This window comes from Flavobacterium sp. GP15 (assembly GCF_014281985.1).
Classification (GTDB): Bacteria; Bacteroidota; Bacteroidia; order Flavobacteriales; family Flavobacteriaceae; genus Flavobacterium; species Flavobacterium pygoscelis.
Genome location: NZ_JACFTC010000008.1, coordinates 1 through 112569 on the forward strand (window position 1 = coordinate 1; position 112569 = coordinate 112569).

Sequence of the window (112569 nt, forward strand, 5' to 3'; positions counted from 1 at the left end):
GATATTTGGGTTTTAGGCTTAATTTAAAGATGGTTTTGTATTTGTAAAATTTGTGTTTAATGGAAAAATCTCGCATCTTTACTCCCAAACCTCGCCAAGCGCCAAGACGTTTGCGGTTATATTACCCCAATCAACTAAAAAACAACATTCTATGAAATACATTTTAATTCTTTTTACATTTTTCTCAATTAATTTAACAGCACAAAATATTCTGAAATTTGACAAAAAAAATACTGAATGTGAAGACAAATGGATTTCATACCAAATAGACAAAGACAGCACGTATGTTTTCGGATTTATTTACATTGATTCAGAAGCGGGATTAACACTAAACTATGAAGGGAAATTTAAAATTGATAATAATGGTAAATTCAACAGAATAGAAAGTGAAACTAAAAATGAAGTTGGCTTTATTAAGGTTAGACTTGAACCAAGCAAAACTGCAATTGCTGAAATACCTCAATCAAAATTTAAAGAGCTAAATATTGATAAAACACCAAGTTGGTTAAAATCATATAAAACTGATGAGAATTCAGTAAACAGATTATTTCGTTGGGGTTATATGTATAACGGTTGGAACGAGTGTGAAAAAGCTTTAACATTTTTAGAAAAAGCAGAAAAAATAGATTCAAAATTTAAAGGCTTGCAAACTGAATTAGCATTTTCTTATAATGCTTTAGGAAAATTCGACAAAGCTGAAATATCATTAAAAAAATCAATTGCAGAAAACCCAAAAGAATGTTACACATATAAAGAGTTAGCTTACACTTATACAAAACTTGTGAATTTTGAAAAAGTTGTAGAAACATATACAACAATGACCAAAATATGTACAGAGCAAAACTTCATTCAAGAAACCGCTTATAATTTAGCTTACGAATATTTTAAAATAAAAGATAAGACTAAATTTAAAACGTGGAAAACTGAAGCAGAAAAATGGTCGAAATCTGAAAATAAGTACACAAAAAATTTAATTATAATGGAAACTGAATTGGATAAATAAAAATACAACTGCTAACAGCCGTTACAAGATATTTGGGCATTTGGCTGAATTTAAAGATGGTTTTGTTTCAGCAAAATTTATGTTTAATGGAAAAATCTCGCATCTTTACTCCACAACCTCGCCAAGCGCCAAAACGTTATAGCCAACGCCCAAAAAATCGAAATTCTAATTGAAAATATAAAATGGTAGAAAGAATAAAAATAAAATTAGAGCTTACAAAAGTGGACATGGCTTCTGAAATTATTAGTTGGGTTTTAATTATTTCTATTTGGATTTTGACAATTACAAACTACTTAAACTTTCCTGACATAATTGCAACACATTACAATGATGCAGTAAATGCCGACGAACTTGTCGAAAAATGGATTATTTTTACTTTACCATTGGTTATGACAGTTCTATTTGTTGGAATGTCGATCTTAAACAAATTTCCTCACATATATAACTATCCAATCAACATAACAAAAGAAAACGCATTTACACAATATACAAACGCAACACGACTTATAAGATATTTGAAATTAATTGTCGTTGTTGTTTTCGGACTTATTGTGCTTAAAGCAATTTAAAATGGAAAATTAGAAGGACTTGGAGTATGGTTTTTACCATAAATATTTAGATTGATTTTTACTCCGCTAACTTATTTAATAATGTAAACATTTAACACTAGAAAATTAAAATAAGAATAAGCACTGGCTATAACAGCGGTTTTGCAAGATTGCGAATTTTGTGGTTAATTCGTATTTTTCTTTCGCAAGATATTCTATCTTAGCTGAAAGAACTCGGTTCCGAAGTTCGCAACCCCGCAAAGCCACGAGACGTTGGCGGTAATTATTAAAGACGAAAAAACTACGTGACAAAAATCAACAAAATATTTAAATGGATGAACACTTATACTGCTACAATTGCAGCAGTTAGCTTTGGAATGTTTTTCTTTTATCACGAATTTGAAAGACCTAAACTAAATACATCAAATGACATCTTGCAATTAGAAGGGAAAGTTATAAACTATTCATTTAAACTCAAACCAAGTTTCAAATCAACACTCAAACAATATTACATTTGGCTTGAGAATTATCCTTGTGCTTTCCAAATTAAAGCAGACTTCCTTTCATATTTCTATCAAACAGAATTTGAAAATGAAGTTAAAATAGGAGACAAAATAACATTATCTATCCCAAAAGAATTTCAAAGCCAAATTTGGGACAGAAATAAGAATGTTTTTATTCTTTCCACTTCTAAAAATTCAACTACTTTTTTAAGCCTTGAACAAACTATTCCAGAAGAGAATAGCAATTTTGACATTTATGCGGGATTATTCTTTGTAACTGTTGGTATTGGTTATTATATTCTAAAGAAAAAGAAAGTCATAACGTAGAGAAGTTTATAAATAAAAATAACTACCATAAACAGCGGTTATAGTAAGACGACCGTAAATTAAAAGTAAAACGTAAAACAAAATGAAAATGGAAAACGAAATTTTATTCTCAGAAAGACAGAGATTTAAGCAATGGTGGTTATGGTTAATTCTATTAGGAATTAATGGTCTTTTTTTGTTTGGTGTATTCAAACAAGTTATCGGTGGACAACAATTTGGCGACAAACCAATGAGTGACGCAGGGCTTTTAATAGCAACAGGACTTACAATTGCTTTGACAATTTTGTTTGTAAACTTTCGTCTTGACACGACAATTAAAAAGGAAGGAATTTATGTTCGTTTTTTTCCTTTTCACTTAAAATTCAAACATTTTTCTTGGGACACTTTGACAAAATCTTTTGTTAGACAATATTCGCCACTGACTGAATACGGTGGTTGGGGTTTAAGGCTTGGACTATTTGGAAAAGGAACGGCATATAATGTTTCGGGCGACAAAGGTTTACAACTTGAATTTACAAACAATAAGAAATTGCTTATTGGAACAAACAAGCCAGACGAGTTAACCGAAACGCTGAACAAAATTGGACAACTAAAATAATATCAAAATAACCACAAACCGCTAACAGGGGTTTTGCAAAAGTGGGGCATTTGTGCTAAATTTGAGCATTGGAATTCTATTGAACATTTATGCTAAAATGAACATTTGTGGTTAGATTTCCCCCACCTTCGCCAAGCGCCAAGACGTAGTACGACAGTATTGTCCTAGAGAAAAAAATAACCAAGATCATGAAAAAAATCAATGTTCTATTCCTTCTTATTTTCTTATTCGTGAATATGTATTCGCAAGACACTTTAAAAGTTGGTGATAAAGCGCCAAAAATAATCATCACAGATTATATTTTAAATATTCCGAAAGATAAAAATATTGGAGGTAAATTTATAGTTCTAGAATTTTGGGCAACTTGGTGTGCACCCTGTTTAAGTGCTGTGCCGCATTTAAATGAATTACATGATAATTTTAAAAATAGAAAAGATTTACTTTTTCTTTCTATGACTTACGAAAAACCAGAAAAAACAAAACGAACACTCGAAAAAATACCATTTAAAACGGTAGTCGTTTCTGATCAAACAAAATTAAATGAAGCTAATTTTAATGTTGACGAAATACCACATACTGTTTTAATTGATAATAAAGGAATTATAAGATGGATTGGAATACCAACTGAATTAAATAGTTCAGTAATTGAAAACTTTTTGAACGGAACAAACATTTCAAAGGGAAATTTAATTTTACCAACAGAAAAGAAGCAAGAAAAAGTAACCGAAGTACAAGAACCTGCAAACAGTATAGATATCACTTTAGAACTTTTGAAAGACAGCAAAGCTTATTATATTTTTAGTGTAATTAATGCAGCGGAAAATGACGATGTTATGGCATTCGAAGCTTTATGGAAAGGAAAATACATTGACTTAAATAATAATTTAAAGTCCATGATTTCAAAAATCATCAAAAAGCCTGAATATCAAATTAATATTCCAGATGAGTTAGTTGAAAATAAATATAATATTTTCTACAAAAATTCAAATAAAATTGAGATAAACGAACATAGTAAAATATTAAAGAACAACTTATTAAACTCCTTAAACTTAACAGAAAAAGTAGAAATCAAAAAAGTAGAAGTTTATAATCTAAAAGTAGAAAATACTGAAAAATTAAACTTTTCCCTTAACCAAGAAGAGAAACAAAAACATAGTGGCAGCAACACAACACATTTTATTTTTTCAAATTCTAATATTGAAACACTAATTAGAGATGTTGGTAATTATCATAAAATAATAATATTTAATGAAACTAAACAAGATAAGAACTTAGACTTTATAATTAGAAAAGGTACGTTAACCGAATTAATTAATGACTTAAAAGAATATGGTTTGCGCTTGGAAAAAGTTTCAAAAGAAATCGAATTCTATAACTATCAATAATATGCCGAGCGCACAACAGCTGTTTTGAGCTAGTGGAGATTTAGTGGAATTAACGTTTTTTATCATATCTTCGTTAAGAAGAATATACTCTGCTTTAAAGTTCCAAAACTCGCCAAGCGCCAAGACGTTGAGGAGATTTTGAATTCGCCCAAACGTAAATTCAACAACATTTTAAAAATATAAGTTATAATAAAATTTTGGATAATTGCAATATTGATTTTTATTCCTTCAACATATATACTGTCGAAATTTACATTGAAAGAAAATAGAAAAGAAACAGGTGAAAGAATTTGGAGATATGGAAACGGAAGGTCTACATATTGGCGTATTCTCACTTTGTGCAGTTTCGGAATAACAGCTGTAATAATGCTTATTTTTTATTGGATAGGAATTTCTATCGTGTAAAAATAAAATTATTTCACATTTAATATTAATGGAGAAACATTCAAAATTGAAAGTATTTGTAGGTGTAAGTCAACAAAATTAAATGGGGATTATAAGTGAAAAATGAAATTATTTTGCCTGAAAATAAAACTAAATAAAAAAAATACTGCCAACACACGTCTCGCATAATTTGCGGATTTAGCGGTATTACCGTTTTTTATCGTATTTTCATTTAGCCCAAAATACCCTTGTAAATCGCAAACTGCGTGAGGCGCGAGAACGTTATCTGTCATTTTACCAAAAAATCGGGAAATTCAAAAACATAAAACAACGAATGAAAAAAATAAAATTAACACTACTATTTATTTTAATTACAATTAGTTTTCAAGCTCAAAAAATTTCGGGGAAAATTTTAGATGAAAATAACAATCCTATTTCCGAAGTAAGAATCGGAATTGAAAACGAAGAAATTGGAGATGTAACTAACAGCAATGGAAATTATACAATTAACTTAACTAACATTGACGAAAACAAAAATGTAAAAGTTCTAGGCTCTGAATACGATATATTCACTATTAAGATTTCTGACTTTATCAAATCTAAAAATTATAATATTATATTAAAGAAAAAAATATACAGCTTGAAACAGTAGTAATCAACTCTAAAAATATGTTCATAAGAATTTCGGAACTTCAAATTCTACAAAGCGGTATAGCACATTTGATTCAAATGACCCAAATGATGTTAATCGTGAAATTGCCATAAAAATTAAAAACAAAAAGAAATTAATGATTAAGAAACTAAACATTAATATTGTTAATTATAAAATTGAAAAAACGGCAACATTTATTTTTGATATACAAGGTGATAAAAATGGATTTCCAGATGATAAACAATCTTTAATTAATGAAAATCTACAATTAACAGTTACTGAAAATGATATAAAGAACAACAAAGTATCCTTAGATATATCTGACAAAAATATTTGGACTGATAAAGATTTTTATGTAACAGTTAGAATAGCAGAAGACTTTAAAGGCAAACTCACTTTTGCAGGAAATATTTTTGCGTTTTCAAAAGATACTTATTACAGAAATTATTTTGGGGAATGGAAGAAATTTTCAGTTGGAGAACCATCAATAAATGTTGATGTAATTTTACAAAAATAAAAAATACTGCCGTTAACAGCGGTTTGGTAAAATGTTGGGTTTAGTGCTAAAATCAAGTTCATTTTTCCTAGTGAAATTTAGTGCCAAATTGAACTTAAGTAATTATAAATCATAAACTTGACCAAGATGTAACCTATTATGGGAGATTTCAAAAAAAACCGAAAAAATGAAAGAAGAATTTAAAGAACTGTTCGAATATAATTATCATTTTAACGAGAAATTAATTAAAATTATTTCTGAAAACACTCAAAGTGTTTCTGCAAAGATTTTTAAATTACTGAATCACTTAATTAACGCTCAACAAATTTGGAATGCAAGAATAAAAAATGAAAAGGAATTTGAAGTTTGGCAAATAAATAATTGGAATATAATTGAAAATATTAATAAGGAAAACTACTCAAAAACATTAAATATTATTAATGAAATAGATATTGATAACATAATTGAATATACAAATTCAAAAGAAATTAAATTCTCGAATAAAATTAAAGATATTTTATTTCACATAATTAATCACTCAACTTATCATCGTGCTCAAATTGCAACTGAGTTAAAAATTTGCGGAATTGAACCAATTAATACTGATTATATTTTTTACAAAAGGAAATTGGAGTAAAAAGCAAAGTCGCAGGAACCGTTTAGCAAAATGGCGGGTTTAGTGCTAGAATCAAGTTCAGTTTTCCAATTGAACTTTAGTTCAAAATTGGAAGTTTTGTTCTTTGATTTCCGCCATATCGCATAGCCGAGAACCGTTGGCAGTAATTTGGGCAAAAAAAACAGAAAATTGTGAATATGAAAAATCTAATTTATATTATTACTTCATTTATTTTATTCTCTTGCAATGGACAATCAAATATAAAAAAAAATGAAATTATTGAGAATAAAAATGATGAAACTAATATTACAGTAACATTACCAAAAACAAATCTTCGTGAAATTCCTAAAACTTGGAAAAGTTTAAATGCAATTCAAAAAGAATGGATAAAATTGGAAAAAGACAAAGATGGTTATCTAATTTACGAACCTTGTGACGGAAATACTGAAAACATAAAATTTGAAAATTCAAGTATTGTTATAAACTATAGAATTGAAAGTCAGAAATATAATTATGAAAAATTCACACGAATAACTGGCAATGACGCTTTTAGACTTGATGCAGGAAATGCAGAAATGAGAAAAAGCTTTGAGATTCAAGCTAAAATAGTTGATTATAAAAATGGAATAGTTTTATGGGATTTTGATGGAACAAAATGGTTTATGACACCTAAAGAAAATTATGCAAAATTTAGAATAATCAAAAATAACTGTAAAACTGAAAAGATAAAGGAATTAGATTTTTTGCCAATTGAAAATTATAAATAAAAAACTACTGCCAACAGCCTTTACAATATGTCTAGGTTTTAGGCTTAATTTAAAGATGGTTTTGTAGTTGTAAAATTTGTCTTTAATGGAAAAATCTCGCATCTTTAATCCCTAACCTTGCCAAGCGCCAAGATGTTATCTGTCATTTTAAAAATAATCTCGTGAATAGAAATATTTTCATACAAATATTGTTTTTTAATTTCCTTTTTTCATCTCCTAGTTTAACTTTTGCTCAAAAGAAAGAATTCCGAGATACCAAAGTAGATAGTTTGACTTTTTTAAATAATAGAAAACAACTAAATAATTTAAATACCGAAATTTTTCAAAAAAAAATATTCACAAAAGGTTCTGTAGAAATTCCATACAGAATATTGACTCCCAAAAATAACAATAAGAAACAAGAGTTTCCTTTAGTTATCACTTTTCATAATTCATCAAGAATAGGGTACGATAATGAAAATCAACTTGAACCATTTGCAAAAATATGGTTGAGAGATGAAATATATAGTAAATATCAATGTTATGTTATAGCACCACAATTCAATAAACGTTCTTCAAATTATGAGAATAACGTTGATAATATTCAAACTTCAATACCTTCAAATGATGTGACTGAAATATTGGAATTAATTAAAAATGTTGAAAAAGAATATAAAAATATTGATAAGAATCGAATTTATTTAATAGGTTATTCTATGGGTGCTTCAACTGCACAAAATCTACTAAATATGAAACCAAATAAATTTGCCGCTATAGTTTCGGTTGCTGCGGTTCCTGATTTATCAAATTTTAAAAAATATAAAAATAAAAATATATGGCTAATTCACGGAGAACAAGATATTGAAAATCCATACATTGGAAGTGTTGAGTTTTATAATAAATTATCCTCAGATAAAAATTTGACTTTCACAACCTTCAGAAATCTCAATCATAATAATATAGTTATTCCATTCTTGATAACCGAAGAAATTCCAAAATGGCTGTTTGAAAAACATAAATAAAAAAACTGCTACTAACAGCCGTTTGGCGAGATTGGGGTTTTAGGCTGAATTTAAAGATGGTTTTGTACTTGGAAAATTTGTGTTTAATGGAAAAATTTCGCGTCTTTAATCCCAAACATCTTGTAGCGCCAAGACGTTAGCGGTAATCCTGAAAAATCGCAGGAGATAATAAGAAATATCCTCTTATAAAAATATATTAAGAGAAATGTAACATTTTGAACATACTTGTATCTAAAAGGCAAATTAGTAAATTAACCATTTAAATTTTAGAAAAATGAACAAGTACAAAATTACAATTATCACACTCTTATTTACATTCTTAAGCGTAAATGTCTTTGGACAGAATAAAACGTATTTTTTTGAAATTCAAAAAACTGGACAAGGAAAACAAGCTATTATTTTCATACCAGGTTTTGCTAGTTCGGGCGAGGTTTGGAATGAGACAAAAACAGAATTTGAAAAAGAATACATTTGTTATACTTTAACAATGGCAGGTTTTGCAGGTCTAGAACCACAAAATAATTCAACCTTTAAAAATTGGGAAAATTCAATTGTAGATTTTATTAAAGATAACAAAATCATAAGTCCTATTCTAATTGGACACAGTATGGGTGGTGGTTTAGCATTGGCTATTGCTTCAGACTATCCTGATTTAATAAGCAAAATAATTGTAGTGGATGCACTTCCTTGTTTGCAGGCATTATCAAACCCAAGTTTTAAATCAAAAGAAAAAAATGACTGTTCTGCAGCTGCAAACCAAATTACTGCAATGACAGATGAACAATTCTACAAAATGCAAAAATTGTCTATTCCAAGACTTTTAGTAGATTCAACAATGCAAGAAAAAGTGGTAAGTTGGAGCGTGAAATCAGATCGAAAAACATTTGCAGAAATGTACTGCGATTTTTGGAATACCGATTTGAGAGAGAAAATAAAAAATATAAAATGCCCCAATTTAATTTTATTAGAATCTTACTTTGTAAATATAAAACCAAGTATTGAGGAACAATACAAAAATTTAAAAACAGCCAATTTACAATATGCTAATAAAGGATTGCATTTCATAATGTACGATGATAGCGAATGGTATTATGCACAATTAAAAAAATTCTTAACAACGAAATAATGATATTTGAAGAGATATATAATACGTATTGGCAAAAAATATTTCGTTTGTGTATGGGTTATGTAAATGATAATGATATTGCTCAAGATTTAGCACAGGAGACTTTTATAATTGTATGGCAACAATTACCAAAATTTAGAAATGAATCTAATATTGGAACTTGGATATTTAGAATCGCTTCCAATAATTGTTTACGACAAATTGAAAAAGAAAAAAGAATCATAAAAACCGAATTGCCCATAAATTTAAAAGAAGAAAACCAAGAGTCTATTGAACCCAAAATTCAAAAGCTTTACAAATTTATTTCTGAATTGCCTGAAACGGAACGTATCATTATTTCTTTAGAATTAGAGGAAATAAAACAAGCCGAAATAGCTAACATAGTTGGTCTTTCAGAAGCAAATGTAAGAGTGAAAATTCATAGAATAAAAGAAAAATTAATGCAAAAATTTAAAGGAAATGAACAATAATGATATAGACTTCGCAACTATTTGGCAACAACAAAAAGTGAATCAACCTAATATTGAAGAATTATTGAACAAATTAAAACAATTTAAAAAGTCAAGTTTACAAAAACTTATTATTTCTAATATTTTAATTCTTGGAACAAGTGGATTTATTATTTTTATTTGGTATTATTATGAACCACAATTTATAACTACAAAGATCGGAATTGTTTTGACTATTTTAGCAATGGTTGTATTTGTGTTTTCTAACAATAAACTACTTTCTGTTTTTAATAAAATTGACAACACTAAAAACAATAATGAATATCTACAAAGTTTATCTGAATTAAAAACTAAACAAAAATATATACAAACAACAATGTTAAGTTTTTATTTTATAACATTATCACTTGGCATTTGTTTGTATATGTACGAATACAGTTCAATAATGACGATTGGCTGGGCTATTTTTGCATATTTTATTACATTAACGTGGATTGGATTTAATTGGTTTTATATCAGACCAAAAATCATCAAAAAACAACAAATAAAACTTGACGAATTAATAAGTAAATTTGAAACTGTAAACAAACAGCTAAACGTAAAAGAATAAAGGTTTAGCGCTAACAACCGTTTGGCAAAACGTTAGGTGCAATTATAAAAAAATGGAGAATATAAAAGAAAATTTAAAATATATAATATATTGGACTATAATTTTTATTGTTTCAATTTCAATGATTATATATGGAATTGCAAAACCTTTCCAATTTGCTAATTTTACAAGTTCTTCAAATATCAATCTATCCCAAGGTCATAAACTTATGTGGAGTTTTTATTCATACTCCTTAACTTATCCAATTATTATTGGTGTTTTTGAAATTATTGGTGGAATTACTTTACTATTTTACCGCACAAGAATTTTAGGTTGTATACTTTTAACAGTTATACTTTCAAATGTAATTATTCAAGATTTCGTTTATGAAGTAACAGCATTAAATTCCGCAATATTCTACCAAGTTTTAGTATTAATTATAATATTCTTTGATTTTAAAAAGTTAAAAAATATATTAGTAGAACTATTAAAATTTCAAAATAAAAAAAAGAATCTAATCTTAATGATTATTGCATTATGTATTGCTTTAATCATTAAATATTTCGAAACAAAAATATTATAAAAAAACTGCATATAGCCTTTACAATATGTTTAGTTTTTAGGCTGAATTTAAAGATACTTCTGTACTTGAAAAACTTGTATATAATGGAAAAATCTCCCGTCTTTAATCCAAAACATCTTGTAGAGCAAAAACGTTAGCGAAAACTACAAGAAAAATCGAAAAAATGACAGTAAGACAAATAATAATTATAGTTTTCACAATTTCGATTTTAACTAGTTGCAGACGTGGATACAAAATTGAAAATGGTAAAGTTTACTACGAATATTGGAATGAAGGAAGCGGACAAGCAAAGCAATTAATTAAACAAGCTGACGCAAAGACATTCCAAGAATTGAATTTTGACTGTGATTGTGACTTCGAATTTGGAAAAGACAAAAACCACTTATTTATAAACGGAGAAATTATTAAAAATATTGACCCAAAAACATTTCAGTTTATTGGAAACTATATTTTCAGAGATAAAGATTCAGCTTATTTTTTTGGATTTTATGACAATCTTAATAATTGCCTCATAAAAGGAATAAATCCTAATAAAATAAATTTATTAAAATATCCGTGGGCAAAGGCTGGTAATATATTAATTCACGGAAATGATACTCTAAGTATTGATGATATAAATAAATTTATTCCGCTTGATGATGATTGGGGAAAAACAAAAAAATATATAATTAATAAAAATCAAATTGTATTTGGCGCTAACATTGAAACTTTTAAAATTATCAGTAGTTTTGAAGGAAAGGATAAAAATTACAATTACGAATTTGGTTTTATTAATGAAGATGAATTTAAAAAAACAAGTTACAAGACATTTGATTTTGACAAAAAAGATTTTTGCGAGTATGAACCTCTAGTATTTGTTGATATATATGATAAATTTGAATCATATGTAGAGGACAAAAATGAAAGAATTGAAATAGTGGAAAAACTAAAACTAAAGGGATTTACTATAAATAATATTAGACACTCCAATTGGTTAATAGAATCTAAAATTATTAGAGTTTCATTGACAAACAAAAATTGTAATTGCAATGTTGAAAAGGTTTTCCGTTATGATTATTCAAAACCTCCTGAAACTGACAAAATGTTCAAAGTAACAGAAAGAATAAATTGTAAACAGAAAGAAAAGTAGAACGTAAAATACAGGCCATAACAGCCGTTTGCCAAGATTAAAATATACTATTCTTATTTTAAAATCTAACCCTAAATTATGATTAAAAATATAATACTTATTGCAATATCATTGACTGTTCTCTATTTTTCGATAGAAGATCATGGATATATGTTTATTTCAGTACCAACTTTTATGATGCTATCGTATTATTTTTGCGATCTTTCTTTAAAAATAATTTATAAATATACTATCACTCCAAAAAAAGATATCAATATACAGTCAATCCTCTTTATTGGACTTGTTCCGATTATATTTTCTTTTAGAGATTATGATTTTACGATAGAAGGATATTTTTTATTTTGGAAATTAACCTTTATTAGTATACTATTTAGCTTAATTACCATTTTAACGTTGAGCCAATTTTACAATTTCAAAAATGATAAAAAACTTGAGAATATTATAGCTATAAATATTTGTTTTAGTCTATTAATTCCTGCCATCGGAGTGATGATCAACAAAAATATAAGTTATGAAAAAGAAAGAAAACAACTAATAGAAATCTATTCTAAAGATATTAGAAATGATAGATATGGTGAATCATATTATATCAATTTTAAAACGAATTATAATACTGATGAAAGTGTAGATATAAGCAAAGATTTTTATAATTCTATAACCCAAAATCAAATTGTACTGATAACCTTAAGCAAAGGAATACTGGGTTACGATTACATAAAAAAAATAGAAAAGGCAAGAGAATAAGAAATAGTGTTAAAGTTTAATAACAAACCATCTAAAAAATAAAAACCATGAAATTAATTTTTTACACCGTTATACTATCCTTAGTTTTTATAAGTTGTACAAATTCTAAGGAAAATAAGGATTCAATTCCTGTTCATGACGAATTTACAATACAATCTAAAGAGGTTGGAGAAAAAAGAACCATTAATGTTTGGACACCTCCAGAATATAAAACTAACACAGATTCTTTACCCGTACTATATATGGCTGACGGTGGAATTATCGACGAAGATTTTCCACATATTGCTAATACACTTGCGGCCCTTATTCAATCAAAAAGCATTCCTCCAATGCTAATAGTTGGAATTGCAAATACGCAACGTAGAAGAGATTTAACTGGATTTACTGCTGTTGCAAAAGATAAAGAAATTGCGCCAATTGTTGGTGGTTCTACCAAATTTAGAGCATTTATAGAGCAAGAACTTTTTCCTGAAATAAACAAAAGATACAGAACAACGAATCATAGAAGTATAATAGGAGAATCATTATCAGGACTTTTTGTCGTAGAAACATTTTTTGTAAAACCAGAGATGTTCGATAATTATATCGCATTTGATCCCTCATTATGGTGGAATAATGATTACTTAGTAAAAACCGCAAAAGAACATTTAAAAAACTTTCCAAAAACCGAAAAAAAGATTTGGTTTGCTAGTTCAAAAGAAGAAACAATAGCTCCTTTTACAAAAGAATTGGCTGAAATTTTTAAGACTGAAAAAATTTCTAACTTAAACTGGGAATATTCATTTGAGGCTAACGAGCAACACAATACTATTTTTAGAGCTACAAAAGTAAAAGCACTAAAATGGACGTTTGGTAAAAAATAAAATCTTTTAATTAGTAATATACTAGTTACTGGCAATTACGCCAAAAATAACACCTATTTAATGAAAAATCTAAGCTTTGAAAATCTATTGAGAGATGCTGAAAATCTTATGCTTAATGAAAATGATTCTTATCTTCAATCATATAATGAGTTTAAAAATTACTTTGATAGTATTGACGTAATTGAAAAACATAATTTAATAATTGGAAGTCACTTTGTTTATGGCTGGATGCCTACAATCATTCATCTAGATATTAACGAAATCGAAAAAGTTTTAGAGAATTTGAATAAAGCAAAATCTGGAAGTTTACTTACAGAGAACCAATTGGATATAATTAAAAAATGCATTAATAATTCTATTGTGGGAACTTCAAAATTATTGCATTTTATAAATCCTGAAGTTTATGCAATTTGGGATAGTCGAATTTTCAGATATTTAACTGGAAAAAAATCTTCATATGGAATTGATAAGTCAAAAGCTTATGTAAATTATTTAAATGCTTTAAATGAAATTCAAAAGCATAATGATTATCAAATACTTCATAACAAAGTTCAAAAAAATTTTAAATATGAGATTTCATCTATGCGTGCAATTGAGCTTTTAATGTTTGAAACTGACAGACAACGAAATAGCAATAAATAGAAGTAACTGCTGGTAACAGCCATTACACAATAGTTGCGAATTTAGTGTAATTAACGTTTATTGTCATATATTCGTTAAGCAGAAAATAATCTGTTACAAAGTCGCAACCATCGTGTAGCGCCAATAAGATAAGTTATAAACAATATAGAAAAATTCAAAGCTTTTATTTACCAAAAAAGTATTCTTATTTCCTTGAACATATTCCAAAAACTTTAATGAAGAAAGCTGTTTTAGAAAAAAGTTTAGATTATATGCAATTTCAAAATTTGATCATTTTGACATTTTGTTTTGTTATAACTTTACTTGCAATGCTCTATTCATTAGATTTTGGTAGTTATATCCTTATAGAATGTTTTTTATTTTTATTCTCTTTACTCTTTATTGCCATTTTATTTACTAAAAAAGGGCTTATTATAATTGATGAGAATTTATATAGCGGCATTTTTTTATTTGGTAAACCAATCTACAAAAAATTAATTCCCATTATTGGATTTGATTGCATTTCGATAGTAAAGGGAAAACTTTCTACAAACTATGCTTATTCCTATAAAATTGATGTGTTTCATAAATGGGAACCCGATTTAAATGTTTCAATTAAAAGTTTCAAAATTTGTATGATTGAAGAAAATCAAAAGAAAATCAAAAAAATAATAACATTAACCGACTCTAAAAAAGTAAAAATAGCAGTCGATTTTATTATTGAAAATAGTACGCTAAAATATGTTGAATTATATTAATACGTTTCACTCACTACTATAAGATTAATAACCAATTATTATAATTTCTATTTTAAACTTTAAATAGAATATAAAAAAATGATCTATAATGTTTTTCTAAAAATGTAATGTAGAGTAAGCATTTTTATATCCTAAGCTAGAAAACTAAGAAATGCTAAAAGAGGATTGATTGCATTATTTTAATGTAATAGAAAACTATTATTTCATTAATTAAAAGCCCAACTATTAAAATTTTAAGTAGTTGGGCTTTTGTATTTTTTATAATTATTTATTAAGCCTGTCTTTTATCTTTCACCGTTTTTAAAAAACTATTTAAATGCTTATTAAAAACTTCTGGTTGTTCTAAGTTAGAAACGTGTCCTGCACCTTCAATAACTTTTAAAAGAGAACCTTTGATGTTTTCATGCATAAATTGTGATTGTGCAACGGGTGTTAATTGATCTTGAGCACCGCAAATAATAAGTGTTGGAATTGCAATAGCTCCTAAAGTAGAGCACGATTCTGAACGCTCTGCCAAAGCCACTAAACCAGCAGTAATTGATCTTGTAGAATTGGAAACCACTACTTCGCGCAACCTCTCAACAACTTCGCGCTTATTTTGAAAAGAATCAGGATGAAAAACACTTTTAATAAAATTCTCATTAAATTCGGATGTACCTTTTTGCTTAATTTCTTCAACCGTTTTCAATCGTTTTTCTTTAGCTTCATCACTGTCAGCGGTACATTGTGTATCGGCTAAAATTAATGCCTCAAAACGCTCTGGAAATCTTTTTACAGCATTTAGAGCAATGTAACCGCCCATTGATAATCCACAGACAATTGCTTTTTCTATATTTCTCCTGTCCATAAAAGCTATTAAATCATCCGTAAACAAATCAATACCTAAATGTGTTTCCTCGTCAGTTGACTTACCAAAACCACGAATATCAACAGCTATTGTACAAAAAGACTCTTTTAAACTGTCTATTTGCTCTTTCCACATTGATTTATCAAATGGAAAACCATGCAAAAACAATATAGGAACCTCACCTTCACCAGCATAATTATAGGAAAGTGACATACTATTTACCTCTTCAATAAGATCTGAATTTGCACTTGTTGCACCAGTATTATTTACAGATTCAATTACTTTATCAGCATGACTTTCTTCGTATTTTTTTACCAAATTAACCAATGAATCGTAATATTTACTTAAGTTAATTTCAGGATTTTCTTTAGCAGGAATCGTTTCAGTTAGCTCGTTTAAATGCTTTAACAATTCTGGATAATTATTTCTAATTTTTTCAGTTATTTTTAAAATCTTTTCGTTCAATTCTTTTTCGACAATCATACTCTGTTATTTAAAAATTAATATACAATCAACTGAATCATTATACGGAAACAGTTACTTTTTTTTTGAATTTTAATGATTGATCCATTTTATTAATTATTAATAAAAAAGTTTTTAGGATCATTCCATGCTTGTAAAATTAAGAGTTATAGAAATAAAATGTGTTATATAGTTCATATTGAAGCTTATAAAATACGCACATTTAATCCATACTATTTTTTTGATAATACGTTTTATTAGAGAAGCTATTTGCCTGAATAATTTTAAATCAAAATTTAAAAGATTTTATTTTTTGATTTTAAAATTAAGCGTATAAAATGATGTTCAAAAGAAATCAATTTTACACAATTAATACAAATCGTTATATATCAGTACAGTTATAATTTACCTACAGTATTTTTTTTGTAAATTTGAGTTCAACGAGCATTTTAAAAAAACATTCGTTTCGTTGTGATATAAAACTACAATCACAACAATTAATGGATTTAATTCTATCTGTTTTAAGAAATGCTACTATTAGAACTCTTAAAAAAATAAAAATGAAAATTCCAATTTATCCTTTAAAATTTGAACCCATTTATCAATACCGACTTTGGGGAGGCCGAAAATTAGAAAATTTACTTTCAAAACCTTTACCAGATAATGAGCCCATCGGTGAAGCTTGGATATTGAGCGATCGTAAAGACCATTCCAGTTTAGTGCAAGAAGGCGATTTAAAAAACAAAACTATTACTTCCTTAATGGAAGAGTATCGGTATGAAATAATGGGTAAGAACGGTCTCTATTACGATCGTTTTCCGCTATTGCTGAAATTTTTAGATTGCAAAGAGGTTTTATCGGTACAAGTGCATCCTTCTGATCACCAAAAAGAGCTACTTCCTGAAGGCGATACTGGAAAAACAGAAGCTTGGATTGTATTAGAAACAAGTGATGACAGTAAGATTTTTGCGGGTTTAAAGCCAGGTACAAATAAAGAAAATTTAGTAGAATCGATTAAAGATAAATCAGTTTCAGAACGACTTCATAGTTTTATTCCTAAACAAGAAGATGCAGTATTCATTGAATCAGGAACCGTTCATACGCTTGGTGGAACTGTAGTTTTTGAAGTACAAGAAAATAGTGATGTGACTTTTCGTTTGTATGATTGGGATCGATTGGATGCAAAAACGGGTAAGCCACGTGATCTTCAGATTGAAAATGCGATTCAAAGCATCAATTTTAATCAAGGTGAGATTGGTCCTGTAACTCCAGTAATTGATAATTCAATTAAAAATTCCGAAATACTCTTTGACAACAATCACTTTAAAGTATGGCGCATCAAAAATAAAGAGGTTTTTAAAGTTGGTTTTATTGACATGCCTACTATTTTAGTTTGTATTGATGGAAAAGGTAGTATGAATTATAACAATCAAGAATATAACATTAGTAAAGGAGAAGTGATGCTTTTACCAGCAATTATAGGGCAATTAGAACTTTTACCTAATGATGAAATTAACTTATTTCAAATCACTATTCCTGATAAAAACTCCAATTAAATTATATCACTTTTATAAAATTATAATCTGTAAGATTTCAAAAAATGAAAAAATTAATAATATTTGATTTGGATGGTACATTGGCTAAAAGTAAATCTGCTATAGATAAAGAAATGGCAATTCTTTTTAAGGAGCTTTTAGAGGTAACTCAAGTTGCTATAATTTCTGGTGGAGACTGGCCACAATTTGAAAAACAAGTTATAAACCAATTACCAAAAGACACCATATTTACAAAACTCTCGATTCTGCCCACTTGCGGAACAAAATATTATCAATACAAAAAGAATTGGGTTAAATTGTATGAGGAAAAATTCACAGATGAAGAAAGAAAGGAAATCCTTTTTAACCTAAACATTACAATAAAGAATTCAGATATTGAAATTAAAAAAACTTGGGGAAATCAAATTGAAGATCGCGGTAGTCAAATCACCTTTTCTGCTTTGGGACAAGAAGCGCCACTTGAAGAAAAAAAAACATGGGATAATGATTTTGCTAAACGAAAAAAAATTGTTACTCCGCTTCAGAAATCTTTAAAAGAATTTTCGATAGGAATGGGCGGAACAACATCTATAGATATTACTAAACCAGGAATCGATAAAGCTTACGGAATTTTAAAACTCAAAGAAATTTTAAAAATTGGCATTGATGAAATGTTATTTATTGGTGATGCACTATTTGAAGGAGGAAACGATTTTCCAGCTAGAAGCACTGGTGCCAAGTGTATTCAAGTGAGAGATCCAGAAGAAACTAAAAGAATAATAGAAACTATTATTGCTTGTGAAACTAACAATATTTAAAAAATAAAAATACAATGATTCCATTTAAACTTAACCGCATTTGTACCATCATGGAACCCGAAGCAGGAAATGAATACGAAGTAGAAGGCGTTTTAAATCCGGCTGTAACTAGAGGACCTGACGGAGAATTATACATTTTTCCTAGATTGGTAGCAAAGGATAATTACTCAAGAATTGGAATTGGAAAGGTTAAATTTAATACTGACGGAGATCCATTTGAAGTAGAACGTTTAGGAATTGCTTTAGAACCGGAAATGGATTATGAAAAACGTCCTGGCGGCGGCGGCGGATGTGAAGATCCAAGGATTTCTTATGTCAAATCTGTAGAAAATTATATAATGACTTATACGGCTTACGGACCAGATGGACCGCGAATTGCAATGGCTAAGTCGAAAGATCTTTTAAGTTGGGAACGCTTGGGATTGGTTTGTTTCTCGTTATATAAGCCACTTGATTTTAACAACGTAGATGATAAAGATGCTAGTTTTTTCCCGACGGATCTTCCTAGTCCACACAATCATACCTCGATTGCTATGCTACACCGACCGTTATTTCCCGAATCTATTCCAGAGAAAACGGTTAAACTTGATGATAATCGCTCAATAGATCAACATAGAGAAAGTATATGGATTTCTTATTTTAATCTAAAAGAAGGTCAGGAAACTTGTCTAGAACACGCTCAATTTACTTCGCATTATCGTTTGGCACAACCCGTTTACCCTTGGGAAAAATTAAAAATTGGTGCAGGTGCGCCACCCATTTTAACCAAACATGGTTGGTTGATGATTTACCACGGTGTTAGAAAACATAATGATTGCACAGAAGATCAGCCACGATATACTTATTCTGCTGGAGTTATGGTTTTGTCTGAGAATTCACCTCAAGAAATAATTTATCGATCTCCTGAGCCTATATTAGTTCCAGAATTAGAAGATGAAACAATTGGAATAGTTGGTAATGTAGTTTTCCCTACAGGAACAGATCGAAGGGACGATATTGGTCAGCCGGAACGAATTGATGTTTATTACGGAATGGCAGACAATCGAATAGGTGTCGCAAAAATGACAATACCAGATGTATTGCCAAAATATTGGAAGAGTTTGTAAGTAGAATATAATTTTACGTTAGCAAACCTTTTTAAAATAAGTAATACCTAAAAGTTCAATCGATTAAAAAATTTAAATAAATGGTGTGATTTTTATTTGTAAATTAGATCTGTTAAAACTTAAAAATCAATTACTTATGAAAAATAAAAGAAAAATATTTTCGCTATTAATGAGTCTAAGTTTTGTGTTCTTAATCACGCTCCTTTATGCTTTTAAATCAAAGACTATAGAAGATAATAGCTACCAGCCACAACCAAAGTGGAAAAATCTTAAAGTCCTTCCTCAAAACATTTCTAAAGATAGCTTAGACTATTTAATGGACGGTTATACCAATGCCTTAAGCGTAAAATGTAACTATTGTCATGCTTCGCAAAAAGACAATTCCAGTAAATTAGATTTTGCAAGTGATGATAAAATTGAAAAAGAGATCGCTCGCGGCATGATTAAAATGACCAATGATTTGAATAAAATTTATTTTCAACCTCATTTTCCGGACCCAAAGCCAGCTCAGGTACAGGTTGTAAATTGCGTTATGTGCCATCGTGGAGCTCCAAATCCGGAGAAATATCTAGCAAAAATGAGCACAATGTACAAAACATACAATCCTGATAGAGATAACAGAAAAGAGAAAATGCTAAAAGAAATGGGAAAACATTGATAAAATAAATATAATTTAAATACTCTGTTTTTTTATCGATAGTATTAAAAAAGGATTTTAAATAACTACTGTTGTAATAATCTAAAATCCTTTTTTCATTGTTATTTGATATAGATTTTGCCTCTTAATCAATCTATTAAATCAATATATTACCTCCACTTTTTATAAGCATTAATTAATCCATTTGTAGAAGCATCGTGCGAATTTATTTCATCCTCATTACTAAGTTCTGGAAGCACTTTTGATGCTAATTGTTTGCCCAGCTCAACTCCCCATTGATCAAAACTTAATATATTCCAGATAATTCCCTGTACAAATATTTTATGTTCGTAAAGTGCTATCAGTTTGCCTAAAGAAAATGGTGTCATTTCTTTAACTAAAAACGAGTTGGTTGGTTTATTTCCTGCAAATACTTTAAACGGAATTAATTCGTCAATTTGAGCTTTACTCATCTTCGAATCTTTTAATTCATTCGCTACTTCCTCAGCTGTTTTTCCATTCATCAGCGCTTCCGTTTGTGCGAAAAAATTAGATAATAAAATAGGATGATGCTTTCCAACGGGATTATGACTTACAGCAGGAGCAATAAAATCACATGGAATTAGGTGTGTACCTTGGTGTATTAATTGATAAAATGCATGTTGCCCATTAGTTCCTGGTTCACCCCAAACTACGGGTCCAGTACTGTAGGTCACTTTTTTTCCATTTCTATCTACGTGCTTACCGTTGCTTTCCATATTTCCTTGTTGAAAATAAGCTGGAAAACGATGCATATATTGATCGTATGGTAAAATAGCTTCTGTTTCTGCACCAAAAAAATTAGTGTACCAAATACCAACTAAGCCCATAATTACGGGAATATTAGTTTTAAAATCTTCATTTTGAAAATGATGATCTGCAGCTTCAGCACCTTTCAATAACTTCTCAAAATTATCATACCCAATTGTAAGTGCAATCGAAAGTCCAATGCTACTCCAAATACTATAACGACCTCCTACCCAATCCCAAAAAACAAACCTATTTTCAAGATCGATTCCGAAATCCTTCACTCCTTTTTCGTTTGTCGAAAGCGCTATAAAATGTTTAGCAACAAACTTTTCATCAAGTGCTGATTTTAAAAACCAATCACGCGCTGTATGAGCATTGGTCATGGTTTCCTGAGTAGTAAACGTTTTTGATGCAATGGTAAAAAGTGTTTCCTCTGGATCTAAATTTTTTAATGTTTCAACAATTTGAGTTCCATCCACATTAGATACAAAATATGCTTGTATGCCTTCAATCCAATACGGTTTTAATGCTTCGGTAACCATTACTGGACCAAGATCACTTCCACCAATACCAATATTAACGATATTTTTAATTTTTTTTCCAGTATATCCTTTCCATTCTCCACTGTGAATTTTTTTACAGAAGGATTTCATTTTTTCACGAGCTTCTCGAACTTCTAGCATTATGTCGTTACCATCTAAAGTAATAGTTTCCGAAGAAAAATTTCGCAAAGCTGTATGCAAAACAGCGCGATTTTCACTTAAATTTATTTTTTCTCCACTAAACATAGCTTCTCTCGCTACTTTCACTTGAGATTCGTCTGCTAATTGAAATAATAGTTCCAATGTCTTTTCGTTAATAATATTTTTTGAATAATCAAAAAGGATATCATCCAATTCAACTGACATTTTATCAAAACGTTTTGGATCATTTTTAAAAAGTTCTTTCATCTGAACCTGATTCATTTCAGATTGATGTTTATATAATTCTTTCCAAGCGGTGGTTTCTGTAGGATTAATTTTTGGTAACATATTCAATTATTTTATTATTTATTTTCTGAAATAGTTTAAAGCAGTAGTACTAACTTTTTTTATGATTATAATTTTGATGCAGACTCACTATCAATATACCAATGCGTTTTATGTTTGTCACTACTAATTAATCGCGCAGGATATTCATTTATTGTCCCTTTTGAATCATTTAAAACATGATAAATTGCAGCCGCTTTGTCTTTCCCATAAACTAAAAAAGCAATATTTCTAGCTTGATTAATAAGTGGAGCAGTCATAGTTATGCGGTACATATTCACTTCATTTACATAAACAGCCTTAATTGTTGCATCAGTTTCTTCTAATACGGTAGTATTAGGAAAAAGTGACGCCGTGTGTGCGTTATCACCGAGGCCTAAAAGAACAAAATCAAATTCGACTGTTTTTTCTTTAAAATGGTATCGTATAGATTTATCATAACGCAATGCTGCTGTTTCAGGACTTTCTGAAGTATCAACATTAAACACATTAGAATTTTTAATTTTTAAAGGTACAAATAAAGCCTTTTTTACCATTAAATAATTTCTTTGTGGATCATTTTCCGGAACAAAACGCTCATCACCAAAGAAAAAATAGGTTTTATCCCAATCGATCTTATTGCTAAACTTTTCAGAAGCAAGTAATTCGTATAATTTCTTTGGAGAATTTCCGCCTGCTAAAACAAAATTAAATTGTCCTCTTTCCCTAATGGCCGCTTGTGCAGTACTACAGATGTTCTCTGCCAAAGCATTTAATAGTTCATTAATATCCGTGTAAACATTTATTGCACTTATCATTCCTACTTATTTTTTTCTGGAAGGTTAAACCAATGATAACCATCTTGTGCAATGAGCGCTTCTGCATTTTCTGGCCCCCAAGAATCAGCTGGATAATTTGGAAAATCAGCTGTTTTACTGTTTTCCCAAAAATTAAGCACAGGCATAATCAATTGCCAAGCTTCCTCTACTTGATCTGCACGCATAAAGAGCGTTTGATCACCAGATATAATATCTAATAGCAAGGTTTCATAAGCTTCTGGAGATTCTGATTTTGGAATACCCGAATAATCAAAAATCATATTCATTGAATTAAGATTCATTTCGAGACCTGGACTTTTGCTTTGCAACTGAAATTGAATGGCCATATCTGGCTGAATACTAATAATTAATCGATTTTTTTTAGGGCTGTTACCTTCATCAGAATGGAAAATATTATGAGGAATTTCTTTGAACTGAATTGTAATTTGAGAAGCCGATTTAAAGAGTCTTTTACCTGTTCTTAAATAAAAAGGTACACCTTGCCAGCGCCAATTATCAACATAAAGTTTAAGAGCGGCAAAAGTTTCTGTGTTTGAATGTGGATCTACATTTTCCTCTTCACGATACCCAATCACTTTTATACCTTCTATCCATCCCGGACCATATTGACCTCTAGCCGACATAGAATCAATTTCGCTAGGTATAATTTTACGCATTGATTTTAGAATATCAACTTTGCGATTGCGAACCTCATCAGCATCAAAACTTATTGGCGGTTCCATTGCAATGATACAAAGGAGTTGTAATAGGTGATTCTGGATCATATCTCTCAAAATCCCCGCTTGCTCGAAATACTTTCCTCGCGTGCCAATACCTATTTGTTCCGTTACCGAAATCTGAACATTTTCGATATGATTTCTGTTCCAAAGTGGCTCCATAATCGAATTGGCAAAGCGGAAAGCCATTATATTTTGAACTACTTCTTTACCTAAATAATGATCAATTCTATATATCTGATTCTCATGAAATAAAGTTAGCAGTTTTGCATTAAGTGCCTTAGCCGATTCTAGGTCAGTGCCAAATGGTTTTTCGATAACAATTCGAGCTGTTTCAGGGTTGTTATCTAGTTTTGCGATTGAAATATTATGAGCAATGGTACAAAAAAAGTGTGGAGCTACCGCGCAATAATATACTATTGAAGGCGTTTCCTCTTCCCACTCTTTTTTAAATTTCTCAATATAATTTCCAAAAGGCTTAAACGTTGAGGCATCAGTAATATCAGCGGCTTGATGAAATATATTGGAGGCAAATTTTGACCACTCTTCTTTTTTTGATTTTCCTTTTCTTGAAAATTCATCTACCGAAGCAAGTAATTCGCCTTTGTATTTTTCATCCGTCATTTTGGTTGACGATGTCCCAATGATAGCAAATTTCTCGGGCAACCAACCGTCTAAAAAAAGATTATAAAGCGCGGGCATAATTTTTCGTTTGGTCAAATCACCAGTACCACCGAATATGATAAAAATAGTAGAATTTGCTTTTTTATTAGCCGTTTTTCCCATAATTTAAATGTATTGAAAACTTATATTTTAAAAGAATAAATCTCTTTATTCTACTTTATTTTCTATTTCCCAGATCGTATGAAAAACACCTTGTTTTCCTATCAACTCATAAGTATGTGCTCCAAAATAATCCCGTTGTGCTTGAATAAGATTTGTTGGCATACTGGCACATCTAAAATTATCAAAGTAACTTAAAGAGGTTGAAAAAGCGGGTATAGCAATTCCTTGCAAAACAGCATCGGAAACAATAGTGCGAATTCCGGCAATATTTTTTGTTAGGTTATTGTGAATAGAATCATCTAAAAATAAATGTTCTAATTTAGCCTCTTTTTGATAAGCTGTAAAAATATCTTCTAGAAAAGCAGATCTTATGATACAACCTCCGCGCCATATTTTTGCAATTAAATCTAAATTTAAATCATATTTAAATTCTTCATTAGCTTTAAACAACAAATGCATTCCTTGCGCATAAGCAGAAACCATAGAAAAGTAGAAAGCTTGCTCTAACACATCAATATAGTCCTCCGCTTTAGCATCATACTGCAAGTTGTTATTTGGATACATCTTTGAAGCTTTAACTCTCAACTCTTTATAATGAGAAAGATCTCGCATAGAAACGGAAATATCTATGGTAGGAATGGGACAATTTAAATCCATTGCGGCTTGAGAAGTCCATTTTCCTGTTCCTTTGGCTTTAGCCTGATCGCTAATATCGTTTACCAAAGCATCAGTTTTTCCTTCTAGTTTATAGGCAAAAATATCACGTGTTATATCTAATAAATAGGACTGTAATCGGCCTTCATTCCATTTTTTGAATACATCATGAATTTCTACATCACTGTATTTCAATCCGTTTTTTAAAATTTCATAGGTCTCAGAAATCAATTGCATCAATGCATATTCAATTCCGTTATGAACCATTTTTACAAAATGTCCGGCAGAACGCTCGCCCATGTAAGAAACTGTAGCATCTCCATTTACATGAGCAGCAACTTTACTAAGAATTGGCGCTACTATTTCATAGGCTTTTTTATCACCGCCTGGCATCATACTCGGTCCTTTACGAGCTCCTTCTTCACCTCCAGAAACACCCATTCCGATGAAATGATACCCTTTATCCTTTAATGCTAAATTTCTACGCTCAGTGTCTGTAAAATGAGAGTTTCCACCATCAATTATAATATCGCCTAGGTCTAGAACTTGAAGCAACTCATCTATAACATCATCTACAATCTTTCCCGCAGGTACTAACATCATTACTATTCTTGGACTTTTTAAACTCCTTGCGAAAGCTTTTAAATCTGAAAAACCTTGAATTGTATCTCTTTTTAAATTATTTAGACTCTCAACTTTATCGGTGCTATTATCATAACCAGCACAATGGTATCCCTTGTCTGCAATGTTCTGCAATAGATTAGAACCCATTGTTCCAAGACCGATCATTCCAAATGCATTTTCGTTATCTAATTTCATATTAGTTTTATGATTGTATAAAATTTTCAAGAATCTTTTTAGTTGTTTCAAAATCTTGATGAAGAATCGTATTCATTCCAAGTTTTTTAGCTGCATTTACTAGCATTGGTCGGTCATCAAAATAAAGACATTCATTAGGGGCAACTTGAGCAATTTCCATGGCTCTAATAAAAATTCGTGGATCTGGTTTTCTCATTTTTAAGTAACAAGAGGAAAAAAATCCATCAAAAAGTTCCCTTAAATGAAAAGTTTCAATACGAAAATCATTTAGTTCCCTACTTTCATTACTCAGAGCAAATACGGGCAATACCGTGTGTTGTTTCCAAATTTTCAACCACTCTAAAAGCTGCGGCAACTCTTGTGATTGGGCATACATAAATACTATAAATTCATCTTTTAAGAAATCCCTATCAGTATGAAATAAAACCGTGTCTAAATACTCATCAAGCGAAATACTGCCAATTTCAAAAACATTATAGATAAAATTATGCAGAATTTCCATTTCTTGATAATCAAAATCAAAAACTTGTGCTGCTTTTTGGCGTGATTCATGTCCCCAACCATTAGTTAGTAATACGCCACCAATATCCATAAAGATCACTTTTATTTTCTTGGGATCAAAATCGTTCATAGATTTATTTAATTTTACGTTTTTGATTATCGATGCTTTTGATCAATTTTTCATAAGCTTGATTGAATTTTTCAATACCTTCCGCTTCTAGTTTTTCCGTAATAGTATCGATATTGATGCCTATATTTTTCAACTCTTCCATAATTGCGTCCGCTTCTTCAATATTTTGAATCAAAGTTTCCGCTGCCTTTCCGTGATCTCTAAAAGCATCAATAGTCTCCATAGGAAGCGTGTTTATAGTATCTTTTCCAATCAAATTTTCTACATATAAAACATCGCTAAAAGCAGGATCCTTCGTACTAGTACTTGCAAAAAGAATGCGTTGACTAGCTGCTCCTTTTGCTTGCAAAGCTTTAAATCGATCACTCGAAATCATATTAAGATATAGTTGATAAGCTTTTTTGGCAGAGGCAATTGCTACTTTTCCTATCCGTTTTTCTAATCCTTTTTCCTCTAGTAAAGGATCTACCATCACATCATTTCGACTCAAAAAGAAACTCGCAACCGAAGCAATTCCTTCAATCGAATTCCCTTCTTTAAGTCGGTCTTCTAATCCGCCCATAAAGGCTTCAGTAATTTCTATATAACGAGGAATACCAAAAAGCAACGTCACATTAATATTAATTCCTTCGCGCAAACATTCCCTTATTGCAGGCAATCCTTGTTTTGTTCCTGGAATTTTTATCATTACATTTTTACGATTAACTTTTTTCCAAAGTTCACGCGCTTGCGCAATCGTACCATCCGTATCCAAAGCCAAATAAGGCGATACTTCTAGACTTACATAACCATCTTTGCCTGCCGTTTTATCATAAACAGGTTTAAAAAGATCTGCTGCCCTTTGAATATCTGCAATTGCCATATCAAAGAATATAACCGAATTTTCATTTTCCCTTTTTGAAATTTCAGTAATATCTTCATCGTAATCCGAACTGCCACTAATAGCTTTTTCAAAAATAGAGGGATTTGAGGTAAGTCCTCGTAAATCGTCAGTGTCAATTAGGCTTTTTAGTTTGCCTGAGTTCATAATTTCACGATCAAGTAAATCCAGCCAGATGCTCTGATCAAGATTTCGTATTTCATTTAATGGATTCATTTTTTTATTTTTTAAATTATATTTTAAAAATAGAATTCAATATATAGTAGTTCTACTAGCTATTAGAAGCTATTTCCCGCTATCCGCTACAATCTTTAACTACCGTTGCAAAAGCAACTTTAGTGAAAGGATTTTCACTACTATCGGGGCTAAAAAAATAGGAATTCTTCAAGATGATTATGTATTGTGGTCCACCTATTTGGCTAATTATTTTTCTAGTTTTTCAATTTCATGCAGTCGCCTTAAGTGCCGTTCTGCGCCAATAAATTTTGCTTGCAAAAAAGCTAGAATCAATTCTTTTGCAATTTCATATCCAGTAACACGACCACCTAGACAAATCAAATTCATATCGTCATCTTCTACCCCTTGATGCGCTGAAAAATAATCTCCAATTAAGGCAGCTCTTACACCAGAAACTTTGTTCGTAGCAATACATGCACCAACTCCGCTTCCACAAATTGCAATACCTCTAAAAACGGCTCCATTGGCAACAGCTTTTGCAAGCGGAATAACATAATCGGGATAATCATCGGACGTATTTAATTGTTTCGCCCCAAAATCTTTCACTTCAAATTGTTGCTCGTTTAAAAAAGATACAATCTTTTGTTTGAGTTCAAATCCACCATGATCTGATGCTATTCCGATTTTATATTTTTGTGAAGTCATTTTTCTGGGCGCTTTTATTGTCTTTTATTTATTTGAGATCAACTAATTTTAAAAACAATCATCAAATCTCTATTTTGAAGTCATTAAAAATTTATTTTAGTTTTTTTTTTTAAATCATTACGTTTCATTTTTTTTAGGATTTTCTAAAGGCTGAGGATCCATCCGAAGGTTCTCACTTCTTTGTTCCTCATATTCCTGCGGAAAGTTATCATTGCCACTTTCCTTTTCTACTGGTTGATTTTTTTTATCTTTTTTGTCATTAGGATTACTTTCCATGTTCTGATGTTTAAATAATTATACCTTTTATTATTCATTATATTTAATAAATTATAATAGCAATGCTTTTGCTTGTTTTACTACATTTTCTATTGTAAAACCGTACTCTTTCATTACTTGTTCCCCAGGTGCACTTTCGCCAAATTTGTCAATACCAATTACTGCACCATCATCAGTTGTATATTTCATCCATCCAATAGAGGAACCTGCTTCTACTGCTAATCTTTTTCTAATTTCTTTTGGCAAAACTGTTTCGCGATAAGCAGCCTCTTGTTTATCAAACAGATTCCAACTTGGCATACTTACCACACGAGCTTGAATATTATTTTTCTCTAATTCTTTTTGTGCTGCTATGATCAATTGAACTTCAGATCCACTGGCAATTAAAATTATATCCGGCTTACCCTTACAATCTGACAGTATGTAGGCACCTTTCTCCAAATTTTTGGCACTCGCATATTTTTTCTGATCGATAATTGGAATGGCTTGACGGGTGAGCACAATTGCAACTGGTCCTTTTTTGTGTTCAATCGCCACACGCCATGCTTGCGCAGTTTCATTAGCGTCTGCAGGACGAATTACAGTCATATTCGGAACGGTTCGTAAACCTATCAATTGCTCAACAGGCTGATGCGTAGTTCCATCTTCTCCCAATGCAATACTGTCGTGGGTAAAAACTAGGATAGATCGAATTTTCATAATGGCTGCTAATCGAAGTGGAGGTCGCATATAATCAGAAAAAATTAAAAAGGTAGCGCCATACGGAATTAGATAATTACTAAGTGCCATTCCGTTGAGAATTGATCCCATAGCATGCTCACGGATTCCAAAATGGAAATTTCGACCATCGCGATGTTCTACTGAAAAGGATTTAAATGAATCAAGATTCGTATCAGTTGAAGGAGAAAGATCGGCAGATCCACCAATTAATTGAGGAAAAAATGCAGCGATAGCATTTAATGTTTTACCAGAAGCTTTTCGTGTAGCCAATTCTTTGCCAGCTTCAAAAACGGGAAGATTTTTCTCCCAACCCTCAGGCAATTTCCCAGAACTAATAGCTTCATATTCCTTAGCTAAATCGGGATGACGTTGTTTATATATTTTATATAATTCATTCCAATCGTCTTCATTCTTAGCTGATTTTTTCCCAGCTTTTCGATAAAATTCTAAAACGTCTTCTGGAATTACGAAATTTTTGTCGGGGTCAAAACCGAAGTTTTCTTTTACTAAACGAACTTCATCTTCCCCTAAAGGAGAGCCATGTGCGGCAGCCGTATTTTGTTTATTGGGACTTCCATAACCAATATAACTGCGGATTTTTATTAATGAAGGGCGATTATTTTCGTTTTGGGCATTTTTAATTGCCTCGGAAACAGCTTTTAAATCATTAATGTCTGGGAGGTTTTGAACATGCCAACCATAGGCTTCAAATCTTTTGGAGACATCCTCATCAAAAGCCAAATCAGTATTTCCTTCTATTGTAATGTGATTGCTATCATAGAAATAAATTACATTTCCCAATCCGAGATGCCCTGCTATAGAAGCTGCTTCTGCAGTAACACCCTCCATTAAATCGCCATCGCTACAAATCGCATAAATTTTGTAATCAAAAATGTTAAAGTCTGGTTGATTGTATCGAGCTGCCATATATTTTTCGGCAATCGCCATTCCAATACCATTTGCAAAACCCTGACCTAATGGTCCAGTTGTCACTTCTATTCCTGGAGTCAAACCATATTCTGGATGACCAGCGGTTATACTGTGAAGCTGTCTGAAATTTTTAATATCATTCAACGTTATTTCATATCCTGTTAGATGCAAATAACTGTATTGCAACATACAAGCATGTCCGCATGAAAGCACAAAACGATCTCTATTGACCCAATTCGGATTTTTAGGATTGTATCGCATCACTTCAGACCATAAAATATGACCTAATGGAGAAAGCGCCATTGGAGTTCCTGGATGACCTGAATTTGCTTTTTGTACCGCATCTGCTGCTAAAACTCTTACTGTGTCAATACATTTCTGATTTAAATTATCTGATTCCATATTTTATAATTCTTCTAACTTTTATAATTGAACTATTCTTGGAGCAATTACCCATACTAATTACTTTTTTCCATTTCCGGTTTATAAGTTCCAAGATGTGCTGCGGATGCAATTTTGGCACGGCGATAGAGTAATTTTTGAGCTTCGGCTACATTATCTTCATTCCCTTTCCAAGCTTCTAATGCTGGTTGTTGAATGGCTCTTGCAAAAGAAAAAGAGATTTTCCAAGGAAGATGATTCTTAAAATTTTTATTAATTGCATTGAGATGAGCGGCGGCTTTTTCAGGAGATTGACCACCAGATAAATATGCAATGGCTGGAACCGAAGCTGGAACTGCAGAAAGAAAACATTTTACTGTTGCTTGAGCGACTTCATCTACTGTGTTTTGATTTTTGTTCTCTGTTCCAGCTACGATCATATTGGGCTTTAAAATAATACCTTCTAAGTTGACTTTAAAGAGATAAAGATGATAAAAAAGTGATTTTAAAACCTTTTCTGTAACCTCATAACATTCTTGAATAGAATGATTCCCATCCATCAAAACCTCTGGTTCTACAATAGGTACAATTCCTTGTTGCTGGCATATTGCAGCATAGCGTGCTAAATCTTGCACATTAGCATAGATACAAGCATCTGTTGGAATTCCGTCACCTATTGTTATTACGGCGCGCCATTTTGCAAAACGAATACCCATTCCTTTATAGGATATTAAACGTTGTTGTAAACCGTCTAACCCTTCGGTAATTTTTTCATTTTTAAATCCTGCTAAAAGTTTTGTTCCTTGATCTACTTTTACTCCAGCTATAATGCCTGATTTTAATAGTGCCGTTGCCATCGGTTCACCATCATCCGTTTGTTGCTGCAGGGTTTCTTCATACAAAATAGCACCACCAATACTGTCGCTTAGTCCTTCAGTTTTAATAATAAGCTGGCGGTATTTACGTCGCATTTCTGGTGTTTGTGGAATTCCGTTTGCCTCAAAACGTTTGTCGCAGGTTGGTGTACTTTCGTCCATGGCAAGAATACCTTTGCCATTACTAAAAAGTTCTTCAATTGTATCTTTTAAGAGTTGTATTTCCATATGTTCTCTATTTTAAAAAAGTAATTCGAAAAATGAAATTAGTATTTTGTAAATAATTGATAAGTAAACTAATTGTTGTTTCGAAATAAAAATTCACTTTGTTGATGAACGCGTGTTGATGACACATAAAAAAATAGTGTCGAGATACTTCCTGATTGAGAAAGTAGCAAAAGTGTATTTAAAGTAGGAACTTCAAATTATTTTTTAAAACAAAGCTTTCATTTTTTCCATTTTTGTTTTTAGATTTAAATATAAATCGTAAAAACAAAATCCCAAATATTAGGTTGTAGTAAGGTACTCATATTCAATGAGGTAAAATTATAAAAATATCATAAAATTGTGTTTTTATGATAAAGAACAAATCTAGAACCTAAAATAGAAACTGAAAAATTAATATATTGGATGAACTATTTACTGTAAAAAAAAGAGGATTTATAAAGTTGCAATCACTTAAAATTTAAATTTATCTATAGTTTATTTGTGATTTTCTGATTTAAAGATACTACTTCAAGCTAATGAGATTTTTGACATTCTGTAGGTTTACACCATACTCAATTTCTATCTGAACTTTAGAACCACATTTTTCAATTATATTACAAACTGCTTCTATTTTATTATAAGTATATTTTCTGAGATTCAAAACCGCGATCTAATAACATGACAAGCCCTTGTTCAATTCTAACAATAATAACTTCGGGCTAATGTAAAATTAATCGCTCTTATTATTAAGAAAATAAGATTAAATTTTGAACTAAAAAACAAGCTTTTTTTTATGTAGATTTCATTCTTTAATTTAAGAAGCAAATACAATAATGCTAAAAAATTGAGTTTATTAAAGTATATATAAAGAGGTTGCATTAGTGCTAAAATTGTATTTGTTTTGACACAAATTAGTAGCCTGCGATCTGCCTAAAGTTGTTTATGTTCCCTTTTTGAAAAAATTGAATTAATAAAATGAGACCTATTTTACGACTTTATCACCTTTCCAGTAAAAACAAAGACTGTAAAAAAGCAAAAAAATCTATAGCAAAATATTAGGATTCTAAATTGACTAAGAGATTTATAGACAGAATGAAAATCTTATAAATTTAATTTATCGCTGAACCGAATTTATTTAATTGAACTTTTTTAATTTCCAATTATATACGAACCACAAACAAGATCAAAAGCAGCGGTTTTGTTATTAATAGCTTTTGAAGTTTTAATATTGAAAATTGTATTCATATTTTAATTAATGCTCTTATAAAACACAATATATCAATATGGTAGAATTCAATAAAATAAAAAAATTACAAAATTTAGTGCTATAAAATTCTAACAATCACAAATTAATCTCTAACAAGAAAAAAAATGAAAAACAGAACGATTCTAATTTTAATACTATTTATCACCATAATGACAAACGCACAAGAAAAATTAATTCAAGAACCAATACTTACTGGAGAAATGGCATTTAAAATAGTGCAAAAATCTATAACACAAGCAGAAAAAGACGGCCTGTATGTTACGATAACCGTCGTTGATAAATCAGGACAAACTTTAGCCGTTTCAAGACATCAGAATGCTGGAGTGCATACCATACGTGCTAGTTATAAGAAAGCATATACCGCTTGCTCTCAAAAAAGAGAAACGGCTATAATTGCGAAAGGAATAAAAGACGGAACTATTCCAGAAGATATTCGTTTTCTAGATGAAAATATATTAATTATGGATGGCGGAATTCCTATTTATATTAATGGTAAAGTGGTAGGTGGTATAGGTGTAGGCGGAGCTCATGGTAGCGAAGATGTACGTATTGCAAAAGCAGGTCTGTTATAGCCTTAGAAAAAAAATTTAGAGTTTTAAACTTAGTCACTACTTAAGGAAATATTTGCATAATTTGTTACTTTAGTTTTTTCCTACAATAGTAAAATAATTTAAATTAAATATTTTGTTTAATATTTTGTTAAAAAGATGAAACAAAATAATTAAAACACTATATTTGAGCATCTTAATTTATTATAATTTAAATATAACAACTATGAAATTAGTAAAAACAATTAGTGCATTATTATTAGTAGGAGTAGTAACTACTTCATGTGGCGAGAAAAAAACAGCAGATTCGACTGAAATGGCAGATACTACTGCAGTAGCAATGGATACAACTGTGGTAGCAGAAGTACCTACTATTGTGGGAGTGGCATCAGAAAACCCAGATTTCTCTACACTTGTAACAGCTGTAAAAGCAGCAGGTTTAGCCGAAACATTAAGCGGACAAGGTCCTTTTACTGTATTTGCACCCAATAATGCTGCATTTGCAAAACTTCCTGCTGGGACTGTAGATGGTTTATTAAAACCCGAAAATTTAGAAAAATTAAAATCAATCTTGACGTACCATGTAGTTGCAGGAAAATTTGATGCAGCAACTGTGACTGATGCGATTAACAAAAACAAAGGGAAATACACTGTGACCACAGTTCAAGGTGACAAAATTGTTTTAAGTTTAAAAGATGGAAAAGTAATGTTGGAAGACACAAATGGAGGAATGGCAACAGTTATTTTAGCGGATGTAGCTGCTTCAAACGGAGTAATACACGCAATTGATACGGTGATTATGCCAAAATAAATTTATTTATTTTTATACAAAAAAACCGTTATACATTAATGTATAACGGTTTTTTTATTGCAATTTTAATTCGCTTTTGCTAAAAATTAAATCAAGAATTTAATGATTAAAATCTTTGTAATATCTCTTCGTATAAATTTTTAGGATACTGCTTCCTCTTCTTCTACAAACTCCATGTGATCTTCAATTTCTGCTACCACTTCTGGTTTTGAAGCTTTCAGCGCATTGAATTTTTCTAATTGCTCTAACTCCCCTTCTTCACCTGAAAAATAAGGAAAAACATCCATAATTGGTGATTCGGAGATTGCTGGAATGCTATAATCGCCCATTGTCCCTTTCATAATACCTGTGGTATTATCAAAAGCTTCTTTTACGTCATTTGCTTGTACTAGCAAATACATATTTGTCTTGCGTTCTTTTCCGCTTTCTTCATCATATGCTAATAAAGACACTTTAGATTTAAACCATCGGTCTGCATTTTCAAAAGGGTGTATTTCTGCATAATTAGCCATTTTGATATTCGTGATTTTAAACTCTTCACTAATATAAGCAGACATTTCTTCTGTAATTCTACTTTCAGCTTCAGTATAAGATAAAGCATCTACAAGATAGGGTTCCGTTGTAATTTTTTGGTTTCCCGTTTCGTCTGTTTTTCTATATTTTACTTTGCATTCATACCAAATTGTGCTCATCTCTATTTATTTTTAAGGATGTCAAAGATAGATTTTAATGCTGCAAAAAAGTAATTATCTAAAAATAGATATTCACAATTTTAAAAAAATAATTCTAAAATAACTATTTCTAAATCTAAATATAAAGTAAAAAAATAGCCTTTTCGTGACAAAAGGCTATTTTTTTATTTTAATTAATTGTGAATGGACTTAGTCAATAAGCGTAACTAAATCTTCTTTGCTTTTTCTAACTTTTTCTAAATTAACCAACCAATCATTTTCAACATCTCTGTAACCAATAGGGAGAATCACACAACTTCTAAGTCCTTTTGCTCTTAATCCCAAAATCTCATCTAAGGCATTCTCATCAAAACCTTCTATAGGTGTACTATCTACTTCCTCAAAAGCTGCTGCTGCAATTGATTGCGAAAAAGCAATATAAGCTTGTCTTGCTGCATGCTGAAAATTTAATTCTGGATCTCTTTGAGGATATAGTCCTAGAAGCATTTGGCGGTAATTTTCAAAACCTTCGTTTTTGAAACCACGAATTTCATTTGTTAGATCAAAAACCTTATTTATGCGGTCTTCAGTATAATTATCCCAAGCAGCAAAAACTAATAAATGAGAACAATCGGTAATTACTGGCTGATTCCATCCGATAACTCTTATTTTTTCTTTAACTTCTTGATTAGTAATCACCATAATTTCAAAAGGTTGTAAACCACTTGAAGTTGGTGCTAATGAAGCTGCTTCAATGATGTTGTCAATTTTTTCTTGAGACACTTTTTGACCATTCATTGCTTTAGTAGCATAACGCCATTTTAATTTATCTATTAATTCCATTTTTATTTATTTATTCTTGTTTATTTATAATGTGGTAAAATTTTAAAGTTTGATGCTATCCCAAGCCGCTTGAAAAGCATCTTTTAATACAGTATCACCTAGTTGACAAAGCTTTCTATTTTCCATATTCATCAAAAAAGCTAACGGATAAATGGTAAAAGCATACAATAAATAAGGAGAGCTATCTTTTATAATTCTATCTTCTTTTGCCTTGGTCCACAAATCAAAAAGTGGGGTAATAAATTTCAATCCTTCTTGTCTGGTTTCTTCATCAATCATTGGTGTGTTATCACATTGAGATAAAAATGAAGCTTCTTCTTTATGATTTAATTTAAAATCTGCCATATTAAACCATATTTTTTCAAAACGTTCTTTTACACTTTTTTCAGGATCATATTCTTTGAATGCAGCTTCGGCAAAAGAAGCTTTTACGTCTAAATATAACTGATTAACCATATCTTGTTTGCTCTCAAAATATAGGTAAATAGTTGCTGGAGAAACATTGGCAAGTTTGGCAACTTTAGACATAGAGGCACCTTGAATACCACCATTATTAACTAAATTTAGTGTAGCTTTCAAAAGTGCCGTTCGTTTTTCAATACTTTTTTGGAGTAATGCCATATTAATTTTTATTAAAATAGATATTTTTCAATTTCCAAGCTATGCCAATAAACACAAGCTGAATAGGCAAACGAATTAAAGCTGCTTGATGACTTCCAATTGCTGGTGTATCTGAGAAAATATCCCAAATATGAATGGGTAAAAAAACAAGCATCAATACCAATAATGAAAAAGCTCCAACTCCTCTGTATTTTTTAATTAAAAGAAGTAATCCTATACCAATTTCTACAACACCAGAAACATAAATTATTACTGTTTTAAAACCAAGAAAACTTGGAACAAAAGGAATATAAAATTCAGGTTTTATAAAATGATTTATACCTCCATAAATGATAAAAATAGCCATGATAATTACAACTACACTCCATATTTTTTTTGCAACATTTTCCATTAATCTATTTATTTAAGAGTACAAAAGTAAAATAAAAAAAGAATGAACGTTCATAAATTTATATTTTAATTTATTTTCAATAAGATTATTATTTGAATAAAATCAATAAATGAATAATTCTAAAACGATTTTAGGCCTCAAATTTTATTTTTTTTATTCGTTAAAAAACTCATAAACAACAAAATAAAACCTACACTTTCTATCGAACTAATAAAAAATGAATTACGTAAAGCATTAATTCACAAATTAATACAGGGAAATATAAATACATTGGTACGATATTAGTATTGTTAAAAATATGTTAAAATTAAATTAAACGAACGTTTAATTTAAACAGTTGTTTAATTTTGCTCTCCTAAAAAAATCAGTACTTGGAAACTAATTTTAACGATAAACAAATCAAGATACTCGAAGTAGCAGAAGTGCTTTTTTCGGAAAAAGGTTTTGATGGTACTTCGATACGAGATATATCTAAGGAGGCGAAAATAAATATCGCTATGATTTCATACTATTTTGGATCTAAAGAAAGGCTACTGGAAGATTTGATTATTTATAGAACATCCGACTTAAAATTGCAATTAGATCACTTGATACTAGAAAATCTAGAGCCCATTGAAAAAGTAAATAAGCTAATTGAACTTTACATTAATCGTGTCAATTGCAATAGAGGAATTTACAGAATTTTACATTTCGAATTTACTTCAAAAAAGAGAAATTTAAATCACGAGGCTTTCTCTGAACTCAAAAAGGGAAATCTCAAGTCCTTAGAAGCCATTATAATAGAAGGACAAACCAAAGGTGTTTTTAAAAAGGATATTGTCATTCCGCTGATCACTCCCACTATTTTAGGTACATTTTTTCATTTTCAGATGAATAAGCCCTTTTTTGAAAACTTATTAAACTTGAATACGGAAGCTTTATATAATAATTACATCAAAACAATTCTCACAAAACACATTCAACAAACAATAAAAGCACTACTGGTATATGAAAGTTAGTCAAATAATGTTCTTAGGAATCTTCTTCATCGGAATTAATTCTATTGAAGCACAAGAGAGAACGAGTTTTTCCCTTGAGGAAGCCATTCATATGGCTTGGACCAAAAGTAATGAGGTCTCTTTGGCAAACACGAAAGTGAATACCAAAAAATATGAATTACAGTCTGTAAAAAACAATCAGTATCCTGATTTTAAGGTTTCTGGACAGTACCAACGATTAGCAAAAGCTTCTGTCGATTTAAAAATCAATAAAAACAGTGGTTCTACTAATTCTGTTCCAGTTGTAAACCAATTGATGATTGCTCAGGCAAATGCCAACTTACCAATTTTTGCAGGATTCAAAATTCAAAACAGTATAAAGGTTTACGATAATCTCTATCAAGCAGAAACAGCCAATTCTTTGCAAACTAAAGAAGACGTTGCCATGAGTGTTGTAAATTATTATGCCAGCTTGTATAAAGCACAAAAAACGGTTGAACTTCTAAAGGAAAACCAAAAGAAAGCACAACAACGTGTAACTGATTTTTTAGAATTAGAGAAAAACGGGATCATTCCTAGAAATGATTTATTAAAATCACAATTACAGGTTTCTAAAGTGCAACTTTCCTTAGATGAAGCCAACAATAACTTGAACATTGTCAATTTTTCTTTAACAACATTATTAAAATTACCTGCTGATACTAAATTAGAAGTAAAAGAAAGTGATTTTGTTGATTTTAGGATGGATAATATTCCAACAAATGAAGAACCTGCTTTGCAAAATCGTAAGGACTTAGAAGCAATACATTTTCAGGAAAAAGCAAGTGAAGCAAATATAAAAGTTGCCAGAAGTGCTTACTACCCTTCTCTATCCCTTATTGCTGGATATACGATATTAGATGTTAAGAATGTAGTTACAGTTCAAAACGCAATGAATTTTGGTGTTGGAGTTTCTTATGATTTGAGTTCGATTCTAAAAAATGGAACAATGGTAAAACTAGCGGAAAGTAAAGCATCTGAAGTACAAAATTCAGAAGACATGCTTACTGATTATATTAAAATACAAGTTCAAAAATCAATAGAAGATTATCAATTAGCCCTTAAACAAAGCAATGTTTATGGGGAAGCAGTAGAGCAATCAACAGAGAACTATAGAATTATAAAAGATAAATACGACAACGGATTATCAGACACTAATGATTTGCTAGAGGCAGATGTAGAGCAATTAAACGCTAACATTAATAAAGCCTTAGCCAAAGCTAATGTCGTTCAAAAATATTATGAGTTACTTTCAGTAACAGGACAATTATCAAAAACTTTCAACCTTTCAAAAATATAATAATTAATCACATGGAAAAGAAAAAAACAAATACAAAATTTATTATTATCCTAGTGGTATTGGTCGTATTAGGAGGAGGATATGGAAGTTACAAATACATTCACTCACTAGCACATGAGCAAACAGATGACGCTCAAATTGAGAAAAACATGAACCCGATTATTCCAAGAGTATCAGGCTATGTAAACAAAGTATATATTAAGGATAACGATTTTGTAAAAAAAGGTGATACCTTATTTACAATAGATAAAAAAGATTACCAATTAAAAATTGCTGAAGCTACAGCGGCTCTAGCTGCTGCCGAAGGAAACTTTGAAGTTTCAAGAGCAGACATTAGTAGTGCTCTTGCAAGTGTTTCTGCATCAGATGCCAATGTGCAATCTGCAAGCGGAAATATCGAAAGTGCTAAAATTAGATTGGCACAAATAACGAGTGATTATAATCGTTACAGTAATTTATATAAAAGTCATACGATTACTAAACAACAGTACGAACAAGCGTCTACAGCGAAACAAGAAGCAGAAAACCAAGTTCATATTTTGCAACAGCAACAAAAAGCTAGTGCGTATCAAAAATCAGTTATTATAGCAAAATCTAAAGCTTCAGATAAATTAACTGAAGTGGCTGCTGCCAATATCAAAAGAGCACAAGCTTTACTAGATGCTGCAAAATTAAATATTTCATATACTGTTATTACAGCAGCAATTGATGGGCAAGTATCAAAAATTGATATTCAACCAGGACAATTAGTACAACCAGGACAATCGTTATTTTATATTATCAACAACCAAGAAGCTTGGGTAATTGCTAATTTCAAAGAAACACAATTGAACAAAATGGTAATGGGACAAAAAGTAACCTTAAAAGTAGATGCGTATCCAGATTACAATTTTCAAGGAACGATTACTTCTTTTTCACCTGCTACAGGATCTCGATTCTCTATTTTACCTCCAGACAATGCTACAGGTAACTTTGTAAAAACAATTCAAAGATTACCCGTAAAAATAAGTTTAGATGCTTCAAACGATGCTGAAAAAATAAAATTATTACGACCAGGGATGAATGTTGATGTTGACGTACATGTAAAATAAAATGACAGGAACTGAAGACGATTTAGTAGAATATGGCTTTAGAAGAGTAATCATTACGATAACAGCAGTGCTTTGTGCGCTGTTGGAGATTGTAGATACTACTATTGTCAACGTAGCTTTGACCAACATGAGGGGAAGCCTTGGCGCCACATTAACTGATGTAGCTTGGGTAATTACCGCATACGCCATTGCAAACGTTATTGTTATTCCGATGACGAGCTGGCTTTCACAACAATTTGGAAGACGTAATTATTTTGTGGTTTCCATTATTATTTTTACAACTGCATCTTTTTTATGTGGAAACGCCACTAATATTTGGGAACTTATAGCTTTTCGATTTATACAAGGACTTGGTGGTGGAGCTTTATTAGTTACGGCGCAAACCATTATAACCGAAAGTTATCCGATGGCTAAACGTGGAATGGCGCAAGCTATTTACGGAATGGGTGTAATTGTTGGGCCTACACTTGGCCCGCCATTAGGAGGTTATTTGGTAGATAATTTTTCTTGGCCTTATATTTTTTATATCAATATACCGCTTGGAATTATAGCTGCTATTTTAGCTTTTACTTTTGTAAGAAGTCCAAAATATGGTGAAAAGCTAAAAGCAAGTCAAGTCGATTGGTGGGGAATTGTACTTTTATCGGCTTTCATTGGTTCTTTACAATTTGTCTTAGAACACGGTCAGCAAGACGATTGGTTTAATAATACTACAATCACTGCGCTTAGTGTGGTATCGGTTTTTGGTTTGGTATTGTTTATCTGGAGAGAATTGACTTATAAATATCCAATTGTTAATCTAAGTGTTTTAAAGGACGGAAACTTAAGAATTGGAACAATCATGTGTTTTATTCTTGGATTCGGACTTTATGGATCTACTTTAATTATCCCGATTTATACGCAATCTGTTCTAGGGTGGACTGCTACTGATGCAGGATTGTTGCTTATTCCAGGTTCTATTACTACTGCTTTTATGATGCCAATTGTTGGTCGATTGATTCAAAAAGGGGTTCCGCAAGGATATATGGTTGGAGTTGGATTCTTAATTTTCTTTTTCTTTACCTTAATGATGTATAATAATATGACACCAGACACCGGTACTGAACATTTATATTGGCCTTTAATTTTAAGAGGAATTGGATTGGGTTTACTTTTTGTACCAATAACCACTTTATCCCTTTCTACCTTAAAAGGAAAACATATTGGAGAAGGTGCTGCTTTTACAGGTATGATGAGACAACTTGGAGGTTCTTTTGGTATTGCTATCATTACCACTTTTATTACAAGATTCAGTCAGAAGCATCGTGTAGATTTAATCTCTAATCTTGACGGAACTAAACTTGAAGTACAAGAAAAGATTGCCTTATTACAAAAAGGGTTTATGTCTAAGGGTTTTAGTACTAACGAGGCTCTGAAAAAAGCCTATCAAGTAATCGATTATTCGGTATTAAAGCAAAGTACCGTTTTGGCTTACATGGATATTTTTCTCTACTTAGGTATTATGTTCCTTTGTTGTATTCCAATTATCTTTTTTATTAAAAAAGGAAAAAACAAAATCAATCCTGCAGATGCAATGCACTAATTTGATTTTAATAAAAAACGCCGAAATCATTATGATTTCGGCGTTTTTATTTTTATTTTAAATTATTAACGAGTAAAAACAAGCTGATTTTCTTTTGACAAATTAGCATCATATTGATAGCCATCATAATTAAATCCTTTCAAATCCTCAATGGTTTCCGCATTGGTATCAATAATATAACGCACCATCATTCCCCTAGCCTTTTTGGCAAAAAAACTAATTATTTTTAATTTACCATTTTTATAATCTTTGAACTCTGGAGTGATTACTGGAACTTTTAAAGCTTTGACATCAATAGCTGAAAAATATTCATTGCTCGCTAAATTAACAAATAATTCCCCTTCCTGAAGTTCTTTATTTAATGCTTTTGTGATGATTGGTTTCCAAAAATGATATAAATTTTGACTCTGATCAATAGCTAATTTTGTTCCCATTTCTAAACGATACGCTTGCATTAAGTCTAGTGGTTTTAGCAAACCGTATAAACCAGAAAGAATCCTTAAACGATCTTGTAAAGTATCTAATTTATCTAAAGGAATCGAAAAAGCATCTAATCCCGTATAAACATCTCCATCAAAAGTATAAATCGCTGGACGTGCATTTGCTGTAGTAAAAGGTGTTTTCCAGTCTTGATTTCTTTTCCAATTTAAGTCTGCTAATTTATCAGAAATGCTCATTAAACTTGATAATTCAGCAGGTTTTTTATCTTTTAAAATTTTATGAACCTCTCTCGATTCCTTTAAAAAAGACGGTTCTGTATGTTGTGCAGTTGGTAATTCCTTTTCGAAATTTAAAGATTTAGCTGGCGATATAACAATTTTCATATACTCTACTTTTAGTTCTTTTTATTGATTCTATAAAAGTAGTGATAGAAATTAATAAATAGAAACTAATCAAATTGATTTTTATAATAAGACCATAGATTTATTAAGTGCAAACTGGCTTTATTTGCTTATTTTTGAGTTTAAATAAATTTTAATTTTCTGCATAAATGAATCCAATTGAAATCCGATTAGCAACAATAATTGATTTAGAAATCCTGCGAAAATTAAGTATTCAAACATTTACAGAAACCTTTGAATCGGTTAACACCGCTGAAAATCTTGCAAACTATATTGAAAAAAGTTTTAACACAAAGCAATTATCAACAGAGATACTTAATGTTAATTCTGCGTTTTATATTGCTTACTCTAACGAGGAACCTATCGGTTATATAAAAATAAATAGTAATGAAGCCCAAACGGAACCTATTGATATTAATGCTTTAGAAATACATAGAATTTATGTACTAAACCCTTTTTATGGTAAAAGCATTGGACAATTATTACTCCAAAAAGCGATCGATATTGCACGAAATAATAACAGCTCAATGATTTGGTTGGGTGTGTGGGAAGAAAACAAAAGAGCACTTCAATTTTATAACAAACATGGTTTTGTAATCTTTGATAAACATATTTTTAGATTAGGAAACGACGAACAGACTGATTTATTAATGAAGATTAAAATTCAATAAAAAAAGCTTTGAAGAGTTCTTGATAATTTAAAATTTTCTTATTTCGAATCGAGATGAACTAGATTTAATGTATTTTTGTGGAAAGATTATCAAAAAACATGAAACAAGATGTGATTATCATTGGAGCGGGATTAGCAGGACTTTCTGCAGCTGTACATTTACACCGTCAAGGACTAAAAGTATTAATTATAGAAACTACAGAGCGAGCAGGAGGAAGAATAAAAACTGACTCCCATGAAGGTTTTCTTTTCGATCGAGGTTTTCAGGTTCTTTTGACTGCCTATCCAGAGTCAAAATCATTGCTCAATTATAAGGATTTAAATTTAAAAAAAATGTTACCTGGTGCGACTGTACTTTATGATAATGGTCAATTTGAGATTGCAGATCCTTTCCGAAGACCGTCAGCGGCCTTCGCTACTCTTTTTGCTCCTGTTGGTACATTAAAAGATAAAATAAAGACACTTTGGCTAAAAAATAAATTACAAAAATTAACTATAGAAGAAATTTTTCAACAGCCAGAACAAACGACTCGAAAGCAATTATCAGACTATGGGTTTAGCAACAAAATGATTGATCGTTTTTATGGTCCTTTCCTATCTGGAATTTTCTTAGAAAACAAGTTACAAACCTCGAGTAGAATGTTTGATTTCGTGATGAAAATGTTTTCTGATGGCGATGTAGCAGTTCCCGCTTTAGGAATGGAAGAAATTCCAAAACAATTAGTTGCAATGCTTCCTGAAAATAGTATTCGTTACGACACACAAGTAATTGAAATAAATGAAAATAGTGTCATCACTTCCGATGGAACTGTTTTTGAAGCCAATCAAATTCTTTTGGCTACCAACGCTAATCCATTAAGTCAAAAATTTTTTCCTAAACAAAAAATGACTTCACATCAAGTAACTACTATCTATTTTGAAGCTGATAAAGCGCCTACTAATAAAGCCGTAGTAATTCTTAATGCCTCAACTAATAAAAAATGGGTAAATAATTTGACTATAATGTCAAATGTTGCTGAAACCTATGCTCCAAAAGGGAAAGTGCTTATTTCTGTTTCTTACAACGGAATTCCACCTCTTGATGATTCTACTCTTGCCGAAAACATGAAACAAGAACTGAAAAGATGGTACGGTGAAAAAGTAGATTCATGGAAAATGCTAAAAGCATATCGAATTGAATATGCATTGCCAAGTCAGGAAAGTGTACGAAATGACATCAAGAGTTCTGAAATTAAAATCTCAGATACGCTATATATTTGTGGAGATAATTTGCTAAACGGTTCTATTAATGCCGCCTTAAAAACTGGAAGATTAGCAGCGGAAGCCATTACACGATAATTTTTTATTTTAAAACTGATATCCAAAAAGTAAAACTTCACCTGTTCTAATGATATAAAAAAGAGGATAAAGAAGGTGAAGTAATATTTTTTAATTAATCCGTTGCCACCTTATAAGTAGGGTCCTCGATAATGTTTACTTCAATTATTTGATCTGCATTTTTTAATAAGGTTTTGCAATCTGCACTCAAATGTTGCAAATGCACTTTTTTATTTAGCTTCGCATATTTTTCGGTAATTTTATTAACGGCATCAATCGCGCTCATATCTGTAATTTTACTTTCTTTAAAATCAATTATTACTTCATTTGGGTCATTAGAAACGTCAAATTTTTCTAGAAAAGCAGTTGTAGAAGCAAAAAACAAAGGACCATATATTTCATAATGCTTCACGCCTTTTTCATCGATATATTTCTTAGCACGAATTCTTTTAGCACTTTCCCAAGCAAATACCAATGCAGAAATTATCACTCCAATCAAAACCGCTAGAGCTAAATTGTGAAGTAAAATAGTTATTACGGCAACTGTTATTCCAACAAAAATATCATGTTTGGGCATTTTATTGATGATTCTAAAACTTGCCCATTCAAAAGTGCCAATCGCTACCATAATCATAACGCCAACTAAGGCTGCCATTGGCAATCGCTCAATTACAGGAGCACCAAATAAAATAATTAGCAAAATTGTTAATGCTGCTACAATTCCAGACAAGCGGGCCCGAGATCCTGCCGAAAGATTCACCAACGTTTGGGCAATCATTGGACATCCGCCCATACCAAAGAAAAATCCATTTAGAATATTAGAACTTCCTTGTGCTATACATTCTCTATTACCATTCCCTTTTGTCTCCGTAATTTCATCTACTAAAGTTAAAGTTAAAAGTCCTTCTGTCAGTCCTACACAAGCCATGATTAAAGCATAGGGAAATATAATTTGTAGCATTTCTAAATCTAAAGGTATATTGGGAATGTGGAACGGCGGAAAACCACCACTTATAGAAGCAATATCTTTGACAGTTTTGGTTTCGATTCCAAAGAAAAATACTAAAGCAAATAAAACTATAATTGCCACTAATGACGGCGGAATTGCTTTAGTTATTTTAGGAAAAAACACAATGATTGCAATAGTAAGAGCTACTAATCCGGACATGATTAGCAAAGTAGTTCCGGAAAGCCATTCTACTTGACCGTTAACTACTTTCTTGAATTGTTCTAACTGTGACATAAAAATGACAACGGCCAAACCGTTTACAAATCCAAACATTACAGGTTGTGGTACCAAACGTATAAATTTTCCTAATTTAAAAATACCAACTAAAATTTGCAAAACCCCTGCTAATACCACAGCTGCAAATACATATTCTAATCCGTTTGATTTCATTAAAGCAATTAAGACAATTACGGTAGCTCCTGCTCCTCCAGAAATCATTCCAGGTCTTCCTCCAAAAACAGCTGTTACTAAACCTGCAATAAAAGCGGCATATAAACCCATTAAAGGGGGGAAACCAGCTAATATTGCAAATGAAAGTGATTCTGGAATCATTGTCATAGCAACTGTTAAGCCTGCTAAAATCTCGGTTCTAAAATTGATTTTTTGTGAAAAATCAAATAAATTAAATACTTTTTTCATAAATAGTAAGTGATTCTGGCTATACTGGAACAAACAGAAATGATTTCAAAACAAATAAAATTTCTGAAAAAGAAGCTGTTGAATTTAACTACTATAAATTAAAGTAGGTTCTGAGTGGAGCGTTTATTTTTGGAAGAGCAAAAATAAAACTTTTAAAACCGTTCTCCAAACACCTAGTATATATATTAAATTTTCCTGTTAAGATTAAATTATACTATTTACCCTAATAGTTTAGCCTATAAATTTTTAAAATCAATCAAAAATATTCATCTTTGACAAATTTTATTTTTTAGACAACTACATCTCTTTACTGAGGAAGTTTTTTGAAAATAGTAACCTAAAGCACTATGAAATCTCTATATACATTGTTATTCATTTTAATAATAAACACTATCTGTGCGCAAGCCACTAGTGATTATTTTGAAAAAATAAGAGATAATGAAGCGGCATTGACCGCTTTTTTTTCACAAATGCCAAAAGGCGGTGATTTACATCATCATTTTTCAGGTTCCATATATGCTGAGCCCTTATTGGAACATGCAATACAAGATGATTTTTATTTGAATACAGAAACCATGGATGTATTAAAAGAAAAACCAGCAACTGGAAACTGGCAGCAATTCTCCTCTTTAATAAAAAATGGAACGATTGATAGTTACAAGCAAAAAATTATGCAAAAGTGGTCTGTAAAAGACTATAATTTTGTGGATTATCCTTCAGATAAACTATTTTTTGAATCTTTCATGAAGTTTGAACCAGCAATTCAAGGAAATTTTGGTCAAGGATTATTAGAATTAAAAAAAAGAGCACTCTCTGAAAATGTAAGTTATATTGAAACTCAATTATCTACAATTCCTACACAAATCAACACCAATGATTTAACAAAATTCAATCTGAGATTGCGAAAATTAGCAGTTGTAAAAGACGAAAACACAATTCTAAAATCACTGGACTCTCTCTACAACACTTTATTGAAAAAAGGAGCAGAAGCGGATGCGAAAAATTTTAATAATAACTTTGTTGCTCCATTACACAAAGATTTAAAAATGGATGACTCGCAATTTACCATGCGTTATCAGAATTTTGTATTGCGTTTTATGGAACCTGTTGATTTGTTTAAAAATTTAGTAATTGCCTTTATTTCTGCAGATACAAGCCCACTTATGGCTGGTGTAAATATAGTTTCCCCTGAAGACGGTGAAACTTCAATGAAGGATTATTGGTTGCATATGGTGATGTTTAAGTACTGTCATTCTAAATATCCAAACGTAAAATATACGATGCATGCTGGTGAACTTACCCTAGGTTTGGTTCAGCCCGAAGAACTTACTTGGCATATTGGAGCGGCAGTTTATACCGCAGGAGCCAATCGAATTGGACACGGTGTTGCGATGGCTTATGAAAAAGACTCCTACAACTTACTGCGTTATATGGCAAAGAAATCAATTCCCATAGAAATTAACTTAGTGAGTAATGAGTTTATTTTAAAAGTTAAAGAAAGTAGACATCCTTTGACATTGTATAAAGAATTTGGGGTTCCTATTGTAATAAGCACTGATGATGCAGGTATTCTGCGTACGAATATGACAGAGCAATATGTGTTATTAGCCAAAAGATATAAAGATGTTTCCTATGCCGATATAAAACAGTTTGTTTACAACAGTATTACCTACAGTTTTATAAAAGAGGAAAAAGTAAAAAAAGAATTAAAAGCTGATTTAGAACGTCGTTTTAAAACATTCGAAGCTTATTTCCCATTACAATAATAGGGCTACTTCAATATCTTTTCAAATCAAAAAGAGCTTACTTATAGTTAATACTATTTGTAAGCTCTTTTTGGGAACATTTATATAATTGCAAAATAATTATTTTTGTAATAAAAGTCGTTTTACTCTCACCGATAATTCATTTGGAATAAACGGTTTAGTCACAAAGTCATCCGCTCCTAGCTCAAAAGCTTCTAAAACCGTTTTTTCTAATCCTACTGCTGAGAGCATAATTATCGGAATGTTCAAATTTAGTTCCACTTTAACCTTCTTAACAATATCTAAACCACTAATGTGAGGCATCATAATATCCGAAATAATTAAATCTGGATTTTCAGAAACAATTTTGTCTAAAGCGATTTGACCATTTCCACATAAAATAACACGATAGCCTTCTTTAAGCATTTTAAATTCCATCGCTTTAAGCGTCATTTCATCATCATCAGCAATTAATATTGTTTTCATAGCGCAGTTCTTTTTGGTGAATTATAGTAAGGAAATCGATAGTTTATTTTTTATTTTAATCAAATCAAATGTTGTTTAAGGCTTTAAAATTCTTCGATTAACTCTAATTGTTTAATTGCCAATCTACAAATTTCATTCAAATTAACAACTTCTTCTTTTCTTAGGTCTCCTAAAGGATTTGTTAGCATTTCGTTTTCGATAATAGCAACGCTCTCCGAAGCCTTTGTGATACCCAATAAACTTAGAGAAGATTTCAGTTTGTGAATTTCGTCATTTAACACTTTTATGTCATCATTTTGGTTAGAATCTAAAATTGCATCTAATGTTTGTGGTGTATTATTTAAAAAAAGAGCCACCATGTTTTTTATAAAAGCGAAATCTCCCTCCGCTAAATCTTTTAAATATTTAAAATCAAATAGATTTTCCGAAGTGATTTCTGGGTTCTTATAAACTTTTAAAACAGAAGATTGAACCTTAGATGACTTCAAATTTTGATTTAATTTAGATAATAAAACCTCAAAATCATAGGGTTTCGATAGATAATCATTCATACCATTATCAATGCATTTTCGCTCCTCACCTACTGTTGCATGCGCTGTCAGGGCAATTATAGGGGTGTTGGCTTTGACTCCCATGTGCGTTCTAATATAATTTGTAAGTTCAATACCATCCATCTCTGGCATTTGAATATCCATTAAAATAATATCATAATTATTATTAGTAATCTTTTCGATGGCAATTTTTCCGTTAGCAGCTACATCAATTTCTTTATCCCATTTTTTAAATACTTTAATGGCAAGCAATTGGTTCAGTTCATTGTCCTCAACTAAAAGAATTTTGATGTTTTTAAGAAACTCTGGTGATACTTTTTTATGATTTAAATCATTAGTAATACCAATTGTGTCTTGTGCCTTTTTATAGTGTAACGAAAAGGAGAATTCACTTCCTTTTGAAATGTCACTTTCAACTGTAATTTTACCACCTTGCAACTCAACCAGTTTCCGAGTTATGGTAAGTCCAAGTCCTGTTCCTCCGTATTTACGAGTTGTTTCATTAGATGCTTGATTAAAACTCTCAAAAATAGAATCGATTTTATCTTCCGGAATTCCTATTCCAGTATCAATTACAGAAAATTTTAACAAACAGTCTGTTGCAGTTTGCTGAAGTTCAGTAACAATTAATTCTACAAAACCTTTTTCTGTAAATTTTAAAGCGTTACCCACTAAATTCAATAAAATTTGTAAAAGTTTTGTTGGATCTCCAATTAAATTATCATTTATATTTGAATCAATATCGTATAATAACTTTATTTTTTTTTCTTTGGCATTAGAGATTAGTAACTCAATCACAGAAACAACTGTTTTTGATAAAGAAAAATTCACTTCTTCAAAAGTCATTTTATTGGCTTCAATTTTAGAAAAATCAAGAATATCATTAATAATAACCATCAAATTTTGACCTGCTTTTTTAATGGCTTCTACACTTTGCTTTTGGTCATTATCTAATTTAGTGTTTTCTAAAACTTTAGAAAAACCAATGATACCGTTCATAGGAGTTCTAATTTCGTGACTCATATTAGTCAAAAACTGCTCTTTTATGACAACAGCTTCTTCGGCAAGTTCTTTCGCTTTTATCAGCTCCGCTTCAGTTCGTTTTTGTTCGCTAATATCCTGAATAGTTCCTAAAATCTTATAAGGCTTGTCTTTTTCATCATTTAAACATTTGATAAATTGATTGATATATTTTATATTTCCTTTTTTAGTAGTGATGCTATGATGAAATTGTACTTCTTTATTCTTTCTCTTAACTATATTAAGATTTTTTTCAAAAAGGGCTAAATCTTTCGGATTCGTAAAACAGGAATTAATAAATTCTATCGTAGGAGAATTATCTTTTTCAACTTCAAAAATGGTAAAGAATTCTTCAGAAAAAAACAATTCATTGTTGCTTAAGTTCACTTCCCAAGTTCCAATTTTAGCTAATTTTTGTGCTTCTAAAAGTCGGTTTGAATTTACTTTGAGTTCTAGTTCGGTAATTTTTCTAAGCTTTAAACTCTCATGTAATTTAATTGCATTTCTAATGCTTTGTGATACTCCATCTGGAGTCAATAAAGTTTTCGGAATATAATCTGATGCTCCGCTTAAAATGGCTTGACTGGCCACTTTTTCGTCTCCTTGAGAAGTTACGAAAATTACAGGTGTTTCAATTTCCAGATCTCTAATTTTTTTCAAAAAGGAAATTCCGTCTGTATCTGGCATCATATAATCTAAAAAAATAAGATCATATTGTAAAGACAGGATAAGCACCAATCCTTCTTTTGCAGAAAAAACGGTATCAACGTCAGCTATAATTCCAGATTGCGCTATGGAACGGCTGATGGTTATGGAATCGATTTTATCATCGTCCATTATTAATATTTTTAAAACAACTGCCATAGTGGTGAATTATTTAACTTAGAATTCAATCATATTCCAATAGTCATTTAGTACTGAAAAGCAGTAATATAATTCCTGACTTTGAAACGAAGTGGGAATATAACCTGCAATATTCAATTTCAAAACTGCTGCTTTATTTGTTTCTTGAGCAGCATCTGTGATTACAAAAACTAAAATTGATTTTAAATCGGGATGGTTCCGAATGGTATTTAATAAAAGTATGCCTTCCTCTTTTGTTCTATTTACATCAATGAGAAGAATTTTAGGAATTGGATTTAATTTAGAAAAACCTTCTAGCATAGACCATGCATCAATGGTATTGGTGGCAGAATATAAAGTAGGTCTTGTTTCATTTTCTGAAAAAAAACCTTTTATATTTTCTATAATAGTTACTCTATCTTCGACCAATAAGATACTGAAATTCCCCATAAAAAATGAATTAGAACTTTTACATTTCACATAACTGCCAAAAGTTTTTAAGAGTTGCTACTGAAGTCAGAAATTTCTCAAAAGATAATGGTTTAAGAATGTATCCTGCAACATTCAAATTGTATGCGTTAATTTTGTCGGTATCTTCGTTTGAAGTAGTCATAACAAAAACGGATATGTTTTTAAGTTTTTCTTTTTCTCTCATAATTTTAAGAAATTCAATTCCATTCATTTTTGGCATATTGATGTCTAAAATTATGATTTTTGGAAGCGGAATTATTTGATTTTCTAGCATTTCTAAAGCTTCAATACCGTTTCCAGCAACAAAAAGAGGGTTCATTATATTGTTCTTAGAGAATGCTCTTTTTACATTCATCACATCTACTTCATCGTCTTCGACTAGCAAGATATTCACCAATTTTTGGTTCATAAATTTAATTTTTTAAGATTATATTCTTGGGCCAATTTAACGTAAAAATTGAACCATTACTGATTCCCGCAGTGTATCTCAATTTACCTCCAACTAATTTTAAAATTTTACAACTAATTGCTAATCCCGCTCCTGTTGTATTGACAACATCTTTAGAATTTACAGTGTAAAAAATAGAAAATATTTTAGGAACTACTTCTTCGGGAATTCCTGGTCCGTTGTCGGTAATTTCTATAGTAAATTCGTCATCACTTTCTAAAATAGTTACCCTGATTTTTATCTGCTCTTTGTCATTAAATCGTACTGCATTGTCTAATAAACCAAGTATGACTTTTTGGAACTTTGCACCTAAGGTAATGAAGTTTTCAGTAACAATTGTAGTGTCTAAAGTAAATTCTACATGGTTATTACGGTACAAATCAAAACAACTAGACATCATTTTAGGGATATTAACGCAATAAAATTCTAATTCTGCTCGTTCCACACGAGAGAGCTCTAACAACCCATTCATCATATTTTCTAATCGATTTACTCTATTTTTAAGTAATTCGAAATTACTGGTTACATCTTGTGTGAGCCCATTGGATAAATCTTCTTCTATCCAAGTGGCAATATTAGCTATTGCTCTCATGGGCGATTTTATATCGTGAGAAACGATATATACAAAATCATCAAATTCTTTTTTTAAAGCAGCCAATTCCTCTTGGCAATCTTGTTGCGATTTCTCCATTTTTATTTATTTAGGAACTGTAAAAATAAAACTACATCCCTCATTCTCTTTAGATTCAATACGTATGGATCCGCCTTTTTCTTCAATAATTTTCTTTACGATAGATAATCCTACTCCTGTACTTTCTTTTACATCGCGGGCTACAATAGTTTGAAAAACTTTAAAAACTTTATTATGGTAATCCTCTGCAATACCTGGCCCATTATCTTTTACCGTAAATTGATGAAAATCTGGTAATGATTCATAGTAACATTCAATTATTCCTATGGGTTTGTTATTGTATTTAACAGCATTACTAATTAAATTACTAAAAACCTGTTCCAACAGTATTCGCTCAGACAGTATGGTAGGGAAATTTTGGCCAATTATAACTTCAAAATCGAGCTTTGGAACCATAATATCAATAATCTGATCGAGCATCAAGGTCATATCTATTGTTTCTTTTTCAATTGCAACGCGGCCAATACGAGAATATTCTAAAACACCGTTAATTAAATTTTCCATTCGCAAGACTCTTCCACGTAGTAAATCAAAATTAGAACTTACTTCTTCCGGCATTGATGGCATGTCTTCAACAATCCATTCGGCAAGATTATTAATAGCTCTTAAAGGCGCTTTCAGGTCATGAGAAACTACGTAAGCAAACTCATCAAGTTCTCTATTCTTTTTTTCTAAATCTGCTAATGCGTTGTTTAAACTTTCTTCGGCTATTTTTTGATCGGTAATATCAGTACTAATCGAAACGTATTGGTAGGGTTTATTATTTTCACCTAAAAAAGGAACAATTGTCATTTTCTCCCAATAGGATAAACCATCTTTTGATGAGTTTTTAATTTCACCTTTCCAGACCTTCCCTTTTATTATAGTGTTTAAGATCTCCTTGTCTAAAGAACCGGTTATAGTACTTTGATCTTTTCCTATCAATTCTTCTTTTGTATATTGAGAAATTGAACAAAAATTATCATTTACATACGTAAGCATTCCTTTTTTATCTGATATAGAAACAATTGCAGATTCGTCTAAAGCTGCTCTAATATCGTTGATTTCTTTCGACTTTAATATGATTTTTTGTTCGGCAATTGTTATTTCTGTTATATCTTGAACGATCCCTTTTATCTCAATTACTTCATCGTTATCATTTGTAAAAGGTTGACCAATTTCTAGAATATGCTTAATACTTTGATCAGGAAGTACAATTCTATATTTTATTTTAAAGTTCTTTCCCGTTTTTAAGGCGATTTCTGAAGTCTTGTTTAATAATTCTAAATCATCTTTATGAATTCTGCTTCTATAACTTTCAAAAAGTTGTCCTGAAGGCTGTCTTTCTAACTCAAATATTCGATAATGACCATCTGACCAAATAAGGTCATTAGTAATTAAATCAAATTTCCAACTTCCAATTTTAGCAATGTTCTGAGATTCATCTAATAAATTATTACTATCAATTAATTTTTGCTCAACTGCTTTTTCTTTAGTCATGTTTCGAGCAATACAGTAAAGGTTTCCAGTAGCTGGATCGGGAGACGTATTCCAACTTAGAGTAACATATTGTCCGTTTTTGCAACGAAAACGATTTTCAAAACTGATTGTTAACTCCCCTTTTGACAGTTTTTCTACTTGATTTAGTGTAGAAGGCAAATCATCTATATGTACAAAATTGGTAAAAGGAACGCCTTCTAACTCCTCTTTAGAAAAGCCTAAAACAGTTGTAAAAGCAGGATTTACTTTGTAAAACAATCCGTTTACATTTGCAATACAGACCAAATCTTTAGACAAATCTATAAAATTCTGAAGTTCTTTTTGAGATTCAAGAAAATCAAAATGTTTGATTCGAGAGTCTAACAAAGTGACCACTTGATTGGATAATAATTGCAAAGCCTTTTTTTGCTGTTCCGTAAGCACTCTTGCTTTAGTATCAATGACACACAAGGATCCCATATTAAGACCATTTTTGGTTCGTAACGGTGATCCGGCGTAAAAACGAATATTAGGGTTTCCTGTAACTAAAGGATTTTTTGCAAACAAATCATTTTCTAAAGCATTTGGAACTTCAAAAATGTCATCACCCATAATTGTATATTGACAAAAAGAGATATTCCTGGAGGTTTCGCTAACGTCAATACCGACACTTGATTTAAACCATTGTCTTTCTTCATCTATTAAACTAACTAAAGCAATAGGTGTATCACAAATATATGAGGCTAATTGAGTAATTGAATCGTATTCTACTTCTGATAAAGTATCCAAAATTGAATACTTTTTGAGTTCTTTTAATCTTTCAACTTCATTGGCTGGTATAGGATTTATTTTCATTCAATAGTAATTTATATCTTAATATAGGAGAAAGGAATAAGAACAGCACTAGATTCCGTAAAGTAACGTAAAGTCAAATTGGTGAAGTCAATTTTATAGTTAAAATGCTTTCTACAAAAATAAAATTATTTTTGAATTAAGATGCTTTTAATACCATTATATTAAGTGTTTATAAAAATTATAAATTAGAAATACTGAATTTTTAATTTGTAAAAAGCTAAAAATAAAGACCGGAAATGATAGAAACTCGATACTCTTTTTTCTAGAATAAAAAGATATTTACCTGATTTCTAATCCTCATTGTGCAGATTAAATTTATGTTTTTAGTTTATTAATTCAATTTTAAGTACTACACAATTCTAAGAGTAAAACCTAAAAGCTCGATCTCAAAACTTTAATACGGAAATTTGTTTGAGCTACTTTACGCACTAAAAAGAAGTACAATAAAATAAATTCGCCTGTTTTTACATCAAAAAAATGATTAAATTTGGTTTTGTACTTCTACTACTCCTTTTTTTGTACGACAACAAAATCAACTAAACAAAAACAAAATGGCATTCATTGACTATTATAAGGTACTTGAAGTGGATAAAAAGGCAACTGAAAGCGAAATAAAAAAGGCTTATCGTAAACTTGCTCGAAAATACCATCCTGATTTAAACCCTAACGACAAAGAAGCCGAAAGGAAGTTTAAAGAATTAAATGAAGCAAATGAAGTATTAAGCCATCCCGAAAATCGTAAAAAATATGATTCGTATGGTGAAAACTGGCAAAACGGGGAACAGTTTGAAAAATCAAGACAACAACAGCAATACCAAGGCAATAGCCAACAAGGAGGATTTTCTGATAGTGGTGATTTTTCTGATTTTTTCGAATCAATGTTTGGCGGAAGATCTGCTGGTGGCGGTCGCCGAAATACACCCTATAAAGGACAAGATTTTAGTACTGAACTTCGACTTGATCTAAAAGATGTTTACACCACAAACAAAAGAACTTTAACGATAAATGGAAAAAACATCCGAATTACAATTCCAGCAGGAGTCGAAAACGGACAGCAAATAAAAATAAGTGGCTTAGGTGGCGAAGGCTCCAACAATGGTCCAAAAGGTGACTTATTTATCACTTTTTCTATAGAAAACCATACTGATTTTAAAAGAGATAAAAATAATCTTTATGCCAATGTTGCTTTAGACTTATACACTGCCGTATTAGGAGGAGAAATTACTGCAGCTACTTTTGAAGGAAAAGTAAAACTGACGGTAAAACCCGGAACTCAAAATGGGACTCAAGTAAAATTGAAAGGAAAAGGATTTCCTGTATATAAAAAAGAGGGAGAGTTTGGTGACTTGTATCTTACGTATCAAATAAAAATTCCTGAAAAACTCTCAGAAAAAGAAAAGGAATTATTTACAGAACTAGCTAAAATGCAAACCTTATGAATCTAGAAAAACTAATTCCGATAACAGAATTGTGCTCTCATTATAAAGTTGAAATATCCTTTTTTACGAATCTTAACGAAATGGGATTAGTCTCAATAAAAACAATCGAAACTACTTCATATATAGAATCGGATGCTATATATGAAATAGAAAAGATGATACGCATGCATCAAGAATTGGCTGTAAACACAGAAGGAATTGATGTTGTTTTTAATCTTTTACAAAAAATAGACAACCTGCAAAAGGAGCTAGTTTCCGTTAAAAACAGATTGCGTCTTTACGAAAGTTAATACTTGATTTGGCAACTCTTTTTTAAATCTTTTGCAAGGCATCCATAAGACTATCAATATCTTCTTTTGTATTGAAATGACTAAAAGAAATACGCAAACTTGGTTTCTTTAAATCTTCTTCAGAAAGGATTTCTACTAAAACATGAGAGGGTTTGATACTTCCTGATTGACAGGCGCTGCCTCTAGAAACTGCAATTCCTTTCATGTCTAAATGAAATAAAATCATCGCTGTTTTGTCTTCAGAAAAAGGCAATAGAACATTTAAAATCGTATAAAAACCGTTTGTTCCTCCATTAATTTTACACGTAGGAAATGCAGTTTTTAGTTTTGAAATCAGCTCTGTTTTTAATTCTAAAATATGAATTTTATCCTCTTCTAGATTGCTATAGGAAAGTTCTAATGCTTTTGCCATTCCAGCAATTTGATGTAAAGCTTCCGTTCCTGCACGCAATCCTTTTTCTTGCTCACCACCAAAAAATAGAGGTTGTAAACCTGAGTTTTTACGAACAAATGCGAAACCAACACCTTTAGGTCCATGAAATTTATGAGCACTTGCTACAATAAAATCAACTGTTGTTTTTTGTAAATCGATAATAGTTTTCCCTACAGATTGAACCGTATCAGAATGAAATAAAGCATCATGTACCTTACAAATGATTGCCACTCTTTCTAGATCTAAAATAGTTCCTGTCTCATTATTTACATGCATTAAGCTAACTAATGTTTTCTTTTCTTGTGAAAGTAATTCTACTAAATGTGTCAAATCAATTTCACCATTTGGTTTTATAGCAACATAATCAATTTGAATTCCAAATTCTTTTTCTAAAACTAATGCGGTATATAAAACGGCATGATGCTCCATTTTACTGGTAATAATACGCGTTACTTTTAAATCTTTAACCGCAGAACGAAGAATCCAATTATTAGCTTCTGTACCGCAAGAAGTAAAAATAATTTCTTGTGCAGTGGCATTCAAATTTTGAGCAATAGACTTTCTAGAAAGCTCTAAAATACTTTTAGAAGTACGACCAAAACTATGAGTAGAAGAAGGATTTCCATAATCCTCAGTCAAAACATGAGTCATTTCCTGAATTACTTCGGGACGCAATGCTGTAGTAGAAGCGTTATCGAGATATATTTTTTTCATTTTTCTGAAGTATAAATTATTTTGAACATTACATTTTTGAAGATAAAGCATTCTTTCTTTTAGAAAACAAAGCTCTTTCATTAAAAACAACAATTGAAACTAAAATTAAAGAATAAGCAAACAACTGAAGCGAAGTTACTTGTTCATCATAATAGAAAATGGCTACTAAAAACGTTATTATTGGATTAATATAAAGCATAATCCCAACTGCTGAAGAGTTTATCCCTTTGAGTGCATACAAGTTTAGAAACAACGGAATAATCGTAAAAAACACAACTACAAAAAACATACAACCATAAAACAAAGGTTCTGTGGGAACCGGTCCACTATATTTTGGATAAAATGGCAGTAAAACAACTGCAGTAAAAACAAGCTGAATAGTTAGAACAAGAAACTTATCCATCTCACTATTTTTCCTTTGACTAACCAAATAAGAGGCGTATGTTGCTGCTACAATAAGACTATAAAAAATATCTCTAAAATAATTAAAGGAAAGCAATATGCAGCTTGTAAAGCTAATCATTACAGCAACCCATTGCCATTTAGTAAGTTGTTCTTTTAAAATAAAATAAGCAAAAACAGTTGTTAATATAGGGCAAACTAGATACGCTAAAGAAGCAGCCTTAACGCTAATGTGATTAACCACATAGATAAAAACAAACCAATTTAGAATAAGAAAAATTGCGCCTCCAAGGGTCAAGGAAACAATACTTCTTTTTTGTTTAGAAGAGCTATTTTTAAAATGGTTCCAATCTTTGCGAATCACATTTTTTCTAAAAATAAGGTTAATCAAAACCATTGTAATAACGCTAAAAAACACACGGTAAAATAGTATATCTAAAGACGGATAATTGTGTAAAGGTTTTAAAGCAAAACTAAAAAAACCCCAGATAAAAAAAGCTAAAAAAGCAGCTGAGTAATATTTATTAAGTCTCATAGACGATATTAAATTCGCGCAAATATACGATTTTCATTCTGCTTTATAATAGCATAATTCAATTTGAAATCTTAAATGTACCTAGTATTTTTAGTAATAATCTATAATTAATCAAGGCATAACTTAGATCATATAGGCTATTTTTAAACAGGAATGTATTTCGAACAAATTAAAATTCTATTTTTGTTACAAATATTATAAAAATGAAAAAAATCCTAAGTTTATTGGTTTTCACATTAGTCTTAAACAGCTGTGATGATGGAGATTTAACACAAGAAAACATCAGTTTTGATGCTGTTGAAGTTCAAAAATGTACTACGAATCAGTTACTTTATAAATTAAAAGATAACGAATCCTTAATTTTTGAGGCTACTAAAATTGTTTTTCCTACTGAAACAAGTTCTCAAACACTTTTAATTAGTGATACCAATCGTCTTATTTATCGGTTGTATAATGATAAATTAACGTCTTCAACGATTTGCGAATTGATTCCTCCGGCTACACCAATTGTAACAGATCAATGGACTGCTACTGGTGGACAAATAGTGATTAATAGCACTGCAAAAAAAATAGTAAACACAACGGATAACAGTTCGAAAATCACAGGATACAATCACAATATAACTTTTAGAAATGTTACTTTTAGCAAAGCAAACGGCAAACAAGTATATGAAACTTTCCCTTTTGGAGACTATGTTATAAGCGCTACAGCTTTACCATTGGCCTTCACTAAAGTGCTTAAACAATGCTCTAGTTCGAAACAAGTTTATGATAAAAATAGTAGCGAAGCGCTAATTCTTGACATAGATCCTAGCTTAATTGTGAATACAGCTACACCACTAAACACCCCAAGAATTGGTTTGATAAGTGATACAAAAAACAAACTTACCTACCGATTATTCTCTGGATTATTGACCGATGATTATTTTTGCAACAATGCTTTTCCAGCAAACCCACCTGTTCTTGAAGAGTGGATTGCAGTCGCTGGAGTTGCAAATACTAGCGGAAGTATCGAAGTAACAACTACGGTTTTTGGCAACGGTTTTAAGCATACTTTGGTTATCAAAAAAGCAAAATTAAAGAAAGGAAATAGTGATTTTCTATTAGGCGATAATTTCATTTATGGAGAATTATTGACTACTAATTAATGCTATAAAATTGACTAAAAATACGCTAATAAAAAGTACTATTTTAAAATTAAAAAAAGGTTCAATTTTAAGAGAATTTTCAATTTGAAATTCTCTTAAAATCGAACCTTTTTTATTTGGCTTCCGAATCAGAAAAACATTTTACATTGCACTCTGTTTTATAAAAACCTCCGTAGCTCCTTGTCCATATTTTTGATAATTACCTTCTGCAAAAGCAATATTATCATATCGTCCTAACAAGAAATCCAGCTCTGCTTTTAGAATGCCTTCGCCCACACCATGTATAAAAACAATCTTCGGAATTCTATTTCTAATCGCAAATTCGATGTGGCGTTTAGCTGTTTCTGTTTGTAAAGTTAGGATATCATAATTTGACATTCCGCGTTTGTTTGGTACTAATTTTTCGATGTGTAAATCAAACTCTGGAGCAGGAATTTCGTGTCTAGATTTTTTCTCTTTGACAAAACTTCGTGCTTTTGGAATTTCTTTTTCCTTTGAAATCTCACTTACATTTATTCTTCTAATAGAATCTAGTAAGTTACTGGAATCGTTTATTTTAAGTAATTCATTGACAAAAAATGTCATCACGAATCCGTCCTCTGTTTCTATCGTAACTTGGTTCTCCTTGACTGACAACACTACTCCATCCATGGCTTCATCAAGCACAGAAACTTTATCTCCTTTACTAAACATTTTCGTCTTCTTTATCTTGATTTTTACTAGGTGTTTTGGCACTTAACTTCATCATACCAATCATAAAAACTACAATTGCAACAACCATAATGTACACGTTTTTTTCGGCACTCGCCTGTTGGTACAAGGCAACAATTATTGCAACAATCATTATGGGGATTATAAACTTTTTCATCTTTTAAATTATCAGATTCCAAAAGTAATGAATTTAAAATTGCCTATTTATTATTTGAGCCGTTAGTTATTTTTTTGTAAAATTGTAAAAATCAAAACCATTGGATTTAGAAAAATATATGTTCCCTTGTTTAAGTAAAACACTCTTTGGAATAGAGTGTTTGGGCTGTGGTTTTCAACGTAGTTTTTTACTGCTTTTAGAAGGTGATTTTATAGAATCTTTTAAGATGTATCCTGCTCTGCTAACTACCCTTTTTTTTCTAGCAATTTTAGGTTTAAATTTTATTGACACCAACAGAAACTATAAAAAATTAATCGTAGTTTCTGCTGTACTAAATGGCGCTTTTATGGTTGGCGGTTATTTTTTTAAACACTATTAAAAGTGTTTCCTTTTTACTTTTTTTTGAACTGAAAAAAATTATTTTATTCTGGATAAAATATCATTCATCATTTCAATTTGTACTTTTTGAATCTCAATTAATTCTTCTTGTTGATGCATAATCAAATGATCTAATTTTTCATGAAGCATTCTGATTTCGAGTTCCGATTTTAAATTAATCATATAATCTTTCTTTGCTCTTTCCCTGTCTTTTTCTTCCTGACGATTTTGGCTCATCATAATTACTGGAGCTTGTAATGCAGCCAAACATGACAAGATTAAATTCAGTAAAATAAATGGATAGGGATCAAATCCTTTATCTACCAAAAGATAAATATTTGCCATTATCCACAACAGGATAAAAACACCAAACATGATGATAAATTTCCAACTTCCTCCAAACGCAGCTACACTATCTGCGACCTTCTGTCCAAAAGTTCGATCACCTACTTCGTCTTCTACACTACTCACTAATGAAACATCTTTTTTTAGGGATCCAATAACTTTATTTTCTAAATTAGAAAGTTCTCCAATTTCTACCGCTAAATAATTAGAGATGTATTTCTCACGATACATATTGAGTTCTGAAACCGATAGAAATTTATTTTCATCAAATTCTGGAAAGTCAGTCTGAATTAATGCAAAAATTGGATCTCGTACCGCTTTGCCAGAAATCTTATCATCAATTGGAAATTCCTTCTTTGAGACATCACTTATAAAAGTCAAATTATTTTTCATGAAATTGTATTTAATTGCTAATTTAGAAAAAGATCGATTAAATATACTTTTTCATATTGTAAAGTTTTTGAGGTTTCTAAAAATATCTTTTGATGAAAAATTTTTACTTTTTATAAAAACTTCAAAATCTCTAAATAACCGCATTACGATATATCGACAAAGTTCAATATCTTTGATTTTCTTTATAAAATTTACACAATGCCATTCAATTCTAAATACATCCTTTTATATCTTGGTTGTTGCTGTTTATAACAGTTTTACTTTACAAATATTATTCATAAAACAATTAGCACTATCCTCTTCACTATTTGGTGGTGATCTTAAAAAAAACATACGAATACAATACAGAATGAAATCACATAAAATACTAGACCTTATAGGAAATACGCCGTTGGTAGAATCTACGAACTTGGTACAAAACAAAAATGTAAAACTTTTACTCAAATTAGAAGGAAATAATCCTGGAGGTAGCGTTAAGGATCGTGCTGCTTATAACATGATTAAATCAGCTTTAGAAAGAGGTGAAATAAAACAAGGAGATAAACTTATTGAAGCCACTAGTGGGAACACCGGAATTGCATTGGCAATGATTGCACAACTGTTTAATTTAGAAATAGAATTAATACTTCCTGAGGATTCTACAAAAGAGCGTACCCAAACTATGCGAGCGTATGGCGCTACAGTCATTTTAACGCCCGCTAGCACGGGAATAATTGGTTCTAGAGATTACGCTGATAAAAAAGTCGCTGAAGGCGGCTATATCATGCTCAATCAGTTTGCCAACGATGACAACTGGAAAGCACATTATAAAACAACAGGTCCAGAAATATGGAATGATACCGAAGGTACAGTAACTCATTTTGTATCTGCTATGGGAACCACTGGAACAATCATCGGAACGTCTGCCTATTTGAAAGAGAAGAATAGTAATATCCAAATCTTAGGAGCACAACCTAGCGATGGCTCACAAATTCCAGGAATTAGAAAATGGCCTCAAGAATACTTGCCTAAGATTTTTGACGCTTCGAAAGTAGATACAATCATTGAAGTTTCTGAAAAAGAAGCTCGTGAAATGACCAAACGTCTTGCACTTGAAGAAGGTGTTTTTGCAGGAATGAGTAGTGGTGGCTCTGTTGCTGCGGCAATAAAAATAGCGAACACTTTAGAATCAGGAGTAATTGTAGCCATTATTTGCGATCGTGGTGATCGTTACCTATCTTCTGATTTATTTGAATAGATCTTCTTAATACAATACAAAAAAGGCTTGATTGTACTATAAATCAAGCCTTTTTTATATAAAAGAAAATCAGTTTTTAAGCTAAAGTAGCAGTTGTAGAAATAGCTGCATTTAACACCTTAGAAACAGGACAATTTTTCTCTGCTTTCGTAACATATTGTTGAAAAACGTCTTCAGCAATATCTTTTATTTTTGCGTGTATTGTTATGTGAGAAGTAACAATTGTTCCTTCTTGTAAATCAATATCACATTTTGATTCAATACTTTCTACTTCAAAACCATCTTCGCTTAAATAAGCAGTCAATTGCATTGTATAACAACCTGCATGTGCTGCAGCAATCAATTCTTCAGGATTGGTACCTACTCCTTCTTCAAAACGAGATTTAAATGAATATTGAGTGTCTTTTAGCGTTGTAGTTTGTGTTGTTAATTTTCCGGCTCCTTCTTTTAGTGAACCATTCCATACTGCGGTTGCATTTCTTTTCATAATACCTGTATTTTTAAATAAATTTTAATAAATATGTTTTTAATTTAAATTTAGATTTTAAAATATTGAGAGTCTAGTTTTTGTTTCACTTAAAAAAATCCTGTCTCATTAAAAATCTACATTCTCTCAAATTTAGCTCATTTAATCCTATTTTTCTTTTAAAAATACTCTTTTTAACGAAATTTTAAAGCATTAAACGTCGATTAAAAGCTAGTAAAAAGCACAGAAAATGTAGATCCTTTATTAACACCTGGACTTTCTAAAATCAAGTTTCCCTGATACTTCTCAACTATTTTTTTACACAAGTACAATCCTATTCCTGTTGAAGGTTCGTTTGATGTTCCTACCCTACTTCGAGTTGTAAATCTTTTATATAGTTCCTCTTTGTCATTTAGGTTAAATCCAATTCCGGAATCAGAAACTACAAGAGCAATCTTATTGTCAATTTTACTTGCGGTAAATTGAATCTCACTTTCTGGAAATGAAAACTTAATAGCGTTATCAATTAAATTGACCAATACTCTGACCAACAAATCCTCCTCAATTGTCAAAAGCACTTCGTCAATTTGGAAAAAAGAATTTAATATAATTTTTTTAGAAATTAATTTTGGAGCGACTTGTATGCGTACTATTTCAAGAACAGATTGCAAACTAATTGTATTTACTTTCAGAGGACGATTTAAAAGCTCTTCTTGATCTTTCATTAGTTTTATAAATATTTCTATAAAAACAAATTGTTGAATAGTACTTTTTTTAATTAATTGAGCATATTCTTGCACTATTTCTGAAGGACTTTCGTCTAAAATAAGTTCTGCTAAACCTTGAGAGTTTCCAGTGAAGTTTTTAAAATCATGTGAAAGCAAATAAATTAAATCTTGATTATCACTTAAAGAACGCTCATTCTCTAAAATTGATTTTTGTATGTTTCGCATTAGCAAACCTGCTTCGTCTGAAAAATCTGTTGGCAAAGAGGGTACTTTTCGTTCATTTCTATAATTATCTAAAGCTTTAGAGGCTATTTCAATTGGTTTAATTAAATGCTTTAAAAAATATAATGTAATAGCACTCGCTATTAATGTCATGACTAGTGCAACGAATAATATAGTATTTGCAGCTATATTTTTACTGCCATAAAGAACATAAAATAAAATTCCTATAAGCGGAATATGGATGCCAATAAAAGCAACAAATAGAAATTTAAAAGCATAGCTCTTTTTTAAAAAATTAATCTTTGAAAGTTTTTGATACAATCTCATTATCGTTTTTTTTCATAAATTTAAAGATAAACAAATTGTATAATCAAGTTTAAATCTCAATTTTAAAACAATTTTAGTAAATTAACATTCGTTTATTAGAGAGTCTATAATCGAATAATCATTTTGCGTTTAACTATTCTATTAGTACTGATGCAATTAATAAAAGATAAAAGCTCTTAAATTTAAATTCTGGCAGATAAAAGGTAAATTTGTCCAAATTGTTTTTAGAAATTGCATTCTACCTTGCTATTTCTTAAATTGAAATCACAGTAATTACAAATTTTCGTCAATAACAATGGCAACAAAAAAACAAGCTCAAGACTGGCCTAATTTAAGTAAATACCAACAAGAAAACAGTTTGTTGCCAATTCCTGTATTAGAAGAAAAAAGAGTGGTTTTTATGGGAGATTCCATTACCGAGTTCTGGAAAATGATTGATCCGGACTATTTTGTGAATAAATCTTATATCAATCGAGGTATTAGTGGACAAACTACCCCTCAAATGCTTATTCGTTTTAGAGCCGATGTGATTGCCTTACAACCAACTGTAGTTATTATACTTGCCGGAATTAATGACATCGCTGGAAATACTGGTCCATCTAGTCTTGAAATGATACGAGATAATATTTTTTCGATGGTAGAATTAGCTAAAGCCAATCAGATTGAAGTAATCCTTTGTTCGGTTTTGCCCGCTATTGATTTTTCTTGGAAACCCAATCAACAACCTATTGAGAAAATAAAAGCATTGAACGAAATAATTAAAAATTATGCTCAAAGCAATGAAATTGTTTATATCGATTATTATTCCGTTATGGTTGATGCACATGAAGGTTTAAAAAAAGAATACTCAAATGATGGCGTACATCCCAATAAAATGGGTTATCAAGTAATGAGACCTCTTGCTGAGAAAGCTATAGCATTTGTTTTAAAATCCGATAAATAACACTTCTTTGGAAAGCCATTTCTAAGATGCAGTAAATTATTCTAATTTTTTTTGAAATTTTACCAATTGACACTTAAAATTTTATTCGACTGTTTTTACATTTCCAGTTCTTGTTAAAACTCCCCAGCCTTGACTTTCTCCTTTGATTGCTTTTCCTAAAGCCTTGAATAAAATAAAATACATTATTTGTCGGTACACAAAACGTTGTGGAATGAGCCAGATTAATTTTCCGAATTTTTCTTTTTCGAATCCAAAAGCAATAACGCTCACTAGTATATCTACAGCCATAAAGACAAGATAATATATTCCTATTTTACTCATGCTTTCTAAACTATTATAATTCCATAATAAACTAAAAATAAGAATCAAGTCTGCTAAAGGAGCAATCATTGGAAGAATAATTTGAAATAAGAGGATGTTAGGGAGTGAAACCATTCCTAATCCTTTGTATTTCTTATTAAAACAAGCATCTCTATTTTTCCAAAAGGCTTGCATAATACCATAAGTCCAACGAAAGCGTTGTTTCATAAATTCCTTTATTGTTTCTGGAGCTTCAGTGACTGCAATTGCCTCTACACAATTGATAATACGATAACCGCTTCTTAAAATTCGAATAGTTAAATCACAATCTTCTGCGAGCGTATCAGTGGTAAAACCACCCACATTTAAAATAGCTTCTTTTCTAAAAGCGCCAATTGCACCAGGAACAACGGCTATGCCATTTATTAAATCAAAGGCACGACGGTCAAAATTTTGTGAAGTTGTATATTCAATACTTTGCCATTTAGCCAGCATTGTGTTTTCGTTACCTACTTTCACATTTCCAGCAACAGCACCTACTATTTCATTATTTTTTAAAGGAATGTAAAACCTTTTCATCAATTCTAAAACGGCATCTCCTTTCAGTTGTGTGTCTGCATCGATACAAACTACAAAGTCATTTTTTGTTTTGCCAATTCCAAAATTCAAAGCCGAAGCTTTACCTCCATTTGATTTAGAAAAAACTTTAACCTGATGATTTGTACCAAATGCTTCAAATGCTCTTTTATAAGTTAAATCTTTAGAACCATCATCTACCACAATAATTTCAAAACTAGGATAATCTTGACGTAATAAATTTTGTATTGTTTTTACAATGTTCACTTCCTCATTGTAAGCAGGTACAATTATACTAACGCAGGGAACATTCACTAATGGTAAATTAAAAAAATCTTTAGTTTTTGCACTTCTTCTTTTTTGAATAAATGCCATTATTGCCATCGCTATAATTCGTAATAATCCCAAAATAATAGCAATCCAAAAAGCAGCTGAAAGAAAATTACCAAACCAATATCCAAAACTAAATATAGTATTATCTAATGCTATCAAATTACTATTTACTTTTGGCATCACCTCATTTCTAGTTTTTCCTATTAAATGTGCAACAGTTGTAAACTGCACTCCTTTATTTTTAAAATAATGAATAATACGAGGTAATGCATCTACTGTGGCTTGGCGATCGCCTCCAGCATCATGAAATAATATTATTCCTCGTTCAGGATTCAACTCATAGCTACGAACTACACGATTGTAAATACTATCTGCAATAACTCCTTTTTGCCAATCATTGGGATCAATACTTTCTCCAATTGTATAATAATTTTGTTTTTTACTAAGCGCAATTGGTTTTAGTTCCGCTTCGGTAGTAGGTTCTGCATCTGCATTATAAGGTGCTCTAAAAAGAATCGTGCTTCTGCCAGTAACAGCTTCTATAAGCAATCGAGTAGTTTCCATTTCAGCTTGAGCTCTTTCAGAACTGACTAAGGCGATATTAGGATGCGTAAAAGTGTGATTTCCTATTTCATGTCCTTCTTGGTATACTCGATTTAAAAGTGGCAAATTACTTTCTGCTTGTAAACCCACTACAAAAAAAGTAGCAGGTACTTTCTCTTTCTTTAATATATCTAAAATCTGAGGCGTGAAATCTGGATCTGGTCCATCATCAAAAGTCAGAATCACTTGGTTTTTTACATTCCCAAATTTTTTAATTACATATTTGGTAGGCAACTCTACATATTTTTGTTCGGTAATGATCCCTTCCGCTTTATTAACCTCTAAATAAATTCTGCCAGGAGACGGCTCCGTTACCACATCTAAAACTTCACCTTCCCCAATATAATCTGGTGTTGCCTTTGGTGTTTTAACTATTTTTAATTTATTAAAATCAAAAGGATTTTTAAGCAAACTTTTGTTCGTTAAACTGCGATTATAAAAACTCCACAACCTATCGTCTTCACTACCCAAACGCCATAACGCAGTACCTGCAGTTCCGTACTCATCTGCAAACCGAATGGTGTTATAATTAGTAGCCGCATCAGTAAAATAAACATCGTGTTTAACAGTACCATCTGTATACTTGTAAAAATTATTATAGGTGTCATTATTGAAATCTATAACCGAATTAAATTGTTTGGCATTTGACAGCGCTTGCTGGTAAGTGACATTTTTAGCTTCCATATTGGCGGACCAATCATATCCGTAACCTGCAAAACACAAGATTATCTTACTAGGAGAAATACCTTTTGCGGTTTCATCTAATACTTTTTCGATCCAGCGCTGACTACTTATTGAACCTGGAACACTACTCCCAAAATGTTCATCATACGCCATCAAAAAAAGGTAATCATTATACTTTGACAACTCCTTTATATTAAAATCCTCATTATAAGGCATTATATCCTGAGAAACGATGTAATTTAAAGGATGTAATTTTTCATAAAGTTCTTTCTGGAAAGCAATCAATGGCTCATTCGTTTTTTCGATAAACTCTTCAAAGTCGATATTGACTCCTTGTAAATCATATTTTTTTAAGGCAGCTACAATATCATCGATCAGTAACTTTTTTTTGGTAGGATTTGTAAGAATACGATGAATGATTTCTCCATCAAATTCACCAGCTCCTTTTTCTCTATTGACATTATTGATAAGAGGTATTATCTTGATATTATGCTTTTTCATTAATTTTAAAGCAGTCTTATCGATATCCATTTTTAAACGGTCTGTTCTAGAGTCAATAAAAAACCACTCAGGAACTACCATATTCAACTTTCCGATATTTTTTTGCAAGGAATAATAACTCTGCGGATCCCAATCTACATAAAAAGCAGCTCGAATTTGTTCTGTATTACGAATGTCTTTACCCGTTTTGAATCCATTAATTTTTTCACGTGATTTTATATAAGCTTCAAAGCCCTTGTATTTCTCTAATTCTTTTTTATCCATGATGGCAGGAATAATAGGTGAATTAAGATGATTCAATATTTCTATTTCATTAGTTAATAGAGGCAAAATTGGCTTTATTCCTCTGGCTAAAGTTAGGATTAGTATAGGAATCATTAACAGAACAAAAAAAAGAAAAAACCTTCCCGTCCATTTAAATGTTAACCATCTTTTTTGGGTATCGGTATGAAAAACTTGTTTTTTATCGCTCATTTTGCTGTACTTATAAAAAGGAAGAATATTTAATTTCTATAGATTATAGTCTAAATGTTAAAATCATTTTTTTTATGAAATTGATTTATTGTGAGTAAAACGAAACAAAATTTGATTGCAACTCTAAAAAAAATATTATTGAATAAAATTGAGTGTTATCAATAAGATTATAATCAAGATTCCGATCAATGCGACAATAAAAAACAAATCAGCAATTTTTTCTAATTTAACTTTTCGAGGAGTAAATTTTGATCGAATTGAAAAAAAGGAAAACAAACAAGAGAGCACTAAAAAAACTGCAATCACAGAGGTAAATTCATCTATTTTACTCCCTATAATACTTCCATTCATTCGCAAAGAAGTGATTACAAAAAGACAAAAACCTAATAGATTAGCCGAAGTATTCACAATATGAGGAGCAGTTTTCTTAGCCATATTCAAAGACAATGTTAAATACATAGTAAATTTATAAAGTTGTTACTTAAGAAAATTATAAATTATAGAACTTTAACTTTTTATTTACTTTCTATTCATTAATTCACAATGTTTCCATCTTTTAAGAAAACCCATCCTAAATAAAAACATCTGATCTTTAAAAAACTAACACTCTTAATATTACCATTCCTACAACATAATTATTAAAAGAATTTCTTAAAGAATTCTCCTCTACTTTTATTTTTTATTAGCACTAAAATTGCATTTTATAGCATTTTATAGCATCTTGTCAGAATAAATTAGATAGTTTTTGAAAATATTTTGAAATTTGAATTTATAAAACCAATCAAAGGCTTATTTTTGCGCTATGGCTAAGAAAAATACAGACAAAGTTGTCTTTCATCAAATAAAAGTCCTTGATGCTGGTGCAAAAGGCGTTTCGGTAGCAAAGGCTCCCGATGGTAAAGTAGTTTTTATTCCTAATGTCGTTCCTGGCGATGTAGTAGACGTGCAAACATTCAAAAAACGCAAAGCCTATTACGAAGGAAAAGCAGTTCATTTTCATGAATTCTCAGAACATCGTGTAACTCCTATTTGTGAACATTTTGGAGTTTGTGGTGGTTGTAAATGGCAAAATATGAAATACAGCCAACAACTGTATTACAAGCAAAATGAAGTATTAAATCACTTACAGCGCATAGGAAAAGTAGAACTTCCTGAATTCGAACCGATTTTAGGTTCAGAAAAACAGTTCTTTTACAGAAATAAAATGGAATTTTCCTTTTCAAACAGCCGTTGGTTAACTGAAAAAGAAATCGAAAGCACCGAAGATTTAGGAAATAGAAATGCACTTGGTTTTCATATTCCAAAAATGTGGGACAAAATTCTAGACATTAACAAATGTCATTTACAAGAAGATCCATCGAATGCCATTCGCAATGAAGTTCGCGCTTTTGCCAATGAACATGGATTAACTTTCTTTAATCCTAGAGCACATGAAGGTTTGTTACGTACTTTGATGTTGCGTACTGCTTCTACTGGTGAAATCATGGTTTTAATTCAGTTTTTTGAAAACGATAAAGCCAACAGAGAATTACTTCTTGATCATCTTTACGACAAATTCCCTCAAATTACATCTTTACAATATGTTATAAACAGTAAAGCAAATGATACTTTGTACGATACGGACATCAAATTATATAAAGGTAGAGATTATATTCTGGAAGAAATGGAAGGATTAAAATTTAGTATTAATGCTAAATCTTTTTACCAAACCAATTCAGATCAAGCATACGAATTATACAAAATAACAAGAGATTTTGCAGGATTAACAGGAAATGAAATTGTATACGATTTATATACCGGAACCGGTACAATTGCACAATTTGTCTCTAAAAAGGCTAAGAAAGTAATTGGTGTAGAAAGTGTTCCAGAAGCCATTAAAGATGCCAATTTAAATGCTGAACGCAATGAAATTACTAATTGTGAGTTCTTTGTAGGTGATATGAAAGTGGTATTTAATGATGATTTTATCGCTCAACACGGTCATCCAGACGTAATTATTACTGATCCTCCAAGAGATGGTATGCATAAGGATGTTATTGAACAAATTATGAAAATTGCTCCTGAAAAAGTGGTTTATGTAAGTTGTAACTCTGCTACACAAGCGCGCGATTTAGCATTAATGGACGAGAAATATAAGGTAACAAGAGTGCGTCCCGTAGATATGTTTCCGCAAACGCATCACGTAGAAAACGTAGTGTTACTAGAAAGAAGGTAATATTAAGTAAACGTTAGAAGATGTTGCTCTGAAGTATTAATTTTAAAAGTACGATTGTCTTTTATCATTATCTTTTGCTAGTAATTTTTGAATTAAGGATTTATGAAAAAAATAATTTTATTGGTATTGGTTTTCGCCTTCACTTTCTCCTCTTGCGAAAAAGATGATATTTGTGATGCAAATACACCTACAACACCTCGTCTAGTGATTAGTTTTTATGATTTTTTGAATCCTTCGGTTTTAAAAAATGTAAATAATTTAAAAGTAGTAGGTGAAGGAATGCCAAATGGTATTCTTTTTGGCGGATTACAAACCACAAGTGCCAACACCATTTCTATTCCTCTAAAAACTGTAGGTACGAATACAACCTATAGGTTTACATTAAATTTTGCAGATTCAAATCCAGCAAATGTGGATGAAGACATTATACGATTTGATTACAGTACTAAAGAAATCTTTGTTTCTAGAGCGTGTGGTTATAAAACTAATTTCACATTAGATCCTACAAATCCTTATACACATACCGATCCAGTAGATCCTAGTAAAAGATGGATGAAATTTATATCGGTTGAAAAAAATAATATAGAAAACGAAAATGAAACACACATTAAGATCTTTTTTTAGTTTTTTTCTCGTTTTAGCGTTGACTGTAGTTCAGGCACAAGAAACTAGCCCAAAACCCAAAACACCAAAACAAAGCCTACCAGAGAAAAATATTCCTGCCACTGAAAAAACAGAACAGGAAATCCCTAGTACGCCAATGCCATTGGTAGAAATAGAACCTGTAGTGAAAAAAGAATTAACAACGACACAGAAAACAGATCGGTATGGTGTGCGAGTTGGTCTAGACTTATTTAAACTTACTAGAGCCTTATATGATAAAAACTATAAAGGAATTGAACTCGTAGGCGATTACCGATTAACAAAAAAATACTTTTTGGCTGCCGAATTAGGGAACGAAAATAAAACGACAGATGATGATCGTGTAAATTTCACTACAAAAGGTTCCTACATAAAAGCTGGTTTTGATTACAACGCTTATGAAAACTGGCTAGATATGGAAAACATTATCTCTATTGGATTGCGATATGGTTTTAGTACTTTTAATCAGCAATTAAATAATTATAGAATTTACAATTCTAATCCGTATTTTGGAGAAACTCCTATAATTTCTTCAGGGAAAAGTTTTGATGGATTGTCTGCAAGTTGGATTGAAGTGGTTGCCGGGGTGAAAGCAAAAGTATTTAACAATGTTTTTATGGGGTTTACCCTTAGACTAAACCGACTAATTACTAATAAAGAACCTGAAAACTTCTCTAATTTGTACATACCAGGTTTTAATAGAACTTACGATGGTAGTTTTGGAGTAGGATTTAATTACACCGTAACTTATTTTGTACCAATCTATAAAAAGAAAATAAAAATACCTGTCAAAGAGAAAAAATAACTTGGAGATGATTTCATAAAAAAGGAGATAAATTCATAATGAAAGTATCTCCTTTTTTTTATTTTCTGATAAAAAATCTATCCTATTTCTTTAATTCCTTTCATAAAAATCCACTTCATGTAGAATTTTTCACCATCCTTTGTTCTTATCGCTTGAAATTTTGGTGATAATAATGTTCCAATTGCAAATGCTGTTAATGGAATCCAAAATCCAGTTAAATTAGTGTACTGTGCCACCAAATATCTTGCAGAAATAAATAATATTGCAAAGCATCCCAGTTGATAAATAAATGCTCGTATTTGTAATTTAGTCATCCGATTTCTAATTTTGAGTTATATTAATTTAAAAACAATTTGAAATTATAAACTAGCATCTGGTGTGGTAGAATTATCTTCCGGAACCACCTGAAACTTTGTTCTCTTACTTCCTTCGTACATTTCGTACTTTACCAAACGGGCTTCTAATCCGGCATTAAAAAGTTTAATTTTTCTAGAAGGCTTTAATCCCACATATTTTAATGCTTCTAAATTGGCTGTAATCATCCAAGCATTGGTACCTGGATAATTTTTCTTCAAGGTGTCACCAATACTTTTATAAAATTCCTCCATATGTATATCCAATCGTTCATCATAAGGCGGATTGAACACTAAATGCAATTTCCCTTCTGTTGTTTTTTCAGTATCAAAAAAGTTATTTTCCTCGATAGTTATATAGTCATCAAGATTCGCATTTTTTATATTGTCTTTTGCTTTCTGAACGGCACTTGGTGCTTTATCATATCCTTTAATCGTATGATGAAACTCACGAACGCGTTTCAATAAACTATCAGATATAGCGTCAAACAAATTATTATCCCAATCATTCCATTTTTCGAAAGCAAATTCTTTACGATTAATGTTTGCTGGAATATTACAAGCAATCATCGCCGCTTCGGCAAGAAAAGTTCCAGATCCACACATTGGATCTAAAAAATCAGTTTGTCCGTCCCAACCCGAAAGCAATAAAATTCCTGCAGCCAAAACCTCATTTATAGGAGCAATATTGGTAGCGGTTCTATAACCACGTTGGTTCAAAGCATTACCAGAAGTATCAAGCGCAACAGAAACTTGATCTTTATCAATATGAATATTAATTCGCAAATCAGGATGCACTTTATCAATACTTGGTCTTTGACCTGTTCTTTCGCGAAATTGATCCACAATGGCATCTTTACACTTTTGTGAAACAAACTCAGAATGATTAAAATATTCAGAATGTACTGTTGTATCAATCACAAAAGTTTGATTGGCACCAATTAACTTAGACCAATTCACTCCAGAAATACCTTTGTATAAAGCTTGTTCATTATTGGCTTTGAAAAAATAAATCGGTTTTAATATTTTCAAAGCAGTACGCAAAGCTAAATTTGCTTTGTACATAAATCCTTTGTCTCCCTTAAAACTTACCATTCTCACGCCTTGCTCTACATTTTGCGCGCCTAACATTTGCAATTCTTTTGCTAATATCTCCTCAAAACCAAAAAAGGTTTTGGCAACCATTTTAAAATTATCTTCCATTTTTCTATAAATTCCAACAAGTAAATCCTAACTGTATCAGCAACAAAAAAACATTTTTGAGAGGTACTCTAGTAACACTACTTTTTATCGGAGTAAGTATTAAAAAAATATATGCTTTTGTTCTGTTTGTATCGCAGGGAAATAGTTCTTTTTCTGCAAAAATACACTAAATTTGCATCAATCGAATTAATTGAAAAAGAATAAATGTCTGAAGCTCAAAAACTGTCAACAGAAAATCAAGTAAAACCAGCAGAAAAGTGGTACTCTTCCTGGTTTGACACACCATATTATCACATTCTTTATAAAGAACGCAACTATAGAGAAGCGCAAGTTTTCATGGATAATTTAACACATTATCTAAACCTTCCTGAAAAAGCAAAAGTATTGGACTTAGCTTGCGGAAAAGGTCGTCACTCTATTTATTTGAATCAACTTGGTTTTGATGTACTTGGTGCAGATCTATCCGAAAATAGTATTGCCGAGGCGAACAAAAATGCAAACGAAACCTTACACTTTAAAGTGCACGATATGCGAGTGCCTTTTGAGGAAAAATACGATGCGATTTTCAATTTATTTACCAGTTTTGGATATTTTGAAAATGAAGAAGACAATTTAACGACTTTAAAAGCCATCAAAGAAAGTCTATCTGAATATGGATTTGCAGCAATCGATTTTATGAATGTGCACCAAGTTGTTAACACTTTGGTTCCAGAAGAAACCAAAACTGTTGATGAAATTGATTTTCACATCAAACGTTATTTGAAAGACGGTCACATATACAAAGAAATTGATTTTGAAGATAAAGGGCAACAGTTTCATTTTACCGAAAAAGTAAAAGCATTAACGCTTCAAGATTTTGAACAATTGATGGAGGAAGCCGGAATCTACTTATTGGATATTTTTGGTGACTATAAATTAAAAAAATTCCACAAAACAGAAAGCGAGCGATTAATCATGATTTTTAAATAAATGAATTATCTTTTACCCTTACTTTCGGTCCTTTTAGGATATTGTATTGCTTTGGTTTTAAGACCAAAAAACAAAACCAATCTAAAGCTACTTTTGGCTTTTAGTGGTTCCTTCTTGCTTTCCTTAACCGTAATGCATTTGTTGCCAGAAGTGTACGCAGTACATAATCATGACGTTGGTGAAGTCCATAATGATACTGCAGGAATCTTTATTATGATAGGAATTTTATTCCAAATTATTTTAGAGTTTTTCTCCAAAGGTGCAGAACACGGACATGTTCATGGAAATCCAAACCTTTCTCATATTCCATGGTTATTGTTCATTAGTCTTTGTATCCATGCGTTTTTAGAAGGTTTCCCTGTTGGTCATGATCACGGAAAACTAGCATTAGGAATTGCTATTCATCATCTTCCTATAGCTATTATTTTAACTACTTTTTTCATCAATTCGCATTTAAACAAGAAAGCAATTTTTGCTTTTATGCTCACATTTGCATTGATGACGCCTTTAGGAACATTGGCATCAGAATATCTTACAGGTTTAAACGAGTATCACAGCCAAATTACAGCTATAGTAATTGGAATATTATTTCATATTTCTTCTACAATTATCTTTGAGAGTAGCGAAGGACACAAGTTTAATATCGCCAAAGTTTCTATGATAGTAATTGGAATTGCATTAGCCTATTTTTTATAAATTTATAATTTGAACGTTTTATTGAAGTTAAAAAGCGATTTATCACAAACCTTCCCAATAGAAATTAATTTTTATTATTGCTTATAATTTACTCAAATATATCATTCACAGATCGCAAGTTTCCCTATATAATTTAGAACCGTATTTAAAATGACCTTCACAAAGACTACAGAACAGCCTTCAAAGTACCAACATTTAGAAAAAATGTCAGTTAAGGATGTGATTTACAATATGAATCAAGAGGATCAAACTGTTCCACTTGCTGTTGCAAAAGCATTACCTCAAATTGAAAATTTAATAAATGCAATTGTAGCCAAAATGAAATTAGGCGGCCGTTTATTTTATATTGGAGCGGGAACATCCGGTCGTTTAGGGATTGTAGATGCCTCAGAATGTCCTCCTACCTTTGGTGTTCCATTCGATTTGGTTATCGCAATTATTGCTGGCGGCGATACTGCCATTCGCAAAGCAGTAGAAAACGCAGAAGACAATACCACTCAAGCTTGGTTAGATTTACAACAACATAACATAAGCGAAAAGGATGTTGTAGTAGGAATTGCTGCATCAGGAACAACGCCTTATGTAATTTCTGGTTTGGAAGCATGCAATAAAAGAAATATTATTACGGGAAGCATTTCCTGCAATTTAGGAAGTCCGATTTCACAAACTGCAAAATTTCCCATAGATGTAGTCGTAGGACCAGAATTTGTTACCGGAAGTTCTAGAATGAAAGCAGGAACTGCACAAAAGCTTGTCCTTAATATGATAACAACTACTACAATGATTCAGTTAGGAAAAGTAAAAGGTAATAAAATGGTCGATATGCAACTAAGCAATAGTAAGTTAGTAGATCGTGGTGTAAAAATGATAATGGATGAAATTGAAGTTCCTTATGAAAAAGCTAGCGAACTATTAAAAGAGTTTGGTAGCGTAAGAAAAGCAGTCGATTATTACAGTGTAAATCAACATTAATTCAGGTACATTTACTACTTGAAATTTAATTTTAAATTCAAAAAATGGCAACTAACAAACTTCTTTTAAATAAAGGACTAAAATATTTAGCTGGTGCTTTACCGCTTTTGTTTTTAGGACCGGCAGTTATTTATAATGCTTTTATTAATAAACAAAATGTATGGCATTATCTTGTATTGGCTGTAGGAATTATATTTTGTGGTATTGGAGTTTATCTTGCATTTTTAGGTTTGAAAACAATGGTAAAAAGTTTATTTAACGACTAATGGAAGACTTAATACACATTCAGAAAACATTTGAAAAAGTAGACTGGATCAATAAGAGAATTAATCATCGAGAATTTGAAGATTGCACTTTTAAAAATTGTGATTTTTCGAATAGTGATTTTTCGAATAATAGCTTTATGGATTGTGAATTTATTGATTGTAATTTATCAATGATTGACCTTACAGCTACAAGTATGAAAACGGTTGGTTTTAGGAACTGTAAGTTATTAGGAATCCATTTTAATAAATGCACGGACTTCTTATTTACAGTTACTTTTCAAGATTGTGTTTTAAATTATTCGTCATTTGCCAATAAAAAAATGCCCAAAACAAAGTTCAATTCTTGTTCGTTGAAAGAGGTAACTTTTACAGGCGCAAATCTTACACAATCTAGTTTTGAAAATTGTAATCTTGACAATGCTATTTTTAATGATACGTTATTAGCAGGCGTTGATTTTACATCAGCATACAATTACAGAATTGATCCTGAATTTAATCCTATGAAAAAAGCTAAATTTTCGATGCAAGGAATTCCTGGACTTTTAGATAAATACGATATTAAAATAGTATAATTGTACTGCCCCAGATGGAAGTGAAAATCCCGCAGGGAATAAAACTATTTTTTCTGGACAAAAAAGAGCGACTGGAAGAAGCTCCTTTATTGTCATTAGAAAAAAAGTTTTATAACCGAGGAATTGCAACGTACAGCAGGAATAGGCCCTAATAATAAAAAATAAAATATGAAAAAGTTAATTTTACTTCCCCTACTCTTGTTGCTAATTTCGTGTTATGATGGGGAACGCAATTGCAAAGATTTTAAAACTGGAAAATTCAAGTTTGAACATACGGTTGATGGAGTAAAAAAAACAACTGTTTTTGAACGCAATGACAGTATTGAAATTGAAACTTATGAAGGAAAAACAGATACGGCATCGGTACGATGGATTAGTGATTGCGAATATGTGTTAGTTAAATTACATCCAAAAAACAAAGCAGAAGAAAAAGCTATCAACATGAAAATTTTGACTACTACGAAAGATTCTTATACATTTGAATTTGGGATGATCGGTTCTGATACCAAACAAAGAGGAACTGTAACTAAAATTTCAGATTAATTTTTCTATAAAATTATAAACTATAACGAATAAAAAATGGAAGTATTTTTAAATCCAGATGCATGGATTGCTTTGTTGACCTTAACTTTTCTTGAAATTATATTGGGAATTGACAACATTATATTCATATCAATTGTAACCGGTAAATTACCAGTAGAAAAACGTAAAAAAGCGACACAAATCGGTTTGTTTTTGGCCATGTTCATGCGTATCGCTTTGCTTTTTGGAATTACGTTGCTAATTGCTATGAAAGAGCCTTTTTTCAGTATAAATTGGACTTGGTTTAGTGCTGATTTTACGGGTCAAGCGATGATCTTATTATTAGGAGGTTTATTTCTAATTTATAAAAGCACCAAAGAAATTCACGAAAAAGTAGATCATAAAGGGGAAGAAGAAAAGGATTTAAAAACTACTGCAGCAAAATCATTTGGAAATGTAATTTTCCAGATTTTATTAATTGACCTTATTTTCTCTGTAGATAGTATTTTGACCGCTGTGGGAATGACCAATGGTGTTACTGGTGCATTGTATATTATGGTAACTGCTGTAGTGATCTCGGTTGGAGTGATGATGCTTTTTGCGGTTCCAGTAGGGAATTTTGTAAACGCCAATCCATCGATACAAATTTTAGGTTTGGCTTTCTTAATCTTGATTGGTTTTATGTTGATTACAGAAAGTATGCACTTATCTAATGCTGCTTTAGTGGGAGAACATGTAGGTGCAGTTCCTAAAGGCTATTTATACTTTGCCATCGCTTTTTCATTAGCTGTGGAATTCCTCAATATGAAAATGCGAAAGAAAAATTAATTTGATTTTATAAAAAAAGCGCTCAATGAGCGCTTTTTTTTATTCTAAACTTAAGGTTATTTGACCATCATCATCTAATTCTAATGCTGTTTCGTCTAGATTATCATCCATTGCAATTTTCTCTGGAACAACCTCAACGGGAAGTTCATAATGCAGTGGCTCTAGAAGGTTTACCTGTTTTAATTTATCAGTTGTTAGTTGATTCCCTAATGCTTTAAATCCTTTCACAGCAATGTAGGATTCAATATCAACCGTGATGCTTTCTTTCTGAACTCCTTTTATTTTCGGGAAAATTAGTTCAGCAACTGGTCGGTAATCCGTTGACACAATTTCTAATTGTGAATTGGGATGCTCAGTAATAAAACTTTCTTCTTTATTTTCTGTTTCGACTAAGAAACGCTTTATGTAATACCGTTCTTTTTCACCATCGTAATAAATGGCAGAAATTGGTTTCTTTGGAACCCATTTTTCCAAAACGACCATATCTTGATCAAAATGCGTAGCTAATTCTGGCGTGATTACTTTTAATTTTCCTGTTTGGGAAATTATCAAAATTTTATCACTCGGTCTAAATTCGCCAAGTAATTCTCCTCTTCCATCCACATTCAATCGTTGTACTGTATCATCAAACCAAACTTTTCGAGGCAACAAAGTAGAAATTCCTTTCTCTTTCAGTTCGATTTTTTTGATGGGATATTTGGTAACCAAGTTTCCTTTTGAACTTCTACCTTTTATCGCAAGATTAGCAAAATCAATATCGAATTTCAGTTTTTTAACCGTTCCTATTTGGCGTAGCAAAATAGTAATTACCTCAGCTTCTCCATTTGGATTACAAGAAAAATACACTACTTGTGATCCTGCGGTTTCATTAGTTAAATCATACGCTTTATCGCGTGTTACACCTGAAACATTAAAACGTTTTATATACGAAGGTCCCGATTTTCCATCACGATAAATCATGTTATAAATCGTTCGTTTATCGCTTTTGTCAAAAATGGCAATGTGAATAATATCTTTCCCCACAAAGGTTTTAGCATCTACTTTTGTAATCATCATTTTTCCGTCTCGAAGAAATACAATTACATCATCTATATCGGAACAATCGGTTACGTATTCATCTTTTTTCAAACTTGTTCCTACGAAACCTTCTTCTTTATTTACATACAATTTCGTATTACGCAATACTACTTTTGTAGCTTCAATATCATCAAAAATACGAAGCTCCGTTTGACGTTCCCGACCTTTGCCATACTTCTCTTTTAGTTTGGTAAAATAGGCAATCGCAAAATCAATCAAATGCTCTAAATGGTGTTTTACTTGTTCGATATCACCTTCTAGCGCTTCAATTTTATCCTGCGCTTTATTGCTGTCAAATTTAGAGATACGCATGATTCGAATATCCAATAAACGTAAAATATCTTCTTCAGTAACTGCTCGCTTTAAATGTTTGATATGTGGCTTTAAACCATCATCAACCGCTTTTAGTACGGTTTCCCGAGTGGTCATTTCTTCAATATCACGATAAATTTTATTTTCGATAAAAATACGTTCTAAAGAAAGAAAATGCCATTGCTCCTCTAGTTCACTTAATTGTATTTCTAGTTCGCTTTTCAGTAGTTGTACCGTTCTATCGGTTGAAATTTTCAACATGTGAGAAACACCTACGAATAACGGTTTATTATCTTCAATCACACAACCCAGTGGTGCAATTGAAGTTTCACAGCCTGTAAAAGCAAACAAGGCATCAATTGTTTTATCCGGAGAAACTCCTGGAAAAAGGTGTATTAAAATTTCTACATCTGCAGCGGTATTGTCTTCAATTTTTTTGATTTTGATTTTGCCCTTATCATTGGCTTTCAAAATACTATCAATTAAAGTCGTTGTATTGGTGGAAAACGGAATTTGGGTAATGACCAATGTATTCTTATCCAGTTGCGCAATTTTAGCACGCACCCGAACGCGTCCACCACGCAAACCATCATTATAATTAGATATGTCAGCAATTCCTTGTGTCATGAAATCCGGATACAAGGTAAACGGTTTTCCTTTTAATATTTTGATGGAACAATCTATTAACTCATTAAAGTTATGAGGCAATACTTTCATCGACAGTCCAACCGCAATTCCTTCAGCTCCTTGCGCTAAAAGCAACGGGAATTTTACAGGAAGATTATTGGGTTCTGCACGACGACCATCATACGAAACACCCCAATCTGTAATTTTTGGAGAATATAAAACTTCCAAAGCAAACTTAGACAATCGCGCTTCAATGTAACGAGAAGCTGCTGCTCCATCACCAGTTAAGATATTCCCCCAGTTTCCTTGACAATCAATTAATAATTCTTTTTGGCCTATTTGCACCATTGCATCACCAATACTCTGATCCCCGTGAGGATGGTATTGCATGGTATGACCAACTACGTTTGCTACTTTATTATAACGACCGTCATCCAACTCTTTTAGCGAGTGCATGATTCTGCGTTGTACTGGTTTAAAACCATCTTCAATCGCAGGAACGGCTCGCTCCAGAATTACATAAGAGGCATAATCCAGAAACCAGTCTTTATACATCCCCGTAACTTTGGTAATGGTATCGTTTCCGTCTTCTTGATTATCGTAAAAATGCTGTCCGCCTGAAGTTAAGATATCGTCAAATCCTTCGTCGTTTGACTCGTTAGAATCATTCGTTTCGTTTTGCGATTCGTCTTCGTTTGGTATGATGTTATCTTCGTCTTCGTCTTTCATAAAAATGCTTAAAACTCAAATTATGGCGCTATAATAACTCCATTTAAATCCTTCTATATTTGTTCAATCAAATGGATCAATTCCTCTTTACTTGGCAACACCATTTTATATTTACTAGCAAAAATTTGTTCATTATTTTCAGGTAATGTGTATTCTACAACTAAATCACTTTTATTCTGACAAAGAACTAAGCCAATTGTTTTGTTTTCTTCTTCTAAACGCATTTCTCTGTCATAATAATTCACATACATTTGCATTTGACCTAAATCCTGATGTTTTAATTCTCCTATTTTTAAATCAATAAGAACGAAACATTTTAATATTCGGTTATAAAAAACCAAGTCGATTCTAAAATGTTTATCATCAAAAGTGATTCTTTTTTGTCTGGCAACAAACGTAAAACCGTTCCCTAATTCTAACAGAAAGTGTTCTAATTTATTGATAATTTCTTCTTCAAGTTCATTTTCCGAATATTGATTTAACTCGGGTAAACCAAGAAATTCAAGAATGTAAGGATCTTTGATTATATCTTTTGGCTTCTCTATAATTTGTCCTTGTTGAGAAAGTTTCAAAATCCCTTCCTTATCCCGGCTTAAAGCCAATCTGGTATATAAAGCAGTATCATATTGTCGTTTTAATTCCCGAACGCTCCAATTATTTTTTGCAGCTTCAATTTCGTAGAAACTTCTTTCTTTTGCATCATCAATACGCATTAAGAATATGTAATGAGTCCACGTAAGATTGAATGAATTATTATTTTTAAATAACGTAGTCAGTGACTGTTTTTTTCCATCCTCAGAATTCGTCATCAGTGATGACGAATTTGAATCATCAGAAATCCGCGTCAACGATGCGGAAATTGAATAAGTTAAATAAAACTTCCTCATTCTCTCCAAATTATCTATTGAAAATCCCTTTCCAAACTCTTGATTCAGCTCTTTTGAAAGTCCTTTTAATAATTGCTTACCATACTCAGCGCGATCTTTTCCATTTTGTTCTTCTTCTACAATCATTCGACCAATCTCATAATAAGTATAAACCATAGTTTGATTTATAGCTCGCACTACTTGTTGCTTTGATTGCTGAAGCAAATTGACAACTTGAGAGAATAACGAATTATTTTGAAGATTTTCTGACATCAATTATAGTATTCTTTATTTCTATTTAAAAATCTAATTCAATCTCGATTTTTTTTTAATTTTTAAAAATCATAAATGCAGTAGCAAGTCCAACAACAAAAGCAATAACCAGATAAAACAACTCTTTTTTACGTATCATATAATTATATTATTATTAGTTCTTTTCAATCACATCCAATTCCACTTTCAAATTCTTAATGATAAATTCTTGTCTGTCAGGCGTGTTTTTACCCATATAAAAAGACAATAATTGCTCAATCGACGTGTTCTTATCCATCATTACAGGATCTAAACGAATAGTTTCTCCAATGAAGTTTTTGAACTCATCTGGCGAAATCTCTCCCAAACCTTTAAATCGGGTAATTTCTGGTTTTGGTTTCAATTTTTCAATCGCTTCTTTTCGTTCGTCGTCTGAATAACAATAAATCGTTTCTTTCTTGTTTCTAACTCTAAAAAGTGGCGTTTGCAAAATATACAAGTGTCCTTCTTTTATCAATTCAGGAAAAAATTGCAAGAAAAAAGTAATTAACAACAATCGAATGTGCATTCCATCGACATCGGCATCAGTTGCAATTACAATATTGTTATAACGTAATTTTTCTAATCCATCTTCAATATCTAACGCCGCTTGCAGCAAGTTGAATTCTTCATTTTCATAAACAATTTTTTTACTCATTCCGTAAGAGTTCAATGGCTTTCCTCGTAAACTAAAAACGGCTTGCGTATTAACATCACGGGATTTTGTAATCGATCCCGAAGCAGAATCTCCCTCAGTTATAAAAAGCGTGCTTTCTAAATTTCTAGGATTTTTTGTATCTGGTAAATGCGCTCTACAATCTCTTAATTTTTTGTTATGCAAATTGGCTTTCTTGGCACGATCGGTAGCGAGTTTTCTAATTCCAGATAATTCCTTACGTTCTCTTTCGGCTTGCAAAATTTTGCGCAATAATGCTTCTGCAGTAACCGGATTCTTGTGTAAATAATTATCTAATTTTGTTTTCACAAAATCATTTACAAAAGTACGAACCGATGGCATTCCTGGATCTGAACCTATATCTGTAGAACCCAATTTAGTTTTGGTTTGTGACTCAAAAACAGGTTCCATTACTTTAATACTAATCGCACTTACAACCGATTTACGAACATCAGAGGCTTCAAAACTTTTATTGTAAAACTCTCTAATGGTTTTTACAATTGCTTCACGGTATGCTACTAAATGGGTTCCTCCTTGAGTGGTGTTTTGACCATTTACAAAAGAGTGGTATTCCTCGCTATATTGTGTTTTACTATGCGTTAATGCCATTTCGATATCCTCTCCTTTCAGGTGAATGATAGGATATTCTAAATCTTCAGCGTTAATCGTAGCTTCTAATAAATCTTTAAGTCCGTTTTCAGAATAGTATTTTTCTCCATTAAAAATAATCGTCAAACCATTGTTTAAGTAACAATAATTTTTGACCATTTTAATAACATACTCTAAACGGAATTTGTAATTTTTAAAAATAGTTTCATCGGGCGTAAAAGTAACTTTGGTTCCTTTTCGCTTAGTGGTTTCGATTATATCTTCTTCTAAAACTAAATTTCCAGCGGAGAATTCTGCTGCTTTTTGTTTTTCGTCACGAACCGATTCCACACGAAAATAATCAGACAAAGCATTTACGGCTTTGGTACCAACACCATTTAAACCAACTGATTTCTGGAAAGCTTTAGAATCGTATTTTCCTCCCGTATTCATTTTAGAAACGACATCAACTACTTTCCCTAACGGGATTCCACGACCATAATCCCGAACCGAAACTGTTTTATCTCTAATAGTTACTTCGATGGTTTTTCCAGCTCCCATCGCAAATTCATCGATACAGTTGTCTAAAACCTCTTTTAAAAGAATATAAATACCATCATCTGGCGAGGAACCATCTCCAAGTTTCCCGATATACATTCCGGGACGCATGCGAATGTGTTCTTTCCAGTCGAGTGACCGAATATTATCTTCGGTATATTGATTTTGATCGGACATTTTCTATTTTGTGGATTTTAACTTTGTTCTATTAGCCTTAGCTTTTTTGTATGGTATTGAGTGTGCTAATATAGGATATCTCAATATATTTTAAAAGAGCTACACTTCAAAATTATTAAAAATGATTTGACCTTTATAAAATCGATTCATTTAAAGATTCTATTCCTAAAACTTGTTGTGCCAAAGCAATCATTTTTGGAGTTCCTGTATGCTTATTTTTTTCATCTGATAATTTCACAACAGCTTCCCAATGACTATTTTCAGGTTTGGTATCAGTAAGTTTAATTACCATATTCATAGCCGGTAAACCTACATCATTACTAAGATTTGTTCCAATCCCGAAAGACATTTTTATCTTTCCTCTACAAAAATCAGCAATGACTTTTACTTTTTCAAAATTCAAAGAGTCGGAGAAAACAATAATTTTTGATTTCGGATCAATTCCCATTTTTTCGTAATGCTCAATTGTTTTTTTGGCAAACTCAATTGGATCGCTACTATCGTGTCGAACACCGTCAAAAAGTTTGGAAAACTTTTTATTAAACTGTTCAAAAAACACTTCGGTTGTGTATGTATCCGTTAAGGCAATCCCTAAATCTCCTTGGTATACTTTTGTCCAATTTTCGAGACTAACCGCATTCGCAACTTTAAATCCGTATTCCGAAGCATGATACATAAACCATTCGTGAGCATGTGTTCCCGATGGTTTTCTGTTTTGTAACATGGCTAAATGCACGTTACTTGTTCCTAAAAAACTATTTGCACCAAAAGTATCTAAGGTTTCGTTAACCAATTTTTGGACTTTATAAGAATGACGGCGACGCGTTCCAAATTCTAAAATTACAACTCCTAAATCATTATAATTCTGTATTTTTTCTTTTGTGATTCGTTTTACTTCTTCATCGTCCACACGAATTAAATTTTGAGAAGTATAAAAAAGCTCAGAAATTAAAGCCATCAAGGGAACTTCCCATAGAATCGTTCGGTACCAATATCCTTCAATAACTACTTTCAAGTCGCTTCCCTCCTGCTCAATGGAAACTTCGGTAGGATCGTATTGATATCCTTGCAAAAAATCTAAATAAGTTGGATCCAAATAAGGACAATTATCAGCAAGGAATTTTTTTTCGGTTACTGTCAGTTTCAAATGAATCATTTGATCAACTGCTTTGCGAAGTAAGTCAGCGAAATGAGTTGGAAATTGATGTTTACCACGATTAATAAATGCGTACCGAACTTTAGCCTTAGGAAAAAGTTTGATTACAGCGTGCTGCATCGTAAATTTGTAAAAATCATTATCTAAAATGGAATGTAATCGTACTGAAATCATATATTTTTAAAAATTATCTGCTATTATTGTTTGAAGTTCATTTCGCATCTTATCGTTGTTAATTTCTTCTTTTTCAATATCAAAATTAGCCTCAAAACTTGGTAAGGAGAATGTCGCTTTTACATTTCCTCCATAAAAAGGAAATGCATTTTTAGCAATTCCTAAAACGCTGGTTGCACCATTTGCTCCTGTAGAAGTTGACATTAAAAGCATTGGTTTGTCTTGAAAAACATCTTTTCTAATTCTGGTGCACCAATCAAAAATATTCTTAAAAGCCGCAGCGTAATTTCCGTTATGTTCTGCCATGGAAACTACCAAAATATCAGCAGTATTAATCTTGTCTAAAAAAGCTTGTGCCACACTATGTTTTCCTGTTTCTTTTTCTACATCAATACTAAATAGCGGAATCTGGAAATCGTTTAAATCGAGTATTTCTACTTCCGCATTTTTGAATAAGGAAGCTGCGTAAGTGGCTAATTTTTTATTAATAGAGTTAGTACTTGAACTTGCGCCAAAAGCTATAATTTTCATAAAAATTTATTTTTCTTAAATGTACTAAAAAATAAATTGTAGCAATCCCTTTTTACCCCAGATTGTAGTGGAAAGCATTTTTCAAGAAAGCTTATTTTTTTCTTGACCAGAAAGAGCGACTGGAAGAAGCTCCTTTATGGTCTTAGAAAAAAAAGCTTTCTAGGAAAATCTTGAAACGGAAAGCTGGAAATAGGTACAAAAAAAACTGCTAAATTTCTTTAGCAGTTTCTATTTTTCTTTGTAAAATATCTTATTATACGTTAAAACGGAAATGCATTACATCACCATCTTTTACGATATATTCTTTTCCTTCTACTTTGAATTTTCCTGCTTCTTTACATTTAGCTTCTGAACCGTAATGAACGAAATCTTCGTAAGCGATAACTTCTGCACGGATAAATCCTTTTTCGAAATCAGTATGAATTACTCCTGCTGCTTGAGGCGCAGTTGAACCAATATTGATAGTCCAAGCGCGAACTTCTTTTACACCTGCGGTAAAGTAGGTTTGTTGTTTTAATAATTTGTAAGCTGCACGGATTAAAACAGATGCACCTGGCTCGCTCAATCCCATATCTTCTAAGAAAACTTGACGCTCTTCGTAGCTTTCAAGCTCCGTGATGTCAGCTTCAGCTCCTACAGAAAGTATAATAACTTCAGCATCTTCATCTTTTACTAATTCGCGAACTTGATCTACATATTTATTTCCGCTAACTGCTGAATTTTCATCTACATTACAAACATACAAAACTGGTTTTGCTGTAATTAATTGGAAAGATTCCATCAAAATCTCTTCATCATTATTTTGAGGTGTAATGGTACGAGCTGATTTTGCTTGTAACAGCGATTCTCTGATGCGATCTAATAGTGCTTTTTCGGTTTGCGCTTCTTTGTTTCCAGTTTTAGCAGCACGATTTACTTTTTCTAAACGTTTTTCAACCGTTTCTAAGTCTTTTAATTGCAACTCAATATCAATCGTTTCTTTGTCTCGAATTGGGTTTACATTTCCATCAACGTGAACGATATTATCGTTATCAAAACAACGTAAAACGTGAATAATAGCGTTACACTCTCTAATGTTTCCAAGAAATTGATTTCCTAAACCTTCTCCTTTACTAGCTCCTTTTACCAATCCTGCAATATCTACAATATCAACAGTAGCCATTTGAACACGCTCTGGTTTTACTAATTCTTCTAGTTTTTCTATTCTTGGATCTGGTACGTTTACAACTCCTATGTTTGGCTCGATAGTACAAAAAGGAAAATTAGCACTTTGCGCCTTTGCATTTGACAAACAATTAAATAATGTTGATTTTCCAACATTTGGTAACCCTACAATTCCTGCTTTCATACTATTTAAGTTTACAAATAGCAGTTGCCCGCTACGCGTTTTTTTATAATTTCTTTTTAAAGTCTGCAAATATAAGATTTAATAAATGTTTGGTAGCATAATCATTAAATTAATGCTCTTGTTATTTATTTTTAAAACATTTTGCATTTAAAATACGTTTTTTTATAACAATTTATTATTTTGATAATTTTATAGCTTAATAAAAGCTAATTGATAAATTATTTATCAAAATACTTCCGTTTACCAAAATTATGTTAAAAAAATATTATATTGCAGTACTAATTACTTCTAACCAAAACCAAAACTAACTGATTATGAAAAAATTTATTCTACTACTTTTTCTGTTAAACGTCTCGTTTCTTTTTGCCCAAAAAGAAATTTCAGGGATTGTAAAAGACAATACAGGTATTGGTTTACCTGGTGTTAATATTATCGAAAAAGGGACTTCTAATGGAGTTTCAACTGATTCAAACGGAGCATATAAAATAAAAGTGAACGAAGGTGCAACACTAGTTTATAGTTATGTTGGATTTTCTAATACTGAAAGAGCTGCAACAAATTCTACGATTAATGTTACCCTCTCTGAAGAAGGCGGACAAGTTTTACAAGAAGTTCAAATAGTTGGTTCCCGAAATACTAAAAGAACGGTTGTCAATTCTGCCGTTCCTATTGACATTATAAGTGTAAAAGATGTAACCACTCAAAGTGGTAAACTAGAAATTAATGAATTACTACAGTATGTAGCTCCTTCCTTTAATGCTAATAAACAATCAGGATCTGATGGTGCCGATCACGTAGATCCTGCTTCGTTAAGAGGTTTAGGTCCCGATCAAACCTTAGTTTTAATTAACGGAAAAAGAAGACATCAATCGTCTTTAATCAATCTTTTTGGAACACGTGGCCGTGGAAATACAGGAACTGATTTAAATGCTATTCCTGCCTCTTCTATTAAAAGGATAGAAATTCTTAGAGATGGAGCTGCGGCTCAATATGGTTCTGATGCTATTGCGGGTGTTATCAATATAGTACTAAATGACGATGTTAACGAACTAACAGGAACAGTAACTTATGGCGCCTTTAATACCAATGCAAAAGGAGACTTTCCTACTGGAACAGCAAATACAAAAGGATATCGTTTGGATAAAAATGGCAACGGAAATACTTTTGGAAAAAATCAATCTTTTGATGGAGGATCTGTAAAAGTAGCCGCAAATTATGGTGTTGCTATTGGCGAAAAAGGTGGTTTTGCCAACTTTACTACGGAGTATATCAACAAAAATAAAACATTACGTCCAGGATTTGATTTTAGAAAAGGGTTTGGTGAAGCGGCCATTCAAGGTTTTAATATTTTTGCAAATATGGTAATTCCTATTTCAGATAAAACAGAATTCTATGCTTTTGGCGGAAGAAATTTTAGAGATACTGATGCTTATGCATTTACTCGTACTGACGGATCTCGTGTGGTTGAGTCTATATATCCAGGAGGCTTTACACCTAGAATCACGTCAAATATAATCGATAATTCTATGGCTGCCGGTTTCAGAACTGAGACTGCTGGTGGTTGGAAAATTGATATTAGTAATACGTATGGAAAAAATCTTTTTCACTACTATACCAAAGGAACAATCAATGCTTCGCTAGAAGGCGCTTCACCAACGGAGTTTGATGCGGGAGGACACAGCTTAAGCCAAAACACTACTAATTTTGATATATCGAAAAATTATAGCACTGTAATGAATGGCTTAAACTTAGCTTTTGGAGCTGAATTTAGAACGGAGAAATTTAATATTTTTGCTGGCGAAGAAGGATCTTACGCAACTTACGACATCAATAGAAAGCCAATAACTGATCCTTTGACTCAGACAATTCCATCAATCCCAAATCCTGATTATGACCCAGCGGATCCAGACTCTCCAATGACCTTGCCAAGACCAGGAGGATCACAAGGATTTCCAGGTTACAGTCCGATTAACGAAGTTGATAGAAGTAGAACTAATTTATCTTTATATACGGATGCAGAATTAGACATTACAGAAGCTTTTTTATTAAGTGGAGCGGTTCGTTTTGAAAACTACAGTGATTTTGGCAGCACTTTAAATGGTAAATTGGCAATGCGATTAAAAGCGAATAAAAATATCAATATTAGAGGTTCTGTAAGTACGGGTTTCCGCGCACCATCATTAGCACAAGTATATTATAATTTACGTTTTACAAATTTCAGTTCCGCTGGAGCAACAGAAGTTTTGCTTTCTCCAAACAATAGTCCAGTTACAAAATCATTTGGAATTCAAAAATTAAATGAAGAAAAAGCAGTAAATGCTTCATTAGGATTTACAGCTAATTACGGTGATTTTACTGCAACTGTAGATGGTTATATCATTAATGTAAAAGATAGAATTGTGTTAACTGGTTATTTTGATGCAAAACCTTTAGGGATCGGAGTTGACAAAGCGCAATTTTTCGTAAACGGAGTAGACACAAAAACAGCTGGTCTTGATGTAGTTTTAGCTTGGAAAAAGACAATTAATGACAATAAATTTGGTATAACGCTAGTTGGAAATATCAATGATATGAAAATTGACAAAGTAAAAAATGGCAATTTACCAGCAAATGCATTTTTTGGCGAACGTGATAAAGGATTTTTATTAGCGTCTGCTCCAAATAATAAATTTGGTTTAAATTTCAATTACAATAGAAAAGCTTTCGACGCAGGATTAGCCTTTACCAGATTCAGTGAAGTAAAATTACTAGACTACCAAATGGACGAAGATGTAGCCGATTATGGTTCTTTCGCAAATCAAGTAAAAGCAGCAACGGATACCTATAGCGCAAAAATCGTTACTGATTTAACATTAGGATATAAATTAAGTAAATCAGCAAAAATTACTATTGGAGCTAACAATTTACTAAATGTTTATCCAGATCAACAAGATGACTGGGTTGAAGGTGGAGGATATTGGGATGCTGTTCAAATGGGTTTTAGCGGAGCATATTATTACGCGAGACTAGGATTTAGTTTCTAACAAAATTTGATTTTTTTTCTAAAAGGGCTGTTTTATAACAGCTCTTTTTTTTATGGTGAAAAATAAATTAAAAATATAAATCCGTGAATGATATAACTTTTTTAGAGAATTATACAATAGTTAACTCATTAATATACAGTATTTTTACTTAATATTAATCACTAAAATTATACATTATGAAAACGATAATACTAGGAATAACTGCAGTTTTATTTTCTTTAACTATTCAGGCACAAAATAAAAATGTAAAATCAGAAGTAAAAACTACTGTAACTACTGTAAAAGACTCTCAAGGTGAAAAAAAAATTGTAAAAACTGAAAAATTAAAAGAAGTTCAAAATATCGAATTAAAAGATGCGGACTCTAATGCATTAAACAAAGAAATACAACAAACCCCTGTTCAAGTAATTTCAACTACAGCAGTAACAGCTGATGGAGTAACTAATATGGTAGACATTGACCGATCTGCCTATTACGAACTTAATGGACAAAAATATCAAGTTGCTCTAGATCAAAAAGGATATAACTTTATTTTTCCTGGAGGAAAAGAAAAAGGAGTTTTAAGAAAAACAAAAAACAACAATTATATTTATAAAACAAAAGACACGACTTCATTTGGTTACTTTAATAGTAATGGTGATCTAGTTTTAGAAACATACGATGACAATACAGATCAGGTAAAAGTTACTACTTACATCATGGTAAAAGAATAATTATTATTTTAAGACATAAAAAAAACCGGAGTTTATTGCTCCGGTTTTTTTTTATGTCTTAAATGAATATAAAATTATTCATTATGCAAAAATGCTTGTCTGTTTAGTAATGTTTCTTCTGACTCAACATGATTATCATCAGGAATACAACAATCTACAGGACAAACTGCAGCACATTGTGGTTCATCATGAAAACCTTTACATTCCGTACATTTACCTGGAACAATATAATAAACTTCATCAGAAATAGGAGTTTGAGCCTCATCAGAATCAACTTCAGTACCATCTGGTAAGATAATTTTTCCTTTTAGTTTGGTTCCATCTTTATATCTCCAATCGTCTGCTCCTTCGTATATTGCTGTATTTGGGCACTCTGGTTCACAAGCACCACAATTGATACATTCGTCTGTTATAATAATTGCCATTGTTCTTTGTTTTAAAGTATAAATAAGAATGTATAGGATTTGATTTTAAAACTTATGTTTTTTTTACAAAGCCTACTACTTTATCCTTATTTTTGTGCAAAATTACAATCAAAACTTTTCATAAGCAAACATTATGACATTAGAAACAAAAAAAAGTGTTTTTGTTGAATTAGGAAAATTCTTAAATCAATTTTCAGAAAATCAAACTTTAAAAAATCCGGCTGTATTACACAATGAAACCTTTTTTGATGCTTTTGTTGATTTGATCCAATTATCACAGTCACATAATGGATGGTACACTCCCGAACAAGTTTATTTTTCGATACAATCTTGGGCAGAAGCGCTTACCGAAGAAAATTTAAGCCAATGGCTTTCTGCTTATGATTTACAAAAAAATAAAGTTAAAAATGTTGCTTTAATACTAGCTGGAAATATCCCTTTAGTAGGTTTTCACGATTTTCTTTCGGTTTTAATTACAGGAAATAATGTGCTCGTTAAAACATCATCAAATGACCAACATTTATTGCCTTTTTTAGCAAAATACATAATAACTGTCGAACCACAATTGGCTAATAAAATAAAATTTATTGAAGGCAAATTAGAAAATTTTGATGCCGTAATTGCTACCGGAAGTAACAATACGGCGCGTTATTTTGAGTTTTATTTTAAGGACAAACCTTCAATAATCAGAAAAAGCAGAAATTCTGTTGCCATTTTAAATGGTTTTGAAACTAAAGAGCAGCTTTGTGCTTTGGGTGAAGATATCTTTAGATATTTTGGATTAGGATGTCGAAACGTATCTAAACTTTTTGTTCCAAAAGACTACTCGTTTGTAGCTTTTTTCGAAGCCATTTTTGAATATCAAGACGTGATTCATTATGAAAAATACGCTAATAATTACGATTACAACAAAGCCGTTTTCTTAATGAGTAATTTTAAATTACTAGATAATGGTTTTTTGACTTTAAAGGAAGACCCAAGCCACGCCTCACCTATTTCTAGTGTTTTTTATGAATATTATAATAACATAGAAGAATTAGAAGCCAGAATAGAATTAGAAAGTGAACAAATACAGTGTGTGGTGAGCAATGATTTAGTAAAAAACAGTATTGCTTTTGGTCAAACTCAAAAACCTGCATTATGGAATTACGCAGATAACATAGATACAATTTCGTTTTTGATAACAACGTAGTATAATTATGTTTAATAATTTCGAAATAAGTAGCGATTTTTTGAGTCCTATTTGCGAAATTTGCACTTTAATTTTTCGGATACAAACTACACCATGAAAAAACACAACTACAGCGCAGGACCCTGCATTTTACCACAAGAAGTTTTTGAAAAATCAGCACAAGCAATTTTAAATTTCAACGTTTCGGGATTATCTCTTTTAGAAATGTCACACAGAAGCAAAGATTTTGTTGCTGTTATGGAGGAAGCTCGAGCCCTTGTTATTGAGCTTTTAGGCCTAGAAGGAAAAGGATATAGCGCCTTATTTCTCGCTGGCGGAGCAAGCTTAGAATTTTTAATGGTTCCTTACAACTTAATGAAAGAAAACGGAAAAGCCGCTTATCTTGATACCGGAACTTGGGCGAGTGGAGCTATTAAAGAAGCCAAACTTTTTGGTGAAACTCTTATTGTAGGTTCTTCAAAAGAGGAAAGCTACAATCACATTCCTAAAGGATACAACATCCCAACAGATGTCGATTATTTTCATTGCACCAGTAACAACACTATTTATGGTACTCAAATGAAGGAATTTCCTTCTGTAGATACACTTTTAGTATGCGACATGAGTTCTGATATTTTTTCTAGACAATTAGACTTTTCTCAATTTGATCTTATTTATGCGGGAGCCCAAAAAAACATGGGACCTGCTGGAGCTACTTTGGTGGTGATCAAGGAAGAAATTCTAGGTAAAAATGGAAGAATAATTCCAAGTATGCTAGATTATGCTAAGCATATTAAAGCGGAAAGTATGTATAATACACCTCCAGTTTTTCCTATTTATGCGTCTTTATTGACGTTGCAATGGTTAAAAAACCTTGGCGGAATAGCAGCAATTGAGAAAATTAATAATGCTAAAGCAGCTTTGCTTTACGCAGAAATAGATAGAAATCCATTATTTAGAGGTGCAGCAGCGGTTGAAGATCGTTCTAATATGAATGCTACTTTCTTGTTGAATGATGAAGCGCATGCAGCAACATTTGATGCGATGTGGAAAGCTGCGGGAATTTCTGGCCTACCAGGACACCGTTCTGTAGGTGGCTACAGAGCTTCTATGTACAATGCTCTTCCGTTGGAAAGCGTTCAAGTATTAGTTGATGTAATGAAAGAACTAGAGTCTAAAATTTAAATTCAAACTCTTTGAAACAAGGAGTAAATAAAATTTAAAAAATAGACTAATTTACGAAAACGCTAGCCCTGATAGTAGTGAAAATCCTTTTTGTGAGCCTTTTGGCGAATAAAAAGATTGCAGCGGATAGCAGGAAATAGCTCCTAATAAAATAACAAAATTAACTATGAGAACCAAATCACTTTGTTTCTCGCAATGATATAAATAATGAAAGTATTAGCCAATGACGGAATTTCGAAAAGTGGAATTCTAGCTTTAGAAAAAGGTGGTTTTGAAGTAATTACTACAAAAGTAGCGCAAGAACAAGTCGCTAACTTTGTAAATGACAATAATATTGATGTTGTTTTAGTGCGAAGTGCGACTAAAGTGCGTCAAGATATTATTGATGCTTGTCCTGGTTTAAAAATAATTGGTCGCGGTGGTGTTGGAATGGATAATATTGATGTGGATTATGCTAAAAGCAAAGGAATTCATGTGATAAATACACCCGCTTCATCCTCAGAATCTGTAGCGGAATTAGTTTTTGCTCACTTGTTTTCTGGTGTTCGTTTTTTGCATGATTCTAATAGAAATATGCCTTTAGAAGGGGACACGAATTTTGATGGTTTGAAAAAAGCGTATGCAAACGGAATCGAATTAAGAGGAAAAACGCTTGGTATAGTAGGAATTGGACGCATTGGTCAAGCGACTGCTAAAATGGCTCTGGGATTAGGAATGAAAGTTATTGCGGCAGACAGTTTTATCCCTAAAGTTGATATTAAAGTTGAGTTTTTTGATGGACAATCCATAACTACTACAATTGTTTCACAATCATTAGAATCTGTATTTAAAGAAGCTGATTTTATTACGTTACACGTTCCTGCTCAAGACGGCTATATTATTAGTGAAAAGGAATTAGCGATCATGAAAGATGGCGTAGGAATTGTTAACTGTGCTCGCGGTGGTGTTATAGACGAAGTTGCATTAGTAAAAGCATTGGATAGCGGAAAAGTATTATTTGCTGGATTAGATGTTTTTGAAAGTGAACCTACTCCAGAAATGGCCATCTTAATGAATCATAAAATCTCATTGACACCACATATTGGTGCTGCAACAGGAGAAGCTCAAGATAGAATTGGTACTGAACTTGCTTCGCAAATTATTAGTTTATTGAAATAGTTTTTACATTATTTCTTAAAAAAGGATTTATTAACTCGATTAATAAATCCTTTTTTTTTATTAAATTTGAGTCTAATCTAATCCTAAATCTCATGTTTGAACAATTAACACAGTTAGTACAACAGTATGGTAATGATGCCGTTGTTAAAAATAACGCGATTCCAAACGAACAAAACGAAGCCGTAATGAACGAAGCGAGTAGCTCTATTCTTTCCGGGCTACAAAAAATGGTTTCGGAAGGTGGAACGGAGCAGTTTGCAAGTTTGTTCAGCGGAAATAATGCGCAGGACAGTTCTAATCCAGCCGTTCAAAAGCTTACAGAGCAACTCACAGGAAACCTGGGCAACAAATTTGGTTTAAGCAATGAAGTAGCATCAGGAGTAGCCGGTAGCATGATTCCTAAAATCCTTGGATCGTTGATTGGCAAAGCTAAAAACCCAAACGATTCTAGTTTTGAGATTTCAGATTTAATAACGGCCATTTCGGGTGGATCGGGACAAAATTCCGGAATTATGGAGGCTATATCTAAATATGGAGGACAATTTGGTTTAGATCAAAATGCTGATGGAAAAGTAGATATGTCTGATGCAATAGAAGCAGTTACTAAAAAAAGTGGTAGTATGGGATCTATTTTGGGGAAACTATTCGGTAAATAAAACAGATTAAAATAAATCCATAAAAAGTCATTTATCACAAGTAAATGACTTTTTAATGCCTTAAAAAAACTGACAATCAGTCCTTTATAATTCGTAACTTTATGGTCTTAATTCTCAAGTTATGAAAAATAGTATTTATATTTTGACAGTTATCATTTGTATTCTAATTGGCTGTACTAGTTCAAAGTCTATCATTCCTGCTAAAGAAAAAACAACAGCTTCATCTGGTGATACTATTAGGATTGCCAATGACAAACTAGAATACGAAGTTTTGATTATTGACGCTGGTTTTAGTTCTTGGCTTCTCACCAATGCTTATCCAAGAGATTATCATTCCCAGACTTATTTAGAAAGTAAAAATAGAATTTGGGTGAGCGAATGGAATAATCGTGCCGCACAGCCGTTACGCTATAATCCTAATTTATATGAAATGTCTATAAATTACGATCCCAATATTGATTATGGATATGAAGTAAATTATTTAATTTATAACTATATGGTTTATTTTCAAAATACCTATAAACAAAAACTTTTTGGCTATGTACCCTTACGATAATCTTCTTATATTTGTATTCATTATAAATAAAGATGAACAATTTAAAAAAGCGTTGGGGAATTGAAACCAATTTACAACTTACAGTAATATTTATTGTTTTTGCGATTACAGGATCAGCTTCGGCATGGTTGTCAAAACCTTTTTGTATATGGCTGGGAATTAATCATGAAGATTTAGGGTACTTGTTTACCCCTATTCGCTTGCTTTTAATCTTTCCTATCTATCAAGTGCTTCTAGTAACAATTGGTTTTTTATTTGGTCAATTCCAATTTTTTTGGGCTTTTGAAAAAAAAATGCTAAAACGAATGGGTTTAGGATTTCTTTTTAAAGAATAAAAAAACGCCCTAATTATTGGGCGTTTTGTTTTTTTATTAAATAGTTGTAAATCCAAGTTAATGTAAACGTAGGAATAAAATCAGTAAATGGTAATATCTCCTCAAGAAAGGCGATAGTCCCTCCCACTTTCCCGATAGTTCCTTTATACATCCAGGTCATTAAAAAACCGGCTAAAGGTGCCCAAATCACATCTGAAAATTCTCCAATTAAAGGAACTGTAAATGACAGCATTCCAATGGCATCAAATAGAATTCCCAAAACTAGATCTCTCTTTTTATTATCAACTGCGATAAATTGCGTTTGTTCTCTCATATTTATTTTAAAATTTCACAGAACAACTAACAAAACTAATGCCAATTATTTTTTGAGTTTCTCTTGATACAATTTTTTTAACTTATCAATTTTAGGAGTAATTACATAACTGCAATATCCTTGGGTTTTATTTTGATTGTAATAGTTTTGATGATACTCTTCGGCTACATAAAAAGTAGTTGCCGGAGTAATTTTAGTGACTATTGGTTTTCCAAAAGTATTTTCAGTGGTCATCAAAGCAATATAATCCTCTGACAATTGTTTTTGATCGGGATTGTTGTAAAATATCTCACTACGGTATTGTGTGCCTATATCATTTCCTTGTCGATTTAAAGTCGTTGGATCGTGGGTAGCAAAAAAGATTTCTAATAGTTCACCAAATGATATTTTCGCAGGATCATAGGTAATTTCGATCGCTTCGGCATGACCTGTGTCGCCATTACTAATTTCTTTATATGTAGGATTTAGCGTTTTGCCACCGATGTATCCCGAAACAACAGTTTTTACACCAATTAATTCTAAAAATACTGCTTCTGTACACCAGAAACAGCCACCCGCAAATGTTGCTACTTCCATTCTATCTTTTGTTTCCATATTTTTTGATTCTATACTTTTTGGCACTAAAATATTCTTTTGTTTAGCACAAGATGAAAGTGAAACTGATGCCAAAAAAGTTCCAATTATTTTTTTCATAATTTGTGTTCTATCTCCAAATTTATTCAATAATTAAGATGATTTAGGTTTCATTAACTAAAGTTTATAGTTTGTCAAAGTAAAATAGTAGGTGATGGAATTCATAATCATTAAAATCTTTGTTTCTTTGTATAAATAGTTTAAAAATGATACAGACTAAAAATCTACATAAATATTACGATCAACTTCATGTTCTAAAAGGAGTGGATTTACATATCCAAAAAGGGGAAATTGTTTCTATAGTTGGCGCATCTGGAGCAGGTAAAACGACTCTTTTGCAAATCCTTGGAACCTTGGACAAACCTACTGCAGAAAGCGGCATCGAATTACGAATTAACAATGAAGATATTCTAACGATGAATGATAAGACGTTATCAAAATTTAGAAATCTTAATTTAGGTTTTATTTTTCAGTTTCATCAATTGCTTCCTGAATTTACTGCTTTAGAGAATGTATGTATCCCTGCGTTTATTGCCAATAAACCTAAAAATGAAACAGAAATAGAAGCCAAAAAATTGTTAGATTATCTTGGACTTTCTCATAGAATTAATCACAAACCCAATGAATTATCTGGTGGTGAGCAACAACGTGTGGCTGTAGCGAGAGCGTTAATTAATAAACCTGCCATCATTTTTGCGGATGAACCATCTGGAAATCTAGACACTGCTTCGGCGGAAAACTTGCACCAATTATTTTTTAAGTTAAGAGATGAATTGGGCCAAACTTTTGTGATTGTAACACACAATGAAGATTTAGCAAATATGGCTGATAGAAAATTAATAATGGTTGACGGACAAATAAGCAATTAGGTTTCTAAAAGTTGAAACACTATTTATTTCTCGCTAACTAAATTCTAACAATGACACAATCGGAGCTTAAAGATTTTTTAGACGAAAAAGTACATCAGTACAACACACTTGATTTTATAGAAAGCGATCCTGTGCAAATTCCACATTTATTTTCACAAAAAGAAGATATAGAAATTGCTGGTTTTCTGAGTGCTACTATTGCTTGGGGAAATCGTAAAATGATAATTAAAAATTCACATCGAATGATGGATTTGATGGGAAATGCTCCGTATGATTTTGTAATGTCTCATAGCCAAGATAATTTAGAGGCTTTAGATGCTTTTGTACATCGCACTTTTAACGGAGCTGATTTTTCTTGCTTCATTAGAAGTTTAAAACATATTTATCAAAATCATGGTGGTTTAGAAGCCGTTTTTAGCACACATCAAGAAAAGGATTCCATGCAAAAAACCATCCATGAATTCAAAAAATTGTTTTTTGAGATTCCACATCAAAATAGAACTCAAAAACACATTTCAGATCCACTGAACAATTCGGCAGCAAAAAGAATTAATATGTATTTACGGTGGATGATTCGCCAAGACAATAAAGGAGTAGACTTAGGAATATGGAAAAACATTTCTCCCGCCGCGCTGTCCTGTCCTTTAGATGTACATTCTGGAAATGTGGCTCGAAAACTAGGTTTGCTCACTCGCAAACAAAATGACGGAAAAGCAGTAAGCGAATTGGATCTAGCACTTCGGAAATTAGATAGTATTGATCCTGTAAAATACGACTTTGCTCTTTTTGGATTGGGTGTTTTTGAAGGTTTCTAGTATTCTAAGGCTTATTTTATAATTCTTATTAATATTATCTTTATATTTAGACAACAATAAAAGTAGTAAAATCCCAATACCCTTTTATGCACTTCAAATATTAAAATTTTATCTAAATATTGTAAAACATGAAAACCTACTTCTGTCTTAGCAAAAAAAACATTCTTATAAACTTCGATTTAAGAAAGAGATTAATGCGCTTTAAGAGGTCTTTGTAAATTTACTACGACTCAATTTTATTCAATTTTCATTTGATTCTTGCGTTTCTATTTATTGGGTTTAATTCAACATTCTATTAAACTGTTTTCAATGAAATATAAGAGATTCTAAAGGCTTAAAAAAAAGGCTAATAAATATTAAATAAATACAATAATTTATAATCTCCGTTGCATTCTTAAAAGTAATATCTAAAAAATTAAAATTTAAAAAATGCTTAATTGTATCAAATAAATGTTTGTTGTAAAAATACTAAACCGCTGTTACTAATTTTACGTATGTAAAATGCCTTTCAATGTTAAATTAATTATAAACAAACTCAATTATAAAATAAAGTATAGATTGAATCGTTGATGGATTAACTAATGTTAAAATTACAACCTAAACGGATATAATTTACCAAAAACACCTAAGTAAAAAGGGTATAAAATAATAACTCTCCTACAGAAAATACAAAACTAATATGAACACTAATAAAAAAGTTTTGATAGCAGAAGACAATTCTGTTTTTTTGTTATTGCTGAAGTTTAGATTGCAAAAAGAGGGCTATACTATACTGACAGCAACAAATGGAAAAGAAGCAATTGATTTGATTGAGGATCAAGAACCACATATAATTTTGACTGATATTATGATGCCTTTTATTAGTGGATTAGAATTAATTAGTTATGTGCGAAATAAATTAAAGCGCTCTACTCCTATTATTGTTTTTTCAGCAGCAGGTCAAGAAGAAATTGTATTGAAAGCATTTGATTTGGGTGCAACTGATTTTATGAGTAAACCATTAAGTCCAAATGAATTAATAATTAGAGTAAAAAAATTACTTCGTTAATACAACTGATAAACAGTGCCAAGTTGTCCTATGAGTATACATCAATCTCTTTTTAATTACATTAACGAATCTTCGCTAATTATTCAAGTTACCTGGATAATGTCAGCGTTTTTCATGGTTGTAATTATTCCGCTTACTTTTTATTTTAGATATTTAAGAATGCATTTGAGAAAACAAGAAAGAACGGTAGCATTGTATGAACAAAAATATGAATCGTATCTTATCAACTATTTATATTCTGGAAATGAGCAAGAAATTATTAGTCCAGAACAACAAGTTATTATCAATCAGTTAAAAAAATCAACGAGCGAATCATACAAAAGAAAAATATTAATTTCAGTATTGATCAAACTACAAAATGAAATTTCAGGTGAAATTGCAGAATCTATTCAGACACTCTATTTTCATAGTGGTCTTATGCAATATGCTTTGAACCGATTGAACCATAAAAAGTGGTATGTAATAGCCAAAGGAATAAGAGAATTAAAACAATTTCACATAAAAGAAGCATATGATCAGGTAATTCTTCATATTAACCATCCTAGAAGAGAAGTGCGAAAAGAAATGCAACTTTATATGGTTAGTTTATTTCATTTTGAAGGTTTAAAATTCTTAGAACTTTTAGAAACTCCGCTTTCAGAATGGGATCAAATACAATTGTTGGGAGTTCTAGAAAGATTAGAAAGTAAGAACATTTCAAATATTAAATTATGGTTGCGTTCTAACAATAAATCAGTTGTGTTTTTTGCTTTGAAATTAGCTAAAATATACAATCAATTTGAATGCAAAGAAGAAATCATTAATCTGCTTAATCATATTAATAAAAAAGTAAGATTAGAATCTATTCAAGTCCTTAGCTATTTAGATGTGATTGAGGCTAAAGAAATATTAAAGGAAAATATTGAAAAACGTACTTTAGAGGAACAAATTGCTTTTTTTAAAATGATGGAAAATCTTTATGAAAAAAGTGATGAATCATTTATTATAAATTTCATTCATTCAGAAGTATTTGAAATTAAAGTTTCTAGCTTAAAAATTTTAAAAATACTTAATAAAGATAAATTTACCAAGCTTAAAGTAGAGTTTTCTAATCCTGATTTTTTAAAAATTATTAATTTTTTAGAAAATAATTAATTATGATAACGCAAATTATTATTGATATTATACAATACTTGTTTTTCATTTATAGCATAAGTGCAATTCTATCTTATCTTGTATTAGCTACTATTTCGGCAATAGAAACAATCGAGTATAAACACAAAAATAGCTTTGTAAACTATAAGGAAATCATGTCCTCTACTATTTCGCCCTCCATTTCGATAATTGCTCCTGCTTATAACGAAAGTTTAAATATTGTCGAAAATGTGCGATCATTATTGTCCAACCATTATGTAAATTATGATGTAATTATAATTAATGACGGAAGCAAAGATGATAGTTTAGAAAAATTAATTACCGTCTATAATCTTGTACCTGTAGATTACTTAATGAATGAACAAATCGTGACGCAACCGCTTAGAAAGGGAATTTACAAATCGACAAATCCTGCATTTGAAAAATTAATTGTAGTCGATAAAGAAAATGGTGGAAAATCGGATGCATTGAATATGGGTTTAAATATAAGCAATAGTAAATATGTTGCTTGTATTGATGTTGATTGTTTGTTACTAGAAGACTCTCTTCAAAAAATGATAAAACCTTTTCTTGAAATTACCGATAAAAAAGTAATTGCAGCAGGCGGTGTTATTAGAATTTCAAATTCTTGCATCGTTAAAGATGGGAAATTACATGATGTGAATTTTCCCATAAAACTAATCGAACAAGGACAAATTCTAGAATATATTCGCGCTTTTTTATTAGGCAGAATGGCTTGGAGCAGACTTAATGGACTTTTAGTAATTTCTGGAGCTTTTGGTTTGTTTGACAAAAAAATTGCCATACAAGTGGGTGGTTATGACAAGAATACGGTAGGTGAAGACATGGAGCTAGTGGTGCGAATGAGAGGCTATATGGAGGAACAAAATAAAAAATATAAAGTCGCCTATATTCCAGATCCGTTGTGCTGGACAGAAGCACCAGACAATTATAAAATATTTATTTCACAGAGAAACAGATGGACTCGTGGTACTATTGAAACTCTAAAAAAACATAGAAAAATTGGTTTTAATCCAAAGTATAAAACTTTAGGGATTTTGAGTTATCCGTACTGGTTTTTTTTCGAGAGAATGGCTCCCGTGGTAGAATTTGTGGGTATTATCTATTTTGCCACACTAGTTATAAGCAATAAAATAAGATGGGATTATGCATTTGCTTTTATTGTTTTAGCCTATTTATTCACCGTTTTCTTTTCGTTGATTGCTTTAATTACAGAGGAATTAACCTATCATCAATATAAGAAAAAGGGAACAGGATTTCGATTACTACTTATTGCTTTTCTTGAGCCTTTAGTCAATCATCCCTTTATTTTATATGCAGCAATTAGAGGAAATATAGATTACTATTTTAACAAAAAAAAGAAATGGGGAGAGATGACACGAAAAGGAATGACAAAAGCATAAATAACAGCTAAATGAATATTAAATTTAATTATAAAAACGGTTTATTAGATTACCTCTATTCGACCGTTTCCTTACTACTTATATTTTGTCTTTTGAGTTTCATTGAAATTTTTAAAAATTTTGATGCAGCGCTTTTTGGCTATAAACTATTGAATGATTTTTTTACAGCGATACTAATGGGTTTAGTGTTTTTGCCGGTTTTCCTTCTATTACAAATTATTAGTAGTAAGTTAGGAGTAGTTGTTGTAAAAATTTTGTTTTGTATAATTGCTATCGTACAAATGGCCTTGATAGGCTATAGTATAACTACTCACCTCAATCTTGGAGCCGACCTTTTAGGATATTCTTTTAATGATATGTACACAACGGTTACGGCATCTCTATCGATATCGTTTTTGACTTTTTTACCTTTTATAATTTTGCCTCTTTTTTACATAGGAATTATTCGATTACTCCATTTTTTAGGAAGTAAAATAAATTATAAAATAATACTCTTAGTTCTATTAATTATTGGCTTACTGAATTTAATAATTCCCGGTACTAAAAAACCAATTACTCAAAATAAATTAAATTTCTTAGTTAGCGATATAATAAGAGCAAAAAATGATAATGCCAACGCTACAGATGGAAATATATCATTTAAAAAAGAATTCCCTTTAGATGAAAATGCTGAAATGAACAAGGATGTATTAGGTTCTTTTTTTACAATTAATAAAGAACAAAGTCCAAATATTGTATTCATTATTATTGAAGGACTAGGTAGAGATTTTACAGATGATGGAGAACATAGTGGCTTTACTCCTTATTTGGATTCCTTGACTAAAAAATCTATTTATTGGAGCAACTTCGTGAGTAATGCAGGACGTACTTTTGGTGCTCTTCCGTCATTAATGGGATCGTTACCTTTTGGGGAAAATGGTTTTATGGAATTAAATCCCCTTCCTAAACACAATTCGTTGATTAGTATTTTGAAATCAAATGGGTACGCAACCAATTATTATTGTGGTGACGAATCTACATTTGATAGAAAAAGTAATTTTTTAGAATATAATGGAATTGATAAAATTATTGATATTAATAAATTTGGTCCAGGATATACAATGACAAAAGCAAATTCTGGCGGATTTTCGTGGGGTTATCCAGATGCTGAAATATATAAAAAAACTTTATCAGAACTCAAAGACAATAAACAACCGCGGTTGGATATTATCATGACACTTACCAATCATGAACCGTTTGATTTTCCAACAAAAAAGGAATATTTGGCTAAAGTAGAAGACATTCTTAATACAAAGACCAGCTCCGAAAAAAGTAAAATAAAAGATTATAAAGATATATTAGCTTGTTTATTATACACTGATCATTCTCTAAAAGATTTCATGCAAGCTTATTCTAAAAGAGCCGATTATAAAAATACTATTTTTGTAATTACAGGAGATCACCGATTAATTCCAGTACCTCAAAAAGATAATTTGTCTCGTTTTCATGTGCCTTTTTACATTTTTAGTCCATTATTAAAAAAAACAGCTATTATAAAATCTATTTCTTCGCATACAGATGTAACCCCAAGTTTAGTTTCTTTTTTGACGAATAACTACAATATTAATAAGTTAAAAAAAACAGATTGGATTGCTCAAGGATTAGATACTGTTAGACAATTTAGAAATGTTCATAATATTGCATTAATGCGCTATAAGGGAAGTATAAATGATTATATCTACAAAGAATACTTTTATTCTGACGGAACTTTGTTTAAAATCGATGAAAATTTCAACATTAGCGAAACTAACGATGGCATTAGAGAAACGATTAGCAATTCCTTTTCTAATTTTAAAAAATTAAATTCATACTTAACCACAAAAGATAAAATTACAAGTACAACTTCTAACTTTAACAAGCCTGCTTATGAATTTACTGATGCCGAAATGGCAAACATTAAAAAATTAACAAAAGGACTTGATCATGATCAAATTTTCTTTTTGGCTAGAGAATTAGCTTTCAAAAAAGAACGTAAATCAGCAAAATTGTTGTGTAATTATATATTAAATGACATGCCTAATTATGGTGATGTAAGAACTCTGATAGGCAGAATACTGGCTTGGGAAGGTGACTATAAAAATTCAGAAAAAGAATTGCTTGAAGTCATCAATAGAACTCCTTTTTATGGAGATTCCTATTTGGCTGTAATGGACATTTATTGGTGGTCTGGACAAAATAAGAAAGGAATAGCAATAGGTAAAAAGGCTTTGAGTAATCAGATTAACAATCCAGAAATTGGATTTAAATTGGGTCAAGCATACAAAAGAAATCGTAATTTAAAGGATTCTAAAAGAATAATAGATAGCCTTTTAATACTTTATCCTGAAAATAAAGAATATTTAAATTTTAAAAAAAATCTTAAGAAATGATATTGAAAATAAATATAAAACTGACTTTTGCATTTTTGTTCTTTACTTCAATAATAGTACGTGGACAACAGAATGAGTATCATGGAAATCCTGATACTTCATTTCAAACTGCTCGAAATTTAGCCTTTAACCAGCAACGTAAACAAGCGCAAGATACATTACTAAATATTTTGAGTAAATATCCTAATTACCATGAAATTAATACCTTTTTGGCAACAACATATTCTTGGGATAGTGATTATAAAAAAGCAAGAAAATTATTTGCTTCAATTTTAGAAAAAGATTCAAGCAATAAAGATACTTGGATTGCTGCTATAAAAAATGAATTGTGGGCAGACTTGCCTTATGCGGCATTAGATATGACCAATAATGCTTTGAAACTATTTCCAAATGACTCAGAATTACTTTATCTAAAAGCAAGCGCTCAAGAAAACACTAATGATCCATTAGAGGCATTAGTAACAATTGAAACGGTTTTAGATAAAAATCCCGAGGATCAAAAAGCTAAAGATTTCAAAATGTCTTTAGATAAATTACTTAGAAAAAATAGTATCGGTATTAATGCGGCTGTCGATCTGTATTCCTCTGTTTTTGATCCGATGCAATATTATTCCTTAAAATATAGCAGACAAACGAAATATGGAAGTATTACCCCAAAGCTAAATATAAATAGACGCTTTGGTGAAAACGGAGCACAGTTTGAAGTTGATTTATATCCTAAAATTAGAAAAGGATTGTATGCTTATGTAAATGTTGGAATAGCAAATTCTTTTCTATTTCCAGATTTAAAATATGGTGCTGAGTTGTACCAATCATTGCCTAAAAGTTTTGAGATTTCACTTGGATTTAGAACATTAAAATATTCATCTACCACAAACATTTTTACTGGATCATTGGGCTGGTATACAGGAAATAGTTATTGGTCTTTTCGCCCTTATTTTACTCCAGGTGACACAGGAACTAGTAAATCTGGAACCTTAACTTATAGAAAATATCGAAGTGATGCTGATAATTATTTAGGCATTTCTATTGGAATGGGATTCTCTCCAGAAATTAATCAATTTCAATTTAACCCAAATGACGCAGCAATAGTAAATCTTGAGTCCCAAAAGTTAAATGTTGGTTATTACTTTACGACAACTAATAAACAAAATGCTTGGGGAGCACAATTTGGAGTAGCACATCAAGAAATTATTTTTGATCAAGGAAATTTCTTTTGGATTTATTCTCTTGCTTTGTCTTGGGAATTAAAGTTCAAATAATAGAAACTTAAATTCCTATTTTATTTAAATCAGTTGTTTTTCTTGAACTTTTACAAATAGTCATCTTACATAAAAACACTATTAGATATGACTAATTATAACTGAATAAATTTCATAATAAAAAGGCTCCGATATAAAATCGAAGCCTTTTTTTTCAACTTAAACCTTTTTAGGAATATGTCTGTATTTAATTAACAAATTGATCTAACCACTGACATTAATAAAGTTGAAAGTTTTTATATTATATAGATATAATAGTGTTACTTTTTCTTAGCCTTAACAATAAACTCACTACGTCTATTGGCTTGGTGTTGCTCTTCAGTACAATTTGAATTACTAGTTGGTTCACAACCACAATCATTAACTAATTGTGATTCTCCATATCCTTTACTTGATAATCTAGATTTATTTATACCTTTTTTCACCAACCATTCCATTGTCGATTTAGCTCTTCTTTCAGATAAAGCTAAATTATATTTGGCTGTCTGACGACAATCTGTGTGAGAGCGGATATCAATTTCCATCGTAGGATTTTGCTCTAAAACATCAAGAATTTTTGCTAATTCTACAGTTGCATCTTTACGAATAAATGATTTATCTAAATCGAAATAAATACTATTTAAACCTATCATTTTAAATAAATCGTCACCTTCTTTAACTGCTTTTACAGATTTATCAAGAGCAATTGTAATAAAAGTTTTTCCAAATTCATTTGGAATACTTACTGTGGTTTCGATAATTGTATAAGTTTCTTTTTCTGTTTTTATATAAAATTTTGAATCACATGTAACTTGCCCAAAGTCAAATTTACCGTCTAAAGCTGTAGTATATTCTTTTAATAGTTTGAAATTGGCGTCTAATAAAGTTACTACTGTATTTGCTAGAGGTAAAGTTGTTTCTTTATCAGTAACAATTCCTACTAACATTTGCTCACATACTGCTTTTTTAATTTCTATTAATTTGTATATATCATCACCCCCTTTTCCACCTTCTCTGTTAGAGGTGAAGTATCCATTACGTGTTACCTCATTAATTAAAAAACCAAAATCATCTTTAGAACTATTTAATGGTTCTCCAACATTATGAACATTTTTATAAGTTCCATCCGAATCTATTTTTGATACAAAAATATCTAATCCACCTAATCCGGGATGACCATCAGAGGCAAAATATAATTCGCCTGTAGAAGTAACCATAGGAAAAGTTTCTCTTCCTTCTGTATTTATTCCTTTGCCCAAATTTTCAGGTTTACCAAAGCTACCATCAGATTTGATTTCAACTTTAAACAAATCAGACTGACCCAATGTTCCAGGCATGTTTGATGCAAAATATAAAGTCTTTTCATCTCCACTAAGAGCAGGATGAGCTACACTATATTCATTACTATTAAATGGTAATTCAGTAATGTTTGACCATTTATCGCCATCTAAATTCGCTTTATACAATTTTAACAAAGTTATCCTTGCCGAGTCTTTACCTTTTTTTCCGTTTAGGAAATTATTCCTTGTGAAATAAACCGTTTTTCCATCTTTTGTAAAAATGGGTGTAGATTCATGAAATTTAGAATTTAATTTTTTTCCAAATCTTTTTGGAGTAGACAAAACACCCTGATTGTCGATATCAGATTGATATAAGTTAGTAAAACCTTCACCTGTCCAGGTATGCTTCATGTTTCTTAATCCGCTGGTATCTCTAGCTGAAGCAAAAATTAATTTATTACCATAATAGGCACTTCCATAATCTGAATATTCAGAGTTAATACCGGCATTTTCGATAGTATAGTTTCCTGAATTTTTCTTAATTTCTGCAAGGTAATTTTTTTGAGAACTCGCTAGATTTGCTCTTAAATCATTTCCACTTTTTTTGTTAAACATTGCTAGCATTTCATCTGCTTTCTTATAGTCTTTTATCGCTTTCAAACATTGTGAATAGCGATAATAATATTCCGGAGCAATATCTTTTGCGAAAGCAAATAATTCTTTATACCATTTTGCAGCGTTATCTAAATCTGCTTTGAAATAATATGAATCTGCTAGTTTTTGTAACATGTCTTGAGATTTATATCCCTTAACAGCAATTCTCTCATAAGTTTGAATAGCATCTACATACGCTAATTTCTCATATTGATCATCTGCTTTAGTCTCTTTAGAGGATTGCGCAAACATACATGTTGAAGTTAATAACACTATCATTAGCGATACAAAGCTACTTTTATGTAAATCTTTAGTAGTACTTAATTGGCTTTTTGGAATCTTTGATTTCATTATCATGATTTTTAGAAGAATCTAGGTGATACTATTCGAGACTGACGACTGAACAATTCAAATCGCAAAAATATTTCGTGTGAACCAGAGTTATAGTTGTTTAGTTTTGTGGTTTCTCTATCATAACCATAACCTATATATATTCCATCAGAAACCTGAAATCCAACCATACCACTCAAAGCTGCACTCCATCTATAGGCAACACCAACGGTGAATTTTTCACTAAATAAAAAATTTCCTGAAATATCTACCTGAAGAGGTGAACCAATAACTAATTTAGAAAGAACAGCAGGTTTAAATTTTACTTCACTACTTAAATCGATCACATAACCTGCCATCAAATAGTAATTTATTTTCTCTTTAAAAATGGCTACTTCATTATCATCATAACGATTCGATTCAATAAAATTTGGAACCGAAAATCCAACATAAGCCTTGTCTGAATGCAAGTAAATACCTGCACCAACATTGGGAGAAAATTTATTCTCTACATTTTGTATTGAAGGATCAATATCAACTGGATTTAATTTTGAAATATCAAGATTAAACAAATTTGCTGTCCCTTTTATACCAAACGAAAGTTTATAATTCTCTGACATAGGAACTGTGTATGATAGATCCGCAGAAAGAGTATTTTCATTAGTTGGACCAATCTTGTCATTGATAAAAGAAACACCTAGCCCCACTCTACTATCACTTATTGGTGTATTTATTGAAGCTACATTTGTAATTGGTGCACCATCTAACCCTACCCATTGCGTTCGATGCAAAGCAAAAATACTCATGACACCTCTTGATCCTGCATAAGCTGGATTTACATTTATGGTATTATACATATATTGTGTATACTGAGCATCCTGTTGGGCAAAACTAGTAAAAGCTGTAGACATCAAAATAATTAAAAAAAAATTCTTTTTCATAGTAGGTTTTTTATTACGACACTATTCTATTAAAAAACGAGTCGTTTAGCTAAATGTTAATACTGTAATCCTAAATAAAATTATATTTTTTATCCTGAGGACAATTGATTATCCTCAGGAATTAAAATTATTTAGTAAGATATAAATATCCATCCATTTTATTATTTCGAAGATCTCCATTTCCGTCTACGAAAGTGTAATTTAAGATGTAAAAATAAGTTCCTGTAGGTAGTCCTTCAGACTGACTTAGAGTTGTTCTTCCTCTTGATATACCTTCAAAATTATTAGTTTTATTGTCATAATTTTTAGTTTCAAAAACCAATACTCCCCAACGGTTGTATATTTCGACACTATTTTCAGGGTAACATTCTTTACTATCAATGTTATCGATTACAAAAACATCATTTATATTATCACCATTTGGAGAAAAAGCATTGTGAACTACTATGCTTCCACAACCTAATACTAATGATTTATCAATTACCACTGAATCTGTAGCACTAATTGTAATGTTCCCTGGAGTTAATCCACTAGCAGTAGCTGTATTGGTTACTGAATTTTTCACCAAGTCTGCTTTAGTTACTGAATAATTTTCGTTAAACAACTTAGAAATACCTGGAGATAAACTAGCAATAGTAGTATTCAGACCTGTCAATGGGTCAGTTACAACAACTTGATAAAGAGTTGTATTACCAGTATTTTTCACTTCTATAGTATAACTGATTGTATCACCTACTAAACTATACCCCGTTGTAGAAGCTGTTTTTATTACTTTCAAATTAGGAGTTTGCGTTAACAAAGTGATAGTACAATCAGTACAGTTTGGTTTTGGAGAACAATCCGTACAAGGATTTGGATCAGTAGAACTAGCTGTTACTTTACTACCAAATGGAGTTGTACCCGTAACACTAGCTAAATTGTAAACAACACCATTATCTATATCAGCTTGAGTTATAGAATAAGTTCCTACAAAATTAGTAGAATTAGAAGTACCTATATTTAAATTTATAGGAGCTCCAGATAGTATTACTCCTGGTAAAGGATCGCTGACCGTTACATTTGTTAATGTCACGTTACCAGTATTCGTTACAACAAAATTATATCTTATCTTATCACCAACATTCACTACTCCGTTATTATCACTGTCAACATATACTCCATCTTTTGTAATTGCAACACTTCCCTTTTGAGTTAAGAAAGTAATTGTAGGTGTATCATTATTTAGATCAGTACCAGATATATCTATTACCTCATTTCCTTTAGGATCTTTACCTTTTACAACAGCAGTATTCGTTACTTGACCAGCATCAATATCAGTTTGAGTTAATACATAGATTCCTGTAATAGAATTGTCTGTCATACCTCCAGCAAGAGATGGAATCATAGTATTAGAAACTATCAAACCTACCATTGCATCAGTAACATTGATCGAATTTACAGTCATATCTCCAGTATTAGTAACTGAAAAAGTATACATTATTTTTTCACCAACTTGTGCAAAACCATCATTATTATCATCCATAAAAACGCCTGTTTTAACAAGTGCAATACTTGGTTTCTTAATAACAGTCAAAATGGCATTAGTAGTAACAATTGTATAGTTTGGATTACTGCCTAAAGCCACTGCAATTGGATAGCTT

109 protein-coding genes are annotated in these 112569 nt (G+C 31.3%); 63 read left to right on the plus strand and 46 right to left on the minus strand.

All coding sequences use genetic code 11. The annotated features are described in order from the left end of the window. Positions 1-151: 151 nt before the first annotated feature. From H2650_RS14060 to H2650_RS14150, 19 genes are all read left to right on the plus strand, one after another. Positions 152-1003 carry a lipopolysaccharide assembly protein LapB gene (locus tag H2650_RS14060; protein WP_188051458.1) on the plus strand — a complete coding sequence of 284 codons (852 nt, stop codon included), beginning with the start codon at positions 152-154 and terminating at the stop codon, positions 1001-1003. A 182-nt stretch (positions 1004-1185) separates the two neighbouring features. Then, on the plus strand, positions 1186-1572 hold the full coding sequence (locus H2650_RS14065; RefSeq protein ID WP_223151117.1) for a DUF1648 domain-containing protein: 387 nt from the start codon (positions 1186-1188) through the stop codon (positions 1570-1572). A gap of 314 nt (positions 1573-1886) precedes the next feature. Then, positions 1887-2381, plus strand: coding sequence for a hypothetical protein (locus tag H2650_RS14070; RefSeq protein ID WP_188051459.1), 495 nt, complete (start codon positions 1887-1889; stop codon positions 2379-2381). 88 nt (positions 2382-2469) lie between these two features. Further along, positions 2470-2979 carry a hypothetical protein gene (locus tag H2650_RS15960; RefSeq protein ID WP_188051460.1) on the plus strand — a complete coding sequence of 170 codons (510 nt, stop codon included), beginning with the start codon at positions 2470-2472 and terminating at the stop codon, positions 2977-2979. 188 nt (positions 2980-3167) lie between these two features. Next, positions 3168-4364, plus strand: a complete 1197-nt coding sequence (locus H2650_RS14080) for a TlpA disulfide reductase family protein (protein ID WP_188051461.1) — start codon at positions 3168-3170, stop codon at positions 4362-4364. A 718-nt stretch (positions 4365-5082) separates the two neighbouring features. Further along, the gene (locus H2650_RS14085; protein WP_188051462.1) at positions 5083-5400 is read left to right on the plus strand and encodes a carboxypeptidase-like regulatory domain-containing protein; all 318 of its coding nucleotides are present in this window, start codon (positions 5083-5085) and stop codon (positions 5398-5400) included. 136 nt (positions 5401-5536) lie between these two features. Beyond that, entirely contained in the window at positions 5537-5917 is a 381-nt protein-coding gene (locus H2650_RS14090) for a hypothetical protein (RefSeq protein ID WP_188051463.1), read from the plus strand. Between the two features lie 166 nt (positions 5918-6083). Next, positions 6084-6533 (plus strand): DinB family protein, encoded by a 450-nt coding sequence (locus tag H2650_RS14095; protein ID WP_188051464.1) that lies wholly within the window; start codon positions 6084-6086, stop codon positions 6531-6533. Between the two features lie 176 nt (positions 6534-6709). After that, on the plus strand, positions 6710-7279 hold the full coding sequence (locus H2650_RS14100; protein WP_188051465.1) for a hypothetical protein: 570 nt from the start codon (positions 6710-6712) through the stop codon (positions 7277-7279). A 161-nt stretch (positions 7280-7440) separates the two neighbouring features. Further along, complete coding sequence (locus H2650_RS14105) at positions 7441-8280, plus strand: prolyl oligopeptidase family serine peptidase (RefSeq protein ID WP_188051466.1); 840 nt, start codon at positions 7441-7443, stop codon at positions 8278-8280. Between the two features lie 274 nt (positions 8281-8554). Then, the gene (locus tag H2650_RS14110) at positions 8555-9406 is read left to right on the plus strand and encodes an alpha/beta fold hydrolase (RefSeq protein ID WP_188051467.1); all 852 of its coding nucleotides are present in this window, start codon (positions 8555-8557) and stop codon (positions 9404-9406) included. Continuing rightward, complete coding sequence (locus H2650_RS14115; RefSeq protein WP_188051468.1) at positions 9406-9876, plus strand: RNA polymerase sigma factor; 471 nt, start codon at positions 9406-9408, stop codon at positions 9874-9876. Before H2650_RS14110 ends, H2650_RS14115 begins: the two co-directional genes overlap by 1 nt. Next, on the plus strand, positions 9866-10465 hold the full coding sequence (locus H2650_RS14120) for a hypothetical protein (RefSeq protein WP_188051469.1): 600 nt from the start codon (positions 9866-9868) through the stop codon (positions 10463-10465). The genes H2650_RS14115 and H2650_RS14120 overlap by 11 nt, the downstream gene beginning before the upstream one ends. A 52-nt stretch (positions 10466-10517) precedes the next feature. Beyond that, positions 10518-11027, plus strand: a complete 510-nt coding sequence (locus tag H2650_RS14125; protein ID WP_188051470.1) for a hypothetical protein — start codon at positions 10518-10520, stop codon at positions 11025-11027. A 163-nt stretch (positions 11028-11190) separates the two neighbouring features. Then, complete coding sequence (locus H2650_RS14130; RefSeq protein WP_188051471.1) at positions 11191-12156, plus strand: DKNYY domain-containing protein; 966 nt, start codon at positions 11191-11193, stop codon at positions 12154-12156. Between the two features lie 78 nt (positions 12157-12234). After that, positions 12235-12900, plus strand: coding sequence for a hypothetical protein (locus H2650_RS14135; protein ID WP_188051472.1), 666 nt, complete (start codon positions 12235-12237; stop codon positions 12898-12900). Between the two features lie 47 nt (positions 12901-12947). Continuing rightward, the gene (locus H2650_RS14140) at positions 12948-13763 is read left to right on the plus strand and encodes an alpha/beta hydrolase (protein WP_188051473.1); all 816 of its coding nucleotides are present in this window, start codon (positions 12948-12950) and stop codon (positions 13761-13763) included. A gap of 60 nt (positions 13764-13823) precedes the next feature. Beyond that, a complete protein-coding gene (locus tag H2650_RS14145) occupies positions 13824-14405 on the plus strand; it encodes a hypothetical protein (RefSeq protein ID WP_188051474.1) in 582 nt (193 codons plus the stop codon). Positions 14406-14620: 215 nt separating this feature from the next. Continuing rightward, positions 14621-15142 carry a hypothetical protein gene (locus H2650_RS14150; protein ID WP_188051475.1) on the plus strand — a complete coding sequence of 174 codons (522 nt, stop codon included), beginning with the start codon at positions 14621-14623 and terminating at the stop codon, positions 15140-15142. A 271-nt stretch (positions 15143-15413) separates the two neighbouring features. On the opposite strand, the gene H2650_RS14155 is transcribed toward H2650_RS14150, so the two are convergent. Continuing rightward, positions 15414-16472, minus strand: a complete 1059-nt coding sequence (locus H2650_RS14155) for an alpha/beta fold hydrolase (RefSeq protein ID WP_223151118.1) — start codon at positions 16470-16472, stop codon at positions 15414-15416. A 539-nt stretch (positions 16473-17011) separates the two neighbouring features. Here H2650_RS14155 and H2650_RS14160 point away from each other — a divergent pair. From H2650_RS14160 to H2650_RS14175, 4 genes are all read left to right on the plus strand, one after another. Next, positions 17012-18007: a type I phosphomannose isomerase catalytic subunit gene (locus H2650_RS14160; RefSeq protein ID WP_188051476.1), complete on the plus strand. Its 996-nt coding sequence runs from the start codon at positions 17012-17014 to the stop codon at positions 18005-18007. A gap of 44 nt (positions 18008-18051) precedes the next feature. Continuing rightward, positions 18052-18804: an HAD-IIB family hydrolase gene (locus H2650_RS14165; RefSeq protein WP_188051477.1), complete on the plus strand. Its 753-nt coding sequence runs from the start codon at positions 18052-18054 to the stop codon at positions 18802-18804. Between the two features lie 14 nt (positions 18805-18818). Continuing rightward, complete coding sequence (locus tag H2650_RS14170) at positions 18819-19910, plus strand: glycosidase (protein WP_188051478.1); 1092 nt, start codon at positions 18819-18821, stop codon at positions 19908-19910. 136 nt (positions 19911-20046) lie between these two features. Continuing rightward, a complete protein-coding gene (locus H2650_RS14175) occupies positions 20047-20568 on the plus strand; it encodes a c-type cytochrome (protein WP_188051479.1) in 522 nt (173 codons plus the stop codon). Between the two features lie 149 nt (positions 20569-20717). Here H2650_RS14175 and pgi read toward each other — a convergent pair whose 3' ends face one another. The 10 genes from pgi to H2650_RS14225 form a co-directional block, all read right to left on the minus strand. Next, positions 20718-22367, minus strand: a complete 1650-nt coding sequence (gene pgi / locus H2650_RS14180; RefSeq protein WP_188051480.1) for a glucose-6-phosphate isomerase — start codon at positions 22365-22367, stop codon at positions 20718-20720. 65 nt (positions 22368-22432) lie between these two features. Continuing rightward, entirely contained in the window at positions 22433-23161 is a 729-nt protein-coding gene (gene pgl, locus H2650_RS14185) for a 6-phosphogluconolactonase (protein WP_188051481.1), read from the minus strand. A gap of 2 nt (positions 23162-23163) precedes the next feature. Then, positions 23164-24684: a glucose-6-phosphate dehydrogenase gene (gene zwf / locus H2650_RS14190; RefSeq protein WP_188051482.1), complete on the minus strand. Its 1521-nt coding sequence runs from the start codon at positions 24682-24684 to the stop codon at positions 23164-23166. Between the two features lie 45 nt (positions 24685-24729). Further along, positions 24730-26157: an NADP-dependent phosphogluconate dehydrogenase gene (gene gndA, locus H2650_RS14195; RefSeq protein ID WP_188051483.1), complete on the minus strand. Its 1428-nt coding sequence runs from the start codon at positions 26155-26157 to the stop codon at positions 24730-24732. Positions 26158-26164: 7 nt separating this feature from the next. Further along, entirely contained in the window at positions 26165-26788 is a 624-nt protein-coding gene (locus tag H2650_RS14200; RefSeq protein ID WP_188051484.1) for an HAD family hydrolase, read from the minus strand. A gap of 4 nt (positions 26789-26792) precedes the next feature. After that, positions 26793-27884 carry a transaldolase gene (gene tal / locus H2650_RS14205; RefSeq protein WP_188051485.1) on the minus strand — a complete coding sequence of 364 codons (1092 nt, stop codon included), beginning with the start codon at positions 27882-27884 and terminating at the stop codon, positions 26793-26795. Between the two features lie 207 nt (positions 27885-28091). Beyond that, entirely contained in the window at positions 28092-28550 is a 459-nt protein-coding gene (locus tag H2650_RS14210) for an RpiB/LacA/LacB family sugar-phosphate isomerase (RefSeq protein WP_188051486.1), read from the minus strand. A 117-nt stretch (positions 28551-28667) separates the two neighbouring features. Further along, complete coding sequence (locus H2650_RS14215; RefSeq protein WP_188051487.1) at positions 28668-28826, minus strand: hypothetical protein; 159 nt, start codon at positions 28824-28826, stop codon at positions 28668-28670. Between the two features lie 51 nt (positions 28827-28877). Continuing rightward, positions 28878-30878 (minus strand): transketolase, encoded by a 2001-nt coding sequence (tkt, locus tag H2650_RS14220; RefSeq protein ID WP_188051488.1) that lies wholly within the window; start codon positions 30876-30878, stop codon positions 28878-28880. A 56-nt stretch (positions 30879-30934) separates the two neighbouring features. Continuing rightward, positions 30935-31960, minus strand: a complete 1026-nt coding sequence (locus H2650_RS14225) for a class I fructose-bisphosphate aldolase (RefSeq protein ID WP_188051489.1) — start codon at positions 31958-31960, stop codon at positions 30935-30937. Between the two features lie 1350 nt (positions 31961-33310). Between H2650_RS14225 and H2650_RS14230 the strand changes: the two genes are divergently transcribed. Both H2650_RS14230 and H2650_RS14235 read left to right on the plus strand, forming a co-directional pair. Continuing rightward, positions 33311-33778 (plus strand): heme-binding protein, encoded by a 468-nt coding sequence (locus H2650_RS14230; RefSeq protein WP_188051490.1) that lies wholly within the window; start codon positions 33311-33313, stop codon positions 33776-33778. Positions 33779-33980: 202 nt separating this feature from the next. Further along, entirely contained in the window at positions 33981-34565 is a 585-nt protein-coding gene (locus H2650_RS14235) for a fasciclin domain-containing protein (protein ID WP_188051491.1), read from the plus strand. Between the two features lie 140 nt (positions 34566-34705). Here the strand turns inward: H2650_RS14235 and H2650_RS14240 are convergent, their stop codons facing one another. The 4 genes from H2650_RS14240 to H2650_RS14255 form a co-directional block, all read right to left on the minus strand. Beyond that, a complete protein-coding gene (locus H2650_RS14240; RefSeq protein WP_188051492.1) occupies positions 34706-35257 on the minus strand; it encodes a DUF4494 domain-containing protein in 552 nt (183 codons plus the stop codon). 189 nt (positions 35258-35446) lie between these two features. Further along, positions 35447-36079 (minus strand): NAD(P)H-dependent oxidoreductase, encoded by a 633-nt coding sequence (locus tag H2650_RS14245; RefSeq protein WP_188051493.1) that lies wholly within the window; start codon positions 36077-36079, stop codon positions 35447-35449. A 42-nt stretch (positions 36080-36121) separates the two neighbouring features. Then, positions 36122-36700 (minus strand): TetR/AcrR family transcriptional regulator, encoded by a 579-nt coding sequence (locus tag H2650_RS14250; protein ID WP_188051494.1) that lies wholly within the window; start codon positions 36698-36700, stop codon positions 36122-36124. A 1-nt stretch (position 36701) separates the two neighbouring features. Beyond that, positions 36702-37091, minus strand: coding sequence for a hypothetical protein (locus H2650_RS14255; RefSeq protein WP_188051495.1), 390 nt, complete (start codon positions 37089-37091; stop codon positions 36702-36704). A gap of 371 nt (positions 37092-37462) precedes the next feature. Between H2650_RS14255 and H2650_RS14260 the strand changes: the two genes are divergently transcribed. The 4 genes from H2650_RS14260 to H2650_RS14275 are packed head-to-tail and all read left to right on the plus strand — an operon-like array spanning position 37463 to position 42080. Continuing rightward, positions 37463-38089: a TetR/AcrR family transcriptional regulator gene (locus H2650_RS14260; RefSeq protein ID WP_188051496.1), complete on the plus strand. Its 627-nt coding sequence runs from the start codon at positions 37463-37465 to the stop codon at positions 38087-38089. Beyond that, positions 38079-39407, plus strand: a complete 1329-nt coding sequence (locus H2650_RS14265; RefSeq protein WP_188051497.1) for a TolC family protein — start codon at positions 38079-38081, stop codon at positions 39405-39407. The genes H2650_RS14260 and H2650_RS14265 overlap by 11 nt, the downstream gene beginning before the upstream one ends. Positions 39408-39418: 11 nt before the next feature. Continuing rightward, positions 39419-40498, plus strand: coding sequence for an HlyD family secretion protein (locus H2650_RS14270; protein WP_188051498.1), 1080 nt, complete (start codon positions 39419-39421; stop codon positions 40496-40498). A 1-nt stretch (position 40499) separates the two neighbouring features. Next, on the plus strand, positions 40500-42080 hold the full coding sequence (locus H2650_RS14275; RefSeq protein WP_188051499.1) for an MDR family MFS transporter: 1581 nt from the start codon (positions 40500-40502) through the stop codon (positions 42078-42080). A gap of 65 nt (positions 42081-42145) precedes the next feature. Here H2650_RS14275 and yaaA read toward each other — a convergent pair whose 3' ends face one another. Beyond that, a complete protein-coding gene (yaaA, locus tag H2650_RS14280; RefSeq protein WP_188051500.1) occupies positions 42146-42904 on the minus strand; it encodes a peroxide stress protein YaaA in 759 nt (252 codons plus the stop codon). 167 nt (positions 42905-43071) lie between these two features. Between yaaA and H2650_RS14285 the strand changes: the two genes are divergently transcribed. Together H2650_RS14285 and H2650_RS14290 are read left to right on the plus strand one after the other, a co-directional pair. After that, positions 43072-43593, plus strand: a complete 522-nt coding sequence (locus tag H2650_RS14285; RefSeq protein WP_188051501.1) for a GNAT family N-acetyltransferase — start codon at positions 43072-43074, stop codon at positions 43591-43593. Between the two features lie 77 nt (positions 43594-43670). Next, complete coding sequence (locus H2650_RS14290) at positions 43671-44930, plus strand: NAD(P)/FAD-dependent oxidoreductase (RefSeq protein WP_188051502.1); 1260 nt, start codon at positions 43671-43673, stop codon at positions 44928-44930. A gap of 94 nt (positions 44931-45024) precedes the next feature. Here the strand turns inward: H2650_RS14290 and H2650_RS14295 are convergent, their stop codons facing one another. Then, on the minus strand, positions 45025-46557 hold the full coding sequence (locus H2650_RS14295; protein WP_188051503.1) for a SulP family inorganic anion transporter: 1533 nt from the start codon (positions 46555-46557) through the stop codon (positions 45025-45027). 347 nt (positions 46558-46904) lie between these two features. On the opposite strand from H2650_RS14295, the gene H2650_RS14300 reads away from it, so the two are divergent. After that, positions 46905-48323 (plus strand): adenosine deaminase, encoded by a 1419-nt coding sequence (locus H2650_RS14300; RefSeq protein WP_188051504.1) that lies wholly within the window; start codon positions 46905-46907, stop codon positions 48321-48323. 99 nt (positions 48324-48422) lie between these two features. Here H2650_RS14300 and H2650_RS14305 read toward each other — a convergent pair whose 3' ends face one another. The 6 genes from H2650_RS14305 to H2650_RS14330 all read right to left on the minus strand — a co-directional run bounded on the left by H2650_RS14305 (position 48423) and on the right by H2650_RS14330 (position 55125). Continuing rightward, positions 48423-48788 carry a response regulator transcription factor gene (locus H2650_RS14305; protein ID WP_188051505.1) on the minus strand — a complete coding sequence of 122 codons (366 nt, stop codon included), beginning with the start codon at positions 48786-48788 and terminating at the stop codon, positions 48423-48425. A gap of 83 nt (positions 48789-48871) precedes the next feature. Then, positions 48872-51196 carry a response regulator gene (locus tag H2650_RS14310; RefSeq protein ID WP_255462920.1) on the minus strand — a complete coding sequence of 775 codons (2325 nt, stop codon included), beginning with the start codon at positions 51194-51196 and terminating at the stop codon, positions 48872-48874. 45 nt (positions 51197-51241) lie between these two features. Beyond that, positions 51242-51652 carry a response regulator gene (locus H2650_RS14315; RefSeq protein ID WP_188051507.1) on the minus strand — a complete coding sequence of 137 codons (411 nt, stop codon included), beginning with the start codon at positions 51650-51652 and terminating at the stop codon, positions 51242-51244. 19 nt (positions 51653-51671) lie between these two features. Then, positions 51672-52082 carry a response regulator gene (locus tag H2650_RS14320; protein ID WP_188051508.1) on the minus strand — a complete coding sequence of 137 codons (411 nt, stop codon included), beginning with the start codon at positions 52080-52082 and terminating at the stop codon, positions 51672-51674. A gap of 4 nt (positions 52083-52086) precedes the next feature. Then, positions 52087-52812, minus strand: a complete 726-nt coding sequence (locus tag H2650_RS14325; RefSeq protein ID WP_188051509.1) for an ATP-binding protein — start codon at positions 52810-52812, stop codon at positions 52087-52089. A 6-nt stretch (positions 52813-52818) separates the two neighbouring features. Then, positions 52819-55125 carry a PAS domain-containing protein gene (locus H2650_RS14330; RefSeq protein ID WP_188051510.1) on the minus strand — a complete coding sequence of 769 codons (2307 nt, stop codon included), beginning with the start codon at positions 55123-55125 and terminating at the stop codon, positions 52819-52821. Between the two features lie 551 nt (positions 55126-55676). On the opposite strand from H2650_RS14330, the gene H2650_RS14335 reads away from it, so the two are divergent. Together H2650_RS14335 and H2650_RS14340 are read left to right on the plus strand one after the other, a co-directional pair. Further along, positions 55677-56564, plus strand: coding sequence for a DnaJ C-terminal domain-containing protein (locus H2650_RS14335; protein WP_188051511.1), 888 nt, complete (start codon positions 55677-55679; stop codon positions 56562-56564). After that, positions 56561-56854, plus strand: coding sequence for a chaperone modulator CbpM (locus H2650_RS14340; protein WP_188051512.1), 294 nt, complete (start codon positions 56561-56563; stop codon positions 56852-56854). The genes H2650_RS14335 and H2650_RS14340 overlap by 4 nt, the downstream gene beginning before the upstream one ends. A gap of 22 nt (positions 56855-56876) precedes the next feature. Here H2650_RS14340 and H2650_RS14345 read toward each other — a convergent pair whose 3' ends face one another. After that, positions 56877-58001, minus strand: coding sequence for a cysteine desulfurase family protein (locus tag H2650_RS14345; RefSeq protein ID WP_188051513.1), 1125 nt, complete (start codon positions 57999-58001; stop codon positions 56877-56879). Positions 58002-58029: 28 nt separating this feature from the next. Then, positions 58030-58938 carry an EamA family transporter gene (locus tag H2650_RS14350; RefSeq protein WP_188051514.1) on the minus strand — a complete coding sequence of 303 codons (909 nt, stop codon included), beginning with the start codon at positions 58936-58938 and terminating at the stop codon, positions 58030-58032. Between the two features lie 203 nt (positions 58939-59141). Here H2650_RS14350 and H2650_RS14355 point away from each other — a divergent pair, with 203 nt between their 5' ends. After that, a complete protein-coding gene (locus H2650_RS14355) occupies positions 59142-60086 on the plus strand; it encodes a hypothetical protein (RefSeq protein WP_188051515.1) in 945 nt (314 codons plus the stop codon). A gap of 141 nt (positions 60087-60227) precedes the next feature. Here H2650_RS14355 and H2650_RS14360 read toward each other — a convergent pair whose 3' ends face one another. Both H2650_RS14360 and H2650_RS14365 read right to left on the minus strand, forming a co-directional pair. After that, positions 60228-60779, minus strand: a complete 552-nt coding sequence (locus H2650_RS14360) for a Smr/MutS family protein (protein WP_188051516.1) — start codon at positions 60777-60779, stop codon at positions 60228-60230. Beyond that, a complete protein-coding gene (locus H2650_RS14365) occupies positions 60772-60954 on the minus strand; it encodes a hypothetical protein (protein WP_188051517.1) in 183 nt (60 codons plus the stop codon). The genes H2650_RS14360 and H2650_RS14365 overlap by 8 nt, the downstream gene beginning before the upstream one ends. A 100-nt stretch (positions 60955-61054) precedes the next feature. Between H2650_RS14365 and H2650_RS14370 the strand changes: the two genes are divergently transcribed. Continuing rightward, complete coding sequence (locus H2650_RS14370) at positions 61055-61333, plus strand: DUF2752 domain-containing protein (protein ID WP_188051518.1); 279 nt, start codon at positions 61055-61057, stop codon at positions 61331-61333. Positions 61334-61371: 38 nt separating this feature from the next. On the opposite strand, the gene H2650_RS14375 is transcribed toward H2650_RS14370, so the two are convergent. Next, positions 61372-62070 (minus strand): DUF1003 domain-containing protein, encoded by a 699-nt coding sequence (locus tag H2650_RS14375; protein WP_188051519.1) that lies wholly within the window; start codon positions 62068-62070, stop codon positions 61372-61374. Between the two features lie 349 nt (positions 62071-62419). Here H2650_RS14375 and cysM point away from each other — a divergent pair, with 349 nt between their 5' ends. Beyond that, on the plus strand, positions 62420-63307 hold the full coding sequence (cysM, locus tag H2650_RS14380) for a cysteine synthase CysM (RefSeq protein WP_188051562.1): 888 nt from the start codon (positions 62420-62422) through the stop codon (positions 63305-63307). A gap of 76 nt (positions 63308-63383) precedes the next feature. Here cysM and H2650_RS14385 read toward each other — a convergent pair whose 3' ends face one another. Together H2650_RS14385 and H2650_RS14390 are read right to left on the minus strand one after the other, a co-directional pair. Next, positions 63384-63794 carry an OsmC family peroxiredoxin gene (locus tag H2650_RS14385; RefSeq protein ID WP_188051520.1) on the minus strand — a complete coding sequence of 137 codons (411 nt, stop codon included), beginning with the start codon at positions 63792-63794 and terminating at the stop codon, positions 63384-63386. Positions 63795-63997: 203 nt separating this feature from the next. Then, on the minus strand, positions 63998-65050 hold the full coding sequence (locus H2650_RS14390) for a sensor histidine kinase KdpD (protein WP_188051521.1): 1053 nt from the start codon (positions 65048-65050) through the stop codon (positions 63998-64000). A gap of 295 nt (positions 65051-65345) precedes the next feature. Here H2650_RS14390 and H2650_RS14395 point away from each other — a divergent pair, with 295 nt between their 5' ends. Next, the gene (locus H2650_RS14395; protein WP_188051522.1) at positions 65346-65993 is read left to right on the plus strand and encodes an SGNH/GDSL hydrolase family protein; all 648 of its coding nucleotides are present in this window, start codon (positions 65346-65348) and stop codon (positions 65991-65993) included. Between the two features lie 81 nt (positions 65994-66074). On the opposite strand, the gene H2650_RS14400 is transcribed toward H2650_RS14395, so the two are convergent. Together H2650_RS14400 and H2650_RS14405 are read right to left on the minus strand one after the other, a co-directional pair. Beyond that, complete coding sequence (locus H2650_RS14400) at positions 66075-69464, minus strand: polysaccharide deacetylase family protein (protein WP_188051523.1); 3390 nt, start codon at positions 69462-69464, stop codon at positions 66075-66077. Between the two features lie 135 nt (positions 69465-69599). Further along, positions 69600-69923, minus strand: coding sequence for a hypothetical protein (locus H2650_RS14405; RefSeq protein WP_236023974.1), 324 nt, complete (start codon positions 69921-69923; stop codon positions 69600-69602). Positions 69924-70266: 343 nt separating this feature from the next. Here H2650_RS14405 and rlmD point away from each other — a divergent pair, with 343 nt between their 5' ends. The 3 genes from rlmD to H2650_RS14420 all read left to right on the plus strand — a co-directional run bounded on the left by rlmD (position 70267) and on the right by H2650_RS14420 (position 73126). After that, positions 70267-71679, plus strand: coding sequence for a 23S rRNA (uracil(1939)-C(5))-methyltransferase RlmD (gene rlmD / locus H2650_RS14410; RefSeq protein ID WP_188051524.1), 1413 nt, complete (start codon positions 70267-70269; stop codon positions 71677-71679). Positions 71680-71781: 102 nt separating this feature from the next. Beyond that, the gene (locus H2650_RS14415) at positions 71782-72303 is read left to right on the plus strand and encodes a DUF6452 family protein (RefSeq protein WP_188051525.1); all 522 of its coding nucleotides are present in this window, start codon (positions 71782-71784) and stop codon (positions 72301-72303) included. Further along, complete coding sequence (locus H2650_RS14420) at positions 72275-73126, plus strand: DUF6048 family protein (RefSeq protein ID WP_188051526.1); 852 nt, start codon at positions 72275-72277, stop codon at positions 73124-73126. Before H2650_RS14415 ends, H2650_RS14420 begins: the two co-directional genes overlap by 29 nt. A gap of 77 nt (positions 73127-73203) precedes the next feature. Here H2650_RS14420 and H2650_RS14425 read toward each other — a convergent pair whose 3' ends face one another. Further along, positions 73204-73440 (minus strand): hypothetical protein, encoded by a 237-nt coding sequence (locus H2650_RS14425; protein WP_188051527.1) that lies wholly within the window; start codon positions 73438-73440, stop codon positions 73204-73206. A gap of 45 nt (positions 73441-73485) precedes the next feature. Then, positions 73486-74682, minus strand: a complete 1197-nt coding sequence (locus H2650_RS14430; RefSeq protein ID WP_188051528.1) for a class I SAM-dependent RNA methyltransferase — start codon at positions 74680-74682, stop codon at positions 73486-73488. A 204-nt stretch (positions 74683-74886) separates the two neighbouring features. On the opposite strand from H2650_RS14430, the gene H2650_RS14435 reads away from it, so the two are divergent. The 7 genes from H2650_RS14435 (at position 74887) to H2650_RS14465 (ending at position 79507) form a co-directional block, all read left to right on the plus strand. Then, on the plus strand, positions 74887-75651 hold the full coding sequence (locus H2650_RS14435) for a bifunctional 2-polyprenyl-6-hydroxyphenol methylase/3-demethylubiquinol 3-O-methyltransferase UbiG (protein WP_188051529.1): 765 nt from the start codon (positions 74887-74889) through the stop codon (positions 75649-75651). Beyond that, positions 75652-76347 carry a ZIP family metal transporter gene (locus H2650_RS14440; protein WP_188051530.1) on the plus strand — a complete coding sequence of 232 codons (696 nt, stop codon included), beginning with the start codon at positions 75652-75654 and terminating at the stop codon, positions 76345-76347. A gap of 150 nt (positions 76348-76497) precedes the next feature. Next, the gene (gene murQ / locus H2650_RS14445; RefSeq protein ID WP_188051531.1) at positions 76498-77319 is read left to right on the plus strand and encodes an N-acetylmuramic acid 6-phosphate etherase; all 822 of its coding nucleotides are present in this window, start codon (positions 76498-76500) and stop codon (positions 77317-77319) included. 44 nt (positions 77320-77363) lie between these two features. Next, complete coding sequence (locus tag H2650_RS14450; protein ID WP_188051532.1) at positions 77364-77585, plus strand: DUF6095 family protein; 222 nt, start codon at positions 77364-77366, stop codon at positions 77583-77585. Further along, positions 77585-78157 carry a pentapeptide repeat-containing protein gene (locus H2650_RS14455; protein ID WP_188051533.1) on the plus strand — a complete coding sequence of 191 codons (573 nt, stop codon included), beginning with the start codon at positions 77585-77587 and terminating at the stop codon, positions 78155-78157. The genes H2650_RS14450 and H2650_RS14455 overlap by 1 nt, the downstream gene beginning before the upstream one ends. Before the next feature lie 168 nt (positions 78158-78325). Further along, entirely contained in the window at positions 78326-78700 is a 375-nt protein-coding gene (locus H2650_RS14460) for a DNA topoisomerase IV (protein WP_188051534.1), read from the plus strand. A 36-nt stretch (positions 78701-78736) separates the two neighbouring features. Further along, entirely contained in the window at positions 78737-79507 is a 771-nt protein-coding gene (locus tag H2650_RS14465; protein ID WP_188051535.1) for a TerC family protein, read from the plus strand. A 39-nt stretch (positions 79508-79546) separates the two neighbouring features. Here the strand turns inward: H2650_RS14465 and H2650_RS14470 are convergent, their stop codons facing one another. From H2650_RS14470 to ychF, 6 genes are all read right to left on the minus strand, one after another. Continuing rightward, complete coding sequence (locus H2650_RS14470) at positions 79547-82252, minus strand: DNA gyrase/topoisomerase IV subunit A (RefSeq protein ID WP_188051536.1); 2706 nt, start codon at positions 82250-82252, stop codon at positions 79547-79549. A gap of 53 nt (positions 82253-82305) precedes the next feature. Further along, complete coding sequence (locus H2650_RS14475) at positions 82306-83391, minus strand: YhcG family protein (RefSeq protein WP_188051537.1); 1086 nt, start codon at positions 83389-83391, stop codon at positions 82306-82308. Between the two features lie 154 nt (positions 83392-83545). Then, positions 83546-85408: a DNA topoisomerase IV subunit B gene (locus H2650_RS14480; RefSeq protein WP_188051538.1), complete on the minus strand. Its 1863-nt coding sequence runs from the start codon at positions 85406-85408 to the stop codon at positions 83546-83548. Between the two features lie 133 nt (positions 85409-85541). Next, positions 85542-86738: a nicotinate phosphoribosyltransferase gene (gene pncB, locus H2650_RS14485; protein ID WP_188051539.1), complete on the minus strand. Its 1197-nt coding sequence runs from the start codon at positions 86736-86738 to the stop codon at positions 85542-85544. A gap of 6 nt (positions 86739-86744) precedes the next feature. Then, positions 86745-87269 carry an NADPH-dependent FMN reductase gene (locus H2650_RS14490; RefSeq protein WP_188051540.1) on the minus strand — a complete coding sequence of 175 codons (525 nt, stop codon included), beginning with the start codon at positions 87267-87269 and terminating at the stop codon, positions 86745-86747. 253 nt (positions 87270-87522) lie between these two features. Then, the gene (gene ychF, locus H2650_RS14495) at positions 87523-88617 is read right to left on the minus strand and encodes a redox-regulated ATPase YchF (protein ID WP_188051541.1); all 1095 of its coding nucleotides are present in this window, start codon (positions 88615-88617) and stop codon (positions 87523-87525) included. A 314-nt stretch (positions 88618-88931) separates the two neighbouring features. On the opposite strand from ychF, the gene H2650_RS14500 reads away from it, so the two are divergent. Both H2650_RS14500 and H2650_RS14505 read left to right on the plus strand, forming a co-directional pair. Next, positions 88932-91640 carry a TonB-dependent receptor gene (locus H2650_RS14500; protein WP_188051542.1) on the plus strand — a complete coding sequence of 903 codons (2709 nt, stop codon included), beginning with the start codon at positions 88932-88934 and terminating at the stop codon, positions 91638-91640. Positions 91641-91816: 176 nt separating this feature from the next. Then, positions 91817-92353, plus strand: coding sequence for a hypothetical protein (locus H2650_RS14505; protein WP_188051543.1), 537 nt, complete (start codon positions 91817-91819; stop codon positions 92351-92353). A 74-nt stretch (positions 92354-92427) separates the two neighbouring features. Here the strand turns inward: H2650_RS14505 and H2650_RS14510 are convergent, their stop codons facing one another. Next, a complete protein-coding gene (locus H2650_RS14510; RefSeq protein WP_121925579.1) occupies positions 92428-92778 on the minus strand; it encodes a 4Fe-4S dicluster domain-containing protein in 351 nt (116 codons plus the stop codon). Positions 92779-92911: 133 nt separating this feature from the next. Between H2650_RS14510 and H2650_RS14515 the strand changes: the two genes are divergently transcribed. The 6 genes from H2650_RS14515 (at position 92912) to H2650_RS14540 (ending at position 97839) form a co-directional block, all read left to right on the plus strand. After that, positions 92912-93970, plus strand: coding sequence for an acyl-CoA reductase (locus H2650_RS14515; protein WP_188051544.1), 1059 nt, complete (start codon positions 92912-92914; stop codon positions 93968-93970). Between the two features lie 93 nt (positions 93971-94063). Further along, on the plus strand, positions 94064-95134 hold the full coding sequence (gene serC, locus H2650_RS14520) for a 3-phosphoserine/phosphohydroxythreonine transaminase (protein WP_188051545.1): 1071 nt from the start codon (positions 94064-94066) through the stop codon (positions 95132-95134). A gap of 207 nt (positions 95135-95341) precedes the next feature. After that, positions 95342-96292 carry a D-2-hydroxyacid dehydrogenase gene (locus H2650_RS14525; protein ID WP_188051546.1) on the plus strand — a complete coding sequence of 317 codons (951 nt, stop codon included), beginning with the start codon at positions 95342-95344 and terminating at the stop codon, positions 96290-96292. A gap of 92 nt (positions 96293-96384) precedes the next feature. Then, positions 96385-96948, plus strand: a complete 564-nt coding sequence (locus H2650_RS14530) for a hypothetical protein (RefSeq protein WP_188051547.1) — start codon at positions 96385-96387, stop codon at positions 96946-96948. Positions 96949-97069: 121 nt separating this feature from the next. After that, positions 97070-97504 (plus strand): DUF6146 family protein, encoded by a 435-nt coding sequence (locus tag H2650_RS14535; RefSeq protein WP_188051548.1) that lies wholly within the window; start codon positions 97070-97072, stop codon positions 97502-97504. 32 nt (positions 97505-97536) lie between these two features. Next, on the plus strand, positions 97537-97839 hold the full coding sequence (locus H2650_RS14540) for a DUF6787 family protein (RefSeq protein WP_188051549.1): 303 nt from the start codon (positions 97537-97539) through the stop codon (positions 97837-97839). A gap of 13 nt (positions 97840-97852) precedes the next feature. Here the strand turns inward: H2650_RS14540 and H2650_RS14545 are convergent, their stop codons facing one another. Continuing rightward, positions 97853-98152: a hypothetical protein gene (locus tag H2650_RS14545; RefSeq protein ID WP_188051550.1), complete on the minus strand. Its 300-nt coding sequence runs from the start codon at positions 98150-98152 to the stop codon at positions 97853-97855. Positions 98153-98197: 45 nt separating this feature from the next. Beyond that, the gene (msrA, locus tag H2650_RS14550; RefSeq protein ID WP_370566879.1) at positions 98198-98728 is read right to left on the minus strand and encodes a peptide-methionine (S)-S-oxide reductase MsrA; all 531 of its coding nucleotides are present in this window, start codon (positions 98726-98728) and stop codon (positions 98198-98200) included. Positions 98729-98991: 263 nt separating this feature from the next. Between msrA and H2650_RS14555 the strand changes: the two genes are divergently transcribed. The 7 genes from H2650_RS14555 (at position 98992) to H2650_RS14585 (ending at position 107745) form a co-directional block, all read left to right on the plus strand. Then, positions 98992-99654 carry an ABC transporter ATP-binding protein gene (locus H2650_RS14555; RefSeq protein ID WP_188051552.1) on the plus strand — a complete coding sequence of 221 codons (663 nt, stop codon included), beginning with the start codon at positions 98992-98994 and terminating at the stop codon, positions 99652-99654. Between the two features lie 50 nt (positions 99655-99704). Beyond that, the gene (locus H2650_RS14560; protein WP_188051553.1) at positions 99705-100469 is read left to right on the plus strand and encodes a TIGR02757 family protein; all 765 of its coding nucleotides are present in this window, start codon (positions 99705-99707) and stop codon (positions 100467-100469) included. Positions 100470-101148: 679 nt separating this feature from the next. After that, entirely contained in the window at positions 101149-101517 is a 369-nt protein-coding gene (locus H2650_RS14565; RefSeq protein ID WP_188051554.1) for a response regulator transcription factor, read from the plus strand. 30 nt (positions 101518-101547) lie between these two features. After that, a complete protein-coding gene (locus tag H2650_RS14570) occupies positions 101548-102651 on the plus strand; it encodes a hypothetical protein (RefSeq protein WP_188051555.1) in 1104 nt (367 codons plus the stop codon). A 2-nt stretch (positions 102652-102653) separates the two neighbouring features. Beyond that, positions 102654-104075, plus strand: coding sequence for a glycosyltransferase family 2 protein (locus tag H2650_RS14575; protein WP_188051556.1), 1422 nt, complete (start codon positions 102654-102656; stop codon positions 104073-104075). 11 nt (positions 104076-104086) lie between these two features. Continuing rightward, positions 104087-106483 carry an LTA synthase family protein gene (locus H2650_RS14580; protein WP_188051557.1) on the plus strand — a complete coding sequence of 799 codons (2397 nt, stop codon included), beginning with the start codon at positions 104087-104089 and terminating at the stop codon, positions 106481-106483. After that, positions 106480-107745, plus strand: a complete 1266-nt coding sequence (locus tag H2650_RS14585; protein WP_188051558.1) for a YaiO family outer membrane beta-barrel protein — start codon at positions 106480-106482, stop codon at positions 107743-107745. Before H2650_RS14580 ends, H2650_RS14585 begins: the two co-directional genes overlap by 4 nt. A gap of 260 nt (positions 107746-108005) precedes the next feature. Here H2650_RS14585 and H2650_RS14590 read toward each other — a convergent pair whose 3' ends face one another. The 3 genes from H2650_RS14590 to H2650_RS14600 form a co-directional block, all read right to left on the minus strand. Next, positions 108006-110009, minus strand: coding sequence for an OmpA family protein (locus H2650_RS14590; protein ID WP_255462923.1), 2004 nt, complete (start codon positions 110007-110009; stop codon positions 108006-108008). An 11-nt stretch (positions 110010-110020) separates the two neighbouring features. Next, positions 110021-110929: a type IX secretion system membrane protein PorP/SprF gene (locus tag H2650_RS14595; RefSeq protein ID WP_188051559.1), complete on the minus strand. Its 909-nt coding sequence runs from the start codon at positions 110927-110929 to the stop codon at positions 110021-110023. Positions 110930-111056: 127 nt separating this feature from the next. Further along, on the minus strand, positions 111057-112569 hold a 1513-nt coding region (locus tag H2650_RS14600; RefSeq protein WP_188051560.1), incomplete at its 5' end, for a gliding motility-associated C-terminal domain-containing protein.

Coding starts and splice junctions, on each gene's coding strand:
- H2650_RS14175 (WP_188051479.1), top strand. CDS start 20,047: ATGAAAAATAAAAGAAAAATATTTTCGCTATTAATGAGTCTAAGTTTT.
- msrA (WP_370566879.1), bottom strand. CDS start 98,728: ATGGAAGTAGCAACATTTGCGGGTGGCTGTTTCTGGTGTACAGAAGCA.
- H2650_RS14525 (WP_188051546.1), top strand. CDS start 95,342: ATGAAAGTATTAGCCAATGACGGAATTTCGAAAAGTGGAATTCTAGCT.
- H2650_RS14530 (WP_188051547.1), top strand. CDS start 96,385: ATGTTTGAACAATTAACACAGTTAGTACAACAGTATGGTAATGATGCC.
- H2650_RS14375 (WP_188051519.1), bottom strand. CDS start 62,070: ATGAAAAATAATTTGACTTTTATAAGTGATGTCTCAAAGAAGGAATTT.
- H2650_RS14160 (WP_188051476.1), top strand. CDS start 17,012: ATGAAAATTCCAATTTATCCTTTAAAATTTGAACCCATTTATCAATAC.
- H2650_RS14150 (WP_188051475.1), top strand. CDS start 14,621: ATGAAGAAAGCTGTTTTAGAAAAAAGTTTAGATTATATGCAATTTCAA.
- H2650_RS14070 (WP_188051459.1), top strand. CDS start 1,887: ATGAACACTTATACTGCTACAATTGCAGCAGTTAGCTTTGGAATGTTT.
- H2650_RS14420 (WP_188051526.1), top strand. CDS start 72,275: ATGAAACACACATTAAGATCTTTTTTTAGTTTTTTTCTCGTTTTAGCG.
- H2650_RS14310 (WP_255462920.1), bottom strand. CDS start 51,196: ATGGACGATGATAAAATCGATTCCATAACCATCAGCCGTTCCATAGCG.
- H2650_RS14305 (WP_188051505.1), bottom strand. CDS start 48,788: ATGAAAACAATATTAATTGCTGATGATGATGAAATGACGCTTAAAGCG.
- H2650_RS14460 (WP_188051534.1), top strand. CDS start 78,326: ATGAAAAAGTTAATTTTACTTCCCCTACTCTTGTTGCTAATTTCGTGT.
- H2650_RS14395 (WP_188051522.1), top strand. CDS start 65,346: ATGGCAACAAAAAAACAAGCTCAAGACTGGCCTAATTTAAGTAAATAC.
- H2650_RS14345 (WP_188051513.1), bottom strand. CDS start 58,001: ATGAAAAAAATATATCTCGATAACGCTTCTACTACAGCATTGCGTCCC.
- tkt (WP_188051488.1), bottom strand. CDS start 30,878: ATGGAATCAGATAATTTAAATCAGAAATGTATTGACACAGTAAGAGTT.
- gndA (WP_188051483.1), bottom strand. CDS start 26,157: ATGAAATTAGATAACGAAAATGCATTTGGAATGATCGGTCTTGGAACA.
- H2650_RS14505 (WP_188051543.1), top strand. CDS start 91,817: ATGAAAACGATAATACTAGGAATAACTGCAGTTTTATTTTCTTTAACT.
- H2650_RS14135 (WP_188051472.1), top strand. CDS start 12,235: ATGATTAAAAATATAATACTTATTGCAATATCATTGACTGTTCTCTAT.
- ychF (WP_188051541.1), bottom strand. CDS start 88,617: ATGAAAGCAGGAATTGTAGGGTTACCAAATGTTGGAAAATCAACATTA.
- H2650_RS14315 (WP_188051507.1), bottom strand. CDS start 51,652: ATGGGGAATTTCAGTATCTTATTGGTCGAAGATAGAGTAACTATTATA.
- H2650_RS14065 (WP_223151117.1), top strand. CDS start 1,186: ATGGTAGAAAGAATAAAAATAAAATTAGAGCTTACAAAAGTGGACATG.
- H2650_RS14500 (WP_188051542.1), top strand. CDS start 88,932: ATGAAAAAATTTATTCTACTACTTTTTCTGTTAAACGTCTCGTTTCTT.
- H2650_RS14330 (WP_188051510.1), bottom strand. CDS start 55,125: ATGAAAATAAATCCTATACCAGCCAATGAAGTTGAAAGATTAAAAGAA.
- H2650_RS14440 (WP_188051530.1), top strand. CDS start 75,652: ATGAATTATCTTTTACCCTTACTTTCGGTCCTTTTAGGATATTGTATT.
- H2650_RS14100 (WP_188051465.1), top strand. CDS start 6,710: ATGAAAAATCTAATTTATATTATTACTTCATTTATTTTATTCTCTTGC.
- H2650_RS14435 (WP_188051529.1), top strand. CDS start 74,887: ATGTCTGAAGCTCAAAAACTGTCAACAGAAAATCAAGTAAAACCAGCA.
- H2650_RS14240 (WP_188051492.1), bottom strand. CDS start 35,257: ATGAGCACAATTTGGTATGAATGCAAAGTAAAATATAGAAAAACAGAC.
- H2650_RS14145 (WP_188051474.1), top strand. CDS start 13,824: ATGAAAAATCTAAGCTTTGAAAATCTATTGAGAGATGCTGAAAATCTT.
- H2650_RS14325 (WP_188051509.1), bottom strand. CDS start 52,812: ATGGAGAAATCGCAACAAGATTGCCAAGAGGAATTGGCTGCTTTAAAA.
- H2650_RS14210 (WP_188051486.1), bottom strand. CDS start 28,550: ATGACTTCACAAAAATATAAAATCGGAATAGCATCAGATCATGGTGGA.
- H2650_RS14415 (WP_188051525.1), top strand. CDS start 71,782: ATGAAAAAAATAATTTTATTGGTATTGGTTTTCGCCTTCACTTTCTCC.
- H2650_RS14085 (WP_188051462.1), top strand. CDS start 5,083: ATGAAAAAAATAAAATTAACACTACTATTTATTTTAATTACAATTAGT.
- H2650_RS14250 (WP_188051494.1), bottom strand. CDS start 36,700: ATGGCATTACTCCAAAAAAGTATTGAAAAACGAACGGCACTTTTGAAA.
- H2650_RS14470 (WP_188051536.1), bottom strand. CDS start 82,252: ATGAAAGACGAAGACGAAGATAACATCATACCAAACGAAGACGAATCG.
- H2650_RS14555 (WP_188051552.1), top strand. CDS start 98,992: ATGATACAGACTAAAAATCTACATAAATATTACGATCAACTTCATGTT.
- H2650_RS14465 (WP_188051535.1), top strand. CDS start 78,737: ATGGAAGTATTTTTAAATCCAGATGCATGGATTGCTTTGTTGACCTTA.
- H2650_RS14365 (WP_188051517.1), bottom strand. CDS start 60,954: ATGAAAAAGTTTATAATCCCCATAATGATTGTTGCAATAATTGTTGCC.
- H2650_RS14080 (WP_188051461.1), top strand. CDS start 3,168: ATGAAAAAAATCAATGTTCTATTCCTTCTTATTTTCTTATTCGTGAAT.
- H2650_RS14590 (WP_255462923.1), bottom strand. CDS start 110,009: ATGAAATCAAAGATTCCAAAAAGCCAATTAAGTACTACTAAAGATTTA.
- tal (WP_188051485.1), bottom strand. CDS start 27,884: ATGAATCCATTAAATGAAATACGAAATCTTGATCAGAGCATCTGGCTG.
- H2650_RS14170 (WP_188051478.1), top strand. CDS start 18,819: ATGATTCCATTTAAACTTAACCGCATTTGTACCATCATGGAACCCGAA.
- H2650_RS14225 (WP_188051489.1), bottom strand. CDS start 31,960: ATGGAAATACAACTCTTAAAAGATACAATTGAAGAACTTTTTAGTAAT.
- rlmD (WP_188051524.1), top strand. CDS start 70,267: ATGGCTAAGAAAAATACAGACAAAGTTGTCTTTCATCAAATAAAAGTC.
- zwf (WP_188051482.1), bottom strand. CDS start 24,684: ATGGGAAAAACGGCTAATAAAAAAGCAAATTCTACTATTTTTATCATA.
- H2650_RS14355 (WP_188051515.1), top strand. CDS start 59,142: ATGAAAAAAATCCTAAGTTTATTGGTTTTCACATTAGTCTTAAACAGC.
- H2650_RS14350 (WP_188051514.1), bottom strand. CDS start 58,938: ATGAGACTTAATAAATATTACTCAGCTGCTTTTTTAGCTTTTTTTATC.
- H2650_RS14090 (WP_188051463.1), top strand. CDS start 5,537: ATGATTAAGAAACTAAACATTAATATTGTTAATTATAAAATTGAAAAA.
- H2650_RS14165 (WP_188051477.1), top strand. CDS start 18,052: ATGAAAAAATTAATAATATTTGATTTGGATGGTACATTGGCTAAAAGT.
- H2650_RS14340 (WP_188051512.1), top strand. CDS start 56,561: ATGAATCTAGAAAAACTAATTCCGATAACAGAATTGTGCTCTCATTAT.
- H2650_RS14270 (WP_188051498.1), top strand. CDS start 39,419: ATGGAAAAGAAAAAAACAAATACAAAATTTATTATTATCCTAGTGGTA.
- H2650_RS14120 (WP_188051469.1), top strand. CDS start 9,866: ATGAACAATAATGATATAGACTTCGCAACTATTTGGCAACAACAAAAA.
- H2650_RS14480 (WP_188051538.1), bottom strand. CDS start 85,408: ATGTCCGATCAAAATCAATATACCGAAGATAATATTCGGTCACTCGAC.
- H2650_RS14245 (WP_188051493.1), bottom strand. CDS start 36,079: ATGGAATTAATAGATAAATTAAAATGGCGTTATGCTACTAAAGCAATG.
- H2650_RS14235 (WP_188051491.1), top strand. CDS start 33,981: ATGAAATTAGTAAAAACAATTAGTGCATTATTATTAGTAGGAGTAGTA.
- H2650_RS14215 (WP_188051487.1), bottom strand. CDS start 28,826: ATGGAAAGTAATCCTAATGACAAAAAAGATAAAAAAAATCAACCAGTA.
- H2650_RS14510 (WP_121925579.1), bottom strand. CDS start 92,778: ATGGCAATTATTATAACAGACGAATGTATCAATTGTGGTGCTTGTGAA.
- H2650_RS14255 (WP_188051495.1), bottom strand. CDS start 37,091: ATGGAAAATGTTGCAAAAAAAATATGGAGTGTAGTTGTAATTATCATG.
- H2650_RS14475 (WP_188051537.1), bottom strand. CDS start 83,391: ATGTCAGAAAATCTTCAAAATAATTCGTTATTCTCTCAAGTTGTCAAT.
- H2650_RS14580 (WP_188051557.1), top strand. CDS start 104,087: ATGAATATTAAATTTAATTATAAAAACGGTTTATTAGATTACCTCTAT.
- H2650_RS14515 (WP_188051544.1), top strand. CDS start 92,912: ATGACATTAGAAACAAAAAAAAGTGTTTTTGTTGAATTAGGAAAATTC.
- pgl (WP_188051481.1), bottom strand. CDS start 23,161: ATGATAAGTGCAATAAATGTTTACACGGATATTAATGAACTATTAAAT.
- H2650_RS15960 (WP_188051460.1), top strand. CDS start 2,470: ATGGAAAACGAAATTTTATTCTCAGAAAGACAGAGATTTAAGCAATGG.
- murQ (WP_188051531.1), top strand. CDS start 76,498: ATGACCTTCACAAAGACTACAGAACAGCCTTCAAAGTACCAACATTTA.
- H2650_RS14295 (WP_188051503.1), bottom strand. CDS start 46,557: ATGAAAAAAGTATTTAATTTATTTGATTTTTCACAAAAAATCAATTTT.
- H2650_RS14575 (WP_188051556.1), top strand. CDS start 102,654: ATGATAACGCAAATTATTATTGATATTATACAATACTTGTTTTTCATT.
- H2650_RS14360 (WP_188051516.1), bottom strand. CDS start 60,779: ATGTTTAGTAAAGGAGATAAAGTTTCTGTGCTTGATGAAGCCATGGAT.
- H2650_RS14545 (WP_188051550.1), bottom strand. CDS start 98,152: ATGAGAGAACAAACGCAATTTATCGCAGTTGATAATAAAAAGAGAGAT.
- H2650_RS14300 (WP_188051504.1), top strand. CDS start 46,905: ATGAAATCTCTATATACATTGTTATTCATTTTAATAATAAACACTATC.
- H2650_RS14275 (WP_188051499.1), top strand. CDS start 40,500: ATGACAGGAACTGAAGACGATTTAGTAGAATATGGCTTTAGAAGAGTA.
- H2650_RS14060 (WP_188051458.1), top strand. CDS start 152: ATGAAATACATTTTAATTCTTTTTACATTTTTCTCAATTAATTTAACA.
- H2650_RS14265 (WP_188051497.1), top strand. CDS start 38,079: ATGAAAGTTAGTCAAATAATGTTCTTAGGAATCTTCTTCATCGGAATT.
- H2650_RS14535 (WP_188051548.1), top strand. CDS start 97,070: ATGAAAAATAGTATTTATATTTTGACAGTTATCATTTGTATTCTAATT.
- H2650_RS14285 (WP_188051501.1), top strand. CDS start 43,072: ATGAATCCAATTGAAATCCGATTAGCAACAATAATTGATTTAGAAATC.
- pgi (WP_188051480.1), bottom strand. CDS start 22,367: ATGTTACCAAAAATTAATCCTACAGAAACCACCGCTTGGAAAGAATTA.
- H2650_RS14125 (WP_188051470.1), top strand. CDS start 10,518: ATGGAGAATATAAAAGAAAATTTAAAATATATAATATATTGGACTATA.
- cysM (WP_188051562.1), top strand. CDS start 62,420: ATGAAATCACATAAAATACTAGACCTTATAGGAAATACGCCGTTGGTA.
- H2650_RS14455 (WP_188051533.1), top strand. CDS start 77,585: ATGGAAGACTTAATACACATTCAGAAAACATTTGAAAAAGTAGACTGG.
- H2650_RS14585 (WP_188051558.1), top strand. CDS start 106,480: ATGATATTGAAAATAAATATAAAACTGACTTTTGCATTTTTGTTCTTT.
- H2650_RS14140 (WP_188051473.1), top strand. CDS start 12,948: ATGAAATTAATTTTTTACACCGTTATACTATCCTTAGTTTTTATAAGT.
- H2650_RS14405 (WP_236023974.1), bottom strand. CDS start 69,923: ATGTATTTAACATTGTCTTTGAATATGGCTAAGAAAACTGCTCCTCAT.
- H2650_RS14115 (WP_188051468.1), top strand. CDS start 9,406: ATGATATTTGAAGAGATATATAATACGTATTGGCAAAAAATATTTCGT.
- H2650_RS14230 (WP_188051490.1), top strand. CDS start 33,311: ATGAAAAACAGAACGATTCTAATTTTAATACTATTTATCACCATAATG.
- H2650_RS14320 (WP_188051508.1), bottom strand. CDS start 52,082: ATGAACCAAAAATTGGTGAATATCTTGCTAGTCGAAGACGATGAAGTA.
- H2650_RS14155 (WP_223151118.1), bottom strand. CDS start 16,472: ATGATTGTCGAAAAAGAATTGAACGAAAAGATTTTAAAAATAACTGAA.
- H2650_RS14095 (WP_188051464.1), top strand. CDS start 6,084: ATGAAAGAAGAATTTAAAGAACTGTTCGAATATAATTATCATTTTAAC.
- H2650_RS14560 (WP_188051553.1), top strand. CDS start 99,705: ATGACACAATCGGAGCTTAAAGATTTTTTAGACGAAAAAGTACATCAG.
- pncB (WP_188051539.1), bottom strand. CDS start 86,738: ATGATTTCAGTACGATTACATTCCATTTTAGATAATGATTTTTACAAA.
- H2650_RS14385 (WP_188051520.1), bottom strand. CDS start 63,794: ATGAAAAGAAATGCAACCGCAGTATGGAATGGTTCACTAAAAGAAGGA.
- H2650_RS14430 (WP_188051528.1), bottom strand. CDS start 74,682: ATGGAAGATAATTTTAAAATGGTTGCCAAAACCTTTTTTGGTTTTGAG.
- H2650_RS14400 (WP_188051523.1), bottom strand. CDS start 69,464: ATGAGCGATAAAAAACAAGTTTTTCATACCGATACCCAAAAAAGATGG.
- H2650_RS14130 (WP_188051471.1), top strand. CDS start 11,191: ATGACAGTAAGACAAATAATAATTATAGTTTTCACAATTTCGATTTTA.
- yaaA (WP_188051500.1), bottom strand. CDS start 42,904: ATGAAAATTGTTATATCGCCAGCTAAATCTTTAAATTTCGAAAAGGAA.
- H2650_RS14390 (WP_188051521.1), bottom strand. CDS start 65,050: ATGAGATTGTATCAAAAACTTTCAAAGATTAATTTTTTAAAAAAGAGC.
- H2650_RS14450 (WP_188051532.1), top strand. CDS start 77,364: ATGGCAACTAACAAACTTCTTTTAAATAAAGGACTAAAATATTTAGCT.
- H2650_RS14425 (WP_188051527.1), bottom strand. CDS start 73,440: ATGACTAAATTACAAATACGAGCATTTATTTATCAACTGGGATGCTTT.
- H2650_RS14570 (WP_188051555.1), top strand. CDS start 101,548: ATGAGTATACATCAATCTCTTTTTAATTACATTAACGAATCTTCGCTA.
- H2650_RS14110 (WP_188051467.1), top strand. CDS start 8,555: ATGAACAAGTACAAAATTACAATTATCACACTCTTATTTACATTCTTA.
- H2650_RS14490 (WP_188051540.1), bottom strand. CDS start 87,269: ATGAAAATTATAGCTTTTGGCGCAAGTTCAAGTACTAACTCTATTAAT.
- H2650_RS14595 (WP_188051559.1), bottom strand. CDS start 110,929: ATGAAAAAGAATTTTTTTTTAATTATTTTGATGTCTACAGCTTTTACT.
- H2650_RS14565 (WP_188051554.1), top strand. CDS start 101,149: ATGAACACTAATAAAAAAGTTTTGATAGCAGAAGACAATTCTGTTTTT.
- H2650_RS14200 (WP_188051484.1), bottom strand. CDS start 26,788: ATGAACGATTTTGATCCCAAGAAAATAAAAGTGATCTTTATGGATATT.
- serC (WP_188051545.1), top strand. CDS start 94,064: ATGAAAAAACACAACTACAGCGCAGGACCCTGCATTTTACCACAAGAA.
- H2650_RS14540 (WP_188051549.1), top strand. CDS start 97,537: ATGAACAATTTAAAAAAGCGTTGGGGAATTGAAACCAATTTACAACTT.
- H2650_RS14335 (WP_188051511.1), top strand. CDS start 55,677: ATGGCATTCATTGACTATTATAAGGTACTTGAAGTGGATAAAAAGGCA.